This window comes from Acinetobacter sp. Leaf130 (assembly GCF_001423205.1).
GTDB lineage: Bacteria > Pseudomonadota > Gammaproteobacteria > Pseudomonadales > Moraxellaceae > Acinetobacter > Acinetobacter calcoaceticus.
Genome location: NZ_LMOE01000001.1, coordinates 1,384,115 through 1,499,457 on the forward strand (window position 1 = coordinate 1,384,115; position 115,343 = coordinate 1,499,457).

Sequence of the window (115,343 nt, forward strand, 5' to 3'; positions counted from 1 at the left end):
TGGTGCATTACAGTTAAAAACGGTGGGTGCCAATAAACTACGACCAGTTAATTCGGCAATGTGAGCATATTCTTGAACTGATAACCCTGCACCGAGTTTGTCATCTGGTAAAAACATATTCCAAAGGCCAGCTTGCTTCGCTTTAGATTTCAGCGTTTCTAGAAGTGCTGGCCACTGCCATTTTTTCCAGTTTCCATCCGGATTTAGCTCATGTACTTCTTCCCAAAATTTTGCTTCAATAGGTTCTATTTCTTCTTGAATAAATTTTCTTGTTCGCTCGACAAAATCTTGAGCTGTTTTTGAAAGTTCAAACATTCTTTTTTCCTTTACATCATTATCTTGTCTTTACATCAACATAACTTGAAACTTAATATGAATGAAATGATTTTATTAAATAACACATCATGAATAATATTCATAACCAGCATGGGCTTGATTTAAGCTTTTTCCACCGAATAGATATCAATTTATATCCGCTTTTTATCGCTATTTATGAGCAAAAAAGTATTTCAAATGCCGCAAGTAGTCTTAATATTACGCAATCGGCAGCAAGCCACGCCTTGCAAAGGTTACGTCAACAACTTGAAGATGATGTATTTATACGTGTAGGTAATAAAATGTCTGCAACGCCTTTTGCAGAACAGATTTACCCCACTGTGAAGCAAGCGCTTTTAACCATTCAAAATATTAGCCAGCAGAAACATGTCTTTGACCCAACCAGTTTAAAAAACTTAAAAATCGCCGTGCATGATGAAATTGAGCCGATTATTCTTCCAAGACTGGCTCAACATTTTCAGAATCTTAATTTAGATTTACAGTTTGTGAGTATGAAGCTAGATCGAAAACATATTATGGCGGACTTGGCGACACAACAGCTCGACTTCGTAATTGACCTAGAACAATACTTATCTCCAAAAATTACCTTTGACCATCTGGTAACAGATGAGTTTGTCATTTGCAGTCAACTTAAAGAAGTCGATTTATCGAGCTATGTTAATGGTCGACACATCGGTGTTTCATCACGCCGTACGGGTGCTTTACTTGAAGATATTTATTTAAACCAACATCAAAAAATTTCAAGAAATGTATTCATGCGCTGTCAAAACTACTCAACGGCGTTACAAGTTTTGGGTGCTCAAGCGAACGCAATATTGACTATGCCCCGAATGATTTTGCAGCATTTATCCTATAGTTCGGAAATTCGTTTGCATTCACTCCCATTTGAGATGACCAATATCAAAATGGGGATGTTTTGGCATGAAGATTTAAGGGATAATTTAAGGCATCAATTTTTGCGACATGAAATTATTAAACTTTTTCAGTAAAGCAAATTGATCTACTAACGTCTACATCGTACAAGGACCAGTCATGAGTAAAGATGAACGAATAATCCAGAATCAGGACAACAAGAAAACTATTCGTCATGAAGATTACATTGCTGGCATCGGTAAAGGCATGGCAATTTTAGATAGTTTTAGTAGCAATCAACATCGCCTAAACATTTCTATGGCTGCTGAAAAAACCGGACTTACCCGGGCGGCAGCAAGACGCCATTTATTAACCTTAGAATATCTAGGTTATCTTGAGTCAGATGGCCACTATTACTATTTAACCCCAAAAGTCCTGAAATTTTCAGGAGCATATTTGGGCGCTGCTCAACTTCCAAAAGTATCGCAGCCTTTATTAAACTTATTAACTAACCAAACCTCTCTTATTTATTCTGTGATGGTACTTGACGGTTATGAAGCCATTACCATTGCGCGTAGTGCGGCCCACCAACAAACCGACCGCGTAAATCCATACGGCCTACACTTGGGTAACCGCTTACCTGCTCATGCGACCTCGGCGGGTAAAATTTTACTAGCACATTTAAGCCAAGAAGAACAATTGGACTGGCTTCAAAAATACCCACTACAGCGTTTAACCAAATATACGCATATTGAAAACGATAAATTTTTAGAGTTACTACAAGAGATTCGAGAACAAGATTGGTGTTATTCACGTGAAGAACATGAATTAGGCGTTCACGCACTCGCCGTACCTATTTATGGGCAAGACTTTAAAGTCGTTGCTGCTTTAAATATTGTTTCTCCAACCATGAAAACAACTGAAGAATATTTAATTCAACACATTTTGCCTTTATTGCAAGAGACTTCACGGGATTTGAGACAAGTTCTTTAAATCTTACTTAGGCTATTTTCATGGGATAAATTTTATTATTTGCTTAGGCTATTTCGTTAAGTGATAATGAATGAATATGCTTAGGCTATTTCTAAAAATAATTAAATGGTATTTTTAAATAACGGATGCCATTCGCTTCAGGTTCCGGAAAATTTCCTGCATTCATATTAATTTGTATTGAAGGCAAGATTAGTTTTGGCATTGCTAAAGTTGCATCTCTTTCTTGACGCATTTTTATGAATGACTCTTTAGAAACTTGTTGGTTTAAATGAATATTGCTTTGCTTTTGAGTTTTAATGTCTGTCTGGCAGATATATTCATCACGACCTTCTGGCTTATAGTCATGGCACAAGAACATACGCATATCATCAGGAAGTGCATAAAGCTTTTGTACCGAGTCATAGAGTGCGGCAGCGCTTCCTTTGGGAAAATCACATCTAGCCGAACCATAATCAGGCATAAATAAAGTATCACCCACAAAAACAGCATCAGCAATTACATAGCTTAAGCAAGCAGGTGTATGCCCAGGTGTAGGAATGTTATAGGCTGCTATATCCCCTATTTTAAAATGCTCGTGATCTTCGAATAAATAATCAAAAGGCTGATTTTCATTAAATTTTTTAAAGTCAAAATTATAGATAGTAGAAAAAGTTTCTTGTACTACTGAGATTTTTTGACTAATTGCAATTGTGCCACCCAATTTAGATTTTAAATATTGGGCCGCGGTCATATGGTCTGCGTGTACGTGGGTTTCTAAAATCCATTGCACTTTGAAGTTTTGAGCCAAGACATAATTGATAATTAAATCGGCATTAGTCGTTTTTGTAGTCGCCGAAGCTGCATCGTAGTCAAGTACACTGTCAATAATGGCGCAGTGACGCGTAACCAAATCCGCAACAACATAGCTAAAAGTATTGGTATTTTCATCAAAAAAATCTTTTACTAGAGGTTGTTGCATAGGTTTAATTTCCTTTATTTAAGACTCGGTAAATCAACATTCCTAATAACATTGCGCCAATAAAATAAAGTGCTTCAAAATGTCCTAACCCAATAAGCGTTAAAGCAGGCGCTGGACATATGCCAGCTATTCCCCAGCCTATACCGAAAATAAAAGCACCAACAATTAGCCTTTGGTCAATCTGTGTATTCATTGGTAATTGAATTTGTTCATTAAAAAGTGTTTTTGGACTTTTTATAGCCTTTTGAAACGGAATAAATGCCACAGCAATAGCACCTAACATTACAAACATTAAGCTGATATCCCACTGTCCAAATATATCTAGAAAACTTAAAACTTTTTCAGGATTAGACATGCCAGAGATCATTAAACCCAATGAAAACAAGCTACCAAATATAAAAGCAAAGATATTTTTCATAGGATTACCCCAACACATGACGAATGATATAAACAGTTAACATGCCTGCAAACATAAAAACTGCTGTCGCTATCATCGAGCGTTTTGATAATCTGCTCATGCCACAAATACCATGGCCACTTGTACAACCAGATCCTAGTCGTGTTCCAAAGCCAACAAGTACACCTGCTAAAATAAGTGCAACCGTATTAGCTTTAATTTCAATTTCTGGCTGATAAAAATAACCATATATGAAAGGTGTAATCACCAGTCCAGCAATGAACCAGAATGCAGAACTTTTAAAGGTGTCTTTAGTGGGATTTATGATTTGAGCAAGCAATCCACTAATTCCAGCTATTCGACCATTTATATATAAATATCCAACTGTTGCGATGCCCAGTAGCAAGCCACCCAAAAAGGCATGGATAATATTCAACATAGGTTTACTCAAACAATATATGTTTTTATAATGTGTATTATACGCTGATTCTTTTAGAAATACTTAAAACAAAACTCTCAAGTATATAATTCTTCTTAACAAGAAAAAGCCCCAAGATTTTGGGGCTTTATCATTAAATTAGATCTTTAATGCCTAATTGTTCAGGTAACTTTTCCATGACTTTATTCAGTCTATTATTCGCAGGAGACATACAACCTGTGTAATGGCTTAATTTTGTTTCCGTGCCATTTGGTTGAATCCATGAAATGTAATAGCTAGACATATCAGTTGCAGTTTGCTGACAACCCGCAGTTTTTGATTGTGTACCTGTTTGTGGTCGATAAGTTTTTAAATCATCCGCAAGTTTTTGATAGTCTTTTACACTGCCTTGAATTTCTTTAACACCTATAGCTTTAGTATATTGCTTGCCTTCAAAGCGAATTAAACCCGTAGGTGTTACTTCTACAGAATAGATTGGGCATGCGCCAAAGCATGGACTAGAAGCATAACGAATTGTCTCTTGTGTATTCGGTGCTTGCTGAACAGAAGCACAACCCATCAAAGCTAAACCAGATAAAGTTGCAAGAACCAAAAATCTCATCGTATCACCTATTATTATCAAGTGGCTTTAATTTATCAAATCATACACTTCTTGTCATTAAAGACTATTTTTTGTGATTGTTTTCATTAATTCACGTACCATTGTACTTAGGCTATTTTTATGATTATCAAATATCATAATCTAAATCGCATAAAAAAAGGCCCATCTTGCGATGAGCCTTAAGCCAATAAAAGCTTTAAATCCTGAAATACAAATTATTACTGGGTAGTAATAACCTGCAACACCATTCTAACGTAATGCTATAAATTATATAAATATAATATAAATATATATTTACGCTTATTTTTTCAACAAAAAAAACCTGATTTTTAAGTGTAATAAGTTAATAATGTTTATTTCTAATTAAAATTCACCATCTTAAGTTAAACAAAACTTAACAAACAAATAAGATTTATTTATAGGTAAAACATTGTGAAAAAATATCTCACAGTTCGGCTACATCTAGGGTTCAAGCATTATCAATCTTAGGAATATTTTAGGTTTTGCAATAAGTTAAAGCACTTTTTTACTATTTGGTAAAGCTATCTAGTTAAAATAATAGAACTTACTCTCAGGCTTTAATACAAAAAATATATTAAAGTTAAAGGCAAAAGAGAAATGCTCTCTTTTGCCTTATTTAATTACTGTTCTAAGCTATAAGCGACTACATAATCACCATGATCAGGAGACTGACGAGCACCGCCTGCCGTAACAACCACATATTGTTTACCTGTTTTCGGTGAAACATAGCTAATTGGAGTTCCTTGGCTACCTACTGGCATACGTGATTTCCACAGTTCTTTACCTGTAGATGAATCAAAAGCACGTAAGTAGTAATCTTGCGTTGCAGCAAAGAAGACCAATCCGCCTTGGGTTGCCATTGGTCCACCAATAGTTGGCATACCAATTGGTGCTTTTAAGCCCATTTTGATACCCATAGGTCCAGTATCCTGTACTGTACCAAGCGGTACTTGCCATGCAATCTGACGAGTTTTTAAGTCAATCGCAGTCATGGTACCAAATGGAGGTTTTTGACACGGAATGCTAAGAGCCGACATAAAGCGGTTTTTATTCACTTTATATGGTGTACCTTTCATTGGCACAGCGCCCATACCCGTATTTACTTTCTCTCCACCACTCGCCTGAATCTTAATATCTTCAGGGGTCTGTTCCATTAACTGAATCCATAACCCAAGACGCATATCGTTTACGAACATATAGCGATGTGTCGGATCAAAAGCAATGCTACCCCAGTTCATGCCACCCAAAGAACCTGGGAAGCTTAGTGAAACATCAGTACCCGGTGCAGTAAATAGACCTTCGTAACGCATTGACTTAAAGTTAATACGACACATGAGCTGATCAAACGGCGTTGCCCCCCACATATCTGATTCAGTTAAAGTCTGATTACCAATTTGAGGCATTTCAACTGAACGTGGTTGAGTTGCGCTGTATTGCTCACCCGGAATATTTGCAGGCTTAACTGGTTGTTCAATCACTTTAGTCAGCGGTTTACCTGTTACACGATCAAGAACAAAGAATTGTCCTGATTTGGTTCCAATGACAACAGCAGGTTTCGTCGTACCATCTTTCAATGGGAAATCAACTAGACTTGGTTGCATTGGTAAATCGAAGTCCCATAAATCATTATGAACAGTTTGATATACCCACTTTTCTTTACCTGTTGTTGCATCAAGTGCCAAAACAGAAGTGTTGTACTTATGATCTAATGGGTTACGGTTACCACCCCAAATGTCGACAGATGAACTACCCATAGGTAAGAACACCGTATTCATTTGCGGGTCATATGACATTGCAGCCCAAGAGTTTGCTGAACTACGTTTATACGTTTCACCCGGTTTAAGAACATAGTTAGGGTTCGGATTACGTGCGTCAAATGCCCAGCGAAGTTTACCGGTAATCACGTCATAACCACGGATAACACCACCCGGCATATCTGCAGCAACGTTATCGGCAATACGGCTACCCACTACAATGGTTGTACCCGCAATAGTCGGTGCAGAAGTGACTTCAAAACGTGGAGCTTTAGTTCCAGCTCCTAGACCTTCTAACAAGTCAACTGTTCCATTTACACCAAAATCGGCACAGCGCTGACCGTTATCTGCATTGACTGCAATTAAACGACCATCAGGTGTATTTGTATATAAACGGCGTGGACATGCCGTATTGGTTGCAACTGTGGTTACTGCATTTGCACCAGCCAAAGTTGGTTGTACAAGTGGCTTAGTCGAATCAAAGTATGCAACGCCACGGCAGCGCTCCCAAGCATCAGCTTTAGAATTCACTTCAGCTTTCCAGAGCTGTTTGCCTGAATCAGCATCGATCGCAAAAATATTATTATGTGGTGTACATAAAAAGACTTTATTCCCAACCTGTAGTGGGGTCATTTGGTCTTCAGCACCATTACCACTACCCGTTGTAAAATCACCTGTTCTAAAACGCCAAGCTTCTTTTAGTTTATGAACGTTATCTCGGTTAATTTGATCGAGAGCAACAAAGCGACTACCACCAGCATCATTTCCATAATTTTCCCAATTCACCTGTTTTTTAGCAGGGTCAACTGGTACTAAAGGTAGCTTTTCACCTGAACTTGCTACTGTTGGATGTGGTTGGAACATTTGGTAGAGCGCAATCAACATACCAACAACAACTAACCCACCAACTGCATAAGATGAAGATGCCAAGCTAGTTTGAAATTGGTAACGTCGAATTGCAGGTAAGGTAAATAACAATGCAGCAAAAAGACCAGCAGGAAACATTAACCGCGAGAATAACGGCCAGAATTCCCAACCTGCGTCAATCAGCGACCAAATTACAGTGCCAACGAAAACAGCCGCAAAAATCCAGACACCAAGCGCCTTTTTACGAAAAATACTAAATGCAGAAATGGTAATCAACAGTCCTGCGACTAGGAAATACCAAGATCCACCTAATGACACTAGCTTTCCACCGCCTACGATGTAAAAAACACCAGTAGCCAATAAAACTAGGCCTAATAGAAAACACCATATTTTGAATAAGATATGAAACTTAGAATCTGACTCAGACATAGATCCTACTCCACATATACTGAACACAATAGTTCAAGCATTTGGGCCAGTTAAACTATGTCTAACCAGCCATCAACATTGTTAAAAATTGACTTTCACGCTAAGACCAGCCACCCAAGCATCATCGACCGCTTTTACACCGGCAGGTTGATGGATATATTGAATGTTTGGACGTAACATAACGGCCGGAGACCATTGATAGGTATAGTTCAACTCGACATTTAGTTCGTCGTCTTGAATTGGAATATAGTCAGATGCAATCGCATCATAGCTATAATATCCACGACTTTCGTTCGTTGCGATCTGCTTATCTTTAGCACGATCATTGACCACATAATTGGCAATACCAAAACCAATCGAATCATTTGGGCGGCTATCAAACGGCCCTTTATACCAAAGTGCAAGTTGTTGTGTACTTTGAACAAAGGTGGTTGCTTTATCATTTACAACACCGTTCAAACTTACGTATAAACCACGTTTAGGGTCTTCACCTTTATGGGTAAGTTGTTGCTGAGCATTAATCCAGAAACTTTGTTTCCCATCATGAACTTTGCCGGCAGTTTTAATGTCATTCGCTTCTGCGGTTGAGTACAACGCCCCTACTTTATATTCACCCGGTAAGCCATTAAAAGCAGCAAGTTTTGGTTTCCATGCAAGCTCAACCGGTATGGTTGCACCCTTCACGTTGTTCATATCCAGATTAAAGCCATCACTATTTGATTCGGTTTTAATGTTGTCTGGATTTACCTCATAAACACCCAATCCCAATGTCCACTCAGGCGCAAACTGATATTTAACATTTGTAGCCCAAACACCGACTGGTGAGTTGTACCAAATTGAACCGATTGATTTTCCTAACTGCCCACCGCAAAGTAATAAGTTCTGAAACTCACATTGAGAACTATTAAAGTCCTCTGACATACCCATACGGCCCACTTTGACCTGTACTGTGTTATCAATAAAACCTTTTTTGACCCATGCCTGAGACAGACGCCAGATTTTACCGCGACCATAAATCTCTTGGGCATTGCCCAATTGGCTAGAACGCGGGTCTTTAATACGCTCTAAAGTGAGTGCATTCCCGTCACGTTTAGTCACGACTAGGCTCGCTGTTGTATCTTTCCATCCAGCAATTTTTTCTAAGTCGAAGTTTGCACCTAAAGAAAGTTGTGCAGCATTTTCAAAAGTATTGCTGTCGTTGTAACCACCATCTAAATTTGTGGCACTTTGGCTCATAATAGAAGCTGTAAATTTATAACCCTGTTGCTCTAGTTGCTGACGCTCACCATTCCAGTCGCCAAGCAACCATTGACGATCTTGCGACCACGGCTCATTCGCAAGCGCAAATTGGCTACCTAATACAGCGATTGTTAATACACTCAGTTTCATTAAATTCGGCATTTTAAGTCCCTTTTATCATTTCTATATTTCTATACTGCGCCTCAGTTTGAGGCGCTTTCCTTATTGTTATTTAACACTTGTAAAACCAAGCTCAGAAGTTGCACCAAAACGATCAGTGATATTCGCTGTAATTGAGGCAACTTTTACAGTTGGCTTCCAATTCGCTTTTGCAATTCCTTGTGCATCTGTAGCAACTGTTATTGCCCCTAAATATTGCTCAGCTTCTTTTGATGCCGCATTTTGATTACCAAAAAATTCAACTTGGTAACGTTGATTTGGTAAACCATTAACTTCTACCGCAACTGAACCCTTATTCGCAGTTAATTTAGGAGCTTTAATACCCTGATTAGGTTGAGCATTACAGCCTTGTTCATTTGGTTGAGTACATGTTTTTTGTTGTTTAGATGGATCAACAACCACACCACCACCACGAGAACCTACGAATCCTTCATGCTCAAGTGCAGGTACACCAAATACAATTGCACCTAAACGCTGATTCGGTACACATGAACCACCCGCTTCACAGCGCTTAATATCTTTACCATTGTCCCAAATCAGGTTTTTAGTCAATGTAATTTTTGCATTTGCATCTTTTTCCGAACGAATCGCGACACCAATACGGTTACCATGAACTTTGTTGCTATCGAGAATGTTGCCATCGCCAGTCATGTTAAAACCAATCGAGTTATTGGTCATTTCGTTGTAGGCAATATAGTTACGCTTGCCCCAGTTAATCTGTAAACCATCCGAATAGTTTTCGAATTTATTACCGACTACGGCATTGTCATTACCCCACAAAATTTCAATACCTTGTGATGGCTCTGGGTTTGCTTTAGTTGAAACAAAATGGTTATTTGCAATTAAGTTAAACGCAGCACCACGGGTTAGTTCTAAACCATCGCCATTATCTTGGAAGATGTTGTCTAAAACTTTATTGTTATTGGTCGTGGTTGCAGTTGGGTTACCTTGTCCATCATCACCAGTAAGCATGACACCAGCACCACCGTAGTTATTGCTAATACGGTTATGCTGAATGAGATTATTGCTTGAACGGTTGATCAATACACCAATACAGAAACGATGAATATCTAGACCTTTTAACGTGACGTTATTTACATCGCGTAGTACTAAGCCCGGTAAAGTCATCGTACGCACATTGGTCCCATACTGTTCAGGGTTTGCGCCCGGGCAAGCTTTCGCACCTTCGCCTTTAATATAGTTTGAACCATCGATCGCGATATATTCACCAGTTTTATCCCACTGAGTACCAATGATTTTGACTGGTGCTTTAATCTCAGGAAGCGCGCTGTTTAATTTGATTGCATAGGGTGCTTTGCCCACTGCCTGAATCAAGATTTCGCTCGCATCGGCTGGGTTAGCATTGGCTTGCTCAATTGCCCAACGTAAAGAACCTTTGTTGCTGTCGTCCTGATAACGGTCAACAACATAAGTTTGCGCAGCAGCTACACCTGAAACCATCAAACCTAATGCAAGAGTAGTTAAACGTAATGTATTCATTTCATCATGTCCTTATGATTTATGGGTTTGTTGGTTGAACGGTTTTTAAAATCTGTTTGAGCTTGGTCACATCAATTTGCCCTGGTGCAGAAGCCTCACCAATCATGCCAAAGCTATAACTTCCGCCCATATTGGCTGTTGCAACACGAGAAATCGTACCTAGTTGGCCCATTGACATGGTCAATAAAGGTTTAGTGGTTTGCTGACTTACTTTTAAAGTCGCGTTCATTAGAGTAAAAACGTCTTGTTTGGATTTTGGCATTACTGCAATTTTGAGAACATCTGCGCCCATCTGATCTTGTTTTAACAAGCGTTTTTCAATTTCATCTTGGCTTGGTGTTTTCTGGAAGTCATGATTAGACATCACAACCAACACTTTCTTTTGATGTGCTTTTTGAACAATTTCTGAAACTACTTTTTGATCACGGAACATTTCAACGTCTAACCAGTCCATGAACGGATTTTTTAAATAAGCCTGATAGGTCTTACCATAATCCACATCACTAATTTCAAGTTGACCACCTTCGTTTTTAGTACGAATTGTGGCAATCATTGGCTTATTGCCTAAAATCTTTTTCAATTCATGACCTAACGCAATGACTTGTTTTGTATCACTAGCAAAACTGAGTAAATCAATACGAAACTCTGCCAAATCAGCATCTGCCGTATTTGCAATAACTTGAGCTTGCGCTAAAGCTTGTTCTTTTGTTTTTGCTGTAATCGGAACAATCGTTTTAACAGCTGTAGTAGCAGCCTGAGTCTGGGTAGCCAAAGCGACAGGTTCAGCATTCACCTGTGCTGTAAAAAATGGGAGTGCAAGCAAACTTAAGCTTAATAATGTTTTCATGTTCATATCATTCATCCTTAAAAAGGCTACACGCATCCATAGACGAGCATGTGTAGCCTTGGGTGTTTCTTAAATATCAAAAAATACAGTTTCGTCATCGCCTTGAATACGAATATCAAAGCGGTAAACAACTTCACCATTTTCTTCAAAACGCTTTGCAATAAGAGTTTGACGACGTGGTGCCCATTCAATGCTATTTAAGATTGGATCATTGGCATTTGCTTCTGCTTCATCTTCAAAATAAACACGCGTATTAAGACCTAAATTAATACCACGAGCAAAAATCACTAAAGCGATATGAGGTGCCTGAGTTGAACCTTTACGCCCCGCAGTTGCACCCGGTTTAATAGTATTGAAACTCCAAATACCCGTTTCAAAGTCTGCACCAGTACGGCCCCAACCTTGAAAAGCTGGGTCAGCTTTTTGCTCACGTGTATCAGCCTGACTTGGGTAAATACCATTTGCATCGGCCTGCCAAATTTCGATAAGCACATCGCGTAGAGGTAAACCCAACCCGTCAAATACTTGTCCTTCAAGACGGATACGCTGGCCTTGGGTTTGGTCTTGTACAAGCTGGTTATTAAAGTTGTTTTCAAAAACTTCGATATTTGCTTGTTGTGGTAACAAACCAATGTGAACGTAAGGACCACCCGTTTGAGATGCAGTTTCTTTTAATTCCTGAAAATTCCAGTTATTCATGCTAAGGCTCCTGATTAAGTCAATTCGTTTTCGAAGTAAGTCGCTCGACGTCCACGTAAAGTGATGTCAAAACGGTAACAACGGCTATCAGCTTCGATAAAGTTGTTTTTATCTTCTAGTGCAATTAGTGCACGACGTTGATCTTCAGAAGGAATGGTTTTTAAAATCGGACAAGAGTCGATTAAAGTATCACCTTCAAAATAAAACTGTGAAATCAGGCGCTGAGCCCAACCATCAGCAATTAAAGAGAAATGAATATGTGCCGGACGCCATTCATTAATACGGTTACGCCATGGGTACGGACCCGGTTTAATGGTACGGAAAATATAAAAACCATTTTCATCCGTTAATGTGCGGCCACAACCACCGAAGTTAGGGTCCATGGCGCCAATAAATTTATCGTTTGGATGACGGTAACGACCTGAAGCATTGGCTTGCCATACTTCTAAAAGCGCATTTTTTACAGGACGACCAAATTGATCACGAACATAGCCATGAACAATGACACGCTCACCAATTGGCAAACCATCTTTGGCATAGTTCAAAATCAAATCGTTATCTTTTGGACCAAACAGATTTGAAGAAAAATGCGGTCCAGTGACTTCAGTTAAAGTCTCGTTAATAGAGATCAATGCATTTTTTGGCGAACGTAATACACTTGTTTTATAACCTGGCGTATACGCTGGTGGATGATCATCTGTATTACGTTGGGCGTAAGCACCCCAGCTATGTTGTGACATCTTTATCTCCTTAATCCTGTTCTTTCGCTGCAATTGGGCTTACTTCTATTCCCAATTCTTTAAAGACTTCTTCAGCCATATGCATTGCAGCGTTTGCAGCAGGTAAACCTGCATAGAGTGAGCTATGTAAGATCAACTCTTTTAAATCTTCTTTAGTTACACCGTTGTTGAAGCAAGCACGTAAATGCATGCGTAGTTCATCTTCACGACCAAGCGCCAATAAAATTGCGATAGTCACTAAACTACGTGTGTGACGTGGCAAGCCTGGACGAGACCACACCTCACCCCATGCGTAACGGCTAATAAAATTTTGAAAATCTTGGTTAAAGTCATTTAAGTTCTGCAAAGACCGACCAACATGCTTTTCACCTAAAACTTCAGTCCGCACTTCAATGCCTTGTTTATAGCGTTCTTCATCATTCATTGTGGTAGACCTCCATTAAGTTGCATCGGTATGCGCAACAAGTGATTTAACAAATACAGCAACAGCCGCAGCAGTCGCTGGAATCAGTAATAAACTGAGAATGGCAGTAAACGACCAATCATTACCGAGTAGTACTGCACCAATCCAAGCACCAAATACCGCACCAAAACGTCCAATACCCGTCATCCAAGACACACCTGTTGCACGGCATTGGGTTGGATAGAAGCGAGCACTTAAAGCTGGCATTGAAGATTGCGCACCGTTAATCGCGATACCTGCACAAAGCACCAATACAGCAAGTAAAGTTGAATTTCCTAAGCTTTGACCCACAGCAATCGCAAATAGACCTGCGGCGAAGTAGAAAATAGCAATCACTCGATTCGGGTTAAATTTGTCCATCGCCCAACCAATGAACAATGCACTTACCACACCACCGAACTGGAACAATCCACCGATAAATGCAGCACGCTCCATTGAGGCACCTGTTTCACGCATGAGTGTTGGTAACCAGCTTGTAAGCAAGTAAACAACAACCAATCCCATGAAATAGGTTAACCAAAGCAAAAGTGTTCCTTTCGCATATGGTTTAGAAAACATAATTCCAAAAACATTTTTCTTTTGAGCCGTTTCAGTTTTCTCTTCTGGAACATAAAAAGTGCTTACGTCTTTAACTTGAGTTGGCGCAATATGATTTAAAATTTTGCGTACTTTCTCTGGGTCTTTACCTTTAACAATTAAAAAGCGGTAAGACTCAGGTAAAACGAAAATCACTAAAATCATTAAGATCAGAGGTGACCAGCCACCCAGCAAAAATAGACTGTGCCAACCGTAAGTCGGAATGAGCCAGCTACTAATAAAGCCACCTGTTGCCATACCTAAGTTGTACCCACAGAACATACATGTCACCAATAGTGAACGAATGCGTGTTGGACAGTATTCAGAAAATAATGTGGTGGCATTTGGCATAGCTGCACCTAGCCCAATACCTGTCAAAAAGCGCAATACAACAAGACTATCCAGATTTGTGGCATAGGCAGATGCCAAGGTAAAACCACCAAAAATCAGCATTGAAACGGCCAAAACAATTTTGCGACCAAAACGGTCAGCTGTCGGGCCAGAAACCAAAGCTCCAATAATCATTCCACCAAGTGCAGCACTCATTACTGGGCCTAACTGAGAACGATCAACGCCCCAGTCCTGAGCCAAAGCTGGAGCGATAAAGCCCATTGCAGCAGTATCAATACCATCAGTAAAAATAATTAAGAAACAGATGATTGCGATCATCCATTGATACTTACTGAGGGGAGCATCATTAATCAGTGCTTGAGCATCGATACTTTTGTTTGGTGCAGCGTAATCCTGAGACGCCATATTTGCCTCCTTAAGGCCAATTCCTTTTAAATCACTAAGCTATTAGATTTGCTGAATAAACCTAGTCAATTCCTGAGTAAATCTTTGTGGTTGTTCAATATTAGAAAGATGAGATGCTTCCAATTTTGCAAGTTGGCTACTGTTGATAGCACGCTGCATAAACTCAGCGTCTGCTACTGTAGTCACCGGATCATATGTCCCTGCAACCAGCAGTACCGGAATCTGGATTTGTGCAATTTCATCTCTTAAATCAGCATGTGCTAAAGCACGACATGCATTGGCATAACCTTGTGCGGGTGTGTTTGCGAGACTTTGAATCGTCGTTTGTGCAACCACATTATGTTGATAGTCGAATTTTTCGCTAAACCAACGTGTGTGCGTGGTCTTAACCAATTCAGCTAGTCCATTTTGTTCTACAGATTCTGCGCGGCTTAACCAAGCATCAGCCTGCCCAATTTTGGCTGCTGAATTTGCAACAGTAATACTATGAAAGCGCTCTAGATAATGAATACCTAACCAAAGCCCTGTAATTCCACCCATTGAAATGCCACAAAAATGAGCTTTTTCAATATTTAAGGCATCTAAAATATCAACAACATCTTCTGCTAAGTTTTGCAATGTGGTGTCGCTAATTACATCACTTTCACCATGGCCACGTGTGTCATATGTAATGACATTAAAATGACTTTTTAATTCATTTAACTGTGGCTGCCACATCCCATGGTCTGTTCCTAACGAATTAGAAAACACAAGCACAGGAGCATCTTTTAACCCTTCAGTGTAAACAGCTAGCTGTTTTCCTTGACGATTGCTAATAGTCTGTTTCACTTTGACTCTCCTTGTGCTTCTTGCAGAACAGCATCAATTTGAGCTTGAATGTTGCCCAAATAGTTTTGTGCTTTAAATATTTCCAAAATTTCTGTTTGACTAAAATGTTCTTTTACTTCATCTAACTGACTAACCACCTCAGATAAATGCTGGTTTTGAGCCACGGCTGTTTTACAAGCTGCTTCAACAACATGATGTGCATTTAAACGTCCAATTTTTGGAGCCAGTGCCATCATCACAGCTTCCGCCATAATCAACCCATTAGTACATTCAAGGTTCTGTTGCATATGCTCAACATTAACTTCAAAACCTTGTAAAACTTCACCAGTACGACTTAAAGCTCCAGCACAAAGCTGAAAAATTTCAGGGATTGCTAACCATTCTGCATGCCACGCACCTAAGCTACGCTCATGTTCCTGCACCATACTTTGATAGATGCTAGACATAAGTGCTGGTACGCGATTCGCTGCTGCAAGTACTGAAGCTGCTGCCACTGGATTACGCTTATGAGGCATGGTCGATGAACCACCACGACCTTTTGCAGTTGGCTCAAACAACTCTGCAATTTCGGTTTGCATCATGAGTGACCAATCACGTGCCATCTTGCCTGTATTCCCAACAATCATGCCGAGCACACTTGCGATTTCTACAATACGATCACGCTCACCATGCCATGTGCTTGTGGGTACAGTCAGATTCAGCTGCTTAGCAAATGCAGTTACCACAAGTGAACCTTGGTCTTGCAAAGAAGCTAATGAACCAACAGCACCACCTAACTGAGCAGTGAGTACACGTGGTTTCATTGCTTGTATACGGTCCAAATCACGTTTAAATGCAGAAGCCCAACGTGCAAGCTTATGTCCTAAAGTAATTGGCAAAGCTTGCTGTAACCATGTACGCCCAATCATGACCTGATGGCGATATTGCTTAGCTTGTTGTAATGCAGTGGTGTAGCACTGTTGAAGTTGTGCTTCCACAATGTTCAACGCATCACGGCATTGCAAAATACAAGCTGTGTCTAAAATATCCTGACTGGTTGCGCCCCAATGCACATAACGTGAAGCATCTTCATCAGCATCTTTAACAATTGCTGTAAGTTGTTTTACAAATGGAATTGCAATATTCCCAGCTAGGCCAGTTGCCACAGCCAAAGCTGGAAAATCAAACTTTTCTAGTGCTTGTTCAGCCACTTGTGCAATTGTATGAGCAGCATTTTGAGGAATCACGCCAACTTGTGCCTGTGCTTGAGCTAGCGCAACTTCAACCCGAATCATATATTTGATTAAAGATGAATCACTAAAGATGTCAGTGACGTCTTTTTGATAAAACAAGCTGGCATATAACTGGCTCATGATTAAACTCTCTCAATAATGAGTGCAATACCTTGGCCTACACCAATACACATTGAACATAAAGCATAACGTCCACCTGTTTGTTCAAGCTGGTTTAAAGCTGTAGTGACGAGGCGTGCACCTGAGGCACCTAACGGATGACCCAAAGCAATTGCACCACCGTTTGGATTGACCTTGTTGCTATCATCTGGCAAGCCTAAATCACGGGTCACTGCCAAAGCCTGTGCAGCAAAAGCTTCATTCAGCTCAATCACATCCATCTGCTCTAAAGTCAGGTTGGCTTGTTTAAGAAGCTTTTTGATTGCAGGTGCCGGAGCAAAACCCATAATGCGCGGTTCTACACCCACTGCTGTTGAAGCAATGATCTTGGCACGTGGTTTTAGGTTATAAGCCTGAACTGCATCATCAGAAGCAATAAGCAATGCTGCTGCACCATCGTTAATGCCCGAAGCATTCCCCGCAGTGACTGTACCATCTGCTTTTACAACTGGCTTAAGTTTGCTTAAAGCTTCAAGCGTAGTTGATGCACGTGGATGTTCATCGGTATCAATCACAACAGCATCTCCCTTACGCTGAGGGATTTCAACTGCCACGATTTCTTTAGAAAAAAAGCCTTTGGCTTGCGCGCTTGCGGTGCGTTGTTGGCTCGCCAAGGCAAACTGGTCCTGATCTGCACGATTCACGTTGAACTTTTCAGCCACGTTCTCGGCAGTCTGGGGCATGGTGTCTACACCATACAATTCTTTAAGTTTTGGGTTAATAAAACGCCAGCCCATGGTGGTGTCTTCAATCTTCTGGCTACGGCCAAAAGCACTGTCTGACTTACCCATCACATAGGGTGCACGGCTCATGCTTTCTACACCACCTGCAATCACCAAGTTTGCTTCACCCGCTTTAATGGCACGGGCAGCAATGGCAATGGCATCGAGTGATGAACCACACAGACGGTTAATGGTGGTTGCTGGAACCTGATACGGTAAACCAGCTAGAAGTGCTGACATACGACCAACGTTACGGTTGTCTTCACCGGCTTGGTTGGCACAGCCATAGATCACATCATCGACCTGTTCCCAATCTACATTTGGGTTACGCTGCATAAGCGCTTTAATCGGCAAAGCACCAAGGTCATCGGTACGAACAGGAGCAAGGCCACCGGCGTAACGACCGAATGGAGTACGGATGGCATCGATGATATAAGCGTTTTTTAATGTCATTTCCTACTTCCTTACCCTTGTGTCTCATCAATCAAAGTTGCACCTGTTAAAGCTTGCAACTCATCAAAGCTAAGACCTTCCACTTTCTCAATCACTTTCAAACCATCTTTGGTCACATCAATCACACAAAGATCGGTGTAAATACGGTCCACACAGTGCTTACCCGTAACCGGATAGCTCAGCTCAGCTACAATCTTCGGTTCACCTTGCTTGGTCACATGGTCTGTGGTGATGAATACTTTCTTGGCACCTACAGCTAAATCCATTGCACCACCAACGGCAGGAATCGCATTTGGCGCACCCGTGTGCCAGTTGGCCAAGTCACCATTAGCAGCAACCTGAAAGGCACCCAGCACAGCAATATCAAGATGACCACCACGCATCATGGCAAATGAGTCGCCATGGTGGAAAAAGCTGCCGCCTTCAAGCATGGTCACAAATTCTTTACCCGCATTAATCAGTTCAGGGTCTTCTTCACCTTCCGCTGGTGGTGGGCCAAAAGCCAATAAACCATTTTCAGAATGAAGGAAAATATCTTTGTCGTTAGGTAGGTAGCTCGCGATCTTGGTTGGCAAGCCAATACCCAAGTTCACATAGGCGCCATCTGGAATGTCTTGTGCCACACGTTTTGCAATCTGGTCACGGCTGAGTTTCTGGTAGCTCATGTTATTTCTCCTTATTGCTTACTGTGCGGGCTGTACTTGTACAACATGCTGTACAAAGATACCTGGGGTGATGATGTGCTCTGGGTCTAATCCACCTAACTCTACTACCTCAGAGACCTGAACAATGGTGACATCAGCAGCCATAGCCATGATCGGGCCAAAGTTACGTGCAGATTTACGGTAAACCAGATTGCCCCAACGATCGCCCTTATAGGCTTTAATCAAGGCAAAGTCAGCTTTAATTGGATATTCAAGTACGTAGTCTTTACCATCGATCTGGCGGGTTTCTTTACCTTCAGCTAAAAGTGTTCCAAAGCCTGTTGGGGTAAACACTGCACCAAGTCCCATACCCGCTGCCTGAATACGGCACGCCAGATTACCTTGCGGAACTACTTCAAGCTCGACCTTTCCAGCACGGTACAGTTCATCAAACACATAAGAGTCTGATTGACGTGGGAAAGAACAGATGACTTTTTTAACTGAACCAGCCTTAAGCAGTTTAGCTAGACCGTAATCGCCATTACCGGCATTGTTGCTGACAATGGTTAGGCCTTTAACACCCAGTTCAATAAGACCGTCAATGAGTTCAGCGGGTTGTCCTGCGGTACCAAAACCACCAATCAGGATGGTGGCACCATCTTTAATCTGCGATAGAACCTCGCTAAGAGAGGACTTACTTTTGTCAATCATTAGACAACTCCATTGTGCTCATTGAAGAAGAGATAGGTAAGAGAGTTAGGCACACTGAGGCGAGAAGAATAGATAAATATTTCACTCAATCCCGAGTGTTTCCCTTAGATTTCCCTTTTAAACATTCTTGATAATTTTTATAATTTGATCTAGTTATCCCACTATGGTTTTGTTCGGTATAAGTGAAATTTGTTCGATGATCGAACATTATCTAAAGTAGTTGTGAAATCTTGATAAATCGTAAAACTTATAAATGTAAAAGAATATGAGTTGTTATAAATAGATATGTAGAAAATTTCCTTAGACGATTTAATCATCCAAGCAATTTAAAAATAATAGAATTAAGATTAAGATTAAGATTAAGATTAAGATTAAGATTAAGATTAAGATTAAGATTAAGATTAAGATTAAGATTAAGATTAAGATTAAGATTGAGATTGGAGAATCAAACGCGCAAGTTCTAAATCATCGGGATAGGTAATTTTTATATTATCCGAACGCCCCATCACGACCCGTACAGTTTCACCCATATATTCAAGTGCACTTGCTTCATCTGTAATAGTGACGTTATTTTCTAAAGCATGTTCAATTGCTTTTTTGAGTTTACCAATTTTAGTAATTTGAGGAGTTTGAGCTTGCCATAATGAGTCTCGGCTTACTGTTTTATCAATATGATCGCCTGTTTGAACTTGCTTTAAAGTATCACGAACAGGAATTGCTAAAATAGCACTATCATTTGATTCAATTGCCTTTGCCACAAGTGCATTTAAACAATCAATTGTTACACAAGGTCGAGCTGCATCATGCACAAGGACCCAATCATTTTCATCAGCAAAATTTAAAAGATGATTTAATGCATTTAATACTGAATGAACTCGCTCAGCTCCACCAGTGCAAAAATGCGCCTTATCTATATTTTGAAATGCAAGAGTCTGAGCAAAGGTATCTTGTGTACCAATAGCCAAAACATAACCATTTAACGGAAGTTGACTTATACGCCGAATAGTGTGTTCTAAAACAGTCCTATCCTGAATATATTGATACTGCTTCAATTCAGTTTTAGAAAATCGACTTCCTGATCCTGCAGCTGGTATAACTGCCCATAATTTAGTCTGGGATATCTGGGGATGCAGGTGTCTCATTCGTTTCCAAATCAACTTTAGCGTTCGGGTCAATATAAATAGGTTTGTAATGGGTACTGATTGTACTCATTTGAACAAATGTCTCGTGAGGTTTAACCAAACCAAGATCAAGGCGAGCATGTTCTTCTATTGCTTCTGTACCATTTTTTAGGTCAAAAACCTCTGCTGCCAAAATACGGTTCCGTTCTTTAAGCTCTTCATTTACCTCAGCTTGTTGCTGAATTTGTTGCATGAGAGCTTGATGAGGGATATAGCCACCCTCACCTAACCAAAATTGATATTGCAGTATAGCTACTAAAACAATAACTAGTAGTAATATCAGTTTGCTTGAAGTGGATCGAAATACTTCTAACATATCATTAAGATTTTTAATTAAAAACTTTCGTTAAGAGTTTGTATTGTATAGTAATTAACAAACAACATGCGCAATTCCTGCAAAAATTTAAGCAAAATTATTAATGGGCATATTACTTTAATTGACCATTGTGACATGTTTCATTTTGTCAAAAATGAATGGAATTTGAAAGGGAAATAATATTTATAAGTACAATTGCTTATAAATCAATCTATGCACCTAAACACCAGTCTAAGTATGATGAAATTATGCTGAGTAAATATAGAAAAGCCCTCATTAAAGGGCTCTTATAAATCGACTGCTTATGAGAGTCTAAATCAGAAATTATAACGAACACTCAACGTTGCATTTCGTGGTGTTCCCCAATTCATTGAGTTAGCACCAATACCTTCATAATATTTCTCGTCAAAAATATTATCGATATTAAATTGAAGTTTGATATTTTTATCTACTTGATAGCCAAGCATCGCACTTGCTAAAACATACGCATCTTGTTCAATACGAGAGCTTCCACTACCTGTATAGTATTTACTCTTATAATTTAAACCAAGTCCTGCACTCCATTGATCAAGTTTGTACTTAACAAATAGATTCGAGGTTGTTCGAGAGTTTGTCGTATTAACCTTTGTGCCTTTTGCATCTTTTGCTTCAAAATTAGCAATACCAAAGTTAATACCCCAATTGTCGTTAATCTCGCCATCAGCTTCAAACTCAAAACCTTTACTTTCAACCCCATCTACAGCTCGATAGGCCTGCTCTGTAGTTTGTGTACCATTGCGAATAATGAATCTGTCAGGTATGAGTTCAGCAAAATTAGACTGCTTGATCCGGAATACTGATAATGCTGTATTTAAACGCCCTCCAAACCATTCGCTCTTTAAGCCAGCCTCATAACTCTTACCTGTAATCGGATCTATATATTGATCATTTATATCTTTACGTTCTTGAGGTTTAAAAATTTCTGTATAACTCGCATATATAGAATGATCTTGGGCAAAATCATAAATAGCGCCAACATATGGTGCTAATTCATTGTTAAATTCACGGTTACCTTTATCATTTTCAGATTTATATTCCCAGTTAGATAAACGTGCCCCAGCAATAATTTTTAAAGGATCAAAAATTTGAAATTTTCCGGCAATATATGCGGCAGTTTGTATAGTTTCATTTAGTGCATTTTTATCATTTAATACTACTGGTTGAAGCAACTCTTGAGCCATATCATTATAGTTAAGTGGTCCACCTAAATATTTTTCAATGTCTTGGTCTGTGTTAGATCCACCAAAAATATCCTTTGTTTTCTCATTCTTATTCCAAGATCCACCAATAATGATTTCTTGTGGACGATCAAAAAGCGTAAATGGAGCATTGATAAAAACATCAATATTGTTTTCTTCATTTGCAGCTTTTGCGCTATATACAGAAACATAATCAGGTTTATTCTTCTGATTATCATTTGGATTTTCTAATGGACTGGTATTGGTTGCCTTGTCTACTTTTCCAGCTGTATATAGCAACATGGAGTCCGTATCTTCTTTACGGAAGGTATAAGCAACATTTAAATTAACCTCATTAAATAAATTCTGCTTTAAGTTTGCAAATACTGCAGTTGTATTCACATCCCAATAAGTCCAAGGTGCACTTACAGTTAAGCTCCTAGAAAAATTGGTACGAGTCCCATCAGTATAAAAAGCAGGTGTGCCGCCCCAACGAATACCATCACGATGTAATTCTTGATAAGTTGCACCAAGCGACATGCTTGTTTTATCACTCAAGTCATAATCAACCGCACCATAAAATACATTCCGTTCTTTCTCATAAAAATCCATAAATGATTTTTCATCAGAATGTTTTACAAACATGCGACCACGCAATGAACTATCAGCATTAAGCGGTGTAGAAATATCTGCCGAACTACTCCAAGAGTTCCATGAACCTAATGATGTGCTGACATTACCAGTGAGTTCTTTTGAATTTGCATGTTTCCGAATCATGTTCAGCGCCATCGCTGGATTCCCCGCACCTGTGGTTAGACCACTGGCCCCCTTAACTACTTCAACACGATCATAAATATCTAAATCAAGGTCCCCTGTACCTAAATTAATCGTACTCGGCATTCCATCTATTAAGTAATAGTCCACCTCAAAACCACGTGCATAAACTTTTTGGCGCTCATCAGTACGTGAGGTCGAAACACCCGTAATATTATTCATTAAATCTTGAAAGGAATCGATTTTTCGATCATCTAAATATTCACGGGTTAAAACTTTGACCGATTGAGGAGTTTCACGAAGAGATAAATTTAATTTTGTAGAAGTATTTGAACTTTTTGCTGTATAGCTGCCCGAGCCTTCAGTAACAGCCGGATTTTCTTGTTCTGCTTGTACTTTTATCGTTGCTAAAGTGGCTGTTTCGGTTGGTTGTTCTGCATAAACAAATGAAGGTATCGTCAAAGCCATAGAAAGTACTAAAGGGTGAACTTTAAATGCTTTTCTAAAGGGCGGATTGTACATAAGAAAATTCCATAATAACTAATGTGCTGAACCATATTTTTAGCCTTCCACTACCTTGTTCCTTGTTACACAGTAGTAGAAGTTCGGCACAAAAATTAACACGAATGATAATTGCTATCAACTTTAAGTTAATAATTATTCTTATTTGTTTAATATGATTTACTAATCAATATTGCATAAATCACAGAATCGCTATCCACACATCAAAATTTGGATGTCTAACGGATTGAATACTCATCTTGTTGAGTCATGGTGCTGCAGCCATGAGCTTTATATTATTGATTCAAAAATATATAAACCAATTTTCAAATTCAAATTGACTATGGAACTGCTCAAGAACATGAGAAATAAAAAACTACACAGTATTTTCTTTTATATTTTATTATTCTTCATAAATCTCATAAAAGAGAATAAAGGTATAAACTGTAGTGCATAAAATTTTAGCATTTTCTTTAGCAAGCTTAGGTTTAAGTGCCTGTAATAATCCTACTGATGATAGACCTTCAAAAATACTTAATATGGAGAGTAATCAGACACAACATACATCAGCTACCCCCTATATATTTGAATATAATGATATTGTATACACACTAAAAGCTGGACAAGATCCAGATACTGCCCATTTAAAATTTAAAAACTTATTAAAAAAAATTCCCTCTAGCGATAATAATTTAGATATTTTAAAAACCAAACGCAAGGTACTTATTCACTTAGGTTGCCTTAAAGGAGCATATATAGTTACCGAAAAAATTCTAAATAAAACAGATAGTTCACAACTACAAGAGATGCAATGCATTTTCTTAAGAAAAATGAAAAAAGATGCTCATGAAATAAAAGAATGTTATGAAAAAACGGCCCATAGCTATTTAAACGAAATAAATTTAATTCCGAAGGCAGCTGTACGATATCAATATGCATTGTGGGGACATTATGCAGCAATGTTCCATGCCGGCCATATCGAATATAGAGATAAACTTCAAGAAATTATTGATTATCACAACATTGAAGATCACAAAAAAACATATCAACAAATGTATGAAAATATACTGAATGCCAGTGCTTTTCAAAAACGTTTAGATGCCATTCCGTATAGCCCGAATTGTCAGTAAAGTATATTAATGGATGTTATAAGCCACCATCCTCCTCAAAATTTTGGCTTGCTTTTAATAGAACCTAAAATAATTGAGATTAAAAATAAAACAGTATAAGCAAAATCCTCTGTATCATCCGTAGCTAAATAAATTTTCCTTAATTAATCCTAAACATAGAAAAAATTTTAATAAATTCTATATTTCTAAATATAAAAATTATGGAAACTAAATAATTAATCATCATAGATAAGATCATTTTCATCAACATTGATATAATCTGGCTGGGGATCCTTATCAAATTGTACAGCACATATTTTATCCTTACCTAAAATTTTCGCTTTCCCTACCCTATGCATACCATCCATTATTCTACCCTGTGAACATATTATTATTGGATAAGACAAATCTGCTTCTTGAATTAGTAGCATATGATTAATAATATCTTGAGTAGTAGGATGAGAATCTGGATACCAATATGGTTCATTTAATTCTTTTATTTCTGAAAGTAAAATTTCTTTTACTTTAAAATCTCTAGTTAACTCTACTAAATTATCCACATCCCAAATATAAGTATCATTTTCAATTTTTCTAAAATGATATTGCTTTCTCATGATATAAAATTCCTCATAGAATCCAAAAAATATTAAAACATATCATATATCTATTAATATTAGATATTGGAAGAATAAAGTGCCGTAATTCCTAGCCAATAAAGAAAAAGACATTTAAAACTAAAATTCTAATAAATATACTTTCATCCTATTTGACAACGTCAACAATCATTCTGTCTTGCTATTTATCTACAATTAAAACCCACGCTATATGTTTATTCTAATGCATAGTTTGAAAATGAAATCTATACAGAATCACAGAGAGTTCGAATTTTTAACCAATAACTACTTAAAAAGTATATTTTTTCTATTTTTAATTTGCTAAGAATTTTATAAAGACTTCATCCACCTATTAAAAGGAGAAAAAATGGATTTTTTTAATATTTTCATAGGTGACACGACTTGGACCTTTATTTTGGAAATTTTGGTTCGATGTTTCGTCATGTTCATCATTATTATTAGTTTTTTAAGACTATCAGGTAAACGAGGTATTCGCCAACTCTCTCTTTTTGAACTCGCAATTATTTTATGTTTAGGTTCGGCGGCGGGTGATCCCATGTTTACCAAGGACTTACCTATAGTACATGCTTTAGTCGCATTTATCGTTATTCTTTTTCTCTACCGTCTTGTAACTTGGGCCATGGTGAAGCATAAGAAAATTGAAGATCTATTAGAAGGAAAAGCGCTTTGCGTGGTCAAAGATGGACTTTTAGTCTACAAAGATTTCCAGAAACAATCATATTCACATGATGAGTTTTTCTCAGAGATGCGACAACAAAATGTTGAACATTTAGGTCAAGTGAGAACAGCTTTACTGGAATCCGACGGCATCCTTAGCTTACTGTACTATGAAGATGAAGAAGTAAAATGGGGATTACCACTATTCCCCGATGCTTATTGCAAAGCTGACGTACTTAAAATCAATACTTTTTATTCATGTATGAAATGTGGTGAAACTAAAATTCTAAATAAAATTGATCAAGAGTGTTCTCGTTGCAAACATCATAGTTGGGCTGAGTCTTTAAAAACCCGTCGACTAGGATAGTAAAAGAATTGAGTATTATAAATGTCTGACATGAGGTTTTTGAAAATGCTGTAGTTACCAGTTTTTTTGCATTTTTTGAGGTGTAATAAAAGAATCACTAGAAAATGAAAAAGTAACTCATCTTTTAAGCATTAAAAAAGGTGCTATTTCCTATTAAAAATAGAGAAATAGCACCTTAAAATGTTAAAAAACTAATTTTAACTTTTTATTTAAAGATTAGTTTAAACCTTTAAACTCAGCTTTACCGCGGTAAGCAGCTTTAGTCAATTCTTCAATACGAAGTAATTGGTTGTACTTAGAAACACGGTCAGAACGGCAAAGTGAACCAGTCTTAATTTGGCCAGCCGCTGTACCTACTGCCAAATCAGCAATAGTTGAATCTTCTGTTTCACCAGAACGGTGAGAAATTACAGTCGTATAACCATTTTCTTTAGCAAGGTAAATTGCATCAAGAGTTTCAGTCAAAGTACCAATTTGGTTGTACTTGATTAAGATAGAGTTACCTACTTTCTCATTAATACCACGTTGTAAAATCTTAGGGTTTGTAACGAACAGGTCATCACCAACCAATTGGATTTTGTCACCAAGGATAGATGTCAAGTAAGACCAACCTTCCCAATCTGATTCATCTAAACCATCTTCAATTGAGATAATTGGATATTGGTTTACAAGGCCTGCTAAATAGTCAGAGAACTGATTGCTTGTGAATGCTTTATTGCCTTCACCCGCAAGAACATATTGACCATTTTTATAGAATTCTGAAGATGCACAGTCAAGCGCCAACATAATATCAGAACCAGCTTTGTAACCAGTTTGACCAATAGCTTCAAGAATAACAGTGATTGCTTCTTCGTTTGAACGCAAGTTTGGTGCAAAACCACCTTCATCACCTACAGCAGTGTTTAAACCTTTTTTGTTTAAAACTGATTTTAGTGAATGGAAGATTTCAGCACCTGCACGTAATGCTTCAGCAAATGAAGTGAAGCCTACTGGCTCAATCATAAACTCTTGAATATCAACGTTGTTGTCTGCATGTGAACCACCATTGATGATGTTCATCATTGGTACAGGCATAGTCAAAATCTTTTGACCACGTAAGTCAGCGATGTATTGGAAAAGAGGAATTTTCTTTTCATCAGCAGCAGCGCGTGCAGCAGCTAATGACACAGCCAAAGTTGCATTTGCACCCAATTTTTCTTTGTTTTCAGTACCATCAAGTTCGATCATCGTATTATCGATGTCTTTTTGTTCAAATACTGATTTGCCCACTAAAGCGTCACGGATAATCGTGTTTACGTTGTTAACCGCAGTTTTAACGCCTTTACCTAAGTAACGTGATTTATCACCGTCACGTAGTTCTAAAGCTTCACGAGAACCAGTTGAAGCACCAGATGGTGCACATGCACGACCAACAACCCCAGATTCTAAAATTACGTCTGCTTCGATGGTTGGGTTACCACGAGAGTCCAAAATTTCACGTGCACGGATGTCAACGATTTGGCTCATGAACAATTCCTCTGTTGAATGAATATGAGCTGCGATTAAAGCAGCGTAAATGAGTAAAAACTCAATGGGTGTCTAACTTTTTGAATCCTTTAACCAAAGTATCCAATTCTTTTATTTGCGCCAAGAATGGCTCAAGCTGCGACATGCGTAACGCACAAGGTCCATCGCATTTTGCATGTTCTGGGTCTGGATGACCTTCCAAGAACAGCCCTGCCAAGCCAGTTGCCATTCCAGCGCGTGCTAAAGTTGTAATTTGAGCACGACGACCACCTGCCGAATCAGCACGACCACCAGGAGTTTGCAACGCATGTGTTACATCGAAGAAAACAGGCACATTCATTTCTTTCATGATGTCAAAGCCAAGCATGTCTACAACAAGGTTGTTATAGCCAAATGCTGAACCACGTTCACAAAGAATAAGTTTATCGTTTCCTGCTTCTAAACATTTATTTAGGATATGACGCATTTCATGAGGTGCCAAAAACTGAGCTTTCTTAATATTAATAATAGCTTGTGTTTTTGCCATCGCTTCAACAAGATCAGTTTGGCGACTTAAGAAAGCCGGTAACTGAATAATATCAGCTACTTCTGCAACTGCTTCAGCTTGGTGTGGTTCATGAACATCGGTAATGATAGGCACATTAAAATGTTTTTTAATATCGCCTAACCATTCAATACCTTTTTCAAGTCCAGGACCGCGGAACGAATGCAGACTAGAACGATTTGCTTTATCGAAACTCGCTTTAAATACATAAGGAATGTCTAAGCGTTTGCAAATATCAACATAAGTTTCTGCAATTTCGAAAGCTAAATCTTTTGACTCAAGTACGTTCATTCCGCCAAATAATACAAATGGCAAATGATTTGCCATTTGTATATCGCCTAAACGTACAACTTCTTGTGGTTTTAATTGTGACATTTAAACTTTCCCAGTTTATTTAAAATCGCATTATTTACTTTTTTGATGCTGTGTTTTCGCAGCGTCAATAAAACTAGCAAATAATGGATGTCCATCACGTGGTGAACTTGTAAATTCCGGGTGAAATTGTACAGCAATAAACCAAGGATGTTCAGGAATTTCTACAGTTTCAACCAAATGTTGTGCTGAAGAATAGCCAGAAATCTTCATACCAGCTTGTTCAATCGACTCAATGAAACGGTTATTCATTTCATAACGGTGACGATGACGCTCAGTGATTTCTGCTTTACCATAGACTTCACGCGTTTTAGTGCCTTCAACCAATTCAGATTTTTGTGCACCCAAACGCATAGTTCCGCCTAAATCAGATTCTACGCTGCGTTGTTGTAACTCTCCACGCTCATCTAACCATTCAGTAATTAAACCAATCAATGGATACTTTGTAGAACGGTTAAACTCTGTGGAAGATGCTTCTGGCATAGCTGCAACATGACGTGCATATTCAATTACAGCCAATTGCATGCCTAAACAAATACCCAAGAATGGAACTTTGTTTTCACGTGCATATTGAATAGCTTTCATTTTGCCTTCAGTACCACGCTCACCAAAGCCGCCTGGGACTAAGATTGCGTCAGCTGTTTGCAAAATAGAAACGTCTTGGCTTTCAAGTTCTTCAGCATTGACATAGTCAATCTGTACTTTCACACGGTTTTTGATGCCTGCATGTAATAATGCTTCATTCACAGATTTATAAGCATCTGGTAATTCAACATATTTACCAACCATAGCTACACGTAAAGTGTATTCTGGGTTAAGTAATGCTTCGACTACATTGTCCCAATCTTCTAGGTTTGCTTCCGGAAGATCATTAAATCCAAAACGTTCACAAATGAGGTCATCAACGTTTTGCTCATAGAATGTACGTGGAATTTGATAAATCGTTTTCGCATCTTTACATACCACAACGGCACGCGCTTCCACGTTAGTGAACAATGCAATTTTACGTTTAGTATCAACATCTACATCATATTCAGTACGGCAGATTAAGATATCTGGCTGAATACCAATTGAAAGTAATTCTTTCACTGAATGTTGAGTTGGCTTGGTTTTTAACTCAGCCGCAGATTTGATATATGGCAACAAAGTTAAATGCATCAGCATGGTACGTTTATGACCAAGCTCAACCATTAACTGACGAACTGACTCCATAAATGGAAGTGATTCGATATCACCAACCGTACCACCAATCTCAACGATTGCAACGTCGTAACCTTCACCTGCGCGAAGTACGCGTTCTTTAATATTGTCAGTAATATGTGGAATAACTTGAACCGTACCACCTAAGTAGTCACCACGACGTTCTTTATTTAGAACATCTTGATATACACGGCCACTTGTAAAGTTATTCAGTTTGGTCATTTTCGCACGACGTAAGAAACGTTCGTAATAACCCAAGTCTAGATCAGTTTCGGCACCATCCTCTGTGACAAAAACTTCACCATGTTGGAAAGGACTCATTGTCCCCGGATCGACATTAATGTAAGGATCCATTTTAACCATTGTGACTTTTAAGCCACGGGCTTCCAAAAGTGCAGCAACTGAAGCAGCAGAAATACCTTTACCTAGCGATGAAACCACACCACCAGTAACAAAAATAAAATGGGTCATTAAGTTTCTCGTACAATCAAGCCGAAATCGGCCTACAATGTTGGGCAATTTTACTTTACTCTGCCCCTATAAAGCAAAGTCAAACCGCATCAATTCAAAGATCATTAAACAACTGGTTATTCTATCAGCATTTTTAATAAAAAATTAGGTCCATCTCACATGATTTTTTCATTCTCTTTTGCTGTTATAATGCCAGCTCCTCAATTAAATGTTGTTTAGGACAATGGCAAATAAAAAACTTTTAATCTGTGCTGCAATTGCAGCTGGACTATTGTTAACCGCATGTGTCAAAAAAGAAACACCAGAAGAAGAGCAAGAAAAGGTTGAAACTGCTGTTTCAGAACCTAAGCCTGCTGAACCTGCAAAATTTGAGTCTTTAGAAAGCGTTAAAACTGAAGAAGCTCAAACGCAGGAACCAACGCAAGTTGAAGTTCATCACGAAGAAACAGCGAATACCACAACTGAAATTCGCCGTGAAACTCGTCCTGCCCAATCTGATCAAAGTTCACAAACAACAGCTTCTGAGCAACCTAAAGCAGAACCGAAACCAAAACCGGAACCTAAGCCTGAGCCAAAACCAGAGCCTAAGCCTGAGAAAGTTCAATCAAAACCGGCTAAACCAGCTGAACCATCTCAAACTGAAGATGATGCTGTTGCCGCTGCGATTGCTGCTGCTACACCAGCGCTTAAAAACTAAGTTCCCGTATGAATATGCCCAAATTGAACAGTTGATTTGGGCTTTTTAAATATTATTAAAATTATCAATTCAATAATCAGTTCTACCTTTCTCTTTCTAATTTGTCTTTAAAGTTTTCCTAGATATCAATTTAGGACAATCTACTTATTCCCCCTGAAAAATTATTGACGTTACTCACGCTGAGATGTAGTTTTTTAACAAGTTCCTTTTTGGAACCTTAATTAAAAGAAGATTGGAGCTTAAAATGACTACTGTATCAAATCGCGTACCCGCCTCATTTCCAGTCCGTCGTATGGACTATAATTTTGAAAATACACCTCGTTACTGGTGTAATAATGAACCCTCTCTTACCCATTATTTTACAGGCTTATCTACATTGTTCCCTGAGGGTGAATCATATTTTGTTCGTTCAGTTCGAGCCTTACGTGCTAAAGCAAAGTCGAATGAAATTCTAGATCGCGAAATCAGCGCATTTATTGGTCAAGAAGCAATGCATTCAAAAGAGCATCATGCCTTTCATGTCAGCGCCCAGCAACATGGCCTTGATCCCGAATCTTTGGAAAAAGCAACTGGTATCGTTTTAAAAAGTATTGAAAAAGTTTTTAGTAAAAAATGGAATTTGCTCGTAACAGTTGGCTTAGAACACTATACCGCGGTACTTGTGGTTAACATGATGCAGTCTGTTAATGAATTAATGACAGACTCAACGATCCGTAATTTATGGTTATGGCACAGCATTGAAGAGACAGAACATAAAGCTGTCGCCTTTGATCTTTATCAACACTTATATGGAAGTGGACTGAGCGCCTATCTCCCTCGCATTACAGTCTTTACTTTAAGTTTATTTTTAATTACAGGCTTCACAACAATTTATCAATTCGTTCTTATGAAACGAGATCACCAACTTCTAAATTTCAACTCTTGGCGTAATTTCTTTAGTTTTGCTAACAAACAATATAGAACATTAATCCCTAAATTTTTTGACTATTATCGCTTTGATTTCCACCCTAACCAAACAGATGAAAAAGACCTCGTTGCTAGTACCAAAATCAAAATTGGACTGAAAGATCCAAAATTGCTTTTATCTTGACCTGATAAAATCATAAAGCCCATTCAATAGATGGGCTTTATTTAATTTATTACAGCAACACCGTCATTGTTTATGATTAACCATAAAATAATTCGCCATTAATTTGGCAGCCCAAGAGGTACTTTTCCAACCCTCGTAAAAACCACAATGACTTCCCTTTTTAGTGGTTACAACTGCAATATTACTCATTTGCTGAATAGTTTCTTTATAAGGCTCTAAATTTTTAATAGAACATACCGGATCATCTTCAGCATTAAGAATCATTAATGGAATTTTGACATTTTCAAATACATAAATTGGATTAATTGCCTGACAATAACTTTGATAATCCTGAAAGCCAGCCATTTCAAAGTATTCTTTTTCAAACTCTTCCAGACTAGTCGTCGCTAGAACTTTTTCTAAAGAAGAAATCTGGTTCCAAGTACTTTGATAAGGATGAATAAAATATTTGAATAACTTTTTAGTCATCATTTTGCTATAAAAGGGATGAACATTTTTAAAGCCAATCTCAGTGTTATAGCCGGGACACATTGCAAAAGCAGCTTTAAATGGTGTGTCAGTGCCTTGCTCTCCCAAATAACGAACCAGCAATCCTGTGCCAGCAGAGGAGCCGACAGCGTACAGATCTGATTCAGGAAACAAATTTTGAATATGCGTAAGCTGCTCTTTAAGGTCACTTGTTGATCCAAAAAGAGAAATCTGTGGTACAGGCATTGGTAAACCAGCATGCCCACGGCGTAAGCAAAGCGCTATTCTCCACCCCGTATATTGATGTAAATCTTTCACCAGTTCACGCATACTTTCAGGTGTTCCTGTAATGGTATGCATGATGACAACTGTAGGAGTAGATTTTGGAAGATTATAGCCATACCATGCGATCGCAGTTACACCACCATCTTTCATGGTGAGCTGATCAATACGGTCATATTCAAGCTTGATGGTTTTTTTTCTAATAATATCGAAATATAAAAGATGAACATGATTGTTACTTAACCATGGCGTAGGACGATATTTTTGCTTAAGTTGGGGCAATTTATCCAAAACATCTTTAATTTTCCCTTGTGGGTCATAATAGACTTTTGGTTGTTCAGCACCCAGCACCGAATCAAAAAATTCTGAACCGAAAGCTTTAATTTTATTTAAAGTAGATATGCCCATATCCAATCACGACCTCTGATTATGAGTTAAATGATTGCCGCACTAATGCTGCAACCTGCTGCCCCCAAATTGCATAAATTTCTTTGCTTGGATGAAAACCATCACTTGCCATAGGTAAGTTCATCGCTTGAAAACTTTCAATATCATATTGAATGAATCTAAATTGGTTTTGTGATTCTAACCATTTATATAATGCCTGATTCATTTGCTCCGCATATTTTCCAAATAACCAAGCCAATGGATTCGGCAAAGCTGGAAAATGTTGCATTGGCGGCACACCAGATACGATAATGAGTTTAGGTTGAAAACGCGTCTGTATTTGCTGAAATAATTGCTTTTGTTGTTTTAACCATAGATTTGCTGAGGTTAGTTTTGTCACATCATTAACACCAATAGATGTGACTACAACATCATAATTTTGCTGCTCTAAATACTGTAGAGCTTGAAAAACCTGCTTGGTTGTATCACCTGTTTTTGCATGAAGTTTCCAGCATAAAGAATACTCATCTTGCAACTCAGAAATAATTGCGCCAGATAAAGCATCTTTTTGTGTTTCAACTCCAACACCTGCCGCTGCAGAATCACCTAAAATAAGCAATGACAAAGGTCTTCCGCGTCCGCACAGACCTTCACGCTCGCCGATGGCCTCTAATAGACGTGGTGTATTCTTACGAACCTTTGCCCCTTGTATAAATAATACAGGCAATAAGACTAATGTTGAAAGTTTTAACCACATTCTAATGACCTCAACAATATTACTTAGGCTATTTGCTAAAATTATTGCGGTTGAAACTTGGCAATTCTTATACCCATTTGTTCAGCTAGTGCAGCTAACCCACTCATTGGACGAATCATTACCTCAAAATCAATAATTTTGCCTTGCTCATTAAAACGTATCATATCAATACCTTTTAATGACTTGCCGCTTACATTTGCACTGAACTCAAGTACCACATTTTCGCCATCTTCCGTATAAAACTCACGATGATAAGTAAAGTCTTGGAATACCTGAATAACATTGCTCAGAATGAAGAAAACGACTTGCCTTCCTTCATAAGGTTTATGGGCAACAGGAGAACGGAAAATGACTTCATCGGCTAATAAATCATTTAGATCGAACAAGTTACCTGCCTGAATCATGTGATGCCATTTTTCTAAAGACTGTTTTGTTGTTTCAAGTGCCATTGTTATTTTTCCCATAATTTACTTAATGAAATTATGGGCATTTCCTTTTCAAAGAAATGCCCATATAGATTTATAGTGTCGCTGCTAACTCAGCACCTTGTCGTATAGCGCGTTTTGCATCTAGCTCTCCGGCTTCTTTAGCTCCACCAATTAAATGAACATTTTTTCCGTCTTCTTTTAATTGCTCATACATTGCAGTGAAAGATTCTTGGCCCGCACAAATCACAACATGATCAACTTCAAGTACACTCGGTTTTCCATCTACTGTTATATGAAGACCTTGATCATCAACTTTGTCGTATTGAACCCCGGCAAGCATTTTGACTTGACGATTTTTCAGACCTGTACGGTGAATCCAGCCAGTAGTTTTACCTAAACCAGCCCCTACAGCAGCGGCTTTACGTTGCAGTAAATAAATTTCCCGTTCTGAATCTTCAACTTTTGGCTGCTTTAATCCGCCAACATGCTCATATTGAGTATCAATTCCCCATTCAGCATAGAACTTTTCTGGGTTTAAGCTGCCACTTTCACCTTCGTGAGTAAGATATTCCGCCGTATCAAAACCAATACCACCCGCCCCAATAATAGCTACACGCTGCCCCACAGGAACACGCTCTCTTAGAACTTGTATGTAGCTCAATACTTTAGGATGATCAATACCTTCAAATTGTAATTGACGAGGAGTTACACCTGTTGCAACCACAATTTCATCAAAATTTGCTTGGCTCAACTCTTCATAAGTTGCTTTATGATTTAATACAAGCTCAATATTTGGTCGCAATTCAATTTGACGGCCAAAGTAGCGTAAGGTTTCGTAAAACTCTTCTTTTCCAGGAACAGTCTTTGCAATATTAAACTGACCACCAATTTGATGACTTGCCTCAAAAACTTTGACTTTATGCCCGCGATCAGCTGCATATACTGCAAAACTTAAACCTGCCGGACCCGCACCAATAACAGCAATATTCTTTTGAATCTGTGCTTCTTTAAAGATAAGTTCAGTTTCATAACATGCGCGAGGATTCACTAAACACGTTGCGATTTTCATTGAAAAAATATGATCTAAACACGCTTGGTTACACCCAATACATGTATTAATTTCATCGCTACGACCTTGGCTTGCTTTTAAAACAAACTCAGCATCAGCTAACATTGGACGCGCCATGGACACCATATCGGCATGACCCGAAGCCAACACATGTTCAGCCATTTCAGGCGTATTAATTCGGTTGGAAGTAATCAAAGGAATAGATACTTCACCTTTGAGTTTTTCAGTGACCCACGTAAATGCAGCACGAGGTACTTTCGTTGCAATGGTTGGAATACGTGCTTCATGCCAACCAATGCCTGTATTAATAATAGTTGCGCCTGCTTTTTCAATTTCTTTTGCAAGCTGAATTACTTCATTAAAACTTGAACCACCTTCAACTAAATCAAGCATCGATAGACGATAAATAATAATAAAATTTTCACCAACCAAAGTACGCGTACGTTTTACAATTTCAATGGGGAAACGAATACGGTTTTCGTAACTACCACCCCATTCATCATCACGATGGTTAGTACGTGCAGCAATAAACTCATTAATTAAATAACCTTCAGAGCCCATAATTTCTACGCCATCATAACCAGCATACTGAGCAAGTTTGGCACAGTTTGCAAAGTCATCAATGGTCTGTTCTACTTCGGCAGAACTTAAAGCTTTAGGCTTAATCGGGTTAATTGGCGCTTGAATTGCTGAAGGCGCAACGTTATTTGCCTGATAAGAATAGCGCCCAGTATGTAAAATCTGCATAGCAATTTTTCCGCCAGCTTCATGCACAGCTTGGGTAATCACTTTATGTTTTTCAGCTTCTTCAACTGTATCTAGTTTAGTACCGTGGCTAAATACAACACCATCATCATTTGGAGAAACACCGCCAGTTACGATCAATCCAACATCACCTTTTGCGCGCTCAGCATAAAATGCTGCCATACGCTCATATCCCTGCGGTGCTTCTTCTAACCCAATATGCATAGACCCCATAAGCACACGGTTTTTTAAAGTAGTAAAGCCTAAATCAAGTGGCTTTAATAAATGTGGATAAGCTGACATATTTTCTCCTTAGGCTAGCAATTAGCTTGCTAATGCAACTTGTTGCATTAATTTATAATCAAATTTTGACTTTTATGCAACATGTTGCATAATCTCATCAGTCACACTTTACTTTTGCTTACAAACGGATTGCCATGTCACTTCCTCATGTTTTATTGACCAGCTTGCTTGAACGACCAAGCACAGGGTTCGAACTTGCCCGCCGCTTTGACCGTTCAATGGGCTTTTTCTGGAATGCCACACACCAGCAAATTTATCGTGAACTCAATAACATGCTCAAAAAAGGTTGGGTTTCAACGTTAGAAAATGAAATGGAAAATAGTCGAAAAAAGACCTATCAAGTTGAACAACTGGGGCGTATTGAGTTAGCTTCATGGATGACGCAACAAAGTGAACCTGCGCAGCTTCGAGATGATTTAATGGTTAGATTGCGTGCTGAAGCACAATTGAGCAATAATCAGATATTACCTGAGCTGTTACGACACCTTGGTCTACATCAGGAAAAGCTGAAACTTTATCAAAGTATTTATGACAAAGATTTTAAAGATAGCAATGATCTAAATGACCGTGTGTTATACATCCATAAAATGATCTTAGAACTTGGAATTACAATGGAAAGTGAATGGATCAAATGGTTGGAACAAGTCATCCCTCAATTAAAACGCTTTGCCCAAGATAGCGTATCCGGAGAATAGCCATGCCATATTACACCATGCCCGATCGGGAAAATTTATTTGTACGACGTGTTGGTCGTGGTGAACCAGTTTTGGTTTTATCTGGTCTTGGTATGCAAAGTTGGCAATGGCTACCTTTTATTTATGCAAACCGTAAAGATTATGAGTTTATTATTCCAGATTGGCGTGGTTTTGGCGGTTCAAAAAACTGTGCAATACCTGAGCAAGATGCGATATCAAGCCATTGGCAAGACGTTGCTCATTTAATAGAACAATTAAAACTCGATAACTTTATCTTGATGGGTTATTCGATGGGTGCCACAACGGCCATGCATGGTATGAAACATGCTCACCTCGCACAGCAACTAAAAGCATATTTACATATCGACCAAACACCCAAAATATCTGTAGATTCAACATGGGAATATGGTTTATTTGGTTCTCATCATACTCAGTTCAAACAATTACTAAATGATATCTATCAATTATTATCAAAGCACAAAAATGCCAAATATCTTTATGAATTATCACTTCCAGATCGACAGGAATTGGTTCGCCTTTGGGTAGATTTTATTGATTTGCAAAGTAGCAATCCATTTAGCCCTTTAGTTTTTAAAACAGCGCTAAAACAACCGTTTCTACAAAAATATTTATTACCTATTCAGCGTTTAGATTATTTATTTTGGTATGTCGAAAATTATCTTTATCACAATGAAGATTATCGTGAAGCTATCCAGCAATTAGAGTGTCCAACAACTTTCTTTATTGGTCGTAATTCGACGCTTTATCCAGAAACTGGGCAGACACTTATTGCACAGAGTGTCGAGCATGCAAAAGCAATATATTTTGAGCGCTCAGGCCATACACCTTTATTGACCGAGCCGAAAAAATTTGGCCATGAAATCACAACATTTTTATCAGAATTAAAACATGCTTCTTAAAAAAATAAAGGGATCTGTTCGCAGATCCCTTTTTAAATGTGTAAGTCATTAAGCTGAATGAGCTAACTCTTTTACTTTTAATTGCTCTGAAACACTTAACAAAAGTCGCTCTGTTTTTTCCCATCCCAAGCAACCATCAGTTACTGACTGCCCATAAGTCATATCACAAGAAATCTTTTGGCTACCATCAACCAAATGACTTTCAATCATGACGCCTTTTACTTGTGTTTTTAAACGTTCAGCAACGATTTGCTGTAAAACTTCTGGCTGACGTAACGGATCTTTACTGCTATTGCCATGACTACAGTCAATCACCAATGCAGGAAGATTTTGTTTGTGTTTTTCTCGTATCGCCTGAATTGAAGCTAAATCATAATTTGGCCCATGATTCGCTCCGCGCAAAATCAAGTGTGGTAAGGGATTACCAGCGCTCTGAATCACTGAAGGTAAGCCTTGTTGATTCATTCCTAAAAATTGATGTTCATTTTGTGCTGACTGAATCGCATCTAATGCAATCTGAATTGAGCCATCAGTACCATTCTTAAAACCAATACTGTATGGCATGTGGCTTGAGATTTCACGATGAATTTGAGACTCACTTGTACGAGCACCAATTGCCCCCCAAGCCAATAAATCATCAAAATAACCAGTTGCCATTGGACTTAAAATTTCACTCGCAATTGGCAAACCCTTTTCAATAATTTGTAAGTAAAGTTCGCGAGACTTCTCTAAACCAAGTTGTAAATTTGATGAACCATCTAAATTTGGATCATACATGAAACCCTTCCAACCCACAGTTGTACGTGGTTTTTCAATGTATGCACGCATCACAATAAAAATCTGATCTTTTACTTTTTCTTGTAATTTTTGCAATCTTTCAGCGTATTCAAGTACTGCAACCGGATCATGAATGGAACAAGGCCCTGTAATTACCATTAACCGATGATCTTTGCCAATAAGAATATTTTGAATAGTTTGACGATGTTCGGCAATTTGACGCACGAAAGAGTGTGCAAGCGGATATTTTGCTTTTAACTGGACAGGTAAACTAACTGGAGTTTCTTTTGTATTGCTTTGTGTCAATAAAGTATTTAGGGCATTCATTGGTTTTTCCTTGGGACTGCAATCTATTCAGTCCGATCATTTATTTGAGCGTTTTGGATCTATTCGTTGGTAAAGGCAAGCAAAAGTAAAACCAATAAAAGTTGCTAAAGTATGAATAAGTCATGTTGTTCATTTTAAGTTCCTCAAGTCAAAAAGATAAAGCATAAAAAAACCTGATCGGGGTTGCCGATCAGGTATTAACTGTGATGGGCAACTTTCTCATGCCCGAATACGCTCAGGCAACTATCTAAATTGCCAAAAATAATAATATGCGTTAGTGTTCACAGATAGATTTAACATCTTTATCTCAAATATAAAAAAATGTTCCTTAAATCTAAAATACGCATTGTTGAGGGCTTTGACAAGTCTTTTTTTGAAAAAAACCTCTTATTTTCACGCTTAAGATTTGATTCACTCATTGTATTAACGAATCAGCCCTTGAGGTTGTAAAATAATTAAGCCAGCTCCACAAAGCACGATTAGACCACCCAGTATATCCCATCTTGTTAATCCTACCTGATCCACAAAACGCAGCCACATTAACGCAGTAAAAATATAAATACCGCCATACGCAGCATAAATGCGCCCTGAAGCCGCTGGATGTAGGTTCAGCAGCCATACAAAGACAGCCAGACTTAAAGCTGTAGGTAGCCACAGCCAAGCAGACTTGCCTTCTCTTAAAATCAGATAAGGGAAATAACAACCAAGAATTTCAGCAATTGCTGTAATAATAAATAACCCGAATACACTCAGTATTCGGGTTATAGCAAGACTATCAATTAACATGAGTTATGCTGGTTCTGCCGTATGATGATCTTCAAACACTTCAAGTTTTAAGCCGACAGCTTTGCCATCTTCATTTTTCACTGATACAGCCACATTACCACCATGATCTGCCAGTTCGCCAAACAAAATCATTTCAGCTAATGGTTTCTTCAAGTGTTCTTGAATGAGGCGTTGCATTGGACGCGCACCCATCAAGCGGTCATAACCGTTTGTTGCCAACCAATCACGAGCACTTTGATCGACATCAAGTACAACTTGTTTGTCATCCAGTTGAGCTTGTAACTCTGTCAAGAATTTATCAACTACAGACTCAATAACAGTTGTTGGTAATGACTTGAATTGAATAACACTATCTAGACGGTTACGGAACTCTGGTGAGAAAGCACGTTTCATTGCTTCTTGGTTATCAGAACTATGATCTTGTTCAGTAAAACCAATACTCGCGCGAGAAATACTCTCTGCTCCCACATTCGTAGTCAGGACAATAATAACGTTTCTAAAGTCTGACTTACGTCCGTTGTTATCCGTTAAAGCACCATGATCCATGATTTGCAGCAAGAGATTGAACACATCTGGATGTGCTTTCTCAATTTCATCTAGCAATAAAACACAGTGCGGATTCTTATGGATCGCATCAGTTAAAAGCCCACCTTGGTCATAACCCACATAACCCGGAGGTGCACCAATCAAACGTGAAACCGCATGACGTTCCATATATTCAGACATATCGAAACGCACCAGCTCAACACCTAACAACTTCGCCAGCTGTTTAGTGACTTCAGTTTTACCCACACCTGTTGGACCAGCAAAAACAAAACTACCTACTGGCTTATCTGGTGATTTCAATCCAGCACGAGATAACTTGATCGCTGAGCCTAACGCTGTAATCGCTTCATCCTGACCAAACACAACACGTTTTAAATCACGCTCAAGATTTTCAAGCACTGACTTATCATCTTTAGAAACAGTTTTTGGTGGAATACGAGCGATCTTAGAAACGATATCTTCGATATTCTCTACCGTAATCAAACTATCATCACTTTCAGCCTTCAAACGACGCTGAGCACCAGCTTCGTCAATCACATCAATTGCCTTATCTGGCAAGAAACGATCATTAATGAATTTAGCAGAAAGCTCTACAGCTGATACCAATGCTTTATCGTCATATTGTACGTGGTGAAAATCTTCAAATTTAGATTTTAAGCCACGTAAAATATCAATTGTTTCAGAAATACTTGGCTCATTGACATCAATTTTCTGGAAACGACGTGATAACGCATGGTCTTTTTCAAAAACCTGACGATATTCTTGGAACGTCGTTGAACCAATACAACGCAAAGTACCATTTGCCAAAGCTGGCTTGATGAGATTTGAAGCATCCATTGTGCTGCCCATACTTGAGCCCGCGCCAATGATCATATGAATTTCATCAATGAATAAAATCGCATTTGGATTTTTCTTCAAAGCATTAAGCAATTGTTTTAAACGTTTTTCAAAGTCACCTCGATATTTGGTCCCAGCAACTAATGCACCAATATCTAAACTATAAACTTCAGCCTGACTCAAAGGTTTAGGCGCCTTACCATTCACAATTAACCATGCCAAACCTTCAGCAATCGAGGTTTTACCAACGCCCGGATCACCTACGAGTAATGGATTATTTTTGCGACGGCGGCACAGAATTTGTGCTGTACGCTCAATTTCTTTTTCACGACCAATAAGTGGATCAGTTTTGCCTTTTTGCGCTTCAACATTTAAGTTCAGCGTATAAAGCTCTAATGGCCCTGCATTACCCGTACTCGTTTCACCCTCAATATCTTCAACTTCTTCTTCAACTTGCACTTCATCTTTACGTGTCCCATGAGACAAGTATTGAGTCAGTGTCAATCGATTGATTTGATGACGTTTAAGCAAATACACAGCAAAAGAATCACGCTCTGAATACATTGCGACCAAAACATCCGCACCTTCAACAGTACGATCGCCGCCACTTGATTGCACATGGAAAATAGCACGTTGCAAAATGCGGTCGAAACTTTCTGTTGGATGAGGCGCCTGCTCGCTATTTTCGCCAAGCTTAGGAGTATGTTGTTCTACATATTCTTCTAATTCTTTACGTAAAGAAACTATATCAGCCCCACATGCTTTTAATGCATTCACGGCCGAATCGTTGTCGAGTAGTGCTAATAATAAGTGTTCAACTGTAAGAAACTCATGTCTCTTTTGACGAGCCATGCTAACAGCCAAACGTAATGATACTTCTAATTGACGACTGAGCATGTAACCCCCTTATGCTTTAGGCTCAATCTGGCAAAGTAATGGATGACCTTGCGATCGAGCGTAATTATTAACAAGGTTTGCTTTGGTTTCCGCGATGTCTCTTGGATATACCCCAGCAATACCTTTACCTTCATAGTGTACTGTTAGCATTACTTGAGTTGCTTGGTCAAGATTCATTGCAAAGTATTGTTGTAAAATTTCAATTACAAAGTCCATTGGCGTGTAATCGTCATTCATTAAGACGACTGCATATGACGGCGGACGCTTGAGTTCAGGAGGTGCTGTTTGTACAACAACCTCTCCGTCATGATCTTCGTTTTGCGAATCACTTAAGCGTGGATGGAAGTGCCAATCGACATAACCAGACTGCTGAAAAGAAGCCTTGATATCTTTTAAGTTTGTTTGACGCTTATTTGTTCGCATAGGATGTTACTATTGTGAATTTGCTTCAGCTTGAGGAATTTCTGCCACAAAAGCAGAAGATGTTTCGACAGGTTTACCGCGCTGCCAACTAAAACGTTTAATAACTGGTATATCAGAACCGCCTGTTAAACGTACCTCAATAAATTGAGGTGTAAAACCTTTAGGCATCGTCCAACGACCTGTTAAACGCTCAAAATCAGTAAAGTTAAAGTTTTTAGCTTCAAGTGGTACAACCAAAACTTCTGTATCTTTAATGAGTCTTATCTCAATCGATCCTGAAGCACGGCGCTTGCTTGGGCTCACCTGTACTAAATCCAACTGATATTCATAAGCATTTTCAGGCAGAGGTTTAATCGCCAAATTTTGAATCGTTAAGCTTAAGCCACCGCGCTGCCTCAAGATATCACGGTAGATATTACTCATACCTTCTTGCTGCGTTTTATCAGCATTGGCCTGGTTAAGGGCTTCAAACAGATCATTTGCATTTGTTACAGCAACATCACGCTCTTGTACTGCAGCGTTCAGGCTTTTATTAACTGCATCTAAAGCTGTTTTTTGCTTTTGCACCACTTCAACCAATTGCTCTGCATCTGCATCGTAACCTACAACAGTTAGACCTTGACGGTGCCCAATTGTATAGCCAAGCGCAAGACAACCACTCATTAAAATAGCCGCACCAATAAACAAAGGTTTATTGGTATTTAAAAATTTTTTCTTTTGCAACGAACTTTCTGCCGAAGTCGTCTGTCCAGAGTTTTGCATCGTCATCTCAGTGTTTAAGATCAGAGTCAAGACACACATTTAAATCGAAATTTAAATGTGTGTGAAGCAAAAAAGAGTTTTTTATGGTAATAAACCAATCCCTTGTAAGCCTTCATCTTCATCAAAGCCGAACATAAGGTTCATATTTTGTACAGCTTGACCAGATGCACCCTTCACAAGGTTATCTTGTACCGCAAGAATAATAAGCTTATTCGGCTGCGGCTTATATAAAGCAATACGAAGCTCATTCGCACCGCGCACACTACGTGTTTCAGGCGAACTATTAGCAGGCATCACATCAACAAATTTTTCATTTGCATAAAAGTGCTCATACAATGCCTGAATATCCGTTTGTTTTCCAGCTTCTGTCAAATCGACATAAATTGTGCTGAGCATACCGCGAATCATTGGAACTAAATGAGGAACAAACAAGAGCCCTTCAAAGCCACCTTTTTGCCCAGAAATATTTTCCAATGCTTCAACAATTTCCGGATGGTGACGGTGACCCGCAACGCCATAAGCCTTGAAGTTATCGGCATTTTCACTATAGATCATGCCTAAGCTTGCTTTACGACCAGCACCAGAAACACCTGACTTCGCATCAATAATAATATTTTTTGTTTCAATCAATGCTTGCGCTGATTTCAAAAGTGGCGCCAAACCTAATTGAACTGTAGTCGGATAGCAACCTGGGTTACCAATAACTTGCGCCTGTTTAATTTTTTCGCGGTTTAATTCAGCCAAACCATATACTGAGTTTTCCAGAACGTCTGGGCAAGCATGTTCCATGCCATACCATTTCTCAAACTGCTCAAGATTTTGCAAACGAAAATCAGCAGCCAAATCAATAACTTTAGTGCCAGCCGCAATTAATTCTTTTGCATGCTGCATCGCAACACCATGCGGTGTAGCAAAAAACACAACATCACACTTTTTTAAATCATCAATATTTAAATCTGAAAATTGAAGATCAGTATGTCCACGTAAATTAGGGAACATATCTGCAACTGGTTTGCCCGCTTCTGTACGTGAAGTAAGAACTCGAACCTGCGCTTTAGGATGTCGTAATAAAATACGTAATAGTTCAACGCCTGTATAACCCGTTCCACCAACAATTCCGACAGAAATCACGTGCATTACCTCAATTTTTGAATCTATACTTGCGCAGTAGTATGACAGGATGTCCAAGCTTACAAAACCATTTCATGCTTGGTAATTTTAATTTTTTTAATTTTAGCGACAATTAGATAGAACTTATTGAACTGTCATAACTAAACAAATATCAGCAAATAAATACCAGATTTAATTGGAGAGCTAGGATGCTTCATCAATCAAAAGAAACAAAATTACACACTTACCTTGGCTTGAGCACATTAATTTTAAGTGCTGCACTTGTAGGTTGCGGAGGTGGAGGCAGTAGTAGTGGCAACTCACCAAGCACTCCAACACCCGTTGATCCTACTCCAGAGGCAACGACTGATGTTACTCTTAAATCTCCTGTAGAAATGCGTAATATCCAACTAAAAGTATATGACAACACCACTAACTCTGTTTTATTAGATACTTCAATTGCAAGTTTAAACAGCGTTAATGTCAAAATTCCTACCGCTAAATTGAATCGTTTATATCGTGTAGAAATTACGACTCAAAATTCATCTCAAGTATTTGATCCAATTACTTCAACATACCAAAATTTCTCTGGTATTTATCATGCGTTTATTACACCGAACAGTGTAAGTGGCAGAACTCTATTCATAAGTCCAAGCAGTGAAGCGATTTACCAACGCGCTGTGATACGCTCGGGACAACTCCCTCAAGATACGATTGACCCAACCAGCATTGAGCAATTACATGTGGATTTAGCTTCTCAAGACGTTTATAGATCTCTTCTTAATGCGTTCAAAGATGCCGACATTCCAAGTTTAAGTCCAGCCAACTCCCTCGTCACTACTTTAACTTCATTGCAGTACTCAACCAAAAAACCTAGTACATATGTGGATAGCTATCTTAGCTTTGGATACTTACAATATTGGTCAACAATTCATAGCGGAGCAACCACATACCAAGAACTTATTAAAAGTTTAGCAACCGATTTGAAAGATGGTTTTTTAGATGGGAAAAAACTTCATGGCGATCAAACATCATTCACCCCTATTTTCAATTCTGCTCCAGATAATATTGATCCAGTCAAAAATACACTGTTAGATATCGCAGCTAATCAAAAAGCTACACGCGATAATTTTGCAACCCATTTAAAAGCCGCTACTTTAAAATTGGCAAATAGCCAGAGTTTAGATCAGACGAGTTATAATCTACTGGATAAGAAACAATATTCAGGGGTCGTACCTATCGGAAATACAACTGACTTTTTCCGTACAGATGGGGCTGGTGATTATCGTCGTGCTGTAGGTTTTAGTGGTATTACAGCAACCTGTAACGGCTCTATATATCCTTGTAAACAAGGTTTGACTAGCATTAATCTTTCCGACCCCAAACTACCAGCTACAGACTATTTAGTAGGTCACTATGAAGACACTGCAACAGGTTGCCAACTTAATTTCCGTGCGAATGGTCAAATCGAACTTATTAAAGGATCACAGACTTATCGCTCTGCTTTAAGTGCGGATAGTACAGATAATTTATTGCAAACAGATGCTGCAAGTTCAAGTTATTTACTCAACTCAAGTTCAGCCGAACCAAACAACTCAACGCAGCAATACAACTTTATACAATTATCGATTAAAGCAAATAAAATCGTGAGTGCCAAAGCAGGTCTAGATAGCCGAAAAGCACCAGATAACTTACAAACACCACAATTAGAATGTAGTTTTAGTTAATTTGAGACATACCACCATGCAGGCAACGAATTTGATTTAAGTTGTCTGCGGTGTCTTTGAAAATATGGATCGTATTTTTCAACTTCTGCCCAAAATGCAGGGCTATGATCAAAATGTTTAGTATGCGCTAACTCATGAATAGCGACATAGCGAGCAATCTCTTGTGGCATGAGCACCAAACCTGCATGTAGCATAATATTATGCTGACTACTACAGCTCCCCCAACGAGTTTTGGGACGGCGGATTGAACATTCGCTGTAATTTAGACGGGTTTGCCCACTCAGATCTTTTAAAAGCTTGGGTAATTCTTGTTTTGCATAAGAAATTACTGCACTTTGTAATGCCAAATATGGCTGCGTATCTTTAATAAATAGACAGTTATTTTCCCAATCAAATTGAAAAACACGATGTTGCTTTTGAACAACAACTTGAAATGGTTGCTCTTTATTAAAAAAATAAATTTCTGAGGGAATTTCAAGCGAATTAGATTGAACGTGTTGTTGCTTATTCCACGTTTCGATCAACCATTGCTCAGATTGTGCTAAAAAAAGCTGAATTTGATTCTTACTGCAAAACAAAGGAACTGTCAGGCGTATTGAAGCTGGCTCGACACGTAAGCGCAATTTTCTTGCCCTTACGTGTCGAACAATTTTAATTTCTGGCATTTTTGCAGACATTACTGTGCTGTGCGCTCTTCAATACCATTATTTGTTGCTACAATTGCAATCGTTGCTGGATTTAAAGCGAAAATACCATTAGTCACAACACCTGGAATGTTATTAATGGTTTTTTCTACATCAATCGCATTTAAAATATTAAGATTAAATACATCCAAAATCACATTACCGTTATCTGTTACGACCCCTTCGCGATAAACTGGATCACCACCTAAAGCGACTAGTTTACGAGCAACTGCCGAACGGGCCATTGGAATAACTTCTACAGGGAGTGGGAAATCACGGCCAAGTTGATCAACCCACTTTGAATCATCAACAATACAAACAAATTTCTTAGCAATTGAAGCAACAATTTTTTCACGTGTTAATGCAGCACCACCGCCTTTAATCATATGCATATGGCGGTCAATTTCATCTGCACCATCAACATAGGCATCTAAACCACCAACATGGTTCATATCTACAACTTCGATACCTAATTTTTTAAGACGATCAGCAGTTGCCTGAGAACTTGCCACAGCAGCTTCTAACTGTAATTCAGGCAATAAATCAATTAGAAAGTTTACTGTACTTCCAGTCCCCACCCCCAAAATGCCACCTTTGGGTAAGTGTTTTAAAGCAGCTTTCGCAGCAGCTTGTTTCTTTTCATCTTGGGTTGCGTATAGACTCATGACATCACTCAACTATTTTTTGACATTTATGCACCAATAATCGGCGCAAATGCACAGGGGTTTGCTACAATAACTTCCTATTTTAAACTGTTATAGGGAAGATGAACATGCTGTCTCGTGTGGTACGACAAATTTTACAAGCAACGGTTTATGATGTTGCAATTGAAACACCTCTCGAAGCAGCTCCACGAATTAGTCAAAAATTAAATAATATTATTCGTTTTAAACGTGAAGATTTACAGCCTGTTTTTTCTTTTAAATTACGCGGTGCCTATAACCGTATTAGCCAATTACCTAAAGAACAACTCGAACGTGGGGTAATTTGTGCATCTGCTGGTAACCATGCTCAAGGCGTAGCATTATCAGGTCAACGTTTAGGAATTCCAGCGATTATTGTCATGCCAAGCACGACTCCGGACATTAAAGTTCAAGCAGTTAAACGCTTGGGTGGTCAAGTTGTGTTACATGGCGATAGTTTTGATATAGCAAATAAATATGCTCAACAACGTGCCGAAGTTGAAGGCCTTGTATTTATTCCACCTTATGACGACGAACTTGTCATTGCTGGTCAAGGTACTATTGCAAATGAAATATTACGTCAATGGCGTGATGTAGAATATGTGTTTGTTGCTGTAGGTGGTGGTGGTCTTATTTCAGGCGTAGCAGCTTACCTTGGTGAAGTTGCACCTCACGTGAAAATTATTGGCGTTGAATATGAAGAATCTGCGTGCTTAAAAGCAGCCTTAGAAGCAAATGAACGCGTAATCTTGCCACATGTAGGCTTGTTTGCAGATGGTACTGCCGTTGCACAAATTGGTGCTTTACCATTTGATATTATTCGTCTGCGTAAGTCTGATAATTCTGGTCCAATTGTTGACCCAGCGATTGTGACTGTAAATACAGATGAAATCTGTGCGGCAATTAAAGATACCTTTGACGAAAATCGCAGCATTGTTGAACCTTCAGGTGCGATGGCCCTTGCTGGTATCAAAAAATATATTACCGAACATAAAATCAGCAATAAAAACATTGTGTCGATTGTATGTGGCGCCAACATGAATTTTGACCGTCTACGTTATATTGCTGAGCGTACCGAGTTAGGTGAACAGCGTGAAGCCATTTATGCGGTGACACTACCAGAAGAAAAAGGTGCATTCTTAGGCTTCTGTCGCGCTTTACAAGGCCGTAATATTACCGAGTTTAACTACCGAGCAAACAACACAGAAGAAGCGCAAGTCTTTGTTGGCATTAGCTTAAAAGGCGGCGACGCTGAGCGCCATGAAATTTTAGAACAATTGAAGCAACAAAATTATGTGGTAGATGATCTATCTGATGATGAGGTTGCCAAATTACACATTCGTTATTTGATTGGCGGTCATGCAAATCTGGACGATGAAAGATTGTTCCGCGTTGAGTTCCCTGAACGTCCAGGTGCCCTCTTAACCTTCTTAACTCGTTTAGGCCCAACCCATAATATTACGTTGTTCCATTACCGTAACCACGGTGCGGCAGAAGGACGTGTATTAGTCGGCTTACAAGCGACCGATGCGAAACAAAATCCAGATGGATTAATTGAAACTCTTGAGCAGATTAGCTATCCGTATGCAGAAATTACGAATAATGTCGGCTACAAACGTTTCTTAAAATAATCTTTGATTTTGATGAATAAGCCGACAAATTTGTCGGCTTATTCATATAATTATTTTAATATTTACATTGCCTCTCTTTATCTCAAAGAAAATATCCTTAAAAATAAACGTCTAATCAGGAAACAAGGACCAACATGGCACAGTTTGCAGTCATTGGCTTAGGGAGTTTCGGAGCAACTGTTGCTCAAGAGCTCACAAAATTAAATCATGATGTTATTGGCATTGATACGGTAAAAAAGAATGTTGAAAATCTTGCCAACGTTTTAACCCATGCCGTCATTGCCGATGCGACCGACGAACATGTACTTGATGAACTTAATATTCAAAATTGTGATGCAGTTGTTGTAGCAATTGGTGAAGATATTGAGGCAAGTATCTTATGTGTCCTGAATTTAAAAAATTTAGGTATGGACAAGATTTGGGTAAAAGCAAAAACCAAAGCTCATCACACCATTTTGTCGCATCTCAATATCAATAAAATTATTCATCCTGAAGAAGATATGGGGGTACGCGTTGCTCAAGCTCTGAACTATCCAATGGTTAGTCGTTATATGTCCTTAGACGATGATCACTATATTATTAAAATTGAAATTCCAGAAAAACTTAATGGTATTAACTTATATGGCATTATGCAGCAAGCACCACAGGTCAAAACATTGCTCTTAAAAAGACAGCAGCAAATTTTGTTTGAGACCGAAGAAAATTTCACCTTGCAAACTCATGATATTCTTATTTTAGAAGGTCATTTACCGCAGTTAAAGAAACTTTCTAATTGCTTCATGTAAGAAAAGAAATCTAGAATATGTCTATATATCCCAAGCCCCATAAAACATTAAATTTAAGCCCTCCTTCACTCTTAGCACTGGGGTTTATGGGCTTTATTATTTTTGGCACTTTATTACTAAAACTGCCGTTTGCCAATACAGGTGATGTGAGCTGGATGGATGCGCTCTTTACAGCAACCTCGGCGGTGACAATTACAGGCCTATCTGTTTTAAATATTCATGAGTCTTTTACCTTGTTCGGGCAAACTATTATTTTATTGCTGATTCAATCTGGTGGTTTGGGTTTCATGACTTTTGCCATCTTGGCAGCACTAAGTTTGTCACCTAAAGTTGGCCTTAAGCAGCAAATGATGGCACAAGATAGTCTCGGACAAACAAGCCTATCGAAAGTTACTTTTGTAGCTAAAGGGGTTGTAACTTATACTCTTATTTTTGAGCTCATCGGCACAATTATTCTCACCACTGCTTTTACACCGAGTTACGGTTTTGCACGCGGACTATATTATGCAGTTTTTTATAGTATTTCTTCATTTAACAATGCTGGTTTTTCATTATTTTCCAATAGCTTAGTAAATTTCCAAAGTAACTACCTGATTTGTATAACCATTAGCATACTTTACACCTTAGGTGGCCTTGGCTTTTTGGTTTTAATGGACATTAAACAAAATAAAAAATGGAAAAAACTCACTCCAAATAGCAAGCTTATTCTCACGACTATTGCAGTTATTAACCTTATTGCATTTATTTTAATATGGGTTTTAGAAGCTCAAAATCCTCATACCCTAGGAATGCTCAGTATTGGTGATCAAGCATTAAATGCTTGGTTTCAAGCCACTGTTCCGAGATCTTCAGGTTTTAATACCATTGATACAGGTTCAATGACCAACAGCAGTTCCTTAGTCATGATGTTGCTTATGTTTATTGGTGGTGGTTCACTCAGTACAGCAGGTGGAATTAAAGTTGGAACCTTTGTAATTTTAGTGCTCAGTGTTATTTCATTTTTACGGCGCACAGATGAAATTCGAATATTTAATCATTCAGTCGCACATGAAACCACTTATAAAGCTTTAGCTGTAACTGCAATTACAAGCATACTCATTTTCATGGGATTCTTTATTATTTTGCTTTTAGAACCTAAAGCAGACTTTATGAACTTGCTGTTTGAGGTTGTTTCAGCAGCTTGTACTGTGGGGCTTTCTCGTGGAATCACGCCTGAGCTACATAATGGTAGTTTGTTCATTTTAAGTTTGTTGATGTTTGCTGGGCGACTCGGCCCATTAACACTGGCTTATTTAATTGCCACTCCGAAAAAAAGTCGACTCAAGCACCCTCAAGCCAATATTCAAATTGGATAATAAAAATGCCGCTATAAAAGCGGCATTTTTACAAGTAAAGACTTAGTACCAATTCATGAGTGAAACACCCAAGCCCGCGTAAGTTGCTCGATGGTTATAGTCAATTAAACTTTCACCGTAACCATTAAACAGCTGGAAGTGTCCACGCAGTTTGCCACTGATTGGAAAAGCCCAATCAAATTGAACAGCACCATGAGAATCATCACCACCTTTTAAAGAGTGACGCAGCATTAAAGAGAAGTCATTTTCCTTCCACTTATAAAATGCTGTTAAATCCCCACGACCGATGTAATTTTCCATATCAGGGTTATTATCATCTTTGCTGTCTTCTTCAATGCGCACCCACGGACGAAGCATTAAAGCAAAGTTACCGCGCTCTAATCCCACATTAAAGATTACGCGGTTCCAGCTACGAGATAATGGATCTGAACGACCATTTGATTGGTGGTTTAAAGTAACCCCAAGTAAACGACCATCTAGACCAAGCAGTTCATAGTTGGTTCTAAACATTAAACTTGCTTCAGGTTCATAATTCGTTTCGCGGAAAGGACGCGACTCTTCAGCATTGAATGTCTGCCAACGTGAAGATTGTGTATAACCTACCCACAAATCGCCATTGTTGCCAAAAATATTTTCCCAAGCTTTGGTTTTTAAAGAAATCTGAAATTTACTTTCCATTGATTTCAGGTTTTGAGCTGTATGCTCTACGTTGTTTGGATTTGGGCTAGTAGGTAATTCATTTTTGTCGCTGGTCCAGAATACTGGTAACAAATAGACAGGTTGATAAGCACGAATATTCCAAACCCCTAGTTTACTCTCTTCAGACAACTCCCAACGTTGATCTAGTAAAGAAGTAGTAGGTTGAAGTTTTGGTGCTTTACCAATTATTTTGATATTACTCACTGTATCTACCACCTTCTCTTTAAAGGTTTCAGGTGGAACAGCAGGTGCATCAATTTTTTTAACAGGCTCTGGTACAGCCGCAGCTTGAATAACTGGTAAAGCTGCTGGTTTAAATACAGAGTCATAACAAGCCAGACGATCGGCATTCGAAGCAAGAGCAACACATGCATCTACTGTCGCAGGGGTTACAGGTGCCAAAGTATCAGCATATGTCACAGACGCACATAAACAGCTAAGCACGATTCCCATGCTTAGCTGTAAAGGTGTGCGTTCAAATTGTCTGAACGCCATGTTCATCTCCAATTTTTATTTTAATTAACTTGTTGAGTGGTAAAACCTAATTGCTGCAATTCATCGCGTTTTGCAAATGGCGCAACTACAGCTTTTACAGGAGTTTGCTCAACCAAATATTGACGAGCAACACGTTGTAAATCCTCTAATGTTACATGCAGCAAGCGTTCACGTAAGGTACGGCGGAAAGTTGGTGTTCTTGCATGCAACAATGCATAACATGCAGTAATCGCCTCACCCGCTGGTGAACCTGGTTTATCCATACTTGCAACAAGTCCAAGAATCGCTTCTTCAAGCTGATGAGGCTGTTGTTCCGCATTTAATAACCATTGCACACTTGCTTCAAAGTCTTTAAATGTTTCTGCTAAACGTGGGTCACGGTAACTATAGAAACGGAATGAACATGCATTCCCATCATAACTTGCTCCGCCACCATAAGCACCGCCTTTTTCACGAATGGCACTGTGTAAGAACCCATTACGTAAATAAGCTGCCAATACCATTAAGGGAGCCGCATCTGGATGCGATACATCGACAGCCTGATAAGCAGAAGCACAGAACTGAACATTTGCCTGAATTAACCATGCTTCATGATTATTATCATTTGCTTGTTCTACGTGGGTTAACTCTGTTGCTGTTGCATCAACATTTAGTTTATCCCAAACATTTTGGATTTCTTCAACCAAACGTTCAGACTGATGTTCTTCACATACAAGCAAGAACTGTTTAGGCGCTTGCAATAATTTACGATGAATACGCTTTAACTCTGAAATTAGCTCATCATAAGCTGCATCATCTTGGGTAATTTTAGTAACAAGCTCACCCAACCAGTTTAATGCACCTAAACCAGTGTTTTGATAATCTCGTTGAGCCAAGGCACTCATATTACGTGATGCAATTTGCATTGCATAACTATGACCTGCTCCAGACAAACGAGACTGCCAACGTGTTTTACGTTGTTGCAATAACTCAATAATGCGCTCTTTCTCGTCAAAACGAAGCTGTTCAAATGCTAACTTTAATAAATGAATCGCATCATTTTTTTGAGTCAACGATTTAGTCGTTAACGTTAACCAAGCACTAATTTTATCTTTATCATCGACTTTACTACGTAAAGAAGCCCCCATTCCTAAACCACCACTTACAGCTGTTTGTAAGTTTTGCAGCTCAAGATAGTCATACTCACCTGCGCCCACTTCGCCCATCAAGATAGAAAGCAAATTGAAATAAGGTGACATTACAATATCTTCAGGAATTTGAATAAGTACTTGTTGATAGTAAATGCCATTCGTACCAGCATGATACAAATTCAACGGTGTATCCATGCGATTGCAAAGAATCTCGCGCAATTGACCCTGCACAATATGCAAGTCAGCAGGTACATCTTCCAAGCCTACTTTTGGTAATAGTTCAAGGTTATCTGGAGTATCCTGACGCTCCTCTAAAGCCTTGGTATTAGCAATAATTTCAGCCTTATCAGCATCTGTTAGTTTTTCACCAATAGCAGCTAAACGTGCTTTTTCTGCCTCTTGCTCTTTTACAGATTTTGTTGGGTCTGGAACTAGAGTCATCTGTACGCGATGAGGGTTATCTAGCAAATGTGTTTGAATCAGATTTGATAACCACATTGGGTCTTTCAATTCTTCTTTAACTTGTGCAATTGCGCTGTCAACGTCCCAAATTTGAATTGGGTCATTGTGGTGAATCGCACCGCTTAAGCCATTTAAAATTAGACTTAAACCATATGGTGTACCATCACCATTAATTTCACGTTGATGTAATTCAATTTGATGTAAAATTGCATCGACTAAATCGCTATCAATTGGTTTAGCAGCGACATCACTTAAAATATTTAAAACACCATCTCTAAAGCTTTCAGCATGTTCAGGATTTGAACCTTGAACACCACAATAGAAAGTCATTTCAAAATTACTGTCGTCTACACCCATTAATGGACCGGTTGATTGAGCATATCCACACGTTTCTAGGTAATGGCGCAGTGGTGAAGCTGAATTTTCTAATAAAATTCCTTCAACTAAACGCATTCCCAAACGCAATTTAACATCGTTTGCTTCAGGTAATAACCAAGATAAGACATGATAAGTTTTATCTTTTAAATCATCACTATCAACGCCATAATTTTCTGTTACTTCAATTGGTGCAGCTAAACGTTTTTCAGGCTTAGAATATAGAGTTGTACCCGCAGAAAACTTATTTAGAGCTAGTTTTTCAAATTGCTCTTGTAACTCATAAGCTGTTTGATTCCCGAAAGTCATAAACACCGCATTACTTGGATGGTAATGAGTCTTATAAAACTCGACTAACTGCTCATATGTTAAATCAGGAATATCTTTCGGATCGCCACCTGAATTGTAATGGTAGGTCGTTTCAGGAAATAAATGATGAGCCAACTGGTGATAAAGTTGGTCAGACGGCGCACTCATGGCACCCTTCATTTCATTAAAGACCACACCTTTATAAACAGGTTGTCCATTTTCAAGTTCAATACGAATACCTTCTTGAGCAAAATCAAGTGGATTCAAATTAGCGGCAAACGCCGCATCAAGATAAACAGAAAGTAAGTTTTGGAAATCTTTTTTGTTTTGAGTAGCAAATGGATACGCAGTCCAATCTGCTGCTGTAAATGCGTTCATGAACGTATTTAAAGAACGGCGAATCATTAAAAAGAACGGATCACGTACCGGAAACTTTTCAGATCCACACAAAGCGGTATGTTCTAAAATATGTGCCGTGCCTTTAGAGTCCATAGGTTGTGTTCTAAAAGCAACAAGAAATACATTTTCATCATAGTCAGTTGCCAAGTGATAATGCACAGCACCTGTAACTTTATGCTTATATTCAGACACTAAAATATCTAATGCTTCTACATGGTGCTGACGTAGCAACTGAAACGCAGGGTGAACAGTTTGAGAAATGGTTTCAGTGACATCTACAGTCATGTGATCTCCTAACATATCGGATAAGTGAATAAGTCTCATTATAGCCTGAGTCAGCTTTAGATTGGCGAACAAAAGCCAAGTAAAATACTATGTTTTTGTTGAGTATTAGTTCTCATTGGCAGGGCTTTGATATCAAGCACATAGCCATGAACGTTTTATCCTACCAGAACAAAAGCTTTTAATTCTATTTATATATTACCCAATAAATAAAAAAGCCCATCAAATCGATGAGCTTTTAGAAAAACTTTTACTTAAAAACGATAACGAAGTGCAATTTGAGCATTTAATGGATCGCCCATCATGTTTGAATCATTTGCGTTACTATGACCTGAAACAAAGTAATCGCGATCAAATAGATTATTTAAGTTCAGGTTCACATCATAATGTTCACTTTGATAGCCTACTGCTGCATTTACAACAGCATAACCTGGTAAAACATTCTTGTTATCTGGAGCACTAAAACGTGATGATTCACCACGTCCACCAACAGCCGCATACCAATGATCATTAAGTTGATATTTCAACCATAAGTTTGCAGTGTTATTTGGGGTAAGCGCAGAATGATTGCCTGTCAGTCCAATAGCCGATTTTTCAATCTTACCATCCATATAAGAATAACCTGCCAATACTGACAATTGATCAGTCAATTGACCTGTTAAAGAAAGCTCAACACCCTTGGTTTTTTGCTCACCTGCTAACAATGCTTGATTTGGGTTTGCTGGATCTTGGTTTTGAATATTCGTTTGGCTCATTTCAAATAAAGCCAATGTCACATTCAATTGATCATTTACATCCCACTTTGCACCAACTTCAACATTTTCAGTTTTTGTTGGGCTTAAATCATCACTATTTTTATATAAAACAAATGAATCAGCTAAAGGCTGGAAAGATCGGTTATAAGAAGTATAGAAGGAAATATTACTTAAAGGCTGATAAACCACCCCGATTCGTGGAGAATAAGTGTTATCAGTTCTATTTAATATTTGAGATTTCACTTTATTATTACGATCTTGCGATAAATTATCGTAACGTAAACCAACTAAAACTTTCAGCTGATCTGTAACTGTCATTAAATCTTGTAAATAGATGCCATAGTTTTCAAATGTATTACTATTATTAGTTTCCGCAGCTACACTTGTATCTAGTGGAGCCCAATTTTCAAGCTCTGGGTTAAATATATTTGTAATTTGACGAGCTTTGCTCCACACGAGTTCATCTTTGTGCTGCTTACTGTACTCTGCACCAATCAAAGTATTATGCTTTAAAAACCCCGTACTAAATAAACTACTTAATTCTTGCTGAACATAGACGCCATCTTCATTACGCAGACGTTTATTTTGAGTCAATTGAATTTGATTAGCTGGCAATTTTTGATGTGAATCAACACTGTATTGACGGTCTAATGAATAGTTATAGTGACGAACTGCACCATGATATTTTAAATTATCATTAAACTCATGGTCTAAGCTTATGGTTTGGCTTGAGATTTCAGTATCAACATCACCAACTTCTTTACCGTTTAATGCACCATAAAAAGTTTTAGGGTTTGTTTTAACTGGTTTACCTGTAATTGGATCTGTCGGAAAACCTTGATCTGCTAAACGGTCATCATGCAAATAGTCAGCCTGAATTAAAAGCTTCGTCTTGTCTGAAATATCCCATTGTAAAGATGGAGCAACCGCTTGGCGTTTTAAAAAGGCCTGATCACGATAACCATCTGAATCTTCAACTGCGCCAGTTAAACGAACCTTAACATTCTCTGCTACTTTTTCATTCACATCGACTTCTGCACGGCGTTGACCTGTTGTGCCACCAATAAGACTGACTTCACGCAAAGATTCATCCATTGGTTTTTTATTAATTTTATTGACTAACCCACCAGCAGAACCACGTCCATATAATACAGAAGCTGGCCCTTTTAATACTTCGATACGCTCAACATTCGACATATCTCGAAAATACAAGGCATCATCACGAATACCATCTACATAGTTATCTGTAATTGCAGAAAAACCACGAATCATGACCTGATCACGTTGCCCATCCCCCACACTAAAGCTCAAACCAGCAACGTTTTGCAAGGCACCTTGCATAGAGGTCACAGTCTGCTCTCTTAAAACTTGTTTAGGCACCACATTTACGATTTGAGGAACATCTTTTAACTGCACAAGTCCTTTAGTTGCACTCGATGCTTGTCCCACTTCTTGTTTTAAGCTTTTTTCCTTCTCAGCTTTTACTGAAATTGTTGGAAGGTTGGTTACAGCCTGTTGCTCTGCCTCTACGGCATATACATGGCTTGCCATCACCCCAACTGATGAAATAAATAAAATAGAACGCTTCATGTAAGTTCGCTACGAAAAATTTCATGCGAAGTTTCAATTAAATACAGTGTATTTGTAAATATTAGCAAGAATCATTATTAATTGATAATATTTATTAAAAATATGAATTCAATGGCCTTGTTAAATCGGGCTTTCCTTAAAAACTCCTTTTATTTTTTAGAAAATTACCATGCGGCCTATTTATTTCGCTATACCCTATTTCTTAATAAAGTAATGGCTGCATCGAATACCCCCTCCAACTCACTGATGGCGATAATGAGAGTGCACATAAAAACGTCACTTCCTGAATTAACTGAATTTTATTCAACAAACTACAGCAAATCCAAGCAATGGTGTAAACTTAGCTACCTGATTTTTTTTATTTGTGACAACACATATGGCAACTGTAGATCTTTTTGCAATTGGTAATGCATTAATCGACCAAGAATTTAAAGTATCTGATGATTTTCTTAATCAACAAGGCCTGCAAAAAGGCACAATGCAGTTGTCCGATGGTGACACTCAGTCTGCTCTATATTCAGAGTTAAAACAGCATCAAGACTACAAAGGTCAAGCAAGTGGCGGTTCTGCAGCAAATACGACTGTAGCTTTTAGTGCATTAGGTGGAAGCGCTTTTTATGGCTGCCGTGTTGGTCATGACGATTTAGGTGCGATCTACCTACAAGGTCTAAATGAAGCTGGCATCCAGACCACACCAAAATCGCTCAGTGAAGGCGTAACTGGCACATGTATGGTGTTAATTAGCCCCGACTCTGAACGCACTATGCACACCTATTTGGGTATTACTGCTGAACTTTCTCAAGATCAAATCGACTTTGAACCATTAAAAACAGCAAAGTGGCTTTATATTGAAGGTTATCTTTCTACAAGTGAAACGGCTCGTAAAGCTGTAAAACAAGCAAGAGAAATTGCAAAAGCAAATGGCGTTAAAATTGCCCTTTCTCTTTCAGATCCTGCCATGGTGCAATACGCTCGTGAAGGCTTGGAAGAACTTATGGATGATGGCGTAGACTTACTATTTTGTAATGAGCAAGAAGCCTTAATGTATACCAATACAACTTCTGTAGAAGATGCTCTTACTCAATTACGTTTTAAAAATCATACCGTAGTCATTACACAAAGTGCCAAAGGTGCTTTAGTTTCGAATCCAACTCAACATTTCCATGTTGCGGGACGCCACGTAGAAGCAGTGGATACAAATGGTGCAGGCGATGCATTTGCAGGCGCGTTCCTTTATGCCCTCAACCATCACCAAGATTTGAATGCAGCGGCTCAGTTAGCCATCCTAATTTCGAGTGAAGTAGTCTCTCAATTCGGACCACGTTTAGCTGTAAATGATTATGCTAAACTTCTTGAAAATTTTCAGAAGGAATGTGCTTGAAATGGAAAGGATCTGTATGACGGAAGAAGTTCCTGAGCGTGAAGCTAGAGCTTTTGACACTTTACAAGGAACTACTATTTTCGTTACGCAACGTGACGGCGCATTCTATGCTTATCAGAATTTATGCCCTCACCTACAAACTGAGCTTGAATATTTAGAAAATCAATTTCTCGATCAAGACCAAGAATACATCCAGTGCTCTACTCATGGTGCTTTATTTACTGTGGAAACAGGCGAATGTATTTCAGGGCCATGTTTAGGTGATTTTTTAAATAAAGTTGAGCTTAAAGTACATTCAGATGGCGGTATCTATATCGTAGACTGAAGCTATAAACATTAGAGTTTCTGCCATGGCTGATTTCTTTTTCAATTATTATCTTATGCCATTTCACTTAAGTGTAGTGGCTTTGATATTGCTCAGCGTGGTAGAAACCATTGGTATGTATATTGGACTCCGTCCAAGTCAGTTACTTAAAAAAATTGCACCGGATTGGCTTTCTAACTCACCACTACTTAATGTTAAATTTTCTAAAGCTCTAATTTTCGTTTTTTTACTCATCAATTTCAGTTATGCAGGTTACTTTTTACAACTCTCTTTCTTCGCAATACAGCATTATTTTATTTCACCATTTTATTTAATCGTCCCAGCACTTGTGATCGCAATCTTTTTTACTGTGTTCATGATTCATTGCCTTGACCAAGTGATTAAGCCGAAGCTTACACATACCAACTATAACCTTTTAGGGCGATTAGCGACTATTTCCAGTGGTAATGCCAGACCAGGTTTTTCTGCTCAAGCACGCGTACGTGATGAATTTGGTCAACTTCACTATGTTCAAGTAGAACCAGAATATGGTGAACTCGAATTATATTCCCAAGTCATTCTTGTCAAAGTGCATAAAAGCCATTATGTAGCCAAAAAAATCTCTATCTCAAACGATCTTTTCGCACCCGATTAATCCTTAATAATTCTTCTCATCCATTATTGCTTTTTTGCAGGCTTTATTACGGCCTTATTTTATTATTTTCTTTTTTAATTAATTATTTACTATCCCGACTATTTTAGTTAGAAATAAAATTAACAAATATTATATACAACCATTTTAGTCGGAATTAAATTTAAAACAAACCATTTTAATCAACTTAATAATTTTATTTACAAGTGTTTTAGTAGGAATTAATAGTCAATTCAAACTATTTTAGTACAGTATTATTTTTAAAATATTAAATATTTGTTTTTTATAAATTAATTATTTGAATATCCATTTAAAATATATTTATTGTTTATTTTTATTATATTTTGATTAATAATAAAATTAATATCAAATGAGGTTTAATTAATGAGCCTTAATTTTCAAAATCTTAATAGTCGCTTAATTAAAGAAATCACTATTATTCTAATAATAAAAATAGTGCTTCTTTTAACAATTAAACATATTTGGTTTGATGCTCCCACCATCCCCCAAAATTTTGACAATCAGGTCGCCGAGCATATTGCTGGCGATAACATTTCCAACATTAAGGAGACACGTTGATGATTTCTGAAAGCGTGGTTGATCTTTCGCGGTTTCAATTTGCAATGACCGCAATGTATCACTTTCTTTTCGTCCCTTTAACTTTAGGTTTGGCATTTATCCTTGCCATCATGGAAACCACCTATGTCATTTCCGGTAAAGAAATTTACAAGGATATGACTAAATTTTGGGGAAAATTATTTGGTATTAACTTTGCTTTAGGGGTTACGACTGGTTTAACAATGGAGTTCCAGTTTGGAACAAACTGGGCTTATTACTCACACTATGTAGGTGATATTTTTGGTGCGCCATTAGCAATTGAAGGCCTGATGGCTTTCTTCCTTGAGTCGACATTTATTGGTTTATTCTTCTTTGGATGGGACCGTTTAACTAAGGTTCAGCATCTAGGTGTAACATGGTTAGTTGCGCTCGGTTCTAACATGTCAGCGCTCTGGATTTTAGTGGCGAATGGCTGGATGCAAAACCCTGTAGGTGCTGCATTCAACTTTGAAACGATGCGTATGGAATTAGTTGATTTCGGCGCACTTATTTTCAACCCTGTGGCTCAGGTTAAATTCGTTCACACTGTATCAGCGGGTTATGTAACTGGTGCAATTTTTGTACTTGCCATCTCAAGCTATTACTTACTTAAAAAGCGCGATCTTCCTTTCGCCCGTCGTTCATTTGCAATTGCTGCGATTTTCGGTCTTGCATCTACACTTTCAGTAATTTTACTCGGTGATGAATCTGGCTATGAATTAGGCGATGTTCAAAAAACTAAACTGGCTGCAATTGAAGCTGAATGGGATACTCACCCTGCTCCTGCTCCATTTACTCTATTCGGCATACCAAACCATGAGGAAATGCGAACAGATTATGCAGTTAAAATTCCATATGCATTAGGCTTAATTGCAACTCGCTCAACAACAAAAGAAGTTACTGGTCTAAAAGATCTCATGCAACAACACGAAGTTCGCATTCGCAACGGTATGCTTGCCTATGCTGAACTTGAAAAATTACGTGCAGGTGATCGCTCACCAGAGTTATTAGCTTCGTTTGAAAAAAATCAAAAAGATCTAGGTTATGGCCTACTTCTTAAGAAATATACACCAAATGTAGTTGATGCAAATGAGCAAAATATTAAAGCTGCTGTAAAAGACACTGTTCCAAATGTTACCGCTCTATTCTTCTCTTTCCGAGCAATGGTTGCCTCTGGTTTCTTGATGCTATTACTTTTCATTTTAGCAACTTGGGCTGTAGCAAAAAGAAATGCTGAAAATAAACCTTGGCTACTGAAATATGCATTGTTTGGTTTGCCGCTTCCTTGGATTGCTGCGCAAACTGGTTGGTATGTAGCTGAGGGTGGCCGTCAACCTTGGTCTATTGGTGAAATTTTACCAACACACCTATCTACGTCTAGTTTAAGTAGTGGGGATGTATGGGGTTCAATTCTTGCACTAGCAGCGTTCTATACCGCACTTTTAATTATTGAAATGTACTTAATGATCAAGTTTGCTCGTCTAGGGCCAAGCTCTCTGCACACTGGTAAATATCATTTTGAAAAGCAAGAACCGAAAACAGCTGTTAATGGGGAGGCCTTATCATGATTGAATATGAACTATTAAAAATCATTTGGTGGGTGTTAGTTGGTGTACTTCTGATCGGCTTTGCTCTCACAGACGGTTTCGATATGGGTTCCATGGCTCTCATGCCTTTCGTTGGGAAAACCGATAACGAACGACGTGCGGCCATTAACACGATCGCGCCTCACTGGGATGGCAATCAGGTTTGGTTTATTACAGCAGGTGGTGCATTATTTGCTGCATGGCCAATGGTATATGCTGTAGCTTTCTCTGGTATGTATTGGGCATTACTACTGGTTTTATTCGCCCTTTTCTTGCGACCAGTCGGCTTTGATTATCGTTCCAAACTTGAAAACACCAAATGGCGTAATTCATGGGATTGGGGCCTATGCATTGGAGGCGCTGTTCCAGCGCTTGTGTTCGGTGTAGCCTTTGGTAATTTATTTCTAGGCTTACCTTTTGGTCTAGATGACACTTTACGCTCTGAATATACTGGCAGCTTTTTTGCTCTTTTAAATCCGTTTGCATTAGTTTGCGGTATTGTCAGTCTATCAATGCTCTGTGCCCATGGCGGTGCATGGCTCATGTTGCGTACAGACGATGCTTTAAAGCAACGCTCTGCAAAAGCAACCCAGATTATGGCAATGCTATTTTTAGCTTGTTTTCTTGTTATTGGAGCTTGGTTGTATTTTGGTCAAATACCCGGTTATAGCTATGCAGTAGCAATTGATCCAAATGCTGCACTCAACCCTTTAGCAAAAGAGGTAGTTACCAATAGCAACCCTGGTTGGATGAACAACTACAGTACCTATCCAATTACTAAAGTTGCCCCAGTTCTTGCAATATTAGGTGCAATCATTGCAATTATTGCAGCTTCAAAAGCAAAAGCAGGTTTAAGTTTCACTGGTACAAGTTTAATGATTGTAGGAGCAATTTTAACCGCAGGTTTTGCACTATTCCCATTCTTACTGCCATCTAGCATTAATCCTAATTCTAGCTTGACGATGTGGGATGCTGTCTCAAGCCACCTTACTTTAGGCGTTATGACTGTAGCTGCTGGCATTTTTGTACCACTCATTTTGATCTATACCAGTTGGTCTTATTACAAAATGTGGGGAGTCATTACCAACAAACACATCGAGTCAAACTCGCATAGCTTGTATTAAGGAGAAGCAAATGTGGTATTTCGCATGGATCCTTGGCATTTTGATGGCATGTTTTGCAGGTGTACTCAGTGCACTTTATATCGAGCACCATCAAAACTTAGATGAGGAATAAATCATGGCAAAAGCAATGACAGCATCAAATCATCGAAAAGTTCAAGCATTCGCAATGGCCCTTTCATTTCTGTTGGCATTGCCTCTTGCTACAATTTTGCTGGTTTACCCTTCACTCATGTTAGATGCTAACGGACACTACAATCATAGTCAGCTCATGTTGGTGATGATCGGTATTTCTGGTGGTTTCATTTATGGAGTGGGTTTTGTACCAAACTTCTGGTTATGGAAATGGCTATTTAGCCCATGGGTGGCTTGGCCTCTCATGCTTTTAGGCTATTACATCTGGTTTCTAACCTAAACAAAAAAGACCTCATTTGAGGTCTTTTTTCATTTCAATTAATTTAATAGGTACCATTGGTACCCCTACATTTGCTTCAACCGGATATGGCTGTTCATTACCCGTTTTCACATATCCACGTCGTTCATAATAAGCAATCAACTCTGAACGTACATCTAGCACATACATTACGGCATTGACCAAACAAGGAACTTCTTTCAATGCATATTGCTCCGCATATTTTAAAACAGAGCGACCCACTCTCATATTTTGAACATGAGGATCTGTACAGAACGTCCCAACCTCAACCTGATTGTTTTCAAATGTAAGTCCAATGCATGCAACAATTTTGGAAGAGTTACTTTCACCTACCAATAATGTCGAATTCGAAAGTTGTAGCTGTTCTTCTAATTGGTGCTCTGTAATACGTTGCCCTTTTACAAACTCAAGCTCAGTTGTCCAACTTCTGCCTTGTTGTTCTCGATAAGACGTATTAATTAAATCTACAAGCTGTGGAATATCAGCGAATTGAGCTAAACGGAAATTTAAATTAGTCATAAAATATAATACTTAGGCTATTTATAAAAATTCTAAAAATAAAGCCGATATTAAATCGGCTTTATTTTAAATAGCAATTGATTAATTTGATTGTTCAGCTAACCAAGCCATAAATTTTTGACGCTCAGCTTTAGAAGCTTTCTGCCAAGTTTCAACTAAACGTTGATCATTCGTTTGTGCTACACCAGTTACTGGCATAGATGTTGGAGCTGGTACAACAACTTGAGCAGAAGTAGGTTTAGCCGATGCATACACTGCTTCAGGCTGTGGTTTAGATGATTTAGTCGTAAAGTCAGTTACTTTACCCAACAAGCCAGTTGCAAACCATGGTTTTGCTTCATTGTTTGCGCCCGTTTGTTTCACAATTAATTCATTATTTGCACTGTACAAAGCAACTGTTGGTTGTTCAGCATATTTTTTCGCATTTTCAAAGTCCTTAGGGACATCTACCATCGAAAGCTTGTAAGTTTTCCCATCTTGCAATGCAGGTGTTTGAATTGTGACTACACCAGATTTAACAATGTCATGCTCGCCATTTAAATGTTCAAAATATTCTTGATATCGTACGCTTAAGCTGGTTTCACCCGCATCGACTTTATAGTTATTTTTAGATGAACGAAATAACCCAGAATTGACTTCTTGACCATTTACCGCAAGGATTACAATTTCCTCTGGTGCTGTAATTGTAACTGCTGAAAATACTGAACCACTGAGTAATAAACCAATTGCAGCAACACCTAATCTTAAAGTCATCTGTTTCTTTCTCTGTATTTGATAAGCTATTAAATCATGAGCAATATGCAATATGATTGTGACTATTTTATGACAGTGCAGTTATTGGCTAATTTTCAGATTTATTATTTTTAATAATATATAATTGAATTTCATCAATTTCCGTTTTATTTAGTTATTGCATTAATTCTCAAAACGTAAAAAAAAGAGCACCTAAATAGGTGCTCTTTTTAACTTTCAATTAGTTGAAAGTTTTGAAACGATCAGCATCATTAATAAATGCTTTTTCGCCTGCTGGTGCTTCAACTGAACCAAATACTAATTGAGCACGTAATTTCCAAGTTGCAGGCACATCAAATGCTTCAGCTGCTTCGGCATCAACAATCGGGTTATAGTGCTGCAAAGATGCTCCTAAACCAAGCTCTGAAAGCGCAGTCCAAGTTGCAAATTGAGCAATCGCGCTTGAATGTTCAGACCATACTGGGAAGTTATCTGCATATAATTCGAATTGCTCTTGTAAATTTTTAACAACAGCTTGGTCTTCATAAAATAAAACCGTACCAGCACCCGCTACAAAGCTATCAATTTTTGTGTTTGTACCAGCAAAAGCTTCTGCAGGAACAATTTTACGTAATGCTTCACGAACTAAATTCCAGAATTTAGCATGAGATTCACCATATAATGTCACCACACGTGAAGATTGCGAGTTAAAAGCTGAAGGGCTATGTTTAACCGCCTCACGAATTGTCTCTTCAATTTTAGTGCGATCTAATGCAACATTTTTACCAATTGCATAAATAGTACGACGGTTTTTAATTTTATCTAAGAAAGTAGACATTTTGTTATTTCCTACCTATTTGATTGACCATGGGCCGTTGTTTGGGAATGAATACAGTGTATTGAACTCATTTTTTATAATCAGCATTAAAAATATGACAGTTCGTTTTATTTTCGCAACAATAAAAAAAGATATAGATATAAAAAAGCTTCACCATTTAGTGAAGCTTTTTATTGCCGACAACCAATTATTTATCAGTTTCAAACAGTGCAGCGACAAATGATTTAGCCGAGAATGGTCTTAAATCATCAATTTTTTCACCAACGCCAATGAAACGAATTGGCACATGGGTACGGCTTGCAATATTAAAGAGCACGCCCCCTTTCGCGGTTCCATCTAACTTGGTAATTGTAATACCAGTTAAACCCACCGTCTGGTCAAACTCTTGCACTTGGTTAATCGCGTTTTGCCCTGTACCCGCATCTACGACTAACATAATTTCATGAGGTGCAGTCGCATCAATTTTTTGCATAACGCGCTTAACTTTTTTAAGTTCTTCCATCAAGTTGCTTTTATTATGTAAACGACCTGCTGTATCTGCGATTAATACATCAATTCCCTTAGCACGAGCACTCTCAAAGGCATCAAAAATAACAGAGGCACTATCTGCTCCATGACCTTGAGCTACAACAGCGATATCGTTACGTTCACCCCAGATCTGTAATTGCTCTGTCGCTGCGGCACGGAATGTATCACCAGCAGCCAACATCACTTTTTTACCTTCACCTTGCAAACGTTTCGCTAATTTACCAATAGTTGTGGTTTTACCAACACCATTTACCCCAACCATTAAAATCACATAGGGTGATTTGTTAGGGTCAATGTGCAAAGGCTTAACACGTGGAGCCAACAAAGCAACCAACTCTTCTTGCAAAGCTTTATAAAGAGAGTGGGAATAGATCAAATCACCACGAGCAGTTCGCTCTGTTAAATTGGTAATGATCGTTTTAGTTGCCTCAACACCAATGTCTGCAACTAATAATTGCTCTTCGACTTCTTCGAGTAATTCATCGTCAATTTCCTTTCCACCGATCAGGATATTGACCATTCCATCAGCGAAATTACGACGAGTTTTGGTTAAACCTTCTTTCATCCGGCCAAAAAAACCAGATTTTGGTTGTTCAACCGCTGTTTCTGTTGAAGCCGATTCAACTTTGGCTACTTCAATGTTTTCTTGTGATTTAACAGGAGATTCAACGATGGGAACATCGATAGCAGGTAAATTAGGTAATGTGACATCGTCATCACCGATCTCAGCATCTATCAAGAATTTATTTTGCATATTCGATTGTTGCTCCATGCGGATTCCTTGAAAAACAGCGCGTTTAAAAAGAGAAAGTTTAGCATAAATTCAAAATTTTGCCTGCCACAATAGTGCTCAAAAAGCTTTGGAAACCAAGATTTAGCCTGATTAACCCAATTACTGAGTATCTTCCTGAGCGAGTGCTGGATATTGCTTAATATGAGCACCCTCAAATTGGTAAGCATGCATTAACTTTAAATACTCAGCTCGATGAATTTCTGACTGAGCTATAAGCAACTCAGCCATGTCTTGAGTTCTTGGATAAGTCGCCTGATGAGAAAGTTGTACAATTCGTTGATATTGATCCGGACTAATAGGCCGAAGTAATGCTAAATATGACAGCACAAAAATACAGCCAATGACAATAACCACAAACAGGTTAAAACATTGATCAACTTTTAACTCAGACTTTAATTTAAGAAAATTTTGTTTGAATATGAGCATGACCTACCTCGAATTAGTGTAGTGTAGGGTTCAATGCACATAAGCACAAGATCAAACATCCAGTAAGGTTAATAATCGTACCTTACTGGATAGTATGCTTAACTTATTAGTGAACGAATGACGGAAAAGTATAAAATTGCCGCAATAATAACCAAGACTAAAAACATGGCAAAAATACTTAACCCTTCTTCTGCATCTGCTGGATGCAACTCGTCTTCATCGGCAATTTTTCGAAGCTCCCCATCATAAACTTGATAAAACCAGTTTTTTTGGGTCGGTTCCAAATGTCCTGCAAAATCAAATACCCTTTTGCGCTGTGCAAGACAGTAATCCCCTAAATGGATTTCCTGATGAAAGATAGCTTCATCTAATAATTTACGGTGATAATGGGCCAGTTCTATGATTTGTTCCTCTTTAGGCGGAGTATCAAAAACAAAGCCATCGATTGTATTTGTCATATTTTATTCTCCTTGTCTTTTATTCTCATATTGATTTTAATCAAAATTATTTGTGAATAATGTTTAATCATGTATCCTAATAGTGAACTAAGCGATATGCACTAATAGTTGACAAATCCATCAATTTGTAATATTAGTTTAATAATTCTAAGTTAAATTAATTTAAAGGCAGTGGCCTTTAGAAAAAAGTAATCATAATTACAATAAGGAGTTTTCTATGATTCAACGTATCTCTCATCATGATTTAGAACATGTATATGCAACTGCAGTAAACACAATTCATTCTCAAATGAACTTTCAAGATGCAGTTACACAGTTAGAAGAAGTTGCTCGCGCTGGGCACGGTAAAGCTGCTCTATTCTTAGCAGAATTGTATTATCAAGGTTTCCGTGTTGAACGTGACTCACTTAAAGCACAATATTGGCAAAAGTTAGCCACAATGCAAGCATAAAGAAACGTCACTTAGGTGGCGTTTTTTTATGTCTGTAAAAATTCGATATAAATATAATTCACTACGCACTTCGTTTGTCTTGCGCCAACCAAAGCTATAATCGCTTTGTCTGGCTCAGGTGGCCTTTTCTTTAGCTGTGAATATTTGTTTACGATTTGATACCTGTTTAAACTGAAATGTCATCTATTTTTTCTATAATAAGCAAGATAAGTTAAGAACCATTAAATTGACAATGAATAGTTTAAGCAATCTACAACCGGTTTCAAAAGACTTGATGATTAAAATTTATATTTTAAGAACCATGATGTACTGCGGAGTTCTTTGGGGATTATTTCATCAAGGTTGGGCAATTAAATCAGATCAGGAAGATTTTATTTTTCCATTCTGGCTCAATGGATTGCAAGCTCACCGCTACGCCAAAGAACATTGGCCACATTACAAACCAAGAAGAATTACCCCCAAAGATTTTCATGAATCTTTATTACCAACATTAACCCGACTCAACGTTACACCAGCTTTGTTTAATTCTTCTCACAGGAAGTTGAAATTATCTACTCAGCAAATGCATCATTTCTTTTTTAAACATCCGAACTGGCAAGAAGCCTAAAGTTTTCTTTAGGTTCTTAACCACTATATAGAATGCTTTTTGAACGCTTGAGTGTAAAACTTGTATTTGAATGACTATCAAGTCTTTGCATTTTTATAAAATCAAGCTAATTTAAAACAAAATGATAAAACACGGGATAGAAGAAATGACAATCGTTGCACAAGTAATCAAAAACAAATCAGAGCAAGATATTTTTACAATTTCTCCAGAAGCCACTGTCCTTGAAGCCATTAAAATCATGGCTGATAAAGGAATTGGTGCATTAGTTGTAGCTGAAGGTGAAAAAGTTGTCGGAATTTTATCTGAACGTGACTACACGCGAAAAGTGACGCTTATGGAACGTTCTTCATATAGCACTACAGTCGCTGAAATTATGACGTCTAAAGTACTTACTGTAAGTCTAAACAACACAGTTGAAGAGTGTTTACAGTTAATGACAGATCGCCACTTACGTCATTTACCAGTATTGGACAATGAAAAATTAGTTGGTTTTATCTCTATCGGTGACTTGGTAAAAGCAGCAATGGAAGATCAGAAAAACTTAATTGAACAGTTAAAGCAGTATATCTCTGGGTAATGCTTTGAAATAAAAAATGGGCACATTAAGTGCCCATTTTTTATACTAAAACTTAAATATAGCTATTAATCAAAGTAACTAAACGCTCTAACAAGTCATCGGCCTGCACTTGAGTCATATTAATAGGCGGTAATAGACGAACTACCGAACCTGCTGTAACGTTGATAATAAGCTTATGTTGATCACGAGCAATAGCAACCAGTTCAGCACAGTCTTTAGGTAATTGAATACCAATCATCATACCAAAACCACGCACTTGAACATTCTTGTCAGCTAACTTTGAACGAAGTTGATCAACGATATAGCGTCCTACTACCGCCGCATTTTCTACAGCATTCTCTTTTTGAATTGTATCAATGACTGTATAAACCACACGAGAACCTAGTACAGTGCCACCATAGGTAGAACCATGACTACCAGGTCCCAACAAACCAACAGCTTTACCTTGTGTCATTACAGCACCTACAGGGAAGCCATTTCCGAGTCCTTTCGCAGTCGTTAGGACATCAGGCACAATGTTTGTGTGCTGATATGCAAAATATTTACCAGTACGCCCATTACCTGTTTGAATTTCATCTAGCATCATAAGCCAGTTATGCTGATTACAAATATTGCGAACTTCCTCAAGATAGCTAAAGCCTTGAGGAGCGGTATTAATACCACCCTCACCTTGAATTGGCTCAATCAAAATTGCAACAATATCTGGATGCTGCAAAGCCGCTTCCTGAATTGCTTCCACGTCACCAAATGGCACACGAATAAAATCATTCACCAAGGGAGCAAATCCATCTTGTACTTTTTTATTACCCGTTGCTGAAAGTGTTGCCAAAGTACGACCATGAAATGATTGTTCTGCCACAATAATCTTTGGCAAACGTACACCTTGTTGGGTACCAAATTTACGAGCAATCTTAATTGCACCTTCATTTGACTCAGCACCACTGTTTGAAAAGAAGATCTCTTCCATGCCAGAAACCTCAGCAAGCTTCTGAGCAGCAGCAGTTTGCCAAGGGATTTCAAATAAATTACTTGTGTGCACAAGTGTTGCAGCTTGTTCAGCAATTGCTTCTGCAATGACTGGATGTGCATGACCCAAACCACATACAGCAATACCAGTTAAAGCATCTAGATATTCTGTACCATCTTCAGTATATAGATATGCCCCTCGGCCTCGTACAAAACTGATCGCTTGGCGACCATAAGTAGCCATTAAGTGTGATGGTTGATCAGGTTGTATTGGAGCTAGGGTAATATCAGTCATAACGAACTCTGTCTGTATGAGATTTTAAGAAGGGTTTATATAAGCAAAAACTGGCTCTGATGAAAAGTCTCATCAATCATTTATCTAAAATTTCGTCCGCTTTTCACTATCACTTCGGTTTATACAATAAAATATTGAAGATTCAATGCAACTTTAAGTAATCAGGTGGTTTGCAAAGCGATGTAAACACCCCCTATAATGCTGCTAGATTAGTTGAGGATCTATTTATGACTGAACAAGCACGTGATACTGAAGCGTTAATCCGCGATCAAATTGCGAAGCATCCCGTTTTACTTTACATGAAAGGCACTCCACAGTTTCCACAATGTGGTTTCTCTGCACGTGCTGTAGAGGCGCTCAGTCAAATTGGTCGTCCATTTGCATATGTAAATATTTTGGAAAATCCTGATATTCGTGCAATCTTACCAGCAATTGCGAATTGGCCTACATTCCCGCAACTTTGGGTAAATGGCGAACTTATTGGTGGTAGCGATATCATGCTTGAAATGTTCCAAAATGGTGAATTAAAACCATTAGTTGAACAATATAGCGCAGCACCAGAAGCGTAAATAATAAAAAAGCCAATCAATAGATTGGCTTTTTTATGCTCTCAACTTTAAAAATCGCTCACTCCCACATAGCGGAATAAACCCTCCACACCTAAATCAGATTTTAAAACAATCAGATTCTCATAAGGTGTCGTAGTTAAAGCTTCAAAAATATTCATATTTGGATCTTCGTGTAACTCATCCACACTCTGATTCATGCACTCTTCAAATCGATCTGCAACAAACTCGAATCCTAAATCCATAGCAATAAATAAAGTATGTTCACATGGCTGAACGTATTGTTCTTGTGCCCAGTCAATTATCGCTTGTTTGCAAAATGGGCACTCAATATTCGTAGAGGCATCGTTAAGTTCTATCAATTGATAAAGCATTAGATTTGAAAAGTAGAGAAAAATTATAGTGTAGAAGAAATTGATTAATAGTTCTATAGACAATCCCTAAATCCAATTAAAACACACACATAAGAATTACAACGTAATTACAATATAATTTCAAATCCATCTCCAGCAATTAGATAATGAATTTATCTCCTGCTTACAAAAAATTTAGTATAAGAATTATCGTTGCAAAAATAATGATGTAAAATCATGGTTGTTGCAGAAATAGGATATTTTAATGCTCACTGATCTTGATGATTTTTATTGTTTTGCTCTCGTTGTTGAGCATGGTGGCTTTAGTGCTGCTGAGCGTGTAACGGATATACCAAAATCAAAATTAAGTCGTCGTGTGTACAGCTTAGAAGAAAACTTAGGTGTTCGCTTAATCCAACGTAGCTCTCGACATTTTGCCGTTACAGATATTGGAATGGATATTTATAGACATGCTCAAGTCATGATGAATGCTGCACAAGCTGCTCATGATTTGGTTGATCATTTAAGTATTCAACCTAGAGGTGTGGTGAAGGTTAGTGTGCCTGTTGATATTGCTCAAAATCAACTTCCTAAAATCCTACCTGCTTTCTTAAAAAAATATCCAGAAATTCGTTTGCAACTTATGGTCAGTAACCGTCGAGTGGATGTCATTAATGAAGGGATTGATATCGCTTTACGTGTTCGCTCAAAACTAGATGACGATCCGAGTTTAGTTCTTAGACAGTTTGCCCTTATAGAACAAAGTTTATTCGCGAGTCAGGCATATTTAAATGAGTTCGGGGATATAAAAAACCCAGAGCAGCTCAGTGAACACCGCATTTTAAGTTTATCTGAAGAACATCTTGATCAACAATTCATGTTGCATGGACCTGACAATCAACAAAAGAAAGTCAAAGTCAGCCCGATTGTAATGGGCACAAACATACACATGTTGGCTCAATTGGCTAGTCAGAACTGTGGTATCGCATTATTGCCAGAGAGTGCAGCAGAAGATTTCCTGAAGTCTGGGCAACTTCTACAGATATTGCCAGATTGGAAAGCGCCGCATGGAATATTACATGCTGTATATCCATCACGCCGAGGATTACTACCTGCTGTTCGAGTATTCATTGACTATTTAGTCGAACATCTTTCTGAGCGTTAAAATAAAAAAGTTCGATAAATTATCGAACTTTTTTTATATTTTTTTAAATTGCAGGATAATTTCCCACGCCTTCGGGCCATGGTGTTAATAGTTCAAAGCCAGCATCTGTTACTGCAACCATATGTTCCCATTGAGCAGATAACGAAAGATCTTGAGTAATGACTGTCCATCCATCATTTAACTCTTTCACTTGCGGCCTACCTGCATTCACCATAGGCTCAATGGTAAAGACCATTCCTTTCTTTAAAACCAAACCTTGCCCACGCTGCCCATAGTGCAAAACATTGGGTTGTTCATGATAGACCTTACCAATCCCATGTCCACAGTACTCTCGAACAATACTATAGCCTTCTCGGTGAGCAACCGATTGAATAGCATAACCAATATCACCCAATGTAGCTCCTGGCTTAACTGTATGAATACCAGCAACCATCGCTTCATATGTTGTATCAACAAGTTTTTTTGCTTGTGGGTTTACATTACCCACAAAATACATGCGGCTCGTATCACCAAAATAACCATCTTTAATTATTGCGACATCAATATTAATAATATCGCCATCTTTTAAGATTTTATTCGGCGATGGTATTCCATGGCAAACAACTTCATTGACTGAAGTACATATCGTTTTTGTAAAACCGTGATATCCCACATTAGCAGGAATAACTTTTAAATTATTTACAATATAGTCATTACAGAGGTTATCTAAATATTCAGTAGATACGCCTGGTTTAATATAGGCCTCTATCATTTCTAAAACTTGCGCAGCCAAGCATCCAGAAATTCTTAATTTTTCCAGATCTTGTTCAGTTTTAATGGTAACAGTAGAAGCTCTCATTCAATTCTATCCTCGCAGACAAGAAACATGCCCGTCCCTACAAAACCTAAGGTAATTCAAAATATTTTAGGATGAATATAAGTCAGACCAAAAGCCTAAAATGCTCAAATATCCAGCATTCACAGTAAAAATTTATCTTTTTATTCTTACATATTTTTTATAAAAAGTCAGAACTTAAAAAGAAGTTCTTTTGCCCTTTTAATGCCTTTTCAAGCACATACTTTAACCAAACAATCGCGTATAACACCATATATCGTTTTAACCACCCGAAAAAAAGCTTTTTCACATAAATTAGCGCTTGAACATGATTACTTTTGCTCTAAAATTCCTTCTTTTTTATTCACTTTTAATTTATGCAACATCTTCGCACTGGAGATATTATTGCCTTAGGTTTTATGACCTTTGCCCTTTTTATTGGTGCTGGCAATATTATCTTTCCTCCCATCGTCGCTCAACAAGCTGGTGAACATGTCTGGTTAGCTGCTCTAGGCTTTTTGATTACGGCTGTCGGCTTACCTGTAATTACCATTATGGCACTCTCTCGCATGCAGGGATCCATTGAAATTATTAGTTCTCCCTTAGGTCGAGTAGCAAGCCTGATTTTAACTGTTGTTTGTTATTTATCAGTCGGACCTCTATTTGCTACCCCACGTACAGCTACTGTTTCTTATGAAATTGGTTTTTCCTCTTATTTTGGAACCTCAAGTAGCAGTCTTCTAATCTATAGTGCAATCTATTTTTCATTTGTAACTGTAGTTTCACTCTATCCAAACAAGCTTTTGGATACAGTAGGACATGTACTTGCCCCGCTAAAAATTATTGCTTTAGCAATTTTAGGCATTGCAGCAGTAATGATTCCTGCGGGTTACGTACCTGCTCCGATTAACCATTACGTCACATCTCCAGTTTCAGAGGGTTTCGTAAACGGTTATCTCACAATGGATACCTTAGGTGCACTTGTATTTGGTATCGTTATTATTCAAGCGATTTACTCTCGCGGTGTAACTGATAAAAAGTTAGTCACCAAATATGCAATTATTGCCAGTCTCATTTCAGGTGTTGGTCTTACTTTAGTTTATTTAAGCTTATTTAAATTAGGTTTAGGTAGTCATGAAGTAGCACCAAATGCAGCAAATGGTGCAGTAATTTTACATGCATATGTACAGCATGCTTTTGGAAATATGGGTTCATTATTCTTAACTGGACTAATCTTTTTAGCATGTATGGTTACAGCAATTGGCTTAACTTGTGCGTGTGGTGAGTACTTTGCTCAGTTAACGAAATTACCATATAAGCTTTTAGTATTTATTTTAGTTGGTTTCTCTTTCATTATTTCGAACCTAGGCTTAACTAAACTAATTGCTATATCAGTACCTGTCTTAAGTGCAATCTATCCACCTGCAATTGTGGTGATTATGCTGAGCTTCTTTTGGAAATTTTGGCACAAACCTTCTTTTATTGTCGGTTCAGTAACGAGTGTTGCTTTAATTTTCGGTATTATTGATGGTCTTAAAGTGGCAGGTTTCAGTAATTATTTACCTGAATTTCTTCAACATTTACCATTAAATGAACAGAACCTAGCTTGGTTGATCCCATCTTTAGTTGTTCTTGTAATTACCGTAATTATCGACAAAGTTAAATTCAAAAACATTTAATCTAGCGGCTTTTTTGAAATCGAGTTTTATCCAAACATGATTTTATATATTGAATAGAATGCTGTGTTTACCCAACCAGCATTTTATTTCCACCCTAGCTTTTAATGACAAATCAACAATAGATATAATTAATTTTTACTGTAAAATTACACTAAAATAATTTTTAGCTTACTCAGGAAAGAAGAGCAACAATGAAAACTAAATATTACTTAACATTAGCAGATGCAGAGTTTTTAATGGAAGAAGCTCAAAAATATGCAATTGAACATAACTTTAAAGTCAGCATTGCGATTGTTGATGAAACAAGCTCTCTATTACTCATGAAACGTTTAGATGGCGCCTCTCCTTTAAGTTCACATCTATGCTTAGAAAAAGCAAAATGCTCTTCAATATCAGGTAGACCCTCAAAGTTTTACGAAGAACTTCTGCAAAGTGGACGTCTTGGTTTTTTAAGTATGCCCAGCGCTCAAGGGATGCTAGAAGGTGGAAAACCGATTATTTATGAAGGTGAAATTTTAGGTGCTATTGGTGTATCAGGTGTTCAATCTTTTGAAGATGCAGAAATTGCTCAACACGCAATTGACACATTTTTTAAAAAGCAAAATGGCTAAAATAAAATGATAGGAAAGAGAAATTATTATACTTTTCACTTAAATAATCTCTCTTTCCTAAAAGAATAAGTATTTCATACAAAAATATCTAATATTTACTTTTTTAATACCTTAAGCTTTTATAAATATAGAGTTTTTTATAAAACTGCTCAAAAAAATTGCTATTCGCTATTGAATTGTATGAAAAATAGAAGTACAACATTAAACTTAAAACAAATTCTTGACTAAAACATTAGGTTTTAGTACCACCACAAGGAGGGATGGAGATGTTATCATTACATTTCAACAAACAAGTCTTCATTAACACTCTGAACAGCAAAGATTCAGTTGTGTATGGAGTAACGCCGCTTGCTCTTATGCTGACTTTACTGTTTCAAGGTATGATCAAAGGAAATTTAAAACCCGAATACTTTATGTATGCGATGGTTGTTTCTTTCATATTTTGTCTGTGGGCCTTTGTCGATCATAAGATGCGAAAATTAGCTAAACGACGTCTTAGTCAGCAATAATTGTAAGATTAAAAAAATGGATGAGCGATCATCCATTTTTATATACCTAAAAATAAAAAAATTGTTCCCATCACTAAAATAGCTGTAGCTAATAATTCAGCAATAATCAATGCGACCATCATTAAAGACATTAACCATGAGGGTAGGTTAAAACGACCTAACCGATGGGGTTGTTTAAATTGATTTGTCGTGTCCTGTAAGTACCCATGTACAATATAAACTAAAATTGAAAACCCAAAAAATAAGAGATTTGCTAACACACACCACAAAGTAATATTTTCGCTTAAAACAGTAAAATAACTTAGCACAGCAAGAATTAAGCTAGCAGCTGCGTAAAGTAAGCTACTTCGATGAGCAATATCCACATAATAATGTGCATGACTCAATTCCGAGCGGCGTATTTGCCAATATTTCCATACCCCTGTTAACATTCCTATCCATAAAAATATGCCACTAAAAACAATCGCTAACTGTACAGCTTTTGGTAAATCCATCTTTTTCCCAATTATTCGTTTTATTAAAATTTAATGAGCTGTATAGCATAAATCCTGACTTTATAGTCACATTTTAATCAAGTATCATTTTGGAACTCATGTAAATTAAAGTCATCAACAAGCTAATCATTACTTAATATTATGGATAACACTTTTGAATCATTTTGGATGACCTGCAAAGATGGCTATCAACTTGCTGCACAATTTTATCCAGCTCAATCAAAAAAGTCGGCCAATCCTGTTTTGATTTGCCCAGCCACTGGTATTACCAAAAATTTTTATCATGCTTTTGCTACATGGTTAAGCCAACAAGGTTATGAAGTATTAAGTTTTGATTTCCGTGGAATTGGAGACTCATTGCATGGACCTTTAAAGCAAAGTGAAGCAAGTATTAATGATTGGGGAACGCTTGATATTCCTTGTGCAATTGATGCTTTATTAGAAAAAACACAAGCAGAACAAGTTACTCTTCTTGGCCATAGTGCTGGTGGGCAACTGTTAGGAATTGTGCCTAATTTTCGCAAAGTAGCAAAAGTTGTTGCGATAGCAGGTTCTACTGGCAACGTAAAAGGTCTTAAAGGTAAAACCAAGTTTCTGGCACCTGTCATGTTTAAGGTTATCTTTCCAATTTCTAGTACTTTAAAAGGTTATGGCGCTACTCAATTTATTGGGATGGGTGAAAACTTGCCTAAAAAAGTTGCTCAACAATGGAGAGAGTTTTGTAGCAACCCAGGCTATGTAAAAAATGCCATAGGTAAAACTGTCTTTCAGGATTTTCATACTGAAATTATTTGCCCGATTACTTCGATTTGGGCAAGTGACGATGAAATTGCCACTCAACATAACGTTGAAGAATTATTAAATTTATATCCTAATGCATCTACTAAAATGCTAGAGCTCAATCCTCTAAAACTCGGATATAAATCAATCGGACACATGCTAATGTTTAAAAAATCACATCAAAAGATCTGGCCTCTTTTAGAGCAAGAAATTCAATACTAATTTTCAATTCATCATTTACTTTTTGCCTCTATACCAGTAATCCGGTTTAGAGGTTTTTTTTATTATTAAAACGCCCTTCTCTTTTATAAAATAATCTTATTAAATTTATAGTTATCACTAGATAAGTAAAATATATTCAACATTCACTTCTTTGTATTAAAAACGAGCATTTTTTACGTAAATACGTCGATATAGCTTTAAAGTTCTGCTATGGTAATTTATCTGAAGCTGTTGTTTAAAAACGGTTAAACTAACCTATTTTAATACAAACAGCTTCTTTTTTTCTGTTTTAGCTAAAGCCAAAGAAATTGTTCAAGGATAATTATGCTAGCACTAGAGCCTCAACATATTCATATGAATCAACATGCTGTTGATAAACAACATGCATTACAGTGTCTAGTAGATATATTAGTGAAAGATGGGTTGGTTACTCCTGACTATATAACAGGACTTATCAACCGTGAACAGCAAAGTGCGACCTATTTAGGTCAGGGAATTGCAATCCCCCATGGGACTCCTCAATCACGAGAATTTATTTTAAAAACTGGTATTCGTTTAGCCCATTTTCCAGAAGGAATAATATGGGATGGGGAAAATACGATTTATTTGGCTGTTGTTATTGCAGCAAAATCTGATGAACATTTACAAGTATTACAAATATTAACTAGAGCGTTAATGCACGATGTAAGTGAACAAGTAAAAAATGCATCACAACCTGAACAAATTATTGAACTATTACAAGCTCAACCATTATCTTTAACACTGCATGAAAATTTAATTCAAACTGAAATTGAAGCTCAAGATATTGAAGATTTGTTTTGGACAGCAACTCAAGTACTAAAAAAACAGAATTTCGTAAAATGTGGGTTTTTAAGTTCTTTAGCTCCAGAGCAAGTCATTCAGTTGCAAGACCAGATCTGGTCTGTTTCTAGTAATCAGTTTGTTCAACAACCAGCTATTAGCATTGTAAAACCACGTCATCCTTTAGATGTAAACGGGCAGAAACTAAATACTTTAGTCTGTGTTGCTGCAAATGATCAGTTAGATAGCCAAAGATTTAATCGGCTGATTGATATTTTATTTAATCCAGAACAAGTTGCACAATTAGATCAAACCCAAGCACCAAATGAAATTGCTAAAATTATTGGTGCGGAAGTGATTCCCGATTGGCCAAACCGTTCAGTTGTATTGGCCAATGCACATGGATTACATGCCAGACCCGCAACTCATTTAGTGAACTTAACAAAAACTTTTCAAGGCGATATTCAAGTCGCAGTAGATGAAGGTAGTTTTGTTTCAGCTAAGAGTTTGACTCGCTTATTGGCTTTAGGATGTAAACGCGGCCAAACTTTACGTTTCATTGCTGAACCAGGAACAGATGCAGTAGAAGCCTTAGATAAAGTGATTTTGGCAGTACAACAAGGCTTAGGCGAAGAAATTGAACCGCTACTCTCTTCAGATAGCAAAGAAGACCAAACACCTCAAACTGTAACATCATTACCGAAAACATTGAGTACAAATACAGGTATTCCGGCTTCTAGTGGTTTAGCTTTTGGCCCAGTGCATGTCATTAAACCTAAAGTTTATCAATATGAACGTATGGGTTTAAGTGTTAAAGCTGAGAAAGAGAAACTTGATATTGCTCTTCATGCAGTTAAAAACAATATTCACCAAGTTATTGCGAAATCTGAAGCTTCTGAAATTAAGCAAATATTCCAAGCACATTTGGAAATGCTTGATGACCCCGATCTCATTAATGGTGTTTATCAAAAGATTAACTTAAACCTTTCTGCCCCTGCTGCTTGGCATGAACATATTGAAGCAGCAGCTAAAGAGCAAGCGGCTTTACCAGACCGTTTACTGGCTGAGCGTGCTACAGACTTACGTGATATTGGTGATCGGGTTTTAGCTCAACTCTGTGGTGAAGTTATCATCGAAGAACCTAAAGAGCCTTATATCCTAATTATGTATGATGTGGGACCAAGTGATGTGGCTCGCCTCAATAAAGATCGTGTTGCTGGTATTTTAACAGCTGTTGGCGGTGCTAGTGCCCATAGTGCTATTGTTGCGCGTGCTTTAGGTATTCCTGCCATTGTTGGTGCTGGTGATCAAGTATTAGATATTGAGCAGAAAAGCTCTCTTCTAATTAATGGAGACACGGGAGCTTTTGTTTTAGATCCAACTACTCAACAAATCGAACACGCAAAACAGGAACGTGAGTTTCAACAAAAAATTCGTGAAGAGGCTGAACGCCACTGCCAAGAACCTGCGATTACTCTAGATCAACACCAAATCGAAATTGCAGCCAATTTAGGAAAAGTTCAAGCTACAGCCCACGCAGTAGAATGTGGCGCGGAAGCAATTGGCCTACTTAGAACAGAGCTTGTTTTTATGGCTCATAGCAGCGCCCCAAATGAGGCAGCCCAAGAAGCAGATTATCGGGTTGTCTTAGATGCACTTGCTGGTCGTCCTCTCGTAGTACGCACTTTAGATGTAGGAGGTGATAAACCTCTGCCTTACCTACCGATTGCAGAAGAAGAAAACCCGTTTTTAGGACTAAGAGGCATTCGCTTAACCTTAAGACGGCCAGAGCTATTGCGTCAACAGCTTACTGCTTTGCTTAAAGCCGCAGATGATCGTCCTTTACGAATCATGTTCCCAATGATTGGCCGTGTAGAGGAATGGCGTGCAGCTAAAGCAATTCTTGATGAAGTAAAAGCTGCATATACATGTGCGAACTTACAAGTTGGTATTATGATAGAAGTTCCTTCTGCTGCATTACTTGCACCTATCCTTGCGCAAGAAGTAGACTTTTTCAGTATTGGAACAAATGACTTAACTCAATATACCTTAGCCATTGACCGTGGTCATCCTATCCTCTCTGCTGAAGCAGATGGTCTTCATCCAAGTATTTTGCAATTGATTGATCAAACAGTAAAAGCTGCACACAAACATGGCAAATGGGTAGGAATATGCGGTGAACTAGCAGCTGATCCAAAAGCTGTACCTATTCTTATGGGATTAGGTGTAGATGAACTCAGTATGTCACCGAATAGTATTGCCTTGGTAAAAGCACAGATTCGTACACTAAACTACAGCCAAGCTCAAATACTTGCACAGCGTGCACTTGAATGTGATAGCGCCCCTGCTGTACGTCAGTTATCCGAACAAGAACTGTAAAGATTAGGAATGGTAATGGCTAAAATTTTAACAATTACTTTAAATCCTGCAATTGATGTCACGATACAACTCAATGAGTTGCAGATAGGTGAAGTAAATCGCCAAGAATCTGTAGAGATTCATGCTGCTGGAAAAGGGCTTAATGTTGCACAAGTTTTAAAAGATTTAGGACATGATGTTATTGTTTCCGGTTTTCTAGGAACTAGTAATCGACAGATTTTTGATACACATTTTGAGCAAGTTCAATTTCAATCTGAATTTATTTATATTGAGGGTGAAACGCGCCAGAATATAAAAATTGCTGAACATTCCGGTCGTATGACCGATTTAAATGGAAAAGGATTTTTAGTATCTGAACTAGATAAAAAGAATCTATTCCAAAAAATCGAAATGATTTTGCCGCAAGTAGAAGTCGTTGCTATTGCTGGTAGTCTTCCACAAGGTTTTAGTATTGATGAGTTTCAAAAGCTTATTAAGCTCATTCAAAAACATGGTAAAAAAGTTGCCCTTGATACAAGTGGTAAAGCGTTAGTCGCTGCAATTGAATGCCAACCATGGATGATTAAACCAAACACCGATGAGTTAGTAGAAAGCTATCAGCTTCCTGCAACAACCTATGTCCAGCAAAAAAAGCTTTTTAAAAACTTAGCTAAAATTGAGCATGTCGTTATTTCGATGGGTGAAGACGGTGTAAACTGGCTACATGAAACACATCCACTACATGCCCAAGCCCCTAAAGTGATCGTTAAAAGTACCGTTGGTGCGGGCGACTCTCTTTTAGCTGGCATGATTCACGGCCTAATAAATAACTTCTCTGCCGAAGAAACATTGAAAACGGCTACAGCAATTGCGAGCCACGCTGTAACACAAATTGGCTTTCATATTCCAAATGCTGAAATGCTAAACCAATTAAAAGCCCAAACTACAATCAATTCATTGAGCGAATCTGATGCCAACTGCTAAACATTTATTATTTGTCATTAATAGTCCGCAACAGCAAGTCAATGCTTTGATTTTAGCTCGAAAGCTTGCACAGGTAGCATCCCAAAAGGGTTACGAAAATAACATAATTTCGCTCGATGAGTTCGAAGAAAATCAAAACTTTGATCAAGTGATTGTTATTGGACAACGTCCGAAAAATCTTAATATTTTTGGTACACACCCTTTATCTTTAATTAGCATTGAAGAAATCAAAAATGATGCTCATTCAGCTTTCCAAGCTGGCTTAGATCATTTAAAGCCAGCTCAAGATTGGCAGAGTGATAATACGCCATCGCCAAATAAAGCGACTAAATTTGTTGCAATCACTGCGTGCCCTACAGGTGTTGCCCATACCTTTATGGCTGCTGAAGCATTACAACAAGGTGCAGAAAAACTTGGTTATGATATTGAAGTAGAAACACAAGGTTCCGTTGGTGCAAAAAATATTTTATCAGCTCAAGCTATTGCTGAAGCGGACATCGTGATTCTTGCTACTGATATTGAAGTTAACACAGACCGTTTTGTGGGCAAGCGTGTTTACCGATGCGGTACTGGTTTTGCATTAAAGCAAACAGATAAAGCCTTTGCTGAAGCTATTAGTAATGCACAAGTTTTAGATCAAGGTAAGCAACAAACATCAGCAGAGAACAAGGATAAAACCGAAAAAGTTGGTGTATATAAACATCTCTTAACAGGTGTGTCTTATATGTTACCTATGGTGGTGGCTGGTGGTCTTCTAATTGCCCTGTCCTTATGCTTTGGCTTAAATGCTGCTGAGCAAGCAGGCAGTTTACCAGCCATATTAAAACAAATTGGGGCCGCTGCATTTATGCTCATGGTCCCTATGCTATCGGGTTATATTGCCTACTCCATTGCTGATCGCCCTGGCCTCGCACCTGGCTTAATCGGCGGCTTACTCGCCTCTCAATTACAAGCAGGCTTTCTAGGCGGCATCGTTTCAGGTTTCCTTGCGGGCTATATCGCACTTTTTATTGCAAAAAAACTCAAACTTCCTACTAGTCTAGAAGCACTTAAACCAATTTTAATTATTCCTTTATTAGGTACATTATTTGTTGGCCTTATTATGTTCTATGTGGTTGGACAGCCTGTAGCACATATTTTCGAGCTCATGAAAGACTTCCTAAATAATATGGGTACAACAAATGCTGTGTTAATGGGAATTATATTAGCAAGCATGATGTGTATCGATTTAGGTGGCCCAATCAATAAGGCAGCCTACGCTTTTACTGTCGGATTATTGACAACAAATACCTATATGCCTATGGCAGCAACAATGGCGGGCGGTATGGTCCCTGCTATTGGTATGGCTATTGCGACTTTCGTGGCTAAAAATAAATTTAGTACAGGAGAGAAAGATGCCGGAAAAGCCGCTTTTGTACTAGGTTTATGTTTTATTTCAGAAGGTGCAATTCCTTTTGCAGCAAAAGACCCAATGCGCGTTATTCCGACTTGTATTTTAGGTGGTGCAGTAACTGGCGCACTTGTTGCACTATTCCACTGCGAGTTAGTTACTCCTCACGGCGGTGTATTTGTTCTTTTAATTCCAAATGCAATTAATCATGCTTGGCTCTACCTTGCTGCAATTGCTGCTGGTAGTATTGTTACAGGAATAAGCTATGCAATCGTTAAGAAAAAGATAGAAGAAAAGACTGCAACCACTGCATAATAAAAAAGGGAGAATATTAATTCTCCTTTTTTAAATTAAATACTATTCAACAATCTGTTTTAGTAGTGCTTATATCACTTAATCTGAGTAGCTCTTGCCATAATCTGTGCAGGTACTTCTTCTGCTAACATAACAGTTAAAGTTGGTTCTTTTTTGGGGATTTAGTAGATGAGCGACATACTGCCTGAGTAAAAATTGTTAAAAATATAATTTATAGACAAAAAAACTAAATTTATAACGCTAATCATTCAACTAGTTTTTTAATTTTATATAAAATAATCAATAAGTTGTTAAACAAACCCATTTTATTTTGCTAAATAATAGATGATTCATGTTAAATGTATGGTAAATTTCACTAACAATAAAATAAATTAAGCCACTGATATTTATAAATATTTTTTATTTAAATATCTTGATTTTTCATAGTTATGACTTTAGAGACAAAAACTATCTCGTTCAATGCCACGGTCAAATCATAATTTTTTTTCTACGATGCGTTTGCAAGCCAATATCGTTTAATTAACGATCAAGTAAGCCTAGATGCAATCTTGTATATCTGTTCAAAGATTTTAAGGAATTAATGACTATGACTTATCAAGTCACATTAATTTTCAACAAACTTTGACTATAGAAGAAAAGTATTTGTAGTTTGTGCAAAGTATAGGGATGTTTATCAAAACAAAGGTAACTAAACCATGTCATTGTTAAATTTAGCTATATAAATTTTGCTCAGCAAGTAAAGTCCTGATATAACTTGCTTGATGAAACTATATTTTTCAACTATTAAAGATAGTTCACCAGAAATGCGATCCACCAAGGTATGGGGAAAAGTCAATGACAAAGAAGTATGCGCGTTTTTTACCTACAACAGAATCTTTTACTCTTGAAGATTTTCCATATTATTGGATTACTCAAGTACATGCTCAGTATGTACAAAATATTGATAATGCTTTAAAAAAATATGGTTTAGATAACTCACGTAGACGCATTATGTTGGCTTTAAGCAGTAAGCCTCATGCGAGTGTTTCTGAACTTTCAGACATGATTATTTCAAAAATGTCGACGACGACTAAAATTGTCTATCGTTTAAAAGATGAAGGTTTAGTTGAAACTTATTCTTGTCAGACCGATGGTCGAATCACCCGCGTGGTACTTACAGAAAAAGGTACTGAAATGATCAATAAGATTAATGATCTAACCAGCGTAGTACTCGAGCAATCATTCGAAGGTATCACCCCATTGCAATTAGAAAAAATGATGGAAAGTTTGAAATTACTTTTAAAAAATCTTTCCCGTTAAAAATGGAATAAATCTTTTACTCGTCAGTAAAAACTAAGCTCTCTGTCAGGAGAGCTTTTTCCATTTTAATGCCCCGTCTAAGCATTGATAGAAACAACACCCAACATAAAATAATCAATTAACTTCACATCTGTTGACTTGAGCTCTTAACTCCAGTAGAAATTCTCTTTCAATAACTGAATAGCAAATTTTTGAAAATGGCTAAAAGAAAATACAAAAGTGACAAGTTCCAAGTGCGCCGTATTAACCGTCAATGGTGGGTACTTGAAAAAGACCTCGAATCAAACTGCTATTTAAAACATGAACAAGTGGCAACCAAAACCTTAGCAAACAACTATGCAGATGATTATATTGAACAATACTATATGAATCTTTACATTCAACAAGAGTTGAAAAAACCTGAAACTGTATAAAAAAGCCATTTGGCTTTTTTTTTATTTTTAATAGTTTGAAATTATAAAATCAAAAATTAGGAATAAAAAAAACCTACATCTTGGGGAAAATGTAGGCTATAAAATGCACAAAAAGGAAATATATATCCTTCTTGATAAAAAGAATTTTACGATAATATAAGCCTTTATTTTATATTACTTTTGTAAACTTAATGGTAGTTATTGTATTTATTTAGACTTTTTTAAATCTGCCCCTCATTATATATAATGATTAAAATTTGAGTTATTAAAATTTTAATCATCACAATTTACTTCTCATCATTTTATAATTTATTTTCATTAGTTTTATTAAGATAGGTTTCTAAAGACAATTATAAGTTTCTGTTTTAATAAGTTTTTTACAAAAATAAGCATAAATCTTTTTTTAACTTAACACAGATAAAAATCAATAAATAACAAAAACATAAATTAAATATTAAGTATATAATATATTTAACACCTCAATTTTAGTTCAAAAAAAAGACAGTTTAAATTTATTTATTGCTGTTTTGATTACTACAGAAAGATTACAATAATGACTTATAAATAGATTAACCCCATACAATCTTTCTAGGCATGTTATGACTTCAATGTCGAACAACACCCAAAAGCATTTTATTGTTGAGCAAATTCCACTACCAACATGGGTAAGTGATGAAAATGGCTTGATATTATATTGCAATGTAGAGTGTATAGAATATTGGCAGGATACTTTTTCTCCATTACCTCAGCAATGGTTAGATTTTATATCTCCTGTCGATTTAGATGAAGTCAAAAATAGATGGCTCGAAGCAATTCGCCTGCAAAAAAGAATAGAACTAAAATGCCGACTTTTACAAAGTGGCAATCAATATAGATGGTGCAAACTTTCTATTCAAGCCTCCAAATATCGCGGCTCTTCTTTAGCCAGTGAATGGTATGTCAGCTTTTTAGATATTGATCACGATATTCAAGAACAACAAAACTTACAAAAGAATATTGAAATACAAAATCAAATGTTAGACATCAGTGTTGATTGCATTAAAGTATTAAATGTTGATGGCACAGTTTCTCATATGAATAAATCAGGATGCCTCGCTTTAGGCGTTCCTGTTGATGAAACAGAATTTGGAATGAAATGGCTTGAGCTTTTACCACCTCATATTCGTAAACGTGGACGCGTCGCTTTAAAAAAAGCCCTTCAAGGCAAAGTTGCCAGATTCGCTGGAATGAGCTGTTTACCAGATCAGGACCCCGAATATTGGGATAATATGCTGACCCCGATTCATCGGGAAAATGGTGAAATCGGACAAATACTTTGTGTATCTCGTAACGTTACTCAACAGCATCTGACAGAAAATCAGCTTAGAAATATGAGTGAAAGAGATGACCTAACTGGATTATGTAATCGGCGCTCATTTAAATTTCAACTTAAACGTACCCTTGCATCTTCAAAAGATAGCCAAACAAGCGTAGGTTTACTATTAATTGATCTTGATCATTTTAAGCATATTAATGACACTTTAGGGCATAGTGCAGGCGATCATCTTTTAAAAGTTTTATCCAAACGGTTTAGTCATTGTATTGATGATGAAAGATGTTTTGTTGCACGACTGGGTGGAGATGAGTTCGCAGTTATTATTAATAACCTCAAATCTGAAAATGATGTACGTGACCTAGCAGCCATTTTGCTTCAGCAGTTAAATCAACCTATTACCTATTTAGGTAATGTGCTAAATGGTGGTATGAGTATTGGTTGTGCAATTTATCCTCAAGATGCCGTAGACCAGTCAGGTTTACTAAGTTGCGCAGATATGGCCTTGCATGACTTAAAAGCGCGTGGTCGTGGTGGTATTCGCATGTACGATCCATGCATGATGCAAATGACCGAAACAGTCGCATCTCAACTTAATTTAGCACGCCAGCTTATTCGCCATCATACCATCCAGCCCTACTACCAACCCAAAGTAGATTTAAGAACTCATCGTGTTGTAGGTTTTGAAGCTCTATTACGATGGCATACTACTTCAGCTCAAAGAGGTTACCCTGCACAAATTGCAGAGGCTTTTAAAGATTATAATTTAGCGAGTAAGATCGGTGAAACTATGCAACATCAAGTTTTACGAGACATCGCCAAATGGATAGATCTTGGTATTAAACCTCTTCCTGTTTCGCTCAATGCTGCACCAGTTGAGTTCTTAAGAGACAACTATGCTGAAAAGCTTTTGAAAAAGATCAATCAATTTCAAATACCGACACATTATATTGAAGTAGAAGTCACCGAACACATGCTAGGTGACCGAGGTTCAGAATATGTGATCCGAGCACTTAATAAATTAAAACAGCATGGCGTAAGTATTGCACTAGACGACTTTGGTACTGGTTTTTCATCGCTCACCCATATTCGCGATTATCCAATTGACAGCTTAAAAGTAGATTGTAGTTTTATACAAAAGATGCAACATGATCCATCAATTTATGCGATTGTCCAAGCAATTGGTTTACTCGCTCCAAATTTATCACTGGGGCTCATCGCCGAAGGGATTGAAACTCCAGAACAAGAAGAACTACTTCGACAATTTGGATATAGTATAGGTCAAGGATTCTTGTTTGAGTCCGCTATAGACGCTAATCAAGTCATTTCAATTCTCAAACAGAATCAACCCTACCTAGAAAGTCATTACAACGCTTTAAGATAAAATCTTTAATAAACTTTCTCGCCTCTATTCATACTAAAAATAAACAATAACTTTTTAAAAATTGTTCATAATATAAGCATAAAGATAATAAGTCGGTGTTTTAACACCATACATTGTCATAGGACAATAAGGAGCAATATATGAGTTATCACCATATCTTGGTTCCAGTCGATGGTTCTCCTACTTCACTCATTGCTGTCAATCATGCAGCAGCACTTGCTAAGGCCTTTGGTAGTAAAGTGACCCTAGTATATGCGCTTACTATAGATCCTTTCATTTCTGTAGAATTCATTGATAGTACAGAATTAGCACAGGATTATTTTAATAAAGCTAGAGCATCGATTCAGGGTATTTTAGACCAAGCGAAAGAACAATTTAGCCAACATGGAATTTATGTTGAGACAAAAATTGTTGAGGGTCAAACAATCCACACAGAAATTATTAAAGCAGCGACCGAACTCAAAGCAGATTTGTTAGTCATTGGTTCTCATGGTCGAAAAGGGTTTAAAAAGTTCTTCTTAGGAAGTGTGACTCAAGCTCTTTTAGGAGAAATTCATTTACCGGTATTAGTCGTAACCGAATAGTTTTTCTGAAGCTAAAAAAAACCGATCTTATGTAGATCGGTTTTTTAATAGCCTGTTTTACTGAGCTTTATATGTAAATCTAATCAGAGATCCTGGGTTTTCTAATGTATTCGTTACAGAACCATCATCTTTTTGGACATTTCCGGAAGTATCAGTCAATACATATAAAACATTTCCATCTGGACTTGCAATCACGTCACGATAACGATTGTTGCTCTTAAACATCGGCACAGCATCATCATAAGTAGCACTGTAAGTTGGATCTAGCTTAATACGGAAAATAACACCGCGCTTTAAAGATGGAACCAATAAGGTATTTTCCCAACCAGAAATTGCTTTTTTGCCTCCCTTATAGACATAAGCAGATGACGGCGCAACCGTTGGCCAGCAAATGTAGGTCATATCCCCACAGGTTGGGTCATTATAGTTATAGGTATCTTGGACGGTATATAAAGTTTTTAACGGCGGTACAAAGTTTTTACCAGTCCATTCAGACTCTTTAGTCACTGGAACGCCAGCTGCCACTTTTAAACCATTTTGTCCTAAATCTTTAATTTGTGCTTTATTGCTTGCTGCTGAATAATTTGCATAGGCATAACCACTATCATCTTTATAACCCGCTACATTTGGCCAGCCATAGTTACCACCTTTGACAATGAGGTTAATTTCATCATCAGAGTTTGGACCCTGTTCAGATTGCAACAGTTTACCATTTGGAGTAAATGCCAAGCCCTGTGGGTTACGATGACCGAGCGTATAAATATGGCTAATTACACCGTTAAAGCTTGGATTATCTTTTGGAATACTTCCATCCAGATTTAAGCGTAATACTTTACCCATATAAGTATGATAGTCTTTGCCGCTCAGTTCCTGTTGAGTCGGCGTATGCTGTGCTTGATTTGGTAAGAATAAATAAGCCAGCTGGTTACGTCCCTGATCACCAATCGTATAGTAAATCTTTTGGTCTGGACCAATAACAAGGCGACCCGACTGATGGTCTTTCGATGAAGGTAATCCTGCTAATAAATCTACTGGTTTCTCAAGAGTATCTGTTGCTTTGTTATAGGTATATCGACGAATAATAGTTTGATTCGGTAATTCTTTATCTGTAGATTTCGGATTTTTAAATGTACCTGAAACATAGATATAAGGATTATGTTTAAAGTCAGGATGAAAAGCAAAACCTAATAAACCGTTTTGTCCATCAGCATCATTTATAATCTCAGGAACCTGAAAAACTGTTTTCACACTGCCCGACTCTGGATTCACTCTTAGAATCTTACCTGTTGCCCGCTCCGTTAACCAAATTTGATTATCAGGCCCCCACAACAAAGCATGTGGCTTATTTAAATTAGATAGAAGAACTTTCTTGTCAAAGCTTTCTGTTTTCGCTTTAGCAAATTGAGATGGTGTAAGAGGAACATCAGCAAATGCTGAATTGAGTGTAAGTAGCTGAGCAGCACCTAATAAAGTAATTTTAGCCAATAAATGTTTATTCATATGTCCACCTTATAAATTGTCAAAATTTTCCGAGAATTTTTAAACCGTTAATAAAGGGTTTGTAGGAGTTCTCTATATGATTTGTATTATGATGAATAACGAATCTATTAAAATCTAAATTTCTGAAAGGCTCTGTTGCATAAAAGTAGCTATTAAAAAGAGATAAACACTCTCCCAAAGCCTTTTTAAGATGAGTAACTTAAAGCTAATTTTGATCTATTTTTATACGTGCTCAATTAATTTTATATCTTAATGTTTTTTGAAATGGTCTTCTAAAGTTAGCACAATATCACTATTAACCATGAGTGCAGATCAGTATCCTTTCATAAAAAATTTCATAAACCCAATGATGAAAAGCATTCAATTATAAAGTTTTTGCTATGCTAATTTCCTAAGCTCAGGTTAGTCAACCTTAAAAACTTATGCTATTCTTCGGCCACTTTTTAAAGCCTCAAATTCTCTATCATCATGACACTTACGCCACCTTAAGTTTATTTACCCTTATTCATTGTAAATAACTCATCATTGTTTAGTGATGTGGTGTAGTCGCTTGTGTTGATATATCACTTCACTAGCCTTTTCAAAATTTAGAACTATAGGCTATCCCCCTCATGTTAACGAATGTCCGAGAACAATGGTTCTCTAATGTCCGTGCAGATATTCTTTCCGGTCTTGTTGTTGGTCTTGCTTTAATTCCTGAAGCAATTGCATTTTCAATTATTGCGGGTGTAGACCCGAAAGTTGGGTTATATGCGTCTTTTTGTATTGCAGTCATTATTTCATTTGTAGGCGGTCGTCCCGCTATGATTTCGGCAGCTACAGGTGCCATGGCTCTAGTCATGACAACACTTGTAAAAGACCATGGGCTTCAATACCTATTTGCAGCAACTGTTTTAACTGGCGCCATACAGATCTTAGCTGGATATTTCAAACTCGCCAAACTCATGCGTTTTGTTTCCAAATCAGTCGTTATTGGGTTTGTTAATGCCCTCGCCATACTCATTTTTATGGCTCAACTACCAGAATTGGTAAACGTGACGTGGCATGTCTACTTATTGGTAGCAATTGGTTTAGCAATTATTTACCTATTCCCTTATGTACCCAAAATTGGAAAGTTTTTTCCTTCCCCTCTTATTTGTATTGTCGTTGTTACACTACTCGCCATTTTTCTAGGTATTGATGTTCGAACAGTGGGTGATATGGGATCATTACCAGATACCTTACCTATATTTTTAATTCCAGATATTCCTTTTAATTTAGAAACACTGCTTATTATTCTTCCCTATTCATTAGCCCTTGCTGCTGTTGGTTTACTTGAGTCAATGATGACAGCAACAATTATTGATGAAATGACAGATATACCGAGCGATAAGTTTCAAGAGTGTAAAGGCCAAGGGATTGCCAATATTGCCTCAGGCTTTATGGGAGGAATGGCTGGTTGTGCCATGATTGGTCAATCCATGATTAATGTAAAATCTGGTGGCCGCACACGCCTATCTACTTTTTGTGCAGGAATATTTTTACTGATTTTAGTTGTATTCTTAAGTGATTGGCTAAAAGTAATTCCTATGGCTGCTCTTGTTGCTGTCATGATTATGGTGTCAATCAGTACTTTTGAGTGGAAATCGCTTATTCACTTTAAAGCGAATCCTAAAAGTAGCAATGTCGTTATGATTGCAACTGTCATTGTTGTTGTGGCTACCCATAACCTAGCGCTAGGCGTATTAACCGGTGTTTTACTTTCCGCGTTGTTCTTAGCCAATAAACTTGAAAATGATATTCACGTAAATACATCCTTTGAAGGTGAAACGCGTTTGTATGATTTAAGAGGACAAATATTTTTTAGTTCTTCTGAAAAGTTTATGCAAGGGTTTAACTTTAAGGAAGATGTAAAAGAAGTCATTATTGATCTTACACACTCACATATTTGGGATGTAACTTCAGTAGCAATGCTTGATTCGGCTATCAATAAATTTCAAAAAAATGGCATAAAAGTTACTGTACGCGGCTTAAATGAAGCCAGTTCCATCATGATTGATAAATATGGTACTCACGCTAAAATTTAAAAAAAGGTCCTTCGGGACCTTTTACGATCTACAGATTAAATTTTTTATTAAGGAGATTTATACAACAAACGATTTGGACTACCAGATGGATTTTTTACCACATTGCTACTTGCTTGATTTAAAAGATTAGTAGAGATGGTTTGTGGCGTCGCAGTGGGGGTACTTTGCAGCATTTCAGCAACGACACCTGCAACATGTGGCGTAGCCATCGATGTTCCATTTAGAACTTTAGTAGCCGTATTACTGCCTATCCAAGAAGAATTGATTTGGCTTCCCGGTGCAAAGATATCAACACAGCTTCCATAATTAGAATAACTTGCGCGCGTATCAGTACTATCTGTAGCAGCAACTGTAAGTGCTTTACTTACTCTTGCGGGTGAGGCACTGCAAGCATCAGTATTTGAGTTTCCAGCAGCCACCACCATGACATAACCATTATTAAATAAATTTTCAACTGCACTATCTAAAGAGGTACTCGCATCCCCACCTAATGACATATTCACAACTGCTGGTTTTTTACCATTTTTTAATATCCAATCTAAACCAGCAATCACATTACTAGATGCACCGGAGCCATCACATCCTAAAATCCGAATTGGAACCAAATTTACATTCTTAGCAACACCATAAGTACTGCCACCAACCGTACCTGCGACATGTGTACCATGCCCATTACAGTCGCTTGTACCATTCCCATCCGATATTGCGGTATACCCGCTTAATACCCGCCCAGAAAATTGTTGATGGCTAGACAATATACCTGTATCAACAATATAAGCTGTCGTACCAGAACCCGTCTGTAAATATGAATAAGTAGAATTTAAAGGTAAAGCTTTTTGGTCAATACGATCTAGTCCCCAATCCGGATTACTCTGAGTAGTGGCATCAATTTTCATGACTGTATCGTTTTCTATAGAAAGTACTTGCGGATTTTTTTTCATTGCTTCGACAAAAGCAGTAGCCGCTGTATCGGGTAAATAAATTGCGAAACCCTTAAGTACAGTGTCATACGAGTGTAAGACCTTAGCGCCATGTTGCTTAGCAATATTCTGGGCAAAATCTACAGATGGTCCAGCATCTTTATTAAGAATAACAATATATTGGTTTTTAATAATTCCCTTTGCTTGAGAAGAATCTAGTAAAGAACTTGTTGTGTTTGGTGCTGCATGGACTAGATTGACGGCGGCCAATGTTAAAAAAGCAGCCGATACTTGGCAAAACTTCATGAAAAATCTCCATATCTTTTATTCATACATCGTTGTTATGATTTGTACTGTCGTTATATTTAAGAATTAAAACATTTTTGGTAAGAAATTTTGATTGGCCTCTCCCTACATCAAAACTAAATCATATTTTCATAAAACTTTGTTTTGTACAACGCTAGTATCTTTTTTAGATCAAAAATGTGAACCAATTCTAAAAATCAGAGAAGTATAGATTTGGGTTTAAAGATTAATTATTATTCTTGACTATAAAACTTCAAGAAGGATTTACAATATAAAAATATATAATCATTACCAATAATATAAAAGTAGAAAGTGCAAGATAGGTACCAACTGTATTAAAACTTCGCAAAAATTTCCAGATATCCATAAAAATATAATAAAACAATTATTTATAAAAATTATTTCAGACTTTAAATAAATCAGCAACCAGAAGAGGTTTACAATTTTTTTAACTATAAAGGTTCAGTATCAAATACGTAAAAAAATATTACTTCAAAAAAATATAAATATATTATGTAATTATAAATTATTCTTGATTTTTAGTTCAGGCAACTCCAATTTCTGTCCCGCTAAATGATGTTTACAATTAAGAGAGTATTCAATAAAACCTTCTTCTATAAAATAATAACAACGCCCAATAATACTTATGCTCGGATTAAATGTTGGTTTTTCAAGACTACCATTAAAGAACCACTGACTCCCATTAGAAAAGGGATGCTCTACCGGAATATAGTGGAGATGCCCACAAGCCGGACACATATGTACATACATCCCACCCTCAAAATATTGTACTTTCATAAAGGCTCCTTTTTAAATAAAAAAGCCAACCCATAGAGCCGACTCAATCTATCCACATAAGAACACTACCTATTATTTAATTATTCGTTATATTTTTCTCTTTTTGTTTTTCTGCTTTTACTTTAACCAAGAGATATTACAAATTGATGAAGATTTTTTTAATTATGTTGTACATAAATTTTATTATGAAATGCTTTTATAAGAACACATTTAAAAACCATAGATTCTAAATAAGTTCTAAAATCATAATAAATAACTATTATATTTTACTTATAATTAAAAAATAAAAAAGTCCGTATCTTGGGAAGCTACGGACTTCAAAACTCATCTAAACAACAGCTAAGCAATTTGTCGCTTAGTGAGAAAGCACTATCTTTTTAATCTAATTAAGTTCTGCATTCCGGTCAACAAGAACACGCACTTTCAACAAAAATCAGGGTAAGTTGTGATTTATCTCACATTTATCTTATGATGGCTTAGGTTGAGAATTTTATAAAATAATATCTTATATATTATTTTCAAATACTTAATCTAACATATACCTAAAATAATGCTCTAAAATCGTATAGTGATTGATGCGAGGAATAAGCTTAAAAGATATCAACCTCTGTTCTTGATCTTTTTTACTTTCAAAATAATTTTGACTTTGCCATTTCAATTCTTCGAGTTCAAGTTCTCCACATAAAATTGTGCATGGGGTGTCAATCTGCTCTTTATGATGAATTGGGCTATATTTCAAAATATCTTCTTTTGTCAAATTCAGTGCATGATTTAAATGAGTCTTTTGTATTGGCTCTAAATCATAAATTCCACTTAATAAGACCATCTCAGATATGAGCGGATGGCCTACAACTAATGCGCCGAGATGTGCTCCAGCTGAGTGACCAACCAAAATAACCTCATCATTTATCCACTCTTGCTCTCCAATGAAATCGAAAGCTTGATGAACTTGAGTCACAATAGCTGCAATTTTACTCTGTGGTGCTAAATCATATTCCAACAGAATACATTGAATACCTTGCGCTAAAACATGGGGAGCGACAAATGCAAAATCTGATTTCTCACACCACTGCCAATATCCACCATGGATAAAGATAATGGTTTTATTCGCCTGTTCTACAGGAAATAAATCCAACGTTGATCTGGGATGAACACCATATTGAATATCTCGGATATGTCTATATTTTTGATAGCTCACCAAGCTTCTTAGCTGAAAGTCAGTCAGTATCTCATCCTCATTAGGCACAGTAGTCGCATTATCATATGGTCTCATGCTTTTCTCACTTTAAGGATTCTTCATGAGTACTTAAAGAGAGCTTGGCTGATGAGCGTTTTAAATAGTAGAAAAAGGTAAGAACGATAATTAGAGGAACACCAAATTGTAAAGTTGACTTAAATTCGTTAGTAAACCAAGTCGTAACTGTAATACTTAAAATTGCAATTAATCCCAACAAAGAAATTAATCGACTAGCAGGAACTTTAAACTTTAACTGCAAGCCTTGTTGCGCCATATTTCTTCTAAAAAACATGTGGGTAACAAAGATGCTGCCCCACGTAAACAATGCTCCAAACATGGATAGCGCAATCATGATCGGGAAAGCCGAAGCAGGATTAATCGTATAAACAATGCTCGCAATACCAATACCAACTGCAGACAAGAGTAGTGCGTTAACTGGCACCCCATTACTACTAATACGCCCAAAGAGTTTTGGTGCATCACCAGCTCGTGACAAGCTAAACAACATACGTGTTGAGATATAGAGCATACTGTTCATCGCCGATAGAGCTGCGACAATTACAATGAAGTTTAAAATACTGTCTGCATATGGAATGCCTACAATCTTCATTACCATTACAAAAGGACTAGTCGCCTCAGAACCAATTAAATCTGTCCATGGAACAAGCGCCACAATTAAAAATAAAGATAATAAGTAAAACAGAATTAACCGAATAGCCGTACTTTTAAAGGCTGTTTTAACAGCTTGTTCCGGATCTTTAGCTTCACCTGCCGCAACAGCAATCATTTCGATACTTAAATAGCTAAATATTGAAATAATGACCCCAATCCAGACCCCACTAAAGCCGTGGGGAAAAAAGCCACCATGCTCAGTTAAATTGGAAATGACTTGCCCAGTTCCTTCATGACTTTGAGTCAAGATGCCAATAGACAAAAGAATAAATACAATAATGGCAAAAACTTTAATGGTCGAAAACCAATATTCAACCAATCCAAAAGCCTTAACACTATATGCATTTACCACCAGCAAGGTCATTGAAAAAAAAGCAATCCAAATCCAAGAACCAACATGTGGGAACCATAATTTCATATAGTCAGCAACTGCTGTGATTTCTGTGCCCACGGCTAATACAATACATGCCCAATAGCAATAACGGACTAAAAACCCCGCAAGTGGACTAATATAATGTTCTGCATAGGCTCCGAAGGAACCTGAAGTGGGATGTTGAACTGTCATTTCAGCTAAACAAGCCATGATAGCAAATGCAATTAAACCACCAATGGCATAGCTTACAATGACTGCTGGGCCAGCAAAGCTGATTGCAAACTTGCTTCCCATAAACAGCCCTGTACCAATCGCTCCACCAATTGCAATCATTCCCATTTGTTTTGCGGATAATTTCTTATGTAAGCCCGCTTCTCTATTTTGTATTTCATCAAAGCTACTCATAGGCCCTCCTAGCCTTTTGCTGATTTTGATTCCTGAATATCAGGTCACTTCGCCTCTAACCAGATAACGCTCATTTTTCCATTCGTTATTCAACATAATCTGCTTAAGATGCTGTACAGCATTCCAAACATCTTCAAAACCTAGATATAGGGGAGTAATTCCAAAACGTAATACTTCTGGCTCTCGGTAATCACCGATCACGCCTCTGGCAATGAGTGCCTGAATAATTTCATAGCCATATTCGTGGCGATAACTCACATGGCTACCACGATATTGATGAGCCAAAGGTGTAATAAGTTCAAAACCAAACTGTGCACATTCCTGATGAACGAGTTGAATAAACAAATCGGTTAATTTGAGTGATTTCTCGCGTATTTGTTGCATATCCACTTGCAAGAAAATATCGACTCCGCATTCAATCAAACTCATAGAAATGATGGGCTGAGTTCCACATAGGTAACGACGGATACTATTGGCCGGCTCATAATGCTGTGCCATATCGAATGGCTTCTTGTGACTCCACCAACCTGATAAAGGTTGCCAAAACTGGTCACGATGCTTTCGATTTACCCATAACAAAGCTGGAGAACCTGGGCCACCATTTAAATATTTATAAGTACATCCAATCGCAAAATCACTATTACTCTGGTTTAGATCCATAGGAACTGCACCAACTGAGTGGCATAAATCCCAAATAATCAAAGCATCTTTAGAGTGAATTTGTTGATTAATAGATGCCATATCATAGAAATATCCGGTCCGATAATTCACATGAGAAAGTACAACTACTGCTACGTGCTTTTCTAATACCCGTGATAAATCATCTACGCCATCAATCAATTCAACTTGATAACCTTGGTGAATTAAATCAATGAAACCCTCAATAATATAAATGTCTGTTGGGAAAGCATCTTTTTCCGCCACAATAATTTTACGTTCTGGAAATTTTTCGGCTTGAATTTTTACCGCAGCTGATAGAACTTTAAATAAGTTCAGAGTAGTAGAGTCAGAAATAACAACTTCACCCTGCTCTGCACCAACAAGTTTAGCTACTTTATCGCCAAGTCGAGTAGGTAAACCCCACCAATCTGCTTTGTTCCAGCTATTAATTAAGTCCTCTCCCCATTCTTGGGAAATAATATGCTGAGCGACATCTAATGATTTCTTCGGTCTCGCACCTAAAGAATTACCATCTAAATAAATCACTTCTTTTGGAAGCGCAAATTCCTCTTTAAATTTTTTGAGTTCATCTTCCTGATCCCAATAGAGACACTGTTCATGAGTAATCATTTGTTATTTAACCTATTTCAACATTTCCTTTGTTTTTGAATTTTATCATGGCAATTCTTACGATTTATTCGATAATATTTGATTAAAATCTTTAATTTTCGTATAAAATTCTAAATATAATTAAAAAATACGGATGAAGTTCTAAAATGAATGTAGATGCAATCGATCTAAAAATCTTAAAGCATTTGCAAGATAACGCTCGGTTAAGTAATCAAGAACTTGCCGATCTCGTTAATCTTTCAGCATCGGCTTGTCATCGACGCGTTAAAATTTTAGAGACAAATGGAGTAATTGAAAAATATCAGGCAAAAGTCAATTATGAAAAATTAGGCATAAAAATTGAGGCAATTGTTGAAATTAAACTTGCACAATTAACCGAAAACGATCACAACTTTTTTTTAAGTCAGATCAAAAATTTTGATGAAGTCATTAATGCTTATATTATTACAGGCGAATCTAATTATGTTTTACACGTTGCGACTAAAGATTTGAATTCGTTTTCCCATTTTGTCATTAATACCTTAAACAAAATTAAAGGTGTCGTCAGTATTAATTCCAAAATCATTTTACAGAAGATTGTGCAGAAACCGCTTTAACCTTCTTATGAAAAAGTTATCGTTTATTAAAGAGTTATTCTATGATTGAAACTGAACGTCTAATCCTAAGACAATGGAAAGAAAGTGACTTTGAACCTTTTATCAAAATGGGCCTAGATCAAGACGTCATGCAATTCTTCCCAAGCCTCCTAACACCTCAAGAAAGTCTTAACTTAATCCAGAAGATTTCACTTCTCATTGATGAAAATGGTTGGGGCTTTTGGGCAGTAGAGTTAAAAGAAAGCCATCAATTTATCGGGTTTATTGGTTTACACAACCAACCTGAGCAATTTGATTTTTCTCCATGTGTCGAAATTGGTTGGAGACTTGCAAAAGAATTCTGGAAACAAGGTTATGCTACCGAAGGAGCAAAAGCAGTTTTAGACTATGCTTTTAATGTACTTAATTTAGATAAAATCGTTTCGTTCACAGCTACTCTTAATAAACCATCTCAAGCTGTAATGGAGCGCATAGGAATGCAAAAAGTTAAAAACTTTGATCACCCCAAAGTCCCCCTCCATCACGAATTAAGAGCACATTTTCTTTATGAAATATCTTGTGAAAGAAATACCTATTCATCAAAATCATAACCAACAGAGGTTGAATACTCCCAATATTCATTGATTTTAGTTGCTATTTCTTCCTTCTCCATACTGGTGAGCACATAGAAGAGTTTAGCCTCTTTATTTTTTCTTAAGATTAATAAATTATAGTAATCATATTCAGGACCATTAAGTCCTAAATTAGGCTGCCACTCACCTTCATTTATTTGAGTTTCACAGTGTTTCTCAGCTTTATAGTGCCATTCCAATTTATAAGTATCGAGGCCATCAGCAGCATTAATGACTATGCCATCATTGGCTCCTCCAATAAATCCAATTTTCATTGCCTTCTCTAAATTCTTATTAGGATAATTTTCAATATAGCGCTAATTGAGTATTCTTCAATTTATATATTGTTTATCAAAAAGTATCGTATGTAACTATAATTAGAGAAAACTATTAGATAATCATTTGGATTTCTAATTTAGAAGATGCTGACTATTGTTTTACTCCAAATAAAGGAAGAATTTTCTACTAAACTGTTTCATTATTATTTTTTGTTTTGCAAACTTCCGCGTTATAATTTCAAACCATTTATCTTCCCTATCCATACCATTAATCTATACAATTTTTAGAAAAATTAATGGATGGAGCTTTGAATTAATTTATGATTTTAAAAGGATATATGGTAGATGTGTCTTAAAAAGTTTGCTTTGAATGATTTTGGAGATATTTAAAAATATGTCTAAAATTGTAATGTTTGACATGGATGGTACGCTATTAGACTTAGCTTTTGATGACTTCATTTGGAATGAATGTCTCCCCATGAGACATGCGCAAATACATCAAATTCCCCTCGCCGAGAGTAAAAAAAAGCTATATCAGTTTTATCAATCACATCGGCACACTCTTGTTTGGTATTCATCAACCTATTGGACTAAAACAGTAGGCGTTGATGTGCTCAAATTACAACAAGAATTTCAATCTAAAATCCAAGCACGCTCGGGCTGTCTTGAGCTTCTACAGCAACTTAAAGAACTAGGATACACCTGTTGGCTAGTGACTAATGCTGACCGCCCTAGCTTACGCTTAAAACTCGATAATATTGCAATCGAACATTTTTTTGATGTAATCATATCAAGTGAACAAGTTGGTTATGCAAAAGAAGATATTAATTTTTGGAAAGAACTCCAACGATTACACTCCTTCAATCCAGATGAAACAATTTTTATTGACGATACGACTCCCGTGTTAAAAACAGCAGAAAAATTTGGTATTAAACACTTGTTTACTATCTCACAGCCCTCAAGTCTAAATGTTATAAGACAGCATCAGGAACTAGAATATAAAGCACTAGATCGACTTACAGAGTTGCTGTCTATATTGAATCAAATTGATAGAAAGGATAACGATGTCAAAATTGCGTGAAGACGATGCTGTAGAGACCATGCGTGTTGACAAATGGTTATGGGTTGCTCGTTTTTTTAAAACTCGTTCAATTGCTAAAGCAGCAATCGAAGGAGGTAAAGTACATCACAACAATGAACGTGTAAAAGTTTCCAAAGAAATTCGAGTGGGAATGGAGCTTATTATTCAGCAAGGGTTTGATAAAAAAACTGTTGTGATAAAAGCGCTTTCTAATACACGTGGCCCAGCGCCAGTTGCACAGCAACTTTATGAAGAAACCGAAGTGAGTATTGCTAGACGGGAGTTGATTGCATCCCAACGAAAATTGCATAATCTAGCTCGACCTGACCATAGACCGGGTAAAAAGGATCGTCGACAAATTATTCGGTTTAAACAGGAGAATGATCAAAATTGGTCATACGATGATGAATAAAAACGTCGAGTTGTGTCGCACACACACATACAACACATAGAAGCTATAGAAAAAATCTGTCACTATTAACCTAGTGAAACAAGTTGAGATTCAATGCATCCACTTGGGTTAAACGTGATGAACATAGAGTATTGAGGTTTTTGAGATGGATGAGAATAAAAGCAAAGCATTACAAGCCGCGCTAAGTCAAATTGAGAAACAATTTGGCAAAAATACGGTGATGCGTCTCGGTGACAACACTGTTCAAGCTGTTGAAGCTGTATCTACAGGCTCTTTGACTTTAGATATTGCATTGGGGATTGGCGGTTTACCAAAAGGCCGTATTGTTGAGATTTATGGTCCAGAATCTTCTGGTAAAACCACAATGACTCTACAAGCGATTGCACAATGTCAAAAAGCTGGCGGTACTTGTGCATTTATCGATGCAGAGCATGCATTAGATCCACAATATGCACGTAAACTCGGTGTAGACATTGATAACCTGCTTGTATCACAGCCTGATAACGGTGAACAAGCTCTCGAAATTGCGGATATGCTAGTTCGTTCTGGCGCAATTGATATGATTGTTGTCGACTCAGTCGCTGCACTTACCCCTAAAGCAGAAATTGAAGGTGAGATGGGTGACTCTCATATGGGCTTACAAGCTCGCTTAATGAGTCAGGCACTTCGTAAAATTACTGGTAATGCTAAACGCTCAAACTGTATGGTTATTTTCATTAACCAGATTCGTATGAAGATTGGGGTAATGTTTGGTAGCCCTGAAACCACGACTGGTGGTAACGCATTGAAGTTCTACGCTTCTGTACGTTTAGATATCCGCCGTATTGGTCAAGTAAAAGAAGGCGATGAAATCGTCGGCTCTGAAACTCGAGTTAAAGTTGTTAAAAACAAAATGGCTCCTCCTTTCAGAGAGGCTCTTTTCCAAATTCTCTATGGTAAAGGCACAAACCAGCTAGGCGAACTTGTAGATTTAGCTGTACAGCAAGATATCGTACAAAAAGCAGGTGCTTGGTATTCATATCAAGGTAATAAAATTGGTCAAGGTAAGAACAATGTTATTCGCCACTTTGAAGAGAACCCTCAAATGGCTGGAGAGATTGAACGTAATATCCGTGAACAACTGTTAACAACAGGTACTAATACTGCTCAAGTTGAAGATGAGGAAGAAGCTGATCTTTTATTAGAATCTTAATTGCTCATTCTTCATAAAACGCCCTTCGGGGCGTTTTTTTACAAGGGAATCCTAATATGTTCAAAAGAACTGAAGAACAGTCTCAACAACGAACTCCGCTTACTGGCCAGCGTTTACGCTCATATGCATTTGCTTTACTAACTCGCCGAGACTATTCAAAAGCAGAACTTACTGAAAAATTGACTCGTTATGCTCAGAACCCAGAAGAGGTTAAGCAACTCGTTGAAGAGCTATCTGAACAAAATTATCAAAGTGATCAACGTGTTGCTGAACAAATGCTTGCTAGCCAAATTCGTAAAGGTAGAGGACCAAAACGCATTCAACAAGCTTTAAAAACCAAACAGCTTGAAAATGATTTAATTGCAGATGAAATTCATGATATTGATTGGGTAGAGCAAGCGTATGAGCTCAAAGTGAAAAAATTTGGTGAAGAAGTGGAAAAAGATCCAAAGCTTAAAGCAAAACAGATTAGATTTTTACAATATAGAGGATTTGATTTAGATGTAATTATTAAAGCAGTCCAACGGAAAGTGGACTAATAAGAAGGGTGGCAGCCCCACTAGCAAAACTTCGGCACATCATAGATCTGCTACCGTTGCTACCTTCCGGTCCTGGCGGGGTTCACAGAGTACAATTGCGAAGCCACCAGCAGGGCTACCATTGCCAGACAAAGTATAGAGATTTTTAAAAGAGTTGCAAGCCTTCTTCCCAGTTTTAAGCAAGTTTATGTTTCGATTGATTAATTCATCAGCAAAAATACATAACTTTCTATTCTTCTCTCTCCTTTATTCTTTCTTGTATCTTATTTTGGATAAAATATGCTTGAAGATTGTAAACTATTCTTGCATTTATATTGTTAGCTGTTTTAATTGCATTAACCAATTAAAACCTTAGATAGTTAAGTGAATAGTTTATATATTCCTTTCTCAAGTTGGCTTTTACATAAAATTATGGACCTATACTCATGCGATTGATGAAGCATTCTTTATTATTTATTGCCTTAATGAGCACTACCTCTCTCTATGCCAACATTCCAATTGAGTCTCGCGGTTTAAGCCAAAGTGGTGGCAATCCAAGTAACACTTCTTCTAATAATGTTTCGGTACCTAGTAATTTAAACTGGGAGTTAATGCAAAAAAACCAACAATTAGAGAATGATGTTCGTGCCTTACGTGGACAATTAGAAGAGCAATCAAACGATATTGAACAATTAAAAAAAGATTTATCTAATCGTTATACTGACCTAGATCAACGTTTAGAACTACTTAATCAGAAAGTTGATCCAGAAAGTGCACCATCAGATAATCCTGCAAACAGTGATACTCCAGCTACGGCAAGCACAGAAACCTCCACAGCAGATAATAAAGTAGTAAATGCCACTCCAACAAGCAGCCCCTCCTCCACTCCTCCTCCACAACCAGAAGCGTCTCAACCACCAGCACAAAATCAATCAAACCCAGTAGAGCTTGAAAAGGCTGCTTACACTGTAGCTTTAGATGCCTATAAGCAAGGTGGCGCAAAAAAAGCCATCGCTCCAATGCAAAACTTTATTAAAAATCACCCAAATAGTGTTTATACGGGAAATGCTTACTTTTGGTTAGCTGAATTTAATTTAGCAACTGATCCAGTAAACTACAATGAGGCAAAAAAGAACTACAATGTAGTAGCAACTCAATATCCAAATTCTAGTAAAGCTCCTCGTGCTCTTTATCAACTCTATAGCATTGCTAAAGATGTCGATAAAAATACAGCTTCAGCAAACCAATATAAAACTAAAATTTTAAGTCAGTATCCAAAATCTGAAGAGGCTAAATTTTTTAATAAATAATAATTTTAAGCAAAAAAAGACACTGCATATTGCAGTGTCTTTTTTTAATATATTGTCTTAGCGCACAATACCACGTTCTGACTGTTCAACAGAGTCAATTAATAATTGAGCTTCAGGAACATTCGGAAGAATATCATTTTTAATCTGCTCAACAGCTTGAACAGAGGTAAGCCCTGATTTAAAAATTAACTTATAAGCCTCTCTGAGACCTTGAATTGTATTTTTAGACCAACCCTTTCTACGCATTCCTTCGATATTAATACCAAATGCATGGGCTGGGTTACCAGAAGCCATAACGTAAGCTGGTACATCCTTTAAAATTAGTGATGCTCCACCCACCATACTGTAAGAATCGATTTTACAGAATTGATGAATGCCAGAATTACCACCAATAATGATGTGATCACCTATATGTACGTGTCCGGCAACACCAACATTATTCGCGAAAATATTATGATCACCAACAATACAATCATGTGCAATATGTGTATTAACCATCAATAGGTTATGACTTCCTATTTTAGTTAAAGCATTATCTTGCACAGTTCCTCTATGTAAACTGCAATGCTCACGAATTAAATTATGATCACCAATCTCTAACCAAGTTTCTTCACCTTGATATTTCAAGTCTTGGCAAACTTCACCAACACTTGCGAACTGGAAAATCTCATTATTTTGACCAATTTTGGTAAAACCACCCACTACGACATGTGAATGTAGCTTAGTACCCGCACCAATCGTTACATTTGGACCGATAACGCAATAAGGTCCTATCTGGACATCTGGAGCAATCACTGCAGATGGATCAATAATGGCCGTAGAATGAATTAAGTCGTGATTGCTCATGCCTGCTCTGTTTTTTGGTGTGAAATCATAATTTCAGCGGTTGTTGCTACAATACCGTCAACGGTAGCCGTACAGTTATATTTGTAGATACCGCGTTTTTGCATTACTAATTCAGATTTTAATACAAGTTGGTCACCGGCAACTACTTGTTTTTTAAATCTAACTCTTTCCGCACCAGCAAAGAGGAATAAAGAACCAGGTTTTGGCGTTTCATTGTTCATAATAAACCCTAGAACGCCTGAAACTTGAGCTAATGCTTCTACAATTAGAACACCAGGCATAATTGGATATTCTGGAAAATGTCCCTGTAGGAACTCTTCATTGATAGACACATTTTTATAGCCAACAATACTATTGTCAGTAACTTCAGTCACACGATCAACCAATAAGAATGGGTAACGATGCGGCAAATATTGACGAATCGTTTGAATCTGCATTGGTAATTCAGGGATGGCAAATTTAGGTGTAGTTGACTCGGTCATAATATTCTATTTACGCAAATTAAAGGTTGATTCAAGAGACTCTATTTGAGCTTGTATATGATCAAGTCGTTTAGTGATTTGGGTCAATGGCACATCTGCTAATTGTCGCAAGCGTACAATTGTCTTTTTCCAATGACTATTTTCAAACAATCCAATTCCTGAAGAGTAAGTTCCAGCTTCAGAAATATTTTTTGTGACCATTGACATTCCTGTCAAAGTCACATTATCGGTAATAGAAAGGTGTCCTGATACACCGCAAGCCCCTGCTAGAATACAGTTTTTGCCAATTTTAACACTACCAGCAATTCCGCATTTAGCAGCGATAGCTGTATTTGAACCAATATGAACGTTATGCGCGATTTGCACAAGGTTATCAATAATTACCCCATCTTCCAAAATTGTGTTGTCGAGTGCACCTCGATCAATACTACAATTTGAACCAATACGAACATCATTACCAATAATAACTGAGCCCAATTGAGCAATGCGATGCCACTTTCCTTGATATGGCGCAAAGCCAAAGCCTTCACTACCAATTACAGTACTTGCGTGAACTCGCACACGATCAGATAATTTAGATTCACCAGTAATGGTGACATGAGCATCAATAAAACAATCTTTTCCAATTTCCACATTATCATCCAGTCGAGTATGAGACTGAATAATCGTGTTATCACCTACGACACAATTTTCGCCAATTACGACGTAATGACCAATATATGCTGTTTCAGAAATGATCGCCGAAGGATGAATTTGAGCCGTACTTTCTATACCTACCGATGTGTTTTTTTTATCAAAAACATGAGTAAGTATGGCAAAAGCTAAGTAAGGATTATCAACAATAATAAAGTTTTGTTTATCAGGAAGCTGTTCTTTAATAAGGCTTGTAACAATGTACGCACCTGCACGGCTAGCCTTTGCTTGATCAATATACTTTTCGCCATTCACAAAAGCAATTTGATGAGTTTCAGCATTTTCTAAACTTGCTAAGTTTATAAACTGAAGACTACCCATACCTACTAGCTCACCATTTACGAGGTGAGCCAGTTCATCTAAACGATAATGTTGCACTTTCATTAATTTATTTCATTGAATTAACCTTTTGTATCATTTTATCAGTTAAATCATATTTAGCGTCATAGGCAACGGTTGAATTTTTATTCAAAACGAAGTCAAGATTATTTTCTTTTCGTAATTGTTCAGCTGCTTGCTTCACACGACTCTCAAAAGTTGAGTTCATTCCTTGCAAACTAGTTTGAACTTTAGACTGCAAACCTTGTTGAGTCGAGTTAAATTCATTGAGTTTTGTTTGATATTGCGCTTGAAGCTTTTTAATATCATCTTCTTTCATTTTTTGCCCTTGAGTTTGGGCTTGACGCTGAAGACCTTCTAACTCTTTGCCCAACTGCTCAAGACGAGTTGTTGTAGGTTTAACTGATTGATTTAAACTTGCGTTTTGTTGTTTCAAATAAGCACTGTTTTCAACAACTTTTGCAAGATCAATAACACCATAACCCGCAGCGTTAGTCATAGCAGAAACTGTCAGACCTAGTCCTAACATTAATATATTTAATTTTTTCATTTAAGTTTGTGTCCTTATTTCATGTTTAGTCAAGTCGTACTTAGAAAGTACGACCGATTTCAAACTGGATCTCTTTGGTTTCATCACCAGGCTTATCATTGAGAGGGAATGCATAGCTAAGAGATAATGGCCCAATCATAGTGATCCATGTAAATCCTACACCCACGCTATAACGCATATTGCCTAAATCAAAACCGTAGTTATCTTCACAGTATTTTTTAGCATCTGCTATTTGCTGCCCATTCATAATCATAGAATAAGAGCCAACATCACACTTAGTATCAAATACTTGACCACCTTCAGCAAAAATGACTGGTCGTACTTGGCGAGTCCAGTCCCCTTTGAAAGGTAACGGTAAAGCTAATTCAGTACCAAATTGTACTAAAGCGTTACCCCCAACTTCTTCTGGAGAAGGGTCATTAGTTTTTGTTTCTTGTAAATTTACACTTGCATACTTAGGACCTAAGGTACTGTTATCATAACCACGCACAGAACCATAACCACCTGCATAGAAGTTTTTATAGAATGGTAAATCATTACCATAGCCAAGCTTACCGTAACCACGTAATACGAAACCAGTATTACTAATTGGCCAGAATGCCTGTGCATCATAAGTTGCTTTTTGATAGTCAACATCACTACCAGGCAAACCAATCTCAAGACCTACACGATGTGACATACCTGAAGTAGGGAAAATAGGACGATTTAAGGTATTGTATGACCAACCTAAATTTAAGTTATATGTAAAGAACTCACCCTCAAACGCATTATCATATTGTTCCTCTCGGACCTTACATTCCCCCTTCTCGGTATCATACTGCGACTCACCATTTAAGGTTGGACAATATGAACCCTTACTTGTTGCTTTACCACCATTTGCTAACAAATAATCACGCACATAAGTAGAGACATAAGGACCAGTCGTTACTTTAGTATTATCAATACCTAAAGAGGCACTTAGGCTTTGGTTTTCGTCAATTGGGTAACCAAAACTTAAACTACCACCAAAACTATCGGTAACATAGTTATTAACGTTATAGTCATCATTTAGCTTTGTTTTACGGTAATAAACGTTATAACCACGGCTTACACCATCAATAGTGAAGTAAGGGTCAGTAACACTTAAGTTATAGTAGTCTTGAGTTTCAGAGCGAGATAAATCGATCGAAACACGATTACCTGTTCCCATAAAGTTAGTTTGACTCAAACCTGCCTGGAATGTGATACCACCACTTTGTGAGTAACCTACAGCTAATGTTGTAGTTCCCGAGTGCTGTTCTTCAACATTTACGTTTAAATCCACCTGATCTGGTGAGTTTGGAATACGAGCTGGTTTAATATCAACTGTCTTAAAGAACCCTGTACGCTCTAAACGAACCTTAGACAAATCAATTTTTTCATTACTCGCTAAAGCGCCTTCCATTTGACGCATTTCACGACGTAATACTTCATCGGCAGTTTTACTATTACCTGTAAAGTTAATACGACGTACAGTAACTTGCTGACCTGGGTTTACATAGTAATTTAAGTCAACAACACCTGTGTCATTATTAATTTGTGGAACAATATTCACATCTGCAAAGTAATAACCAGCATTACCGTATTTACGCAATAACAATTGCTTAACAGCATTCACTTTTTCTTGTGAATAAGTATCGCCATCTTTATAGATTTTTAAAGCTTGTAATTCTTCAGGCTTGTAAAGTGCATCACCTAAAAACTTGGTTTGACCAAATTTAAACTGACTGCCTTCTTCTACAGCAACTTCAATAAAGATGTTCTTTTTATCTTCACTAATATTAAGCTGTGAGTTATTGATATGAAAATTGATATAACCTTTATTGAGATACATCGCACGCAAAGCTTCAAGGCTCGCTGCCATTTTCTCTCTAGCATAACGGTCATTACGCGTTACAACAGAAGCCCAACCACTTTCTTTAACTGCAAAGGCTTGTTTAATTTCGCTGTCTTTAAAAACAGTATTACCAATAATATTGATATTAAAAACTTTAGCGGCTGTACCTTCATTAAAATTTAATTTAAGTTCAACACGGTTATTTGGACGAGCGATCGTATCAACAGTTACATCTGCATCATAACGACCCTGCTGGGTATATTGCTGCTCTAATTCAGTTTCAATTGTTTGCAAAGCCGATTTCTTAAAAACTTCGCCTTCAGCAATTCCCATTTTTTTAAGGCCTTGCTCTAAAGCCTCTTTAGGAATAAGTTTATTACCCTTAAATTCAAGCTTTGAAATAATTGGGCGCTCTACGACATTAAAAACTAAAGTATCGTTATCTCTTGATGCTTTAATATCGTCAAAAAGTCCAGTGGCATACAATGTTCGAATTGCTTCTGCGATCATCGGTTCATTAACGCGATCGCCACTGTTGATTGGCAACATAGTATAAACATTTGCAGGAGTAAGACGGACCAACCCATCTACGCGAATATCTCGAACAACGAAATCATCAGCTGCATATGCTTGTTGTACCGCCGCCATAGCGCTAACAAGTGCCAAAGGCATTAAAAAATGTGTGTGCCGCATGCCAGTTTTTTCCAGTAAGTTATAAGTCCATATACGTTTACAAACGCATAAAATCATTAAATAAAGCCAAAAGCATCATACTACCGAGCAGTACCATACCAATTTTTAGACCAAACATTTGTATTTGTTCAGAAACAGGCTTCCCTCGAATAGCTTCAATAATGTAATAAACAAGATGTCCACCATCTAGCATTGGAATTGGTAATAAATTTAAAATTCCAAGACTTACGCTCATTAAAGCCATAAATGAGATAAAAGTCTGCCATCCCATTTCTGCACTTTGTCCTGCTACTTTCGCGATTGTAATTGGTCCAGAAAGATTCTCTAAACCAATTAAACCCTTAACCATTTTTACTATTGAACTCAATATCATGCTAGAGATCTGACCAGTTTTATCTAGTGACATCTCAAAAGCTTGTATTGGAGTATATTGAATTGTTTGCTTATATTCGTCAGGAATTGTAATTTTTCCTGCATCACTTTTCACGCCCAAAACACCGCTCACTTGCCCCATGTTATCCTTTTTCCCTTGAGGCATGACTTGCAAATGAACTAATTGACCATTACGTAAAACATCAATATTGAGTAATTTTTCTGGAGAATGTTGCACTATCTCTACAACATCAAACCAGTCTTTCATTGCTTGACCATTAATTGAAACAATACGATCGCCTACTTTCATTCCTTGACGAATTGCAGCTCCATCTTGAGTCAATTCAGTGACAAAAGCAGGAATAACAGGACGATATGGTAAAAAACCTAACACATCTAAAGCTGATTCATTCTGATTTTTTAAGAAGTCTTTAATCGGTAAAACAATATTTTTTTCAGTACCCGCACGGTCTACATCAATATTTACACTACCCGTTTCACCTACACGATCAATCAAAGCAAAGTTAAGTTTTTCCCAAGTTTGCGTTTCTTTTCCATCAACCGCAATAATCTTGTCACCTACTTGCATTTGTGCAGTTGCTGCTGGTGAGTTTGGTATGACTTTACCAACTCTAGTGTTTAGTTGTTCTTGTGCTGGTAAAAATAAGATCCAGAAAAGTAAGACAGCAAAAATCAGATTAATTAATGGGCCAGCTGCAACAATTGCTATACGTTTCCATGGTTTTTGACGGTTAAATGCATAAGGTAAATCCTGCTCTGCAACATTACCTTCACGCTCATCGAGCATTTTGACATAGCCGCCCAATGGTAAAGCTGAAAGCTGGTATTTGATTCCAGATTTTTTTGATGTCCATTTGAGTAAGGTAGGACCAAAACCAATCGAATATACTAAAACCTTAACACCTAGTTTTCGTGCCACCCAGTAATGGCCGAACTCATGGATTGCAATTAAAGGACCAAGTAAAAGAGCTGCTGCTGCAATCATAAATAATGCGCTCATTTCAGCCTCCTATACTTGATATATATTGCTGTGCTACCTGTCGTGCTATTTCATCTCTATCTAAAATGCACTCAATATTTTCAGCAACTGAATTTTCCAATTTTTGCAAAGTATGTTCTACCACTTGTGGAATATTTGTAAATCCAATTTGTTCCTTTAAAAATGCAGCAACAGCAACTTCATTTGCGGCATTTAAAATAGTAGGTGCCAAACCTCCCTCACGCATTGCTTGACGTGCCAAATCAAGTGCTGGGAATTTTTGAATATCTGGCGCTTGAAAATTAAGCTGAGAATACTCAAATAAATTTAAAGCAGGAACATTAGTCTGTAAACGCTCCGGCCATGCTAGAGCATGCGCAATTGGCGTACACATATCTGGATTACCCATTTGTGCCAATGTTGAGCCATCAACATATTGCACCATAGAATGAATAATACTTTGTGGGTGAACAACAACTGTAACAAAATGTTCAGATATTGAAAACAAATGGCACGCCTCAATCAACTCCAACCCTTTATTCATAAGAGTAGCCGAGTCAACTGAGATTTTCTGTCCCATAGACCAATTAGGATGCTTACAGGCTTGCTGAGGAGTAACTTTTTTTAACTGCTCTAAAGAATGGTTTAAAAAAGGGCCACCAGAGGCTGTTAATAAAATTCTAGATACGCCCTGCTGTGGTTGCCCATTTCTTTCGGCTTCTAAATAATTATGAGGTAATGACTGAAAAATAGCGTTGTGTTCGGAATCTACTGGCAATAACAACGCCTGATGATCACGTGCTGCTTGCATCATGATTTCACCAGACATAACCAAAGCTTCTTTATTCGCTAATAATACACGCTTGCCAGCTTTCACAGCAGCCAGAGTTGGCAACAAACCTGCAGCGCCAACAATTGCGGCCATAACAACATCAACATCTGGATGAGAAGCAATACTTACCAGACCATCTTGACCAACCAGAATTTCAATATTTTGTAATTTATTATCTGCAAATAGAGCTGTTAATTCGGCAACTTTTTGCTCTGGAACAACCACAACTTTTGGTTGGAACTGTTTACAAATTTCAACCAACTCAGAAATTCGGCTATGAGCTGAAACTGCAAACACTGAATACTTATCAGGATGTTGATTTAAAATTTTTAAGGTACTTTGACCAATGGAACCGGTTACACCTAATATGCAAACAGATTGTGTCATCTATAAATCTACACCAATAAGTTTTAATATATACATTCCCGTTGCAAAGATCGGGGCTGCAGCAAGTAAAGAATCAATACGATCTAAAACACCACCATGACCAGGTAGAACACGACCAGAATCTTTAATACCGGCACGACGTTTAATCATTGATTCAAATAAGTCACCCAAAACTGAACCAAATACTGTAATTAATGACAATATAAGAAACAGAATTTGCTGAATTAAAGTTAAATTTAGATAATGATATTGCACAACCAACATTATTACTACGGTCGTAATAACACCACCATACAAACCTTCCACTGATTTGTTAGGGCTTACAGTCGGAGCTAGCTTTCTTTTCCCAAATTTGCGACCAACAAAGTAAGCACCACTATCTGCGCCCCATACGAGCAAGAACAGATACATTAACCACCATGGTGAACTCTGCCATACTACAAAAATTGACGTTACCGCAGCACAGACTAAAATTATGCCAATCACATACAAGGTCGCGTTATACCAGCCATCAAATTCAGGAAATGACTTAATCCAATATACACTTACAATCCAAGTCAAAATTGAAGCAGACCACAAAAGTAATGCAATATCATGGAAAAATAGGGCAACACCTGAAACAAATGCAACAAGCAGACCGTAGCACCAAGCTTTGGGTTTAACAGCATTTGCAGTTTCGCGAGGCATTAATTTATACCATTCATACCCCGCAACCCCTGCTGCAACAATCATAAGAACCAACATTGGATAATGTGATTGCGTAGCAAACATACAGCCTAAAACAACTGCAACAAGTACCAATGCGGTAACAATCCGCTCTAACATTATAAATTCTCTATTTTCTCTTGCTGAATTTGTTCAGATGTTTTGCCAAAACGACGTTCACGCCCAGAAAAGACATTCAAGGCATGATCGAACTCTTTTACTGTAAATTCTGGCCATAAAGTATCCGTAAAATACAGTTCCGCATAAGCTGCTTGCCATAACAAGAAATTAGATATGCGATAATCTCCGCCTGTACGGATTAATAGGTCCACAGCCGGCAGATCGTTTAGACTGACATATTTTTCGAACAAATCAACATTTATTTGATCAGCACCAAATTCACCACGGGCAACTGCTTGAGCAACCTGTTTTGCTGCATTTGCAATGTCCCACATCCCACCATAGCTGATTGCAATAGTTAGAGTCATAGTGTCATGGTGTGCTGTCTGTTGCTCTGCATCTTCCATTAAGGCAACTAAGTGTGAAGATAATCGAGAACGATCACCGATAAAACGCAAAGCAATATTAAATTTCTTCATGCGAGGTATTTGCTCATGAATACTTTCTTCCAGAAGCTTCATAAGCAGATCGACTTCATACTGCGGTCGATTCCAATTTTCACTTGAAAATGCAAAAACAGTTAAAGCACGAATACCAGTTTTTTTACAATGTTCAACGATAGGATCGAGAACATTTTTACCCTCCCGATGGCCATCACCTTTTTGCATTTGATTTTTTTTTGCAAAGCGGTTGTTGCCATCCATAATGATGGCAACATGCTTGGGAAGATGATACTCTTCAGAATCGGTCATAAAAATTAGACCTTCATCAATTCTGCTTCTTTCGCTGCAAGACGCTTGTCTACTTCTGCAACATATTTGTCAGTAATTTTCTGAATATCGTCACCTGCACGGCGTTCATCATCTTCAGAAATTTCTTTTTCTTTTAGCAATGCTTTGATATCACCCAATACATCACGGCGAATATTACGAATCGCAACTTTTGCATTTTCAGCTTCATTACGCGCAACTTTTTGCATATCACGACGCGTTTCTTCAGTTAATGCTGGTAAAGGTACACGAATTGCATCTGCTGTAATCGGGTTTAAACCAAGATCACTTTCACGGATTGCCTTATCAATAGCTGAAACCATTGTACGCTCAAATGGCTGAACAATAAGTGTACGAGAGTCTTCGATACCCACGTTTGCTACTTGATTTAAAGGCACATCAGAACCGTAGTAAGGAACCATTACACCATTTAAGATTGATGGGTGTGCACGGCCGGTACGAACTTTAGCAAACCCTAGTTCCAAAGACTCTAGAGTTTTTAACATACGCTGTTCGCTGTCTTTTTTCAGATCGTTAATCATATGATCTACCTTACTTATTTATTCAAAGATATATTTAACAAATTTAATTTAGCGCTAGTATAAAGAGCTTTAGGTAACACGTACATTATTTAGTAACGCGCGTCCCTTCTTTTTCACCCATTACTACTGACAATAACGCACCTGATTTATTCATATCAAAAACTTGCAATGGCACATTATGGTCTCGACATAAACAAATAGCGGTCAAATCCATAACACCAAGTTTTTCATCTAACACCTGATCAAAGGTTAAATGATCGTATTTAACAGCATCTTCAAATTTACTTGGATCTTTATTATAAACGCCATCTACTTTAGTCGCTTTTAAAATCAAATTGGCTTCGATTTCAATTCCGCGTAAACATGCCGCTGTATCCGTTGTGA

At 37.6% G+C, this 115,343-nt stretch carries 113 protein-coding genes and 1 other RNA gene (2 of these 114 running past the window's edge); 44 read left to right on the top strand and 70 right to left on the bottom strand.

The annotated features are described in order from the left end of the window. Positions 1 to 315, bottom strand: partial view of an acyl-CoA dehydrogenase family protein gene (locus ASF86_RS05990; RefSeq protein WP_056480449.1) — the beginning only. It extends 927 nt beyond the left edge of the window; 315 of the gene's 1,242 nt are visible here — the first part of the coding sequence; the start codon lies at positions 313 to 315; the stop codon falls past the left edge of the window. 89 nt (positions 316 to 404) lie between these two features. Between ASF86_RS05990 and ASF86_RS05995 the strand changes: the two genes are divergently transcribed. Beyond that, complete coding sequence (locus tag ASF86_RS05995) at positions 405 to 1,325, top strand: LysR family transcriptional regulator (RefSeq protein WP_056480451.1); 921 nt, start codon at positions 405 to 407, stop codon at positions 1,323 to 1,325. 43 nt (positions 1,326 to 1,368) lie between these two features. Then, positions 1,369 to 2,181 carry an IclR family transcriptional regulator PcaU gene (gene pcaU / locus ASF86_RS06000; protein WP_003652006.1) on the top strand — a complete coding sequence of 271 codons (813 nt, stop codon included), beginning with the start codon at positions 1,369 to 1,371 and terminating at the stop codon, positions 2,179 to 2,181. 91 nt (positions 2,182 to 2,272) lie between these two features. On the opposite strand, the gene ASF86_RS06005 is transcribed toward pcaU, so the two are convergent. From ASF86_RS06005 to ASF86_RS06100, 20 genes are all read right to left on the bottom strand, one after another. Then, entirely contained in the window at positions 2,273 to 3,139 is an 867-nt protein-coding gene (locus ASF86_RS06005; protein WP_056480455.1) for an MBL fold metallo-hydrolase, read from the bottom strand. Between the two features lie 4 nt (positions 3,140 to 3,143). Continuing rightward, entirely contained in the window at positions 3,144 to 3,557 is a 414-nt protein-coding gene (locus ASF86_RS06010) for a DUF6691 family protein (RefSeq protein ID WP_056480458.1), read from the bottom strand. A gap of 4 nt (positions 3,558 to 3,561) precedes the next feature. Continuing rightward, on the bottom strand, positions 3,562 to 3,975 hold the full coding sequence (locus ASF86_RS06015; RefSeq protein ID WP_056480460.1) for a YeeE/YedE family protein: 414 nt from the start codon (positions 3,973 to 3,975) through the stop codon (positions 3,562 to 3,564). Between the two features lie 133 nt (positions 3,976 to 4,108). Then, on the bottom strand, positions 4,109 to 4,567 hold the full coding sequence (locus ASF86_RS06020; protein WP_081407642.1) for a DUF6438 domain-containing protein: 459 nt from the start codon (positions 4,565 to 4,567) through the stop codon (positions 4,109 to 4,111). Positions 4,568 to 5,217: 650 nt separating this feature from the next. Next, on the bottom strand, positions 5,218 to 7,647 hold the full coding sequence (locus tag ASF86_RS06025; protein ID WP_056480465.1) for a glucose/quinate/shikimate family membrane-bound PQQ-dependent dehydrogenase: 2,430 nt from the start codon (positions 7,645 to 7,647) through the stop codon (positions 5,218 to 5,220). An 81-nt stretch (positions 7,648 to 7,728) separates the two neighbouring features. Continuing rightward, on the bottom strand, positions 7,729 to 9,048 hold the full coding sequence (locus tag ASF86_RS06030) for a carbohydrate porin (RefSeq protein ID WP_056480467.1): 1,320 nt from the start codon (positions 9,046 to 9,048) through the stop codon (positions 7,729 to 7,731). A 66-nt stretch (positions 9,049 to 9,114) separates the two neighbouring features. Then, complete coding sequence (locus ASF86_RS06035; RefSeq protein ID WP_056480470.1) at positions 9,115 to 10,566, bottom strand: nitrous oxide reductase family maturation protein NosD; 1,452 nt, start codon at positions 10,564 to 10,566, stop codon at positions 9,115 to 9,117. 19 nt (positions 10,567 to 10,585) lie between these two features. Next, entirely contained in the window at positions 10,586 to 11,413 is an 828-nt protein-coding gene (aroD, locus tag ASF86_RS06040) for a type I 3-dehydroquinate dehydratase (RefSeq protein WP_080758406.1), read from the bottom strand. 69 nt (positions 11,414 to 11,482) lie between these two features. Further along, positions 11,483 to 12,112 (bottom strand): protocatechuate 3,4-dioxygenase subunit alpha, encoded by a 630-nt coding sequence (gene pcaG, locus ASF86_RS06045; RefSeq protein WP_003652024.1) that lies wholly within the window; start codon positions 12,110 to 12,112, stop codon positions 11,483 to 11,485. 14 nt (positions 12,113 to 12,126) lie between these two features. Continuing rightward, the gene (gene pcaH, locus ASF86_RS06050; protein ID WP_056480474.1) at positions 12,127 to 12,852 is read right to left on the bottom strand and encodes a protocatechuate 3,4-dioxygenase subunit beta; all 726 of its coding nucleotides are present in this window, start codon (positions 12,850 to 12,852) and stop codon (positions 12,127 to 12,129) included. A gap of 10 nt (positions 12,853 to 12,862) precedes the next feature. Beyond that, positions 12,863 to 13,276 carry a 4-carboxymuconolactone decarboxylase gene (gene pcaC, locus ASF86_RS06055; RefSeq protein WP_056480477.1) on the bottom strand — a complete coding sequence of 138 codons (414 nt, stop codon included), beginning with the start codon at positions 13,274 to 13,276 and terminating at the stop codon, positions 12,863 to 12,865. 15 nt (positions 13,277 to 13,291) lie between these two features. After that, positions 13,292 to 14,647, bottom strand: coding sequence for an MFS transporter (locus ASF86_RS06060; protein ID WP_005040146.1), 1,356 nt, complete (start codon positions 14,645 to 14,647; stop codon positions 13,292 to 13,294). A gap of 42 nt (positions 14,648 to 14,689) precedes the next feature. Continuing rightward, on the bottom strand, positions 14,690 to 15,475 hold the full coding sequence (gene pcaD / locus ASF86_RS06065; protein WP_056480480.1) for a 3-oxoadipate enol-lactonase: 786 nt from the start codon (positions 15,473 to 15,475) through the stop codon (positions 14,690 to 14,692). Continuing rightward, the gene (gene pcaB / locus ASF86_RS06070) at positions 15,472 to 16,827 is read right to left on the bottom strand and encodes a 3-carboxy-cis,cis-muconate cycloisomerase (protein WP_056480483.1); all 1,356 of its coding nucleotides are present in this window, start codon (positions 16,825 to 16,827) and stop codon (positions 15,472 to 15,474) included. Before pcaB ends, pcaD begins: the two co-directional genes overlap by 4 nt. A gap of 2 nt (positions 16,828 to 16,829) precedes the next feature. Beyond that, positions 16,830 to 18,041, bottom strand: coding sequence for a 3-oxoadipyl-CoA thiolase (pcaF, locus tag ASF86_RS06075; RefSeq protein ID WP_056480486.1), 1,212 nt, complete (start codon positions 18,039 to 18,041; stop codon positions 16,830 to 16,832). A gap of 11 nt (positions 18,042 to 18,052) precedes the next feature. Continuing rightward, positions 18,053 to 18,706 (bottom strand): 3-oxoacid CoA-transferase subunit B, encoded by a 654-nt coding sequence (locus tag ASF86_RS06080; protein WP_056480487.1) that lies wholly within the window; start codon positions 18,704 to 18,706, stop codon positions 18,053 to 18,055. A gap of 18 nt (positions 18,707 to 18,724) precedes the next feature. Then, the gene (locus ASF86_RS06085) at positions 18,725 to 19,396 is read right to left on the bottom strand and encodes a 3-oxoacid CoA-transferase subunit A (RefSeq protein ID WP_045431259.1); all 672 of its coding nucleotides are present in this window, start codon (positions 19,394 to 19,396) and stop codon (positions 18,725 to 18,727) included. Between the two features lie 425 nt (positions 19,397 to 19,821). Next, complete coding sequence (gene ispD / locus ASF86_RS06090) at positions 19,822 to 20,538, bottom strand: 2-C-methyl-D-erythritol 4-phosphate cytidylyltransferase (protein WP_056480490.1); 717 nt, start codon at positions 20,536 to 20,538, stop codon at positions 19,822 to 19,824. Continuing rightward, positions 20,504 to 20,893: a cell division protein FtsB gene (gene ftsB, locus ASF86_RS06095; RefSeq protein WP_004643028.1), complete on the bottom strand. Its 390-nt coding sequence runs from the start codon at positions 20,891 to 20,893 to the stop codon at positions 20,504 to 20,506. Before ftsB ends, ispD begins: the two co-directional genes overlap by 35 nt. A 317-nt stretch (positions 20,894 to 21,210) precedes the next feature. Next, positions 21,211 to 23,406 carry a TonB-dependent siderophore receptor gene (locus tag ASF86_RS06100; protein ID WP_056480491.1) on the bottom strand — a complete coding sequence of 732 codons (2,196 nt, stop codon included), beginning with the start codon at positions 23,404 to 23,406 and terminating at the stop codon, positions 21,211 to 21,213. Positions 23,407 to 23,834: 428 nt separating this feature from the next. On the opposite strand from ASF86_RS06100, the gene ASF86_RS06105 reads away from it, so the two are divergent. Further along, positions 23,835 to 24,515: a hypothetical protein gene (locus ASF86_RS06105; protein WP_056480493.1), complete on the top strand. Its 681-nt coding sequence runs from the start codon at positions 23,835 to 23,837 to the stop codon at positions 24,513 to 24,515. Between the two features lie 215 nt (positions 24,516 to 24,730). Here the strand turns inward: ASF86_RS06105 and ASF86_RS06110 are convergent, their stop codons facing one another. Further along, positions 24,731 to 25,108 (bottom strand): hypothetical protein, encoded by a 378-nt coding sequence (locus ASF86_RS06110; protein WP_045431246.1) that lies wholly within the window; start codon positions 25,106 to 25,108, stop codon positions 24,731 to 24,733. 367 nt (positions 25,109 to 25,475) lie between these two features. Between ASF86_RS06110 and ASF86_RS06115 the strand changes: the two genes are divergently transcribed. Beyond that, entirely contained in the window at positions 25,476 to 26,153 is a 678-nt protein-coding gene (locus ASF86_RS06115; protein WP_056480499.1) for a DUF421 domain-containing protein, read from the top strand. A gap of 216 nt (positions 26,154 to 26,369) precedes the next feature. On the opposite strand, the gene eno is transcribed toward ASF86_RS06115, so the two are convergent. From eno to ASF86_RS06130, 3 genes are all read right to left on the bottom strand, one after another. Next, the gene (gene eno, locus ASF86_RS06120) at positions 26,370 to 27,659 is read right to left on the bottom strand and encodes a phosphopyruvate hydratase (protein ID WP_056480502.1); all 1,290 of its coding nucleotides are present in this window, start codon (positions 27,657 to 27,659) and stop codon (positions 26,370 to 26,372) included. 61 nt (positions 27,660 to 27,720) lie between these two features. Beyond that, positions 27,721 to 28,578 carry a 3-deoxy-8-phosphooctulonate synthase gene (kdsA, locus tag ASF86_RS06125; protein ID WP_003652054.1) on the bottom strand — a complete coding sequence of 286 codons (858 nt, stop codon included), beginning with the start codon at positions 28,576 to 28,578 and terminating at the stop codon, positions 27,721 to 27,723. Between the two features lie 30 nt (positions 28,579 to 28,608). Then, positions 28,609 to 30,246, bottom strand: coding sequence for a CTP synthase (locus tag ASF86_RS06130; RefSeq protein ID WP_005046707.1), 1,638 nt, complete (start codon positions 30,244 to 30,246; stop codon positions 28,609 to 28,611). A 223-nt stretch (positions 30,247 to 30,469) separates the two neighbouring features. Here ASF86_RS06130 and ASF86_RS06135 point away from each other — a divergent pair, with 223 nt between their 5' ends. After that, positions 30,470 to 30,943: a hypothetical protein gene (locus ASF86_RS06135; protein WP_005040124.1), complete on the top strand. Its 474-nt coding sequence runs from the start codon at positions 30,470 to 30,472 to the stop codon at positions 30,941 to 30,943. A 244-nt stretch (positions 30,944 to 31,187) separates the two neighbouring features. Then, positions 31,188 to 32,033, top strand: coding sequence for a metal-dependent hydrolase (locus ASF86_RS06140; RefSeq protein ID WP_005040122.1), 846 nt, complete (start codon positions 31,188 to 31,190; stop codon positions 32,031 to 32,033). 63 nt (positions 32,034 to 32,096) lie between these two features. On the opposite strand, the gene ASF86_RS06145 is transcribed toward ASF86_RS06140, so the two are convergent. From ASF86_RS06145 to ASF86_RS06160, 4 genes are all read right to left on the bottom strand, one after another. Further along, entirely contained in the window at positions 32,097 to 33,191 is a 1,095-nt protein-coding gene (locus tag ASF86_RS06145) for a YheT family hydrolase (protein ID WP_056480505.1), read from the bottom strand. 19 nt (positions 33,192 to 33,210) lie between these two features. Continuing rightward, positions 33,211 to 33,927, bottom strand: coding sequence for an SGNH/GDSL hydrolase family protein (locus tag ASF86_RS06150; RefSeq protein ID WP_056480506.1), 717 nt, complete (start codon positions 33,925 to 33,927; stop codon positions 33,211 to 33,213). Between the two features lie 41 nt (positions 33,928 to 33,968). Continuing rightward, entirely contained in the window at positions 33,969 to 34,376 is a 408-nt protein-coding gene (locus ASF86_RS06155) for a nuclear transport factor 2 family protein (protein ID WP_056481767.1), read from the bottom strand. Between the two features lie 70 nt (positions 34,377 to 34,446). Further along, complete coding sequence (locus ASF86_RS06160; protein WP_056480509.1) at positions 34,447 to 36,471, bottom strand: NADPH-dependent 2,4-dienoyl-CoA reductase; 2,025 nt, start codon at positions 36,469 to 36,471, stop codon at positions 34,447 to 34,449. 134 nt (positions 36,472 to 36,605) lie between these two features. Between ASF86_RS06160 and ASF86_RS06165 the strand changes: the two genes are divergently transcribed. Both ASF86_RS06165 and ASF86_RS06170 read left to right on the top strand, forming a co-directional pair. Beyond that, the gene (locus tag ASF86_RS06165) at positions 36,606 to 37,166 is read left to right on the top strand and encodes a PadR family transcriptional regulator (RefSeq protein ID WP_004643048.1); all 561 of its coding nucleotides are present in this window, start codon (positions 36,606 to 36,608) and stop codon (positions 37,164 to 37,166) included. Positions 37,167 to 37,168: 2 nt separating this feature from the next. Next, positions 37,169 to 38,086 (top strand): alpha/beta fold hydrolase, encoded by a 918-nt coding sequence (locus tag ASF86_RS06170; protein ID WP_004643050.1) that lies wholly within the window; start codon positions 37,169 to 37,171, stop codon positions 38,084 to 38,086. Positions 38,087 to 38,134: 48 nt separating this feature from the next. On the opposite strand, the gene ASF86_RS06175 is transcribed toward ASF86_RS06170, so the two are convergent. The 6 genes from ASF86_RS06175 to argC all read right to left on the bottom strand — a co-directional run bounded on the left by ASF86_RS06175 (position 38,135) and on the right by argC (position 44,578). Further along, entirely contained in the window at positions 38,135 to 39,190 is a 1,056-nt protein-coding gene (locus ASF86_RS06175; protein ID WP_005040106.1) for a 3-deoxy-7-phosphoheptulonate synthase, read from the bottom strand. 423 nt (positions 39,191 to 39,613) lie between these two features. Then, entirely contained in the window at positions 39,614 to 39,976 is a 363-nt protein-coding gene (locus tag ASF86_RS06180) for a YnfA family protein (protein ID WP_056480515.1), read from the bottom strand. 3 nt (positions 39,977 to 39,979) lie between these two features. After that, positions 39,980 to 42,256, bottom strand: coding sequence for an ATP-dependent Clp protease ATP-binding subunit ClpA (gene clpA / locus ASF86_RS06185; RefSeq protein WP_003652076.1), 2,277 nt, complete (start codon positions 42,254 to 42,256; stop codon positions 39,980 to 39,982). Between the two features lie 9 nt (positions 42,257 to 42,265). Continuing rightward, on the bottom strand, positions 42,266 to 42,679 hold the full coding sequence (clpS, locus tag ASF86_RS06190) for an ATP-dependent Clp protease adapter ClpS (RefSeq protein WP_056480517.1): 414 nt from the start codon (positions 42,677 to 42,679) through the stop codon (positions 42,266 to 42,268). Positions 42,680 to 42,688: 9 nt separating this feature from the next. Further along, entirely contained in the window at positions 42,689 to 43,447 is a 759-nt protein-coding gene (locus ASF86_RS06195; RefSeq protein ID WP_081407565.1) for a DUF6776 family protein, read from the bottom strand. Between the two features lie 75 nt (positions 43,448 to 43,522). Beyond that, positions 43,523 to 44,578 (bottom strand): N-acetyl-gamma-glutamyl-phosphate reductase, encoded by a 1,056-nt coding sequence (gene argC / locus ASF86_RS06200; RefSeq protein WP_081407566.1) that lies wholly within the window; start codon positions 44,576 to 44,578, stop codon positions 43,523 to 43,525. A 182-nt stretch (positions 44,579 to 44,760) separates the two neighbouring features. Here argC and ASF86_RS06205 point away from each other — a divergent pair, with 182 nt between their 5' ends. Further along, positions 44,761 to 46,278 (top strand): hypothetical protein, encoded by a 1,518-nt coding sequence (locus ASF86_RS06205; RefSeq protein WP_056480523.1) that lies wholly within the window; start codon positions 44,761 to 44,763, stop codon positions 46,276 to 46,278. Here the strand turns inward: ASF86_RS06205 and ASF86_RS06210 are convergent. Further along, complete coding sequence (locus tag ASF86_RS06210) at positions 46,275 to 46,955, bottom strand: SprT family zinc-dependent metalloprotease (RefSeq protein ID WP_056480526.1); 681 nt, start codon at positions 46,953 to 46,955, stop codon at positions 46,275 to 46,277. The genes ASF86_RS06205 and ASF86_RS06210 overlap by 4 nt on opposite strands. After that, complete coding sequence (rpiA, locus tag ASF86_RS06215) at positions 46,955 to 47,626, bottom strand: ribose-5-phosphate isomerase RpiA (RefSeq protein ID WP_003652085.1); 672 nt, start codon at positions 47,624 to 47,626, stop codon at positions 46,955 to 46,957. The genes ASF86_RS06210 and rpiA overlap by 1 nt, the downstream gene beginning before the upstream one ends. Before the next feature lie 101 nt (positions 47,627 to 47,727). Between rpiA and ilvA the strand changes: the two genes are divergently transcribed. From ilvA to ASF86_RS06230, 3 genes are all read left to right on the top strand, one after another. Next, complete coding sequence (gene ilvA / locus ASF86_RS06220) at positions 47,728 to 49,275, top strand: threonine ammonia-lyase, biosynthetic (RefSeq protein WP_171061263.1); 1,548 nt, start codon at positions 47,728 to 47,730, stop codon at positions 49,273 to 49,275. 134 nt (positions 49,276 to 49,409) lie between these two features. Further along, positions 49,410 to 50,060, top strand: coding sequence for a potassium channel family protein (locus tag ASF86_RS06225; protein ID WP_056480527.1), 651 nt, complete (start codon positions 49,410 to 49,412; stop codon positions 50,058 to 50,060). A gap of 17 nt (positions 50,061 to 50,077) precedes the next feature. Further along, positions 50,078 to 51,415, top strand: coding sequence for a TrkH family potassium uptake protein (locus ASF86_RS06230; protein ID WP_056480528.1), 1,338 nt, complete (start codon positions 50,078 to 50,080; stop codon positions 51,413 to 51,415). Positions 51,416 to 51,457: 42 nt separating this feature from the next. On the opposite strand, the gene ASF86_RS06235 is transcribed toward ASF86_RS06230, so the two are convergent. From ASF86_RS06235 to ASF86_RS06245, 3 genes are all read right to left on the bottom strand, one after another. Next, positions 51,458 to 52,609 carry a phospholipase A gene (locus ASF86_RS06235; RefSeq protein ID WP_004643060.1) on the bottom strand — a complete coding sequence of 384 codons (1,152 nt, stop codon included), beginning with the start codon at positions 52,607 to 52,609 and terminating at the stop codon, positions 51,458 to 51,460. A 20-nt stretch (positions 52,610 to 52,629) separates the two neighbouring features. After that, a complete protein-coding gene (locus ASF86_RS06240) occupies positions 52,630 to 55,569 on the bottom strand; it encodes an insulinase family protein (protein WP_056480529.1) in 2,940 nt (979 codons plus the stop codon). Positions 55,570 to 55,820: 251 nt separating this feature from the next. Further along, positions 55,821 to 57,911 carry a TonB-dependent receptor gene (locus ASF86_RS06245; RefSeq protein WP_056480530.1) on the bottom strand — a complete coding sequence of 697 codons (2,091 nt, stop codon included), beginning with the start codon at positions 57,909 to 57,911 and terminating at the stop codon, positions 55,821 to 55,823. A 376-nt stretch (positions 57,912 to 58,287) separates the two neighbouring features. On the opposite strand from ASF86_RS06245, the gene ASF86_RS06250 reads away from it, so the two are divergent. From ASF86_RS06250 to ASF86_RS06285, 8 genes are all read left to right on the top strand, one after another. Then, positions 58,288 to 59,292, top strand: coding sequence for an adenosine kinase (locus ASF86_RS06250; RefSeq protein ID WP_056480532.1), 1,005 nt, complete (start codon positions 58,288 to 58,290; stop codon positions 59,290 to 59,292). Between the two features lie 16 nt (positions 59,293 to 59,308). After that, positions 59,309 to 59,617: a Rieske (2Fe-2S) protein gene (locus tag ASF86_RS06255; protein WP_003652095.1), complete on the top strand. Its 309-nt coding sequence runs from the start codon at positions 59,309 to 59,311 to the stop codon at positions 59,615 to 59,617. Between the two features lie 25 nt (positions 59,618 to 59,642). Next, complete coding sequence (locus ASF86_RS06260) at positions 59,643 to 60,251, top strand: OB-fold-containig protein (protein WP_003652096.1); 609 nt, start codon at positions 59,643 to 59,645, stop codon at positions 60,249 to 60,251. Between the two features lie 381 nt (positions 60,252 to 60,632). Further along, positions 60,633 to 60,827, top strand: coding sequence for a cytochrome oxidase putative small subunit CydP (cydP, locus tag ASF86_RS06265; RefSeq protein WP_056480535.1), 195 nt, complete (start codon positions 60,633 to 60,635; stop codon positions 60,825 to 60,827). Continuing rightward, a complete protein-coding gene (locus ASF86_RS06270; protein WP_056480541.1) occupies positions 60,827 to 62,413 on the top strand; it encodes a cytochrome ubiquinol oxidase subunit I in 1,587 nt (528 codons plus the stop codon). The genes cydP and ASF86_RS06270 overlap by 1 nt, the downstream gene beginning before the upstream one ends. Beyond that, positions 62,410 to 63,555 carry a cytochrome d ubiquinol oxidase subunit II gene (gene cydB, locus ASF86_RS06275; RefSeq protein WP_005040079.1) on the top strand — a complete coding sequence of 382 codons (1,146 nt, stop codon included), beginning with the start codon at positions 62,410 to 62,412 and terminating at the stop codon, positions 63,553 to 63,555. Before ASF86_RS06270 ends, cydB begins: the two co-directional genes overlap by 4 nt. A 10-nt stretch (positions 63,556 to 63,565) precedes the next feature. Continuing rightward, a complete protein-coding gene (cydX, locus tag ASF86_RS06280; RefSeq protein WP_000270276.1) occupies positions 63,566 to 63,667 on the top strand; it encodes a cytochrome bd-I oxidase subunit CydX in 102 nt (33 codons plus the stop codon). Further along, positions 63,668 to 63,967 carry a cyd operon YbgE family protein gene (locus ASF86_RS06285; RefSeq protein ID WP_081407567.1) on the top strand — a complete coding sequence of 100 codons (300 nt, stop codon included), beginning with the start codon at positions 63,668 to 63,670 and terminating at the stop codon, positions 63,965 to 63,967. A gap of 12 nt (positions 63,968 to 63,979) precedes the next feature. Here ASF86_RS06285 and ASF86_RS06290 read toward each other — a convergent pair whose 3' ends face one another. From ASF86_RS06290 to ASF86_RS06315, 6 genes are all read right to left on the bottom strand, one after another. Then, a complete protein-coding gene (locus ASF86_RS06290) occupies positions 63,980 to 64,504 on the bottom strand; it encodes a GNAT family N-acetyltransferase (RefSeq protein WP_056480548.1) in 525 nt (174 codons plus the stop codon). An 81-nt stretch (positions 64,505 to 64,585) separates the two neighbouring features. Continuing rightward, positions 64,586 to 65,257 (bottom strand): DUF2057 domain-containing protein, encoded by a 672-nt coding sequence (locus tag ASF86_RS06295; protein WP_056480552.1) that lies wholly within the window; start codon positions 65,255 to 65,257, stop codon positions 64,586 to 64,588. 220 nt (positions 65,258 to 65,477) lie between these two features. Continuing rightward, positions 65,478 to 66,074: a nitroreductase family protein gene (locus tag ASF86_RS06300; RefSeq protein WP_004643073.1), complete on the bottom strand. Its 597-nt coding sequence runs from the start codon at positions 66,072 to 66,074 to the stop codon at positions 65,478 to 65,480. 187 nt (positions 66,075 to 66,261) lie between these two features. Beyond that, positions 66,262 to 67,374, bottom strand: coding sequence for a signal recognition particle-docking protein FtsY (gene ftsY / locus ASF86_RS06305; RefSeq protein ID WP_005040068.1), 1,113 nt, complete (start codon positions 67,372 to 67,374; stop codon positions 66,262 to 66,264). Positions 67,375 to 67,494: 120 nt separating this feature from the next. Then, on the bottom strand, positions 67,495 to 67,821 hold the full coding sequence (locus ASF86_RS06310) for a hypothetical protein (protein ID WP_004643075.1): 327 nt from the start codon (positions 67,819 to 67,821) through the stop codon (positions 67,495 to 67,497). A 98-nt stretch (positions 67,822 to 67,919) separates the two neighbouring features. Further along, entirely contained in the window at positions 67,920 to 68,279 is a 360-nt protein-coding gene (locus tag ASF86_RS06315) for a hypothetical protein (protein WP_005046658.1), read from the bottom strand. A 217-nt stretch (positions 68,280 to 68,496) separates the two neighbouring features. Between ASF86_RS06315 and ASF86_RS06320 the strand changes: the two genes are divergently transcribed. The 3 genes from ASF86_RS06320 to ASF86_RS06330 all read left to right on the top strand — a co-directional run bounded on the left by ASF86_RS06320 (position 68,497) and on the right by ASF86_RS06330 (position 69,914). Beyond that, positions 68,497 to 68,730: a hypothetical protein gene (locus tag ASF86_RS06320; RefSeq protein ID WP_003652111.1), complete on the top strand. Its 234-nt coding sequence runs from the start codon at positions 68,497 to 68,499 to the stop codon at positions 68,728 to 68,730. Between the two features lie 232 nt (positions 68,731 to 68,962). Continuing rightward, on the top strand, positions 68,963 to 69,337 hold the full coding sequence (locus ASF86_RS06325) for a DUF2750 domain-containing protein (RefSeq protein WP_056480557.1): 375 nt from the start codon (positions 68,963 to 68,965) through the stop codon (positions 69,335 to 69,337). Between the two features lie 145 nt (positions 69,338 to 69,482). Continuing rightward, positions 69,483 to 69,914 carry a CBS domain-containing protein gene (locus ASF86_RS06330; RefSeq protein ID WP_004791938.1) on the top strand — a complete coding sequence of 144 codons (432 nt, stop codon included), beginning with the start codon at positions 69,483 to 69,485 and terminating at the stop codon, positions 69,912 to 69,914. Positions 69,915 to 69,966: 52 nt separating this feature from the next. Here ASF86_RS06330 and ASF86_RS06335 read toward each other — a convergent pair whose 3' ends face one another. Beyond that, the gene (locus tag ASF86_RS06335) at positions 69,967 to 71,175 is read right to left on the bottom strand and encodes an aspartate aminotransferase family protein (protein ID WP_056480558.1); all 1,209 of its coding nucleotides are present in this window, start codon (positions 71,173 to 71,175) and stop codon (positions 69,967 to 69,969) included. 227 nt (positions 71,176 to 71,402) lie between these two features. On the opposite strand from ASF86_RS06335, the gene grxD reads away from it, so the two are divergent. Further along, positions 71,403 to 71,744, top strand: coding sequence for a Grx4 family monothiol glutaredoxin (grxD, locus tag ASF86_RS06340; RefSeq protein WP_004643080.1), 342 nt, complete (start codon positions 71,403 to 71,405; stop codon positions 71,742 to 71,744). 47 nt (positions 71,745 to 71,791) lie between these two features. Here the strand turns inward: grxD and ASF86_RS06345 are convergent, their stop codons facing one another. Next, a complete protein-coding gene (locus ASF86_RS06345) occupies positions 71,792 to 72,115 on the bottom strand; it encodes a hypothetical protein (RefSeq protein ID WP_056480559.1) in 324 nt (107 codons plus the stop codon). Positions 72,116 to 72,359: 244 nt separating this feature from the next. Between ASF86_RS06345 and ASF86_RS06350 the strand changes: the two genes are divergently transcribed. Beyond that, a complete protein-coding gene (locus ASF86_RS06350) occupies positions 72,360 to 73,259 on the top strand; it encodes a LysR family transcriptional regulator (protein WP_017392244.1) in 900 nt (299 codons plus the stop codon). Between the two features lie 43 nt (positions 73,260 to 73,302). Here ASF86_RS06350 and map read toward each other — a convergent pair whose 3' ends face one another. Continuing rightward, on the bottom strand, positions 73,303 to 74,097 hold the full coding sequence (gene map, locus ASF86_RS06355) for a type I methionyl aminopeptidase (RefSeq protein ID WP_056480562.1): 795 nt from the start codon (positions 74,095 to 74,097) through the stop codon (positions 73,303 to 73,305). Positions 74,098 to 74,450: 353 nt separating this feature from the next. Here map and brnQ point away from each other — a divergent pair, with 353 nt between their 5' ends. The 3 genes from brnQ to ASF86_RS06370 all read left to right on the top strand — a co-directional run bounded on the left by brnQ (position 74,451) and on the right by ASF86_RS06370 (position 76,872). Then, positions 74,451 to 75,752 carry a branched-chain amino acid transport system II carrier protein gene (gene brnQ, locus ASF86_RS06360; protein WP_056480564.1) on the top strand — a complete coding sequence of 434 codons (1,302 nt, stop codon included), beginning with the start codon at positions 74,451 to 74,453 and terminating at the stop codon, positions 75,750 to 75,752. 191 nt (positions 75,753 to 75,943) lie between these two features. Beyond that, complete coding sequence (locus ASF86_RS06365; RefSeq protein ID WP_056480568.1) at positions 75,944 to 76,363, top strand: GlcG/HbpS family heme-binding protein; 420 nt, start codon at positions 75,944 to 75,946, stop codon at positions 76,361 to 76,363. 266 nt (positions 76,364 to 76,629) lie between these two features. Then, complete coding sequence (locus ASF86_RS06370) at positions 76,630 to 76,872, top strand: hypothetical protein (RefSeq protein ID WP_004643085.1); 243 nt, start codon at positions 76,630 to 76,632, stop codon at positions 76,870 to 76,872. A 38-nt stretch (positions 76,873 to 76,910) separates the two neighbouring features. Here ASF86_RS06370 and ASF86_RS06375 read toward each other — a convergent pair whose 3' ends face one another. Continuing rightward, entirely contained in the window at positions 76,911 to 77,366 is a 456-nt protein-coding gene (locus ASF86_RS06375) for a hypothetical protein (protein WP_056480570.1), read from the bottom strand. Between the two features lie 141 nt (positions 77,367 to 77,507). Here ASF86_RS06375 and ASF86_RS06380 point away from each other — a divergent pair, with 141 nt between their 5' ends. The 8 genes from ASF86_RS06380 (at position 77,508) to ASF86_RS06415 (ending at position 89,208) form a co-directional block, all read left to right on the top strand. Then, entirely contained in the window at positions 77,508 to 78,368 is an 861-nt protein-coding gene (locus ASF86_RS06380; protein ID WP_056480573.1) for an alpha/beta fold hydrolase, read from the top strand. 324 nt (positions 78,369 to 78,692) lie between these two features. After that, a complete protein-coding gene (gene ptsP, locus ASF86_RS06385; protein WP_056480576.1) occupies positions 78,693 to 81,548 on the top strand; it encodes a phosphoenolpyruvate--protein phosphotransferase in 2,856 nt (951 codons plus the stop codon). A 15-nt stretch (positions 81,549 to 81,563) separates the two neighbouring features. Beyond that, on the top strand, positions 81,564 to 82,511 hold the full coding sequence (gene pfkB, locus ASF86_RS06390; RefSeq protein ID WP_056480579.1) for a 1-phosphofructokinase: 948 nt from the start codon (positions 81,564 to 81,566) through the stop codon (positions 82,509 to 82,511). Then, a complete protein-coding gene (locus ASF86_RS06395) occupies positions 82,498 to 84,216 on the top strand; it encodes a fructose-specific PTS transporter subunit EIIC (protein WP_056480580.1) in 1,719 nt (572 codons plus the stop codon). Before pfkB ends, ASF86_RS06395 begins: the two co-directional genes overlap by 14 nt. Before the next feature lie 834 nt (positions 84,217 to 85,050). Continuing rightward, entirely contained in the window at positions 85,051 to 85,515 is a 465-nt protein-coding gene (locus ASF86_RS06400; RefSeq protein ID WP_002121027.1) for a MarR family winged helix-turn-helix transcriptional regulator, read from the top strand. A gap of 197 nt (positions 85,516 to 85,712) precedes the next feature. Beyond that, positions 85,713 to 85,928 carry a hypothetical protein gene (locus ASF86_RS06405; RefSeq protein ID WP_003652142.1) on the top strand — a complete coding sequence of 72 codons (216 nt, stop codon included), beginning with the start codon at positions 85,713 to 85,715 and terminating at the stop codon, positions 85,926 to 85,928. 599 nt (positions 85,929 to 86,527) lie between these two features. Next, complete coding sequence (locus ASF86_RS06410) at positions 86,528 to 88,624, top strand: EAL domain-containing protein (RefSeq protein ID WP_056480581.1); 2,097 nt, start codon at positions 86,528 to 86,530, stop codon at positions 88,622 to 88,624. A 140-nt stretch (positions 88,625 to 88,764) separates the two neighbouring features. Next, positions 88,765 to 89,208, top strand: a complete 444-nt coding sequence (locus tag ASF86_RS06415; RefSeq protein WP_005040033.1) for a universal stress protein — start codon at positions 88,765 to 88,767, stop codon at positions 89,206 to 89,208. A gap of 57 nt (positions 89,209 to 89,265) precedes the next feature. On the opposite strand, the gene ASF86_RS06420 is transcribed toward ASF86_RS06415, so the two are convergent. Continuing rightward, positions 89,266 to 90,708 (bottom strand): glucose/sorbosone family PQQ-dependent dehydrogenase, encoded by a 1,443-nt coding sequence (locus tag ASF86_RS06420; RefSeq protein WP_056480583.1) that lies wholly within the window; start codon positions 90,706 to 90,708, stop codon positions 89,266 to 89,268. 611 nt (positions 90,709 to 91,319) lie between these two features. Between ASF86_RS06420 and ASF86_RS06425 the strand changes: the two genes are divergently transcribed. Further along, positions 91,320 to 92,774, top strand: a complete 1,455-nt coding sequence (locus ASF86_RS06425; protein WP_056480587.1) for a SulP family inorganic anion transporter — start codon at positions 91,320 to 91,322, stop codon at positions 92,772 to 92,774. A 47-nt stretch (positions 92,775 to 92,821) separates the two neighbouring features. Here ASF86_RS06425 and ASF86_RS06430 read toward each other — a convergent pair whose 3' ends face one another. The 6 genes from ASF86_RS06430 to kynU form a co-directional block, all read right to left on the bottom strand. Beyond that, on the bottom strand, positions 92,822 to 94,000 hold the full coding sequence (locus tag ASF86_RS06430; protein WP_056480588.1) for a S8 family peptidase: 1,179 nt from the start codon (positions 93,998 to 94,000) through the stop codon (positions 92,822 to 92,824). A gap of 253 nt (positions 94,001 to 94,253) precedes the next feature. Beyond that, entirely contained in the window at positions 94,254 to 94,367 is a 114-nt protein-coding gene (locus tag ASF86_RS20025; RefSeq protein WP_227508779.1) for a hypothetical protein, read from the bottom strand. Positions 94,368 to 94,519: 152 nt separating this feature from the next. Beyond that, positions 94,520 to 94,798 carry a DUF6527 family protein gene (locus ASF86_RS06435; RefSeq protein WP_056480589.1) on the bottom strand — a complete coding sequence of 93 codons (279 nt, stop codon included), beginning with the start codon at positions 94,796 to 94,798 and terminating at the stop codon, positions 94,520 to 94,522. 526 nt (positions 94,799 to 95,324) lie between these two features. Beyond that, the gene (locus tag ASF86_RS06440; RefSeq protein ID WP_056480592.1) at positions 95,325 to 96,071 is read right to left on the bottom strand and encodes an alpha/beta hydrolase; all 747 of its coding nucleotides are present in this window, start codon (positions 96,069 to 96,071) and stop codon (positions 95,325 to 95,327) included. A gap of 7 nt (positions 96,072 to 96,078) precedes the next feature. Beyond that, complete coding sequence (locus tag ASF86_RS06445) at positions 96,079 to 97,485, bottom strand: amino acid permease (protein WP_056480593.1); 1,407 nt, start codon at positions 97,483 to 97,485, stop codon at positions 96,079 to 96,081. Between the two features lie 39 nt (positions 97,486 to 97,524). Beyond that, positions 97,525 to 98,775 carry a kynureninase gene (gene kynU, locus ASF86_RS06450; protein ID WP_056480598.1) on the bottom strand — a complete coding sequence of 417 codons (1,251 nt, stop codon included), beginning with the start codon at positions 98,773 to 98,775 and terminating at the stop codon, positions 97,525 to 97,527. Between the two features lie 146 nt (positions 98,776 to 98,921). On the opposite strand from kynU, the gene gigD reads away from it, so the two are divergent. Next, the gene (gene gigD / locus ASF86_RS06455; protein WP_005040015.1) at positions 98,922 to 99,371 is read left to right on the top strand and encodes an Lrp/AsnC family transcriptional regulator GigD; all 450 of its coding nucleotides are present in this window, start codon (positions 98,922 to 98,924) and stop codon (positions 99,369 to 99,371) included. Between the two features lie 41 nt (positions 99,372 to 99,412). Continuing rightward, a complete protein-coding gene (locus ASF86_RS06460; protein WP_056480601.1) occupies positions 99,413 to 99,961 on the top strand; it encodes a GNAT family N-acetyltransferase in 549 nt (182 codons plus the stop codon). Here ASF86_RS06460 and ASF86_RS06465 read toward each other — a convergent pair. Then, the gene (locus tag ASF86_RS06465) at positions 99,943 to 100,257 is read right to left on the bottom strand and encodes a hypothetical protein (protein WP_056480604.1); all 315 of its coding nucleotides are present in this window, start codon (positions 100,255 to 100,257) and stop codon (positions 99,943 to 99,945) included. The genes ASF86_RS06460 and ASF86_RS06465 overlap by 19 nt on opposite strands. A gap of 397 nt (positions 100,258 to 100,654) precedes the next feature. On the opposite strand from ASF86_RS06465, the gene ASF86_RS06470 reads away from it, so the two are divergent. From ASF86_RS06470 to ASF86_RS06485, 4 genes are all read left to right on the top strand, one after another. Next, positions 100,655 to 101,341, top strand: a complete 687-nt coding sequence (locus tag ASF86_RS06470; RefSeq protein ID WP_056481773.1) for an HAD-IA family hydrolase — start codon at positions 100,655 to 100,657, stop codon at positions 101,339 to 101,341. After that, positions 101,325 to 101,753: an RNA-binding S4 domain-containing protein gene (locus ASF86_RS06475; protein ID WP_045431059.1), complete on the top strand. Its 429-nt coding sequence runs from the start codon at positions 101,325 to 101,327 to the stop codon at positions 101,751 to 101,753. The genes ASF86_RS06470 and ASF86_RS06475 overlap by 17 nt, the downstream gene beginning before the upstream one ends. 145 nt (positions 101,754 to 101,898) lie before the next feature. Then, positions 101,899 to 102,945, top strand: coding sequence for a recombinase RecA (gene recA, locus ASF86_RS06480; RefSeq protein ID WP_005040004.1), 1,047 nt, complete (start codon positions 101,899 to 101,901; stop codon positions 102,943 to 102,945). 56 nt (positions 102,946 to 103,001) lie between these two features. After that, positions 103,002 to 103,484 carry a regulatory protein RecX gene (locus ASF86_RS06485; RefSeq protein WP_056480607.1) on the top strand — a complete coding sequence of 161 codons (483 nt, stop codon included), beginning with the start codon at positions 103,002 to 103,004 and terminating at the stop codon, positions 103,482 to 103,484. A gap of 15 nt (positions 103,485 to 103,499) precedes the next feature. Here ASF86_RS06485 and ffs read toward each other — a convergent pair. Then, an RNA gene (ffs, locus tag ASF86_RS19100) (signal recognition particle sRNA small type) lies at positions 103,500 to 103,596 on the bottom strand. 313 nt (positions 103,597 to 103,909) lie between these two features. Here ffs and ASF86_RS06490 point away from each other — a divergent pair. After that, positions 103,910 to 104,773: a YbgF trimerization domain-containing protein gene (locus ASF86_RS06490; RefSeq protein WP_056480608.1), complete on the top strand. Its 864-nt coding sequence runs from the start codon at positions 103,910 to 103,912 to the stop codon at positions 104,771 to 104,773. A 57-nt stretch (positions 104,774 to 104,830) separates the two neighbouring features. On the opposite strand, the gene lpxA is transcribed toward ASF86_RS06490, so the two are convergent. From lpxA to pyrH, 11 genes are all read right to left on the bottom strand, one after another. Next, positions 104,831 to 105,619, bottom strand: coding sequence for an acyl-ACP--UDP-N-acetylglucosamine O-acyltransferase (gene lpxA / locus ASF86_RS06495; RefSeq protein ID WP_003652175.1), 789 nt, complete (start codon positions 105,617 to 105,619; stop codon positions 104,831 to 104,833). Further along, entirely contained in the window at positions 105,616 to 106,101 is a 486-nt protein-coding gene (gene fabZ / locus ASF86_RS06500) for a 3-hydroxyacyl-ACP dehydratase FabZ (RefSeq protein WP_003652176.1), read from the bottom strand. The genes lpxA and fabZ overlap by 4 nt, the downstream gene beginning before the upstream one ends. Before the next feature lie 6 nt (positions 106,102 to 106,107). Further along, a complete protein-coding gene (lpxD, locus tag ASF86_RS06505) occupies positions 106,108 to 107,178 on the bottom strand; it encodes a UDP-3-O-(3-hydroxymyristoyl)glucosamine N-acyltransferase (protein WP_056480611.1) in 1,071 nt (356 codons plus the stop codon). 4 nt (positions 107,179 to 107,182) lie between these two features. Beyond that, on the bottom strand, positions 107,183 to 107,683 hold the full coding sequence (locus tag ASF86_RS06510; protein ID WP_056480614.1) for an OmpH family outer membrane protein: 501 nt from the start codon (positions 107,681 to 107,683) through the stop codon (positions 107,183 to 107,185). 40 nt (positions 107,684 to 107,723) lie between these two features. Next, a complete protein-coding gene (bamA, locus tag ASF86_RS06515; protein WP_056481776.1) occupies positions 107,724 to 110,231 on the bottom strand; it encodes an outer membrane protein assembly factor BamA in 2,508 nt (835 codons plus the stop codon). Between the two features lie 37 nt (positions 110,232 to 110,268). Further along, positions 110,269 to 111,624: an RIP metalloprotease RseP gene (gene rseP / locus ASF86_RS06520; RefSeq protein WP_056480617.1), complete on the bottom strand. Its 1,356-nt coding sequence runs from the start codon at positions 111,622 to 111,624 to the stop codon at positions 110,269 to 110,271. Between the two features lies 1 nt (position 111,625). Next, positions 111,626 to 112,822 carry a 1-deoxy-D-xylulose-5-phosphate reductoisomerase gene (ispC, locus tag ASF86_RS06525; protein WP_056480620.1) on the bottom strand — a complete coding sequence of 399 codons (1,197 nt, stop codon included), beginning with the start codon at positions 112,820 to 112,822 and terminating at the stop codon, positions 111,626 to 111,628. Continuing rightward, complete coding sequence (locus ASF86_RS06530) at positions 112,823 to 113,647, bottom strand: phosphatidate cytidylyltransferase (RefSeq protein ID WP_056480623.1); 825 nt, start codon at positions 113,645 to 113,647, stop codon at positions 112,823 to 112,825. Beyond that, positions 113,647 to 114,399 carry a polyprenyl diphosphate synthase gene (uppS, locus tag ASF86_RS06535; RefSeq protein ID WP_005039983.1) on the bottom strand — a complete coding sequence of 251 codons (753 nt, stop codon included), beginning with the start codon at positions 114,397 to 114,399 and terminating at the stop codon, positions 113,647 to 113,649. Before uppS ends, ASF86_RS06530 begins: the two co-directional genes overlap by 1 nt. A 5-nt stretch (positions 114,400 to 114,404) precedes the next feature. Next, a complete protein-coding gene (frr, locus tag ASF86_RS06540) occupies positions 114,405 to 114,959 on the bottom strand; it encodes a ribosome recycling factor (RefSeq protein ID WP_004791853.1) in 555 nt (184 codons plus the stop codon). A gap of 85 nt (positions 114,960 to 115,044) precedes the next feature. After that, positions 115,045 to 115,343, bottom strand: partial view of a UMP kinase gene (gene pyrH, locus ASF86_RS06545; protein ID WP_003652185.1) — the final stretch only. The gene runs 430 nt beyond the window's last position; the window shows 299 of its 729 coding nt (coding positions 431-729); its start codon lies off the right edge, out of view — the gene reads right to left on this strand; its stop codon occupies positions 115,045 to 115,047.

Coding starts and splice junctions, on each gene's coding strand:
- ASF86_RS05995 (WP_056480451.1), top strand. CDS start 405: ATGAATAATATTCATAACCAGCATGGGCTTGATTTAAGCTTTTTCCAC.
- pcaU (WP_003652006.1), top strand. CDS start 1,369: ATGAGTAAAGATGAACGAATAATCCAGAATCAGGACAACAAGAAAACT.
- ASF86_RS06005 (WP_056480455.1), bottom strand. CDS start 3,139: ATGCAACAACCTCTAGTAAAAGATTTTTTTGATGAAAATACCAATACT.
- ASF86_RS06010 (WP_056480458.1), bottom strand. CDS start 3,557: ATGAAAAATATCTTTGCTTTTATATTTGGTAGCTTGTTTTCATTGGGT.
- ASF86_RS06015 (WP_056480460.1), bottom strand. CDS start 3,975: ATGTTGAATATTATCCATGCCTTTTTGGGTGGCTTGCTACTGGGCATC.
- ASF86_RS06025 (WP_056480465.1), bottom strand. CDS start 7,647: ATGTCTGAGTCAGATTCTAAGTTTCATATCTTATTCAAAATATGGTGT.
- ASF86_RS06030 (WP_056480467.1), bottom strand. CDS start 9,048: ATGCCGAATTTAATGAAACTGAGTGTATTAACAATCGCTGTATTAGGT.
- ASF86_RS06035 (WP_056480470.1), bottom strand. CDS start 10,566: ATGAATACATTACGTTTAACTACTCTTGCATTAGGTTTGATGGTTTCA.
- aroD (WP_080758406.1), bottom strand. CDS start 11,413: ATGAAAACATTATTAAGCTTAAGTTTGCTTGCACTCCCATTTTTTACA.
- pcaG (WP_003652024.1), bottom strand. CDS start 12,112: ATGAATAACTGGAATTTTCAGGAATTAAAAGAAACTGCATCTCAAACG.
- pcaH (WP_056480474.1), bottom strand. CDS start 12,852: ATGTCACAACATAGCTGGGGTGCTTACGCCCAACGTAATACAGATGAT.
- pcaC (WP_056480477.1), bottom strand. CDS start 13,276: ATGAATGATGAAGAACGCTATAAACAAGGCATTGAAGTGCGGACTGAA.
- ASF86_RS06060 (WP_005040146.1), bottom strand. CDS start 14,647: ATGGCGTCTCAGGATTACGCTGCACCAAACAAAAGTATCGATGCTCAA.
- pcaB (WP_056480483.1), bottom strand. CDS start 16,827: ATGAGCCAGTTATATGCCAGCTTGTTTTATCAAAAAGACGTCACTGAC.
- pcaF (WP_056480486.1), bottom strand. CDS start 18,041: ATGACATTAAAAAACGCTTATATCATCGATGCCATCCGTACTCCATTC.
- ASF86_RS06080 (WP_056480487.1), bottom strand. CDS start 18,706: ATGAGCTACCAGAAACTCAGCCGTGACCAGATTGCAAAACGTGTGGCA.
- ASF86_RS06085 (WP_045431259.1), bottom strand. CDS start 19,396: ATGATTGACAAAAGTAAGTCCTCTCTTAGCGAGGTTCTATCGCAGATT.
- ispD (WP_056480490.1), bottom strand. CDS start 20,538: ATGAGACACCTGCATCCCCAGATATCCCAGACTAAATTATGGGCAGTT.
- ftsB (WP_004643028.1), bottom strand. CDS start 20,893: ATGTTAGAAGTATTTCGATCCACTTCAAGCAAACTGATATTACTACTA.
- ASF86_RS06100 (WP_056480491.1), bottom strand. CDS start 23,406: ATGTACAATCCGCCCTTTAGAAAAGCATTTAAAGTTCACCCTTTAGTA.
- ASF86_RS06110 (WP_045431246.1), bottom strand. CDS start 25,108: ATGAGAAAGCAATATCATTTTAGAAAAATTGAAAATGATACTTATATT.
- ASF86_RS06115 (WP_056480499.1), top strand. CDS start 25,476: ATGGATTTTTTTAATATTTTCATAGGTGACACGACTTGGACCTTTATT.
- eno (WP_056480502.1), bottom strand. CDS start 27,659: ATGAGCCAAATCGTTGACATCCGTGCACGTGAAATTTTGGACTCTCGT.
- kdsA (WP_003652054.1), bottom strand. CDS start 28,578: ATGTCACAATTAAAACCACAAGAAGTTGTACGTTTAGGCGATATACAA.
- ASF86_RS06130 (WP_005046707.1), bottom strand. CDS start 30,246: ATGACCCATTTTATTTTTGTTACTGGTGGTGTGGTTTCATCGCTAGGT.
- ASF86_RS06135 (WP_005040124.1), top strand. CDS start 30,470: ATGGCAAATAAAAAACTTTTAATCTGTGCTGCAATTGCAGCTGGACTA.
- ASF86_RS06140 (WP_005040122.1), top strand. CDS start 31,188: ATGACTACTGTATCAAATCGCGTACCCGCCTCATTTCCAGTCCGTCGT.
- ASF86_RS06145 (WP_056480505.1), bottom strand. CDS start 33,191: ATGGGCATATCTACTTTAAATAAAATTAAAGCTTTCGGTTCAGAATTT.
- ASF86_RS06150 (WP_056480506.1), bottom strand. CDS start 33,927: ATGTGGTTAAAACTTTCAACATTAGTCTTATTGCCTGTATTATTTATA.
- ASF86_RS06155 (WP_056481767.1), bottom strand. CDS start 34,376: ATGGCACTTGAAACAACAAAACAGTCTTTAGAAAAATGGCATCACATG.
- ASF86_RS06160 (WP_056480509.1), bottom strand. CDS start 36,471: ATGTCAGCTTATCCACATTTATTAAAGCCACTTGATTTAGGCTTTACT.
- ASF86_RS06165 (WP_004643048.1), top strand. CDS start 36,606: ATGTCACTTCCTCATGTTTTATTGACCAGCTTGCTTGAACGACCAAGC.
- ASF86_RS06170 (WP_004643050.1), top strand. CDS start 37,169: ATGCCATATTACACCATGCCCGATCGGGAAAATTTATTTGTACGACGT.
- ASF86_RS06175 (WP_005040106.1), bottom strand. CDS start 39,190: ATGAATGCCCTAAATACTTTATTGACACAAAGCAATACAAAAGAAACT.
- ASF86_RS06180 (WP_056480515.1), bottom strand. CDS start 39,976: ATGTTAATTGATAGTCTTGCTATAACCCGAATACTGAGTGTATTCGGG.
- clpA (WP_003652076.1), bottom strand. CDS start 42,256: ATGCTCAGTCGTCAATTAGAAGTATCATTACGTTTGGCTGTTAGCATG.
- clpS (WP_056480517.1), bottom strand. CDS start 42,679: ATGCGAACAAATAAGCGTCAAACAAACTTAAAAGATATCAAGGCTTCT.
- ASF86_RS06195 (WP_081407565.1), bottom strand. CDS start 43,447: ATGACGATGCAAAACTCTGGACAGACGACTTCGGCAGAAAGTTCGTTG.
- argC (WP_081407566.1), bottom strand. CDS start 44,578: ATGCACGTGATTTCTGTCGGAATTGTTGGTGGAACGGGTTATACAGGC.
- ASF86_RS06205 (WP_056480523.1), top strand. CDS start 44,761: ATGCTTCATCAATCAAAAGAAACAAAATTACACACTTACCTTGGCTTG.
- ASF86_RS06210 (WP_056480526.1), bottom strand. CDS start 46,955: ATGTCTGCAAAAATGCCAGAAATTAAAATTGTTCGACACGTAAGGGCA.
- rpiA (WP_003652085.1), bottom strand. CDS start 47,626: ATGAGTCTATACGCAACCCAAGATGAAAAGAAACAAGCTGCTGCGAAA.
- ilvA (WP_171061263.1), top strand. CDS start 47,728: ATGAACATGCTGTCTCGTGTGGTACGACAAATTTTACAAGCAACGGTT.
- ASF86_RS06225 (WP_056480527.1), top strand. CDS start 49,410: ATGGCACAGTTTGCAGTCATTGGCTTAGGGAGTTTCGGAGCAACTGTT.
- ASF86_RS06230 (WP_056480528.1), top strand. CDS start 50,078: ATGTCTATATATCCCAAGCCCCATAAAACATTAAATTTAAGCCCTCCT.
- ASF86_RS06235 (WP_004643060.1), bottom strand. CDS start 52,609: ATGGCGTTCAGACAATTTGAACGCACACCTTTACAGCTAAGCATGGGA.
- ASF86_RS06240 (WP_056480529.1), bottom strand. CDS start 55,569: ATGACTGTAGATGTCACTGAAACCATTTCTCAAACTGTTCACCCTGCG.
- ASF86_RS06245 (WP_056480530.1), bottom strand. CDS start 57,911: ATGAAGCGTTCTATTTTATTTATTTCATCAGTTGGGGTGATGGCAAGC.
- ASF86_RS06250 (WP_056480532.1), top strand. CDS start 58,288: ATGGCAACTGTAGATCTTTTTGCAATTGGTAATGCATTAATCGACCAA.
- ASF86_RS06255 (WP_003652095.1), top strand. CDS start 59,309: ATGACGGAAGAAGTTCCTGAGCGTGAAGCTAGAGCTTTTGACACTTTA.
- ASF86_RS06260 (WP_003652096.1), top strand. CDS start 59,643: ATGGCTGATTTCTTTTTCAATTATTATCTTATGCCATTTCACTTAAGT.
- cydP (WP_056480535.1), top strand. CDS start 60,633: ATGAGCCTTAATTTTCAAAATCTTAATAGTCGCTTAATTAAAGAAATC.
- ASF86_RS06270 (WP_056480541.1), top strand. CDS start 60,827: ATGATTTCTGAAAGCGTGGTTGATCTTTCGCGGTTTCAATTTGCAATG.
- cydB (WP_005040079.1), top strand. CDS start 62,410: ATGATTGAATATGAACTATTAAAAATCATTTGGTGGGTGTTAGTTGGT.
- cydX (WP_000270276.1), top strand. CDS start 63,566: ATGTGGTATTTCGCATGGATCCTTGGCATTTTGATGGCATGTTTTGCA.
- ASF86_RS06290 (WP_056480548.1), bottom strand. CDS start 64,504: ATGACTAATTTAAATTTCCGTTTAGCTCAATTCGCTGATATTCCACAG.
- ASF86_RS06295 (WP_056480552.1), bottom strand. CDS start 65,257: ATGACTTTAAGATTAGGTGTTGCTGCAATTGGTTTATTACTCAGTGGT.
- ASF86_RS06300 (WP_004643073.1), bottom strand. CDS start 66,074: ATGTCTACTTTCTTAGATAAAATTAAAAACCGTCGTACTATTTATGCA.
- ftsY (WP_005040068.1), bottom strand. CDS start 67,374: ATGGAGCAACAATCGAATATGCAAAATAAATTCTTGATAGATGCTGAG.
- ASF86_RS06310 (WP_004643075.1), bottom strand. CDS start 67,821: ATGCTCATATTCAAACAAAATTTTCTTAAATTAAAGTCTGAGTTAAAA.
- ASF86_RS06315 (WP_005046658.1), bottom strand. CDS start 68,279: ATGACAAATACAATCGATGGCTTTGTTTTTGATACTCCGCCTAAAGAG.
- ASF86_RS06320 (WP_003652111.1), top strand. CDS start 68,497: ATGATTCAACGTATCTCTCATCATGATTTAGAACATGTATATGCAACT.
- ASF86_RS06325 (WP_056480557.1), top strand. CDS start 68,963: ATGAATAGTTTAAGCAATCTACAACCGGTTTCAAAAGACTTGATGATT.
- ASF86_RS06330 (WP_004791938.1), top strand. CDS start 69,483: ATGACAATCGTTGCACAAGTAATCAAAAACAAATCAGAGCAAGATATT.
- ASF86_RS06335 (WP_056480558.1), bottom strand. CDS start 71,175: ATGACTGATATTACCCTAGCTCCAATACAACCTGATCAACCATCACAC.
- grxD (WP_004643080.1), top strand. CDS start 71,403: ATGACTGAACAAGCACGTGATACTGAAGCGTTAATCCGCGATCAAATT.
- ASF86_RS06345 (WP_056480559.1), bottom strand. CDS start 72,115: ATGCTTTATCAATTGATAGAACTTAACGATGCCTCTACGAATATTGAG.
- ASF86_RS06350 (WP_017392244.1), top strand. CDS start 72,360: ATGCTCACTGATCTTGATGATTTTTATTGTTTTGCTCTCGTTGTTGAG.
- map (WP_056480562.1), bottom strand. CDS start 74,097: ATGAGAGCTTCTACTGTTACCATTAAAACTGAACAAGATCTGGAAAAA.
- brnQ (WP_056480564.1), top strand. CDS start 74,451: ATGCAACATCTTCGCACTGGAGATATTATTGCCTTAGGTTTTATGACC.
- ASF86_RS06365 (WP_056480568.1), top strand. CDS start 75,944: ATGAAAACTAAATATTACTTAACATTAGCAGATGCAGAGTTTTTAATG.
- ASF86_RS06370 (WP_004643085.1), top strand. CDS start 76,630: ATGTTATCATTACATTTCAACAAACAAGTCTTCATTAACACTCTGAAC.
- ASF86_RS06375 (WP_056480570.1), bottom strand. CDS start 77,366: ATGGATTTACCAAAAGCTGTACAGTTAGCGATTGTTTTTAGTGGCATA.
- ASF86_RS06380 (WP_056480573.1), top strand. CDS start 77,508: ATGGATAACACTTTTGAATCATTTTGGATGACCTGCAAAGATGGCTAT.
- ptsP (WP_056480576.1), top strand. CDS start 78,693: ATGCTAGCACTAGAGCCTCAACATATTCATATGAATCAACATGCTGTT.
- pfkB (WP_056480579.1), top strand. CDS start 81,564: ATGGCTAAAATTTTAACAATTACTTTAAATCCTGCAATTGATGTCACG.
- ASF86_RS06395 (WP_056480580.1), top strand. CDS start 82,498: ATGCCAACTGCTAAACATTTATTATTTGTCATTAATAGTCCGCAACAG.
- ASF86_RS06400 (WP_002121027.1), top strand. CDS start 85,051: ATGACAAAGAAGTATGCGCGTTTTTTACCTACAACAGAATCTTTTACT.
- ASF86_RS06405 (WP_003652142.1), top strand. CDS start 85,713: ATGGCTAAAAGAAAATACAAAAGTGACAAGTTCCAAGTGCGCCGTATT.
- ASF86_RS06410 (WP_056480581.1), top strand. CDS start 86,528: ATGACTTCAATGTCGAACAACACCCAAAAGCATTTTATTGTTGAGCAA.
- ASF86_RS06415 (WP_005040033.1), top strand. CDS start 88,765: ATGAGTTATCACCATATCTTGGTTCCAGTCGATGGTTCTCCTACTTCA.
- ASF86_RS06420 (WP_056480583.1), bottom strand. CDS start 90,708: ATGAATAAACATTTATTGGCTAAAATTACTTTATTAGGTGCTGCTCAG.
- ASF86_RS06425 (WP_056480587.1), top strand. CDS start 91,320: ATGTTAACGAATGTCCGAGAACAATGGTTCTCTAATGTCCGTGCAGAT.
- ASF86_RS06430 (WP_056480588.1), bottom strand. CDS start 94,000: ATGAAGTTTTGCCAAGTATCGGCTGCTTTTTTAACATTGGCCGCCGTC.
- ASF86_RS20025 (WP_227508779.1), bottom strand. CDS start 94,367: ATGGATATCTGGAAATTTTTGCGAAGTTTTAATACAGTTGGTACCTAT.
- ASF86_RS06435 (WP_056480589.1), bottom strand. CDS start 94,798: ATGAAAGTACAATATTTTGAGGGTGGGATGTATGTACATATGTGTCCG.
- ASF86_RS06440 (WP_056480592.1), bottom strand. CDS start 96,071: ATGAGACCATATGATAATGCGACTACTGTGCCTAATGAGGATGAGATA.
- ASF86_RS06445 (WP_056480593.1), bottom strand. CDS start 97,485: ATGAGTAGCTTTGATGAAATACAAAATAGAGAAGCGGGCTTACATAAG.
- kynU (WP_056480598.1), bottom strand. CDS start 98,775: ATGATTACTCATGAACAGTGTCTCTATTGGGATCAGGAAGATGAACTC.
- gigD (WP_005040015.1), top strand. CDS start 98,922: ATGAATGTAGATGCAATCGATCTAAAAATCTTAAAGCATTTGCAAGAT.
- ASF86_RS06460 (WP_056480601.1), top strand. CDS start 99,413: ATGATTGAAACTGAACGTCTAATCCTAAGACAATGGAAAGAAAGTGAC.
- ASF86_RS06465 (WP_056480604.1), bottom strand. CDS start 100,257: ATGAAAATTGGATTTATTGGAGGAGCCAATGATGGCATAGTCATTAAT.
- ASF86_RS06470 (WP_056481773.1), top strand. CDS start 100,655: ATGTCTAAAATTGTAATGTTTGACATGGATGGTACGCTATTAGACTTA.
- ASF86_RS06475 (WP_045431059.1), top strand. CDS start 101,325: ATGTCAAAATTGCGTGAAGACGATGCTGTAGAGACCATGCGTGTTGAC.
- recA (WP_005040004.1), top strand. CDS start 101,899: ATGGATGAGAATAAAAGCAAAGCATTACAAGCCGCGCTAAGTCAAATT.
- ASF86_RS06485 (WP_056480607.1), top strand. CDS start 103,002: ATGTTCAAAAGAACTGAAGAACAGTCTCAACAACGAACTCCGCTTACT.
- ASF86_RS06490 (WP_056480608.1), top strand. CDS start 103,910: ATGCGATTGATGAAGCATTCTTTATTATTTATTGCCTTAATGAGCACT.
- lpxA (WP_003652175.1), bottom strand. CDS start 105,619: ATGAGCAATCACGACTTAATTCATTCTACGGCCATTATTGATCCATCT.
- fabZ (WP_003652176.1), bottom strand. CDS start 106,101: ATGACCGAGTCAACTACACCTAAATTTGCCATCCCTGAATTACCAATG.
- lpxD (WP_056480611.1), bottom strand. CDS start 107,178: ATGAAAGTGCAACATTATCGTTTAGATGAACTGGCTCACCTCGTAAAT.
- ASF86_RS06510 (WP_056480614.1), bottom strand. CDS start 107,683: ATGAAAAAATTAAATATATTAATGTTAGGACTAGGTCTGACAGTTTCT.
- bamA (WP_056481776.1), bottom strand. CDS start 110,231: ATGCGGCACACACATTTTTTAATGCCTTTGGCACTTGTTAGCGCTATG.
- rseP (WP_056480617.1), bottom strand. CDS start 111,624: ATGAGCGCATTATTTATGATTGCAGCAGCAGCTCTTTTACTTGGTCCT.
- ispC (WP_056480620.1), bottom strand. CDS start 112,822: ATGACACAATCTGTTTGCATATTAGGTGTAACCGGTTCCATTGGTCAA.
- ASF86_RS06530 (WP_056480623.1), bottom strand. CDS start 113,647: ATGTTAGAGCGGATTGTTACCGCATTGGTACTTGTTGCAGTTGTTTTA.
- uppS (WP_005039983.1), bottom strand. CDS start 114,399: ATGACCGATTCTGAAGAGTATCATCTTCCCAAGCATGTTGCCATCATT.
- frr (WP_004791853.1), bottom strand. CDS start 114,959: ATGATTAACGATCTGAAAAAAGACAGCGAACAGCGTATGTTAAAAACT.